This is a genomic window from Bacillus sp. CH_70, from assembly GCF_038007045.1.
Taxonomy (GTDB): Bacteria; Bacillota; Bacilli; order Bacillales; family Bacillaceae_G; genus Bacillus_A; species Bacillus_A cereus.
Genome location: NZ_JBBOWL010000001.1, coordinates 1,266,544 through 1,381,886, shown reverse-complemented (window position 1 = coordinate 1,381,886; position 115,343 = coordinate 1,266,544). Strand labels below are relative to the sequence as shown.

The following is a 115,343-nucleotide window of genomic DNA, read 5'->3' as shown; positions in this document are numbered from 1 at the left end:
ATGTCTGTTACTCGACTTGTAAACATCATTTTCCCTCCTATTTCCCTTATATCTTCTTTATTTGATAAGCTTTCCCCTGCTTTTGCAAGGGTTGGACCTCAAATGAAGCGAATATATTGAAAGAGAAGGAGGCTGAGCTTAATGATTTATCCAAATGCATTAAAACAAGGTGATACAGTAATGATTATTGCACCATCTGGTCCACCTACAATCGAAAATGTATTAAAAGGTGTGAATGTATTACAAGAGATGGGGTTATCCGTAATAATCGGGAAGAGTGTTTACGAGAAATATGGATTTTTAGCCGGAAGTGATCAAGTTCGGCTTGACGATATACATGAAGCATTTACAAATAATGAAGTGAAGGCAATTTTTTGTGCACGAGGTGGTTATGGAAGTGCTCGTCTTCTTCCTCACATTCAATATGAAGTTATTAGGCAGAATCCAAAAATCTTTTGGGGATATAGCGATATTACAGCTTTACATACTGCTGTTTCACGTTATGCAAAGCTTATAACATTTCATGGTCCGATGATTGAAGAACTAGGAAAAGGTATTGATTCCCTATCTTTATCCTCTTTTAATCAGCTATTCCATCCGTATTCAACCATTTTATCTGCATCAGAATGTATCGTACCTAGCTCTCACAGTACAGTTACAAGTACGTTAGTTGGAGGAAATTTAGCTGTGTTAGCAAGTATAATTGGCTCGCCCTACGAGATAAATACGGACAATACACTTTTATTACTTGAAGACATTGGTGAAGAACCGTACCGCATTGACCGTATGTTAAATCAGCTACTTTTATCTGGAAAGTTTAATGAATGCAGGGGCGTTATTTTCACAAGTTGTCACGACTGCACTCCTTCAAAGCCATCTCAATCATTGCAAACAATATTATATGAATATTTCGCGCCATATCATATACCTGTCCTATTCGATTTACCAATTGGACATATAAGTCCAAACATTGGTATTCCACTTGGAGCTACAGCGACAATAAACACGAATAATAAAACAGTCTCTATTTCTTCTGGTATAGCCACTTCATATTCAAATTAAAAAGTAAAAGGAAAAACGATTACGCTTTTCCTTTTACTTTTACTTTTACTTATAATAATTAAAAATTCGTCCAGATGCGATATCTGCAATTTCTTCTGGAATAAATGTTTTACTTATATCAGTGCCAACATTTAATACAGCTGTAGCATCTTTCTCAATGCTACCAAATAACTCTTTCCCACGTATCGTAATAAGGGGCGTTCCTTCTGGCAACACATCTTTTACAAATTCCATTTGTGTAAAGAACGGAACGATCCATCTACCTTCTCCTTGGAAATGACGCAAGCGAAGTATTCCTTCTGTTGCCCCGTCCTCTGCTTCTAGTGAACCAGCAACATAAAACTCAGTAGATAAGAGCAATTCATAAAATTCCTTTTGCTTCTGTTTATCATCCCCTGCTACAACAAGTACCTCTTCTAATTTCTTTACTGAAATTTGCTCCATATGATGCCACCCCTATTTTCAAAATGATTGTACTTAGATTATACGAAATATTCTTATTTTTTTCTACATAATTCGCAATTATTTTCTTAAAATAATTTTAACACTTCTTTTGTTGTCACAATCGTAGCAAACTCTTCATGTAAATTTACAAGTGTCATATTGTGAATATCTTCTGCACTATACTCTTTACCATCTAAACCTATACGGTTAAAAGTAGCCGTTGCATCACTCACTAAATATGTTGTAAATCCTAAATTCCCTGCCATTCGTGTCGTAGTTTCCACGCAATGATTTGTCGTTAATCCTACAACCACTACTGCATTACATTTGTTCTTTCTTAATTGCTCTTCTAAATTTGTCCCAATGAACGCGCTGTTAACGAATTTCTGAATAACCACTTCACCAAGTAGTGGTTGCACTTCTTCTTTAAAGTTTACCGTTTCCGCTCTCTCATAAAACATTGACTGAGCATTTTCTTTATTTACATGTTGAATATGAAAAACTGGTCGTTTCCTTTTTCTCCATTCTTCTAACAAAATTCTCATGTTTTCTTCAGCAAAAATATTATTTCTCTCGCCCCAATCTGGTAATTGAAATGCCTTTTGTACATCGATTATGATAAGTGCTATTTGATTTGTCATCATTTCCCCCTTAATTTGGCTATAATTGAAATAGAAAACCAAGTTGTTGTGAAGCAGTAATAAAGCAAACATAGGCGCATAGCTCTACAATTTCTTTTTCTGTCCAATATTGTTTTAAAGCGTGAAACATAGTATCATCTATTGCTTTTCGGTCATGAACAAATGTATGCGCAAAAGTAACGGCTACACCAATCTCCTCTGCCTTTTGCACATCATCAGGTCTTCCCTTTGCCATACAGTACGGACATTCATTCCCATACGCTAATGTTCTTCTCACTTGCTCCTTCAACTCTGCTGAAAGAGTTCCTTTATTGTACAGTGTATCTTCTAACTTACTCCACGAGTGTAATATATCCGAATTATGCCCTAATAACTTTTGAAACTTTGTATCTCCTACATTTGATAATGAAATTCTCTCCATCATTTCCCCTCCTATTCCCTTCTGTTTTATTGTAAAATAAATAACGTTCACTTTACATTTCATATGAATCTTAATTTATATTTTTCCTTTACAAAAATCATTATTTTACTGGAGGTATATTTACAAATGCAACTAGACCGTGTTGATCGAAAAATTTTAAATGAATTATATAATGATAGTCGCCTTTCTATGCGTGAATTGGCGAAACGAGTAAACTTATCTGCTCCGTCTACTGCAGAACGTGTTCGTAAACTTGAAAGTGAAGGCGTTATTCAAAAATATACAATCGATATCGACTATAAAAAAGCAGGACTAGTTTTAGATTGTATTTTAGAAATCACTTTAAAAAATGGTGATACAACACGTATGCAACAGTTTATTCAATCTTATCCATCTGCAAGTTTTTGTTACCGAGTAACAGGAAGCTTATGCTACATTGTAAAAATTTCTGTTCCTTCACTCGTTGAACTTGAAGAATTTATCAATGATGTTTCTTCATATGCAACGACAGTTTCTCATATCGTATTATCAGAAGTATCTCTTACTCCTGATATTGAACATATCTTCCCAGAAGATTAATTTATTTTTATTCATAAATTATAAAAAAACCCCTTACAATAAGAATAAAAATAATATATTATGTATTAAAATACATAAAATTCGAGAAAGGGGCTTTACATTGAAAATCTGGTTTTATGAAAAAACGGCACAATTAGATGACTTGCTTGGTATTTGGGACAATGTTCCGACCATCCCGCGAATTGGTGAAAAAGTGGAGATTTTAAAGACAGTCCGCACTGTTACAGATATTAAATATGTCAAGAACGGTAATAATTTTCGTGTAGAAATTATTACAAATTAAAAAGTAGCTCCTAAGAGCTACTTTTTAATTATCTATTATGTGCTTTCTTTATAACGATTTTATCTTCTTCTACAGCTACTGTTACATAATCATTTTCTTCTAACAGAAGCTTATTTACAGCCTCATCTGGTAACTCTATGGCCATCAATCTATCGGTTACGATCACTTGACTATACACTTCATTTTCTTGTGATGAATTCACTACTTTTTGCTCATTTATAAAACGTACTGGTGGCATGCCAACTTCTTTTACTGTACGCCATTGTTTCCAAACATACGGAATTAACCATAGTAATCCAACAACTGTAAGACCGATACCAATCCATAAATTACTTTGCGCTTGTAATTCAGTAATTGAGATTGTACCACTTTCTTCTCCACCGAAAAATTGCATACTTGTTGCAATCAAATTATTTAGAGCGTGCACAGCTATATTCGTCCATATATTTTTTGTCTTTATGTATAAAAGACACATAACGACACCAAACATGAACGCACCAATAACATCAAAATGTCCTAGGCCAAAAATAATTGAAGATATAATTACAGCTTTTTTAATTCCCCATTTATGAGCCATTCGCTGTAAGAAAAATCCCCTAAAAATAACCTCTTCCATAATAGGTGCTAATACACATGCTGAAATGAAAGTAAATATCGTCATATATACGTTACTCGTATTAATAACATTTCCGTCTTCTAGCATAGTAACTAAGAAATTCGGTAACGTATGTGCTAATATGTAAAATTGAATCTGAGATATGCCAACTGAAAAAATCATCCCCATTATCGTTGCTAATACAATTAATCCCCAAGATAAACGTCCTGGCTTATCAAAAAAACTGTTAAATACAATATTATTTTTATTTGTTTTTACGTATAGCCAAACTAACGGAAATACAAAAAATACAGTTATTTGTGAAATAACCTCCATCGTATTCTCAGAAACATTTGCTAGACCTAATGGTATCATTATAAGGAACACCCCTATAATCATCCATCCAAAAAAGCTACGTAGCCTTATACGTGAAAATGCATAGTGCATATAGAACACCCCCAAAGATAGTAAAAATAAAATAAAACTTTAATCAGTACTTTATAGGCAATCCTTTCCCTATAAATAGCAGGATAACTAGATCATAATATGAATATAGTTGAAATCCCTCCTATTTTTCTCAAATCATTTCAAATAGCATAGCTCTTAAAATACCATATCGCTGTTCTTCAAGTTGCAATCCAAGTGAAATTTATGTAATAAAAATCCCCGTTTTTACAAGCGGGGATTTCTTTTATTATAATACGTCACGTTTTTGGAATAATGCACTTGATGCTACAAGTAACACAACAAAGTATACAGCTACAAGTAATAATGAAGTTGTAAACGTAAATTCTGTAAATGTTGGTTCCATTCCACCATTGATTAATTTATTACTATCGTAAGCTCTTAAATCCAAATGGTTGAATACTACAAACTTCGCTACACCTTTTGCAAACATTATTAATACCATGTTAATTGCACCTTGTAAGAAGAATAGGAACATCGTAATAATTAATGGTAATACAGACTTTCTAAAGACATTTGCTAGGAAAAATGCAAGTGTTGCAAAAAAGAACGGTGAAAGTAGTTGATATAAAGTGGACTTCATTACGATTCCTAACGTTAATTCTGTTTTACTACCATCCATTACAATACCGCCAATAATCATTGCAATTAGCATACCAGCTAATACGATAAATAACATTGCTAATAACACTGTAATATATTTAGAAAATAAAACTGCAAGTCTTTTTCTTGGACGGATTAACAATTGTTTAATTGTACCCTTTTGGAACTCATCAGTAAGAGTACGGGCAGCAAGTGTAATCCCAAAAATCGTTGTAAATAAAACAATTAAGCCAATCTCTGAGTTTGCATAATCTAAATATGATCCCTTAAACTCATCACCTTTTCCCCACTTCAACATTGCTAAAGTACCTAAAATTTCGAGTGCCGCAATGACACCAATTAAAATATACATACCTTTTTTCGCATGCAACTTTAAAAATTCATTTTGAATTAATTTAAACATTATGCTTTCACTCCCCCAGTAATCGCTAAGAACTCATCCTCTAACGTTTTATTTTGAACAGTAACTCCGTATACAAGCACATCAGCATGAACAAGTTTTTTTACAAGTTGCGGAATGTTATCTTTTGTTACAGATGCTACAATTACATTCCCTTTTGCTTTACCTTTAATGATTTCATTTGCTTTCTGAACTTCATCTACTTCAAACGCTACAACGACTGCCTCATCATGTTTCACTTTTTCATGTAAGTTGTACTCTTGTACAAACTCACCTTGTTTAATAATAACAACGCGATCACACATTAATTCAATTTCACTCAATAAGTGACTTGATACGATTACAGCAATATTCTCTTCTTTCGCTAAACGTTGTAAATAATCACGAATTTGGCGAATACCAGCTGGATCTAATCCATTTGTCGGCTCATCTAAAATTAAGATTTTCGGCTGATGAAGTAATGCTTGTGCAATTCCTAAACGTTGTTTCATACCAAGTGAATATGTTTTCACCTTTTTATGAATCGCATGCTCTAATTCAACAAGCTTTACAATCTCAGCAATACGCTCTTTACTAATTGGAGTAATGGCCATGTTCGCAAAATGCTTTAAGTTTTGCATTCCTGTCATATAATCATATAGTTCAGGATTTTCTACAATCGCTCCAATTTGCTCTAGTGCCTTTTCACGCTCCGAGCGAATACTATGTCCACAAATTGTAATATCGCCCTCTGTCATTGAAATAAGACCTGTCATCATACGGATCGTCGTCGTCTTACCGCTACCGTTCGGTCCAAGGAATCCGTATACTTCTCCTTCACGAACCTCAAATGATAAACCACGAATAATTTCCGTTCCACCAATCCTTTTTCGAACATTCTCTAACTTTACTACTACGTTTCCCAATGCTGATTCCTCCTTTAGACTTCTAGTTTTTTATCGATAATATAAGCAATTACATATATTATTAGAGCACTAACCATTACCATGAAACTTATATTAAAAATGTTAAATCCATTTTCTTGAAACATATTAATAAACAGACTCTTGCTTTCACTATGATATTCTACTCTTCGCAATACTTGGAAAGCTGGAGCTAATTTTCCTAGCAAGGTTGTCGCTAAAGTAATCGCTATATTTATTACTAGAAAAATAATAACGATTAGTATATTTTGCGCCTTTTTCTTTTTCGTAAGTAACTTAACTAGAGTAATTACTAATATGATTTGTAACACACTAAACAAAAACTCAAATAAATCGCTTATCGTATATATTAAATTATTAATTATGCCTACTTGCATAATCTCTTTTGCCTCTACATATACAGAAGTCGTAGGAAAAGCTAATATATAACTTACGTAGAAAAGAATTCCACATATCCCATACCATATAGCCATTGCGATAAATGAGAAAATAAGCATAGAAATTACATATTGTTTCCCAGATATTGCTGTAAGTCGTAACATTGGATTAGTTAGTAAGCGTGAATATGATTTCATTGTTTGTATAAACATATAAACAATATAAAAGAAAAATATAATCATAATGATTCCAAATATACCCTCTTGTCTACTGATAGCCGCATCACTTTTTCTTACAATCATTTGTGAAAATAACACAGCTTCAATTAGTACAAAGAATAAAAAAGTAACAATATATCTTTTCTTATTTACATTCCATAAATAGGAAAGTACTGAATTCACTTACTAAACACCTCCTTAAACAATTCATGAACTGCTTTTCCTCTCTGAAAACGAATTTCTTCTACATTTTCATATAGAACCATTTCTCCATCTTTTAAAAAGATCACTTCATCAAAAATATTTTCAATTTCATTTATTAAGTGAGTGGAAATTAATATCGTACAATCTTCCCTATAGAACTGTAGAATTAGATCCAATACATGTTCTCTAGAAAGAGGATCTATCCCGCCCAATGGCTCATCCAGTACATATAGCTTCGCTTTTCGAGAAAACGTTAAAATAATCTGCAGCTTCTCAACCATACCTTTTGACAATGCTGTAATTTTTTCTTCTAACGGTATTTTAAATTCTGCAATCGTATCTACCGCTTTTTGAATATCGAAGTCTTTATAAAAATCTCGGTAGAAAAATAAAGCGTTTTTTACAGTCATCCAATCATCAAAGATTGGCTTATCGGACATAAATGAAACAATTTCTTTCGTCTGTAACCCTACCTTTTTACCGTCTATTGTAATACTACCTTCAGAAGGGTGTTGCAAGCCTGCAATCATTTTCAATAACGTCGTTTTCCCGCTCCCGTTATCTCCAACAAGCCCAACGATTTTCCCTTCCGTAATCTCTATGTTTAATTCACGGATCACTGCTTTTAATCCGTATCTCTTCCATAAGTTTTCTATTTTCAATAGCTCTGTCATTGGCTCTCCTCCCTCTTATCATGTAATGAAGAACGAAGAATTGTAAGAATTTCTTCTTCTGAAAAACCTAAATTGTCCATTCCATCTATAAAAGAATGAAGTAATTCTTGCGCCATCTCTTTTCGCAGCTCCATAATTTTCTCCCCTTCATTCGTTACATACCGTCCCATTCCTCTACGTGTTACAACAACTCCATCCCGTTCTAGCTCTTGAAATGTACGCTGAATCGTATTTGGATTCACTTGTAATTCACTCGCTAATTCACGGACAGAGGGAATTTTATCACCAGGCAATAAATGTCCTGTTACGATCTCTTTTTTTATGTATTCCATTACCTGAATGTAAATTGGTATATTTGGAGAAAACTCTATTTTCATTTCTTCCCTCCTTTCGTATCGGTGTACTAGTTAAATAATACACTGATACAAAAAGTTTGTAAATACCCATTTAATTACAAAAAGTTCTATCCGTTAACCGAATAGAACTTCCCAAACATAAATCGCTATATAGAAATAATAGTGTTATGTAAACAAAATTATAAAGAAAAGCTGTCTTATCAATGAATAAGACAGCTTTTCTTTATAATCCTATATTAAAAGTTAAACACGAAGTCATCGTCAGCTAACTTTTCAACGTTCGTTGCTTTTACGTAACCATTTCCTTTTACAGAGAAGAAATCATGGTTTTTCGTATCTGTACGTAAACCATTTAAAACGATTGGGTTAATTTCTTCTTCTTCAAACTTCGGCTCAAGTCCTAAGTTCATAAGCCCTTTATTCGCATTGTAACGAACGAAACGATTTACATCTTCTACAAGACCGATAGAAGTGTAAATTTCTTCTGTATAGGCCATTTCAATTTCATATAGTTCCATTAATAACTCTTGTGTTTCTTTTTGCACTTCTTGTTGCTCTTCTGCAGAAAGTTCTGCGAAGATTTGTTGTGCTAAAATACCGACGAATACGCCGTGAATTGACTCATCACGAATTATCAAGTTAATAATCTCACCACTTGCTGTTAGTTTTCCTTGACCAGCTAAGTAAAGCGGATAGAAGAATCCACTATAGAATAAATAACTTTCTAAGAACACACTTGCGACCATTGCCATATATAGCTCTTTTTTCGTTACTTCAGGCTTTAACAAACGACGATAGTAACCAGTAATAATACCGGCCTTTTTCTCAAGTAATGGATGATTGTCTACCCAGTCAAAAATATCATCAATTTCTTCTTCAGTAGCTAACGTTGTAAAGATATGACTGTAACTCTTCGCATGTACTTCTTCCATAGCTCCCATGAAAGCTAATACACTTTTCGCTTGTAAATTTTCAAGATGAACAAGTACAAGTGGCATTCCTTCGCCACCTTGTTTCGTATCTAAAAGTGTTAAACCACCTAATACACGCTTATAAGCAATTTGCTCTTCTTTCGATAATTGCACCCAAGTATTTTTGTCAGAAGAAACCGCAATTTCTTCTTCTGTCCAAAACTGAGCGATGTTTTGCTTCCAAAACATTAAACTAAAATCATCTTCTTTTTTGTTCCAGTTTACCGCACGCATTAAATCGCCCCTTCTCTAAATATGATAACTAAGCATGAGCAGGGTTCAGAAAACCCTGCTCATCATGTCTCACTTTTTATATTAAACGGTACAAGCCACACACTCTTCCACGCTTAATTTACGTGTTCTCGTATAATACAGACTCTTTAAGCCTTTTTTATGTGCATAGATGTAGTAACGTGCTAATTCACGTGTTGAAATATCACTATTAACGTAAAGAATTGTACTAATTCCTTGGTCAATATGTTCTTGAATTTCTGCGATTAAATCAATTAATTTAAACTGATTCATATCGTAAGAAGATTTATAGTACCAGAACGTATCTTTTGATAAATACGGCATTGGATAATATGTTGTCGCATTCGCATATGTTCTTGATTCGATTTGACTTACGATCGGCATTACGCTTGAAGTTGCATTTTGAACGTAACTGATTGATTGTGTTGGAGCAATGGCAAGACGATATGAGTTGTATAAACCATTCTTCTGCACTTGCTCTTTTAAACTTGTCCAATCTTCTTTTGTTGGAATATGAATTCCTTCAAATAGTTGCTGAACTTTTTCAGTTACTGGGCTGTAATCTGTCGTTTCATACTTTTCGAAGTATGTGCCATTCGCATAATCAGATTTATCGAAGTCCTTAAATGTCTCGCCTTTTTCTGTAGCGATTTCCATACTTTTCTCAATAGAGTAGTAATTTAACATCATAAAGAATGTACGAGCGAATTCTTTCGCTTCTGCACTTTCATAAGCGATTTTATTTTTTGCTAAATATCCGTGTAAGTTCATTGCTCCAAGTCCAACTGAATGAAGCTCGTCATTTGCTTTTTTCACAGTTGGTGCATTCGGAATAATCGTCATATCAGAAACAGCTGTTAAAGCTTCCATTCCCGCATGAACTGCTTCACGAATTTCTTTATTTTCCATTACGTTTACGATATTTAACGATCCTAAGTTACAGTTAATATCACGACGGATAATGTCATCTGTACCGTAATCATTTATTTCTGAAGTTTCTTGAAGCTGGAAGATTTCTGTACATAAGTTCGACATCTTCACAGTTCCAATATCCTTCAATGGATGTTGATTATTTGCATTTGATTTAAACATTAAGTATGGGTAACCAGACTCAAGCTGAATCATAGCGATTTTAATAAGCATATCACGTGCACTAATATCTAGTGGCTTCTTCTTCACTTTCGGATTGCTCATTAATTCATCATACATTTCATCAATGTCAATATCATCTAAATGCTTGCCATATTCTTTATAAACCGTATAAGGCGCGAAAACATGGAAAGGTTCGTTTTTCTCAGCAAGCTCAAAGAACTTACTTGGAACGATAATTCCGATTGATAGAGACTGAATACGACTCTTCTCATCGGCATTTATTTTTTTTGTATCAAGGAATTCAATAATATCCCAATGGAAAATGTTTAAATATACTGCACCGGCACCTTTTCGTTGGCCAAGTTGATTCGCATATGAAAACGAATCTTCAAGCAATTTCATAACAGGTACTACACCACTTGCAGCGTTGTCGATACCTTTAATTTGCTCACCACGTGCGCGTAGCTTAGATAAGTTTAAAGCTACTCCCCCGCCGATTTTCGATAATTGCATCGCAGTATTAATGTTAAAGCCGATCGAATTTAAGCTATCGTCCATCTCTAACAAGAAACAAGACACCATTTCTCCTCTTCTGCTTCTTCCCGCATTTAAAAAGGTTGGTGTCGCTGGTTGGTAGTTTTGTTTTACAATCATGCTTGCGAATTGTCTTGCCTTCGAAACATCACCGCGTCCTAAGTATAATGAAACAATTGCTACACGATCTTCATAGCTTTCTAAGTATTGTTTTTGATCATTCGTTTTTAACGCATAATCTTTGTAGAACTTAGATGCTGCCATATAAGATTGGAACTCGAAGTTTTCACCATAAGCGATGTTATATACTTCCTCTACTTCCTCCAAGCTATACTCGTCCAGAACGTTGTAATAGTAATCATGTTCTTTCATATACTCCATTCGCTCTGCCACGCTATTAAAAGGAACGGTATTCTCTCTAGCTTCTTCCATAAAGACTTCTAATGCCTCTTTATCTTTATGAAGCTGATAAAAACCGTCCTGCATTTGCGTGATTTCATTATTCAGTTCAATGTGTCGCAATCTCCCGCACCCTTTCCTTAAAATATTCTACATCGTTATTTGTTCCAGATAACTCAAATTTTGATACAATAGGCACTTCATATTTAGTAGAAATCTTGTCAGCACTTGCACCGAACATGTCTCCCCAGTTACGATTGCCGCTTGCAGATACGCCTTTTAATTTTTCATTATTGCGCTCTAAAAAGTCTAAAACACGTTCTGGTACATTGCCAAAACCTGTTGTATACGTAATAAGAATAAAGTCTTCATCTATTACTAGATCTTCATCAATTTGAACGGCCGGCATATTTAATTTGTGAATGAAACGCTTCACGTTTCCTGTCATAGAATCATATGCAACTAACATTTCCGACCCTCCCTCTCAAATCTATATTCTCTATATGTTGTTCTTGATTTCTCTATATATTGTATTACGTTTCAAAATAAGACACAAGATATATGTATAAATTCTTTCTTTTTTTAACTTTTACTTTTCGACATGATAGCCGTTTTTTTTCAATACAATGACTATGAAACAACATTCTAAAACTCATGTCAATAAAGTGCTTTTCAAAAAAGTTGTCAACGAATTTAACCTTATTTTTAAAAAAGTTAACAATATATTTTGTCATAAAACGGTAGATGCTGAAGAAATATATTTCTCCAGCATCACGCAAAAAAGAACAGATATGAAACGATAATCTGCTCTAAAAAACGATTACATTTATCAAATTTACCTTATTAAATATATTATACATATACTTTCGTCTCTCGTTACATACTAAAAGATAACTATTATAGAAAAAGATTATTATTATGGAACTTCAATTTATTTATGAAAAGTTTATTCAGAGTGCTCAATACGCAAAATATCTTTTACAAATATGTGATGTGGATTTTCATCTTTATCAAGCATTGTACATACAGGAGCCTCTTCATCAAAGTATACAATCATTCCTTCTACATACTGATATGTATGTTGAACTTGTACAGTTACTTTAATTTCTATCGCTTCTTCATATGCTCTTTTTATTTTCTGAAGCATTTTTGCTGAACATTTTCGTTTCTCTGGATACATAACCATTCCCATAAATCTATTGCCGGCTCTATCTTTCCACATATAATCCCAATGTGGTAAAATGCCTTGTTTAAAATCGCCCATAATTCCCCTCTCCTTTATCTTTTATTTATCCCACATTAAACGTCCAGTTGGTGAAGGTTACTAATCAGTGAGGGATGCCCTGCTGATCAAAATTCCCCTTTATGAACGTGGCGTTTCTGAATATGTATAAATCACTTGCCCGCCTCGCTGTGCGTTACCAATGAAATGCTTAAAGTCTTCTCTATTTACAACAACTTCTCTGAACGTATAAAATACATCTTTCGTAACAACATACTCCGTTATTTCACCATTTTTCAGCTGATCTAAAATTGTATTTGCTAATTCTTTATCCATGTATTTCACCTCTCTGCAATATTTTATTCTATCGTATATTCTATAGGTCAACAACTGTAAAATTATCCCGCTATTTGCAGGTAGTGCGATTGGTGTTGACTACTAATCAGTCGTGGAATGAACAAAAAATCTTACTGATTAACGTTTCACTTTATCTCGTTGTTATGTCATGATTTTATTTTCGTTATTTCGCAAACAATATCGTTTTACTATATGTCCACTAAATATCATATACTAACATAGCTACTTCTCTATATCAAACATTTCGGCATTCAATTATGCAAAGTTCCATACCACTATGCTACAATATACAAATAGAACTAGGAGGGATACTATGATTCGGAAAGCAAAAAAGACAGATGCAATGGCAATAGCTCCTTTATTGTATAATGCTCTGCATGAAATTGCTGAAAAAATCACAGGTAGCACAATTGAAGCAGAAGTATTACTAGGACTTGAGACATGGTTCTCAAAAGAAAATAACCGTCTGAGCTACGAAAACTGTTTTATTTATGAACAAGACGAGAGTGCAGTTGGAATTATTGTCGCTTATCACGGTAGTGAAGCAACACAGCTTGACGCACCAATTGTACATCACTTAAGAGAATTACATAAAGATGAATCGATTACGTTAGAAAAAGAAGCTGAGCTTGATGAGTATTACATTGATACATTATCAGTTTCAAGTGCACACGGTGGAAAAGGTATTGGTTCTAAATTAATTGAAGCTGCCGAAATCTATGCAACTGAAAAAGGGCATGAAAAAATCGCTTTACTTGTTAATTTAGAAAACACACGCGCCTATTCACTATACGAAAAGTTAGGTTATAAAAAAGATGAAATTGTTATGCTAGTAGGCGAACCTTATGCTCATCTCGTAAAACCATTAAACGTCAAAATTTCTATATCTTAAAAAGAAAGCACACGATTTTTATAAATCGTGTGCTTTTATGTTAAATTCGTATTTAATATATTTCCATCCATCGCCTCGTGAAACGTATATGTTGTACATCCCCATGGCTTTCTATGCAAAATAGGAGAACCAGACCATCCCATTGCCCTCAGCTCCGTTCCAATCATCGAATTAAAATAATTATGACCTACAAGAGCAATACTTCCATGTACGAGAGCATAACGATGTAACAGGTAAGCCGCTTGCTTTGCCCTCTCTCTTACTTCCTTATAAGACTCAACATCTTTATGGTAGCCAAGTATCCATAATGTGCGCCCAATGAACATCCATACCTTAATTGTGCATTTCAACCACTTCGGAGCAAAAAAGTATGAAGGAACTTCAGCTTCTCTAAAAAGAGAGTTTTGCATAAAAGATAAAGAATCCGTTAATTCAGCTGCTGATTGTACAGCACGCCTTTGATCACTTGTTAAGACAAATTTCGCTGCTTCAATTGCCTCTATTGTTTCTATCGGCATTTTAGCTTTTTGTATCATTGACTCGGAATCATACTGTTTCATCCATTCGTGAAATGAATTAATTGTCATCGGTTCTCTTATACGACCTAAACAACCATGACGAATAAAAGAAATCTTCATTCTTTTCACTCTCCATTCATCACTTACGAACTCTATTATGCACTAGTTCTAAACATCATACCACGCAAGAAAAGAAAGTCATATACCTTTACATCTCCCCACCACTATCATGCGTTATCGAAGCATGGATACCATCCATCCCATCAAAATATGTACTCGTATCATATTGACGAATCTTTTTTAAATGCATATAAGAAAATAAAAATAAAATTAAAGCTATAACACTCCCCACAAATTCAAACATCATTTTACCGCCTCTAATTTCTCCCACTTCAGCAGGTTATTCTACTTTTTCATTATACCTCGATATAAAGATTCCCGCATTTTTGCTATTTTTTTCAAATAACATGGATTTTCTACATATTTTCTTACAAAAAGTGAATATTTTTCGAATTTTTACTTTGGAAACATTTACAAAGTAGGAAATATGGTTCAAAATAGGAGGAAATAAAAAAAAACCAAATTTATTCTTTTTTTGGGAAAACTGTAACAAGGAGAGTTGCTTATGCAGATCGCAGAAACTGGAGATATCATCGAATTTAAAGGTGGAATGCAAGGCCGTGTTCAAAAAGTAAATCAAAACTCTGTTATTGTTGATATAACAATTATGAAGAATTTTAGAGAACTAGATATGGAACCTCTTACAGTTGTAAGTCATAAAAACTATACTGTCATTAATCAAAATGCATAATATAATAGAAAGAAAGGGCCTGTATAGTATACAGGCCCTTTCTTTCTATTAACGATTATCAATTGTTTCCGGATATAGATCGTGGTTCATCATGCGGTAGTCAGCCATTTGTTCATACTTCGTCCCTGGGCGACCGTAGTTGCAGTATGGATCAATTGAAATGCCACCACGTGGTGTGAATTTCCCCCATACCTCAATGTAACGTGGATCCATTAATTTAATTAAATCGTTCATAATAACGTTCATGCAATCTTCGTGGAAATCACCATGATTGCGGAAACTAAATAAATACAACTTTAAAGATTTACTCTCTACCATTTTTTGCTCTGGAATATAGCTAATATAAATTGTTGCAAAATCTGGTTGTCCTGTTTTCGGACATAAACTTGTAAATTCAGGACAATTGAATTTTACAAAATAATCACGGTTTGGATGATTATTATCAAATACCTCTAATATTTCTGGGCTATATTCAAATAAATATTTTGTATTTTGATTTCCTAATAATGTTACATCTTTTAAATCTTCATCTAATCTTCCAGTCATTTTAAACATCCCTTCTCGTTATACGCCGCGTTTATTTCCCCATACTAACGCATGAAGCTGAGGCAATACTTTTGCATCATTCATCTCTTTACAATTTACAGCTTTATCAATCAGCCACTCATACTTATCTAATAATTTTTTAATAAGCATCGCATCATCCACTGTTTTTGTATCATCGTTTCCTACTTGCAAGAAAAATGGTACACCTGGATAACGTTCGTGCATATTAACTGCATATTCAAAATCATGATCATCGAATACTACTACTTTTAAACTAATATCTTTTCCTGCTAGTTTCTGAATAATAGCATCTAACTTCTGAAAATCTGTTTTCATCGTCGAACTTGGTGGTTTTGGAGAAATTGTTACCTCATCAATTTGAAGTAACCAATCTTGCCATTTACTCCCTTGCGTTTCAATTGCCGTTCGCATTCCATTTTCTTTTAATATTGAAAGAAGAAACTCAATATTTTTCAGTAATGCCGGATTTCCGCCTGAAATCGTAACATGAGAAAAATTTTCTCCTCCAATTGCAACAAGCTCATCCCAAATATCTTCTGGTGTCATCTGTCTAATTTGATCTTTAGCTGATCCATCCCACGTAAAAGCAGAATCACACCAAGCACAGCTATAATCACAACCAGCTGTACGGATAAACATTGTCTTTTGCCCTACAACCATTCCTTCACCTTGAATAGTCGGACCGAATATTTCTAAGACAGGGATTTTACTCATCAAGCATCCACTCCCGTCTTACTTCCGCATAACTAGTCGGCGTCTCAAATAAACGAACAAATTCAACGCGAGCTCCTTTATATTCGTTCACTCGATTCTCTTTTGTTAGTGCTTCTGCCATCTTTTCATAAATCCAAACGACCATATTTTCAGCAGTCGTATTCATTGCAGGTAACGTTTCGTTTAAATAACGATGATCTAAATAAATTTCGATTTCATTCTTCCAAATTTCTTTTATATCTCCAAAGTCAATTGCAAGACCTATTTCATTTACATATCCACTAATTCCAAATACAACTTTATATGTGTGACCATGTAAGTTTTTACATTTCCCTTCATAACAGTGTAAATGGTGTGCTGCATCAAATGTAAATTCCTTGCTGACCATTACTCTTTTATTATGGTATTTGAGTTGTTTACGCTGAATATCCTTGTCCATCTTTTGCAAATTCTCTACGATGCGAAATCCAAAAAAGTTATCCATTAGTTGTTCGCTCCTTCGCGTTCTTGTAGGTACGTATCTAATCCTGCTTTACGAAGTTGACATGCTGGACATTCACCGCAACCATCACCAATGATTCCGTTATAACATGTTAATGTTTTTTCCCGAACAAACTCAAATGCTCCAAGTTCATCTGATAATTTCCATGTTTCAGCTTTATCAATCCACATAAGTGGCGTGTGAATGACAAACGGGTAATCCATAGATAAATTTAAAGTAACGTTTAACGATTTCACAAACACGTCACGGCAGTCTGGATAACCACTGAAATCAGTTTCACATACACCTGTTACAATATGACGTGCTCCAACTTGTTTTGCTAATACAGCAGCAAATGATAGGAAGAGTAAATTTCGTCCATCTACAAATGTCGATGGCAATTCACCTTCTTCATGTGTAATCTCCATATCCGTTCTCGTTAACGCATTTGGAGCAAGTTGATTTAATAGACTCATATCTAGTACCGTATGCTTTATTCCTAGCTCTTTTGCAATTTCCGCTGCACAATCAATTTCTAGCTTATGACGTTGATTGTAATTAAATGTTACAGCTTCTACCTCTGCAAACTGCTCTATTGCCCAAAATAAACATGTCGTACTATCTTGTCCTCCACTAAAAACAACAACTGCTTTTTCTTTTTTCATTTCACTCATTCTCCTTCTCTACTATAAATAAGAAGAAAGAACGTTCTTGAACTGTCACAATAAAAAAACAAAACAATACCTAAGGATATTGTTGTTTCCATAGTTTTTTATAGAGGGAGTTCGCGAACCTCTCCCGCGCGGTGCACGGAATTTCTTCTTTCATTGACACAGCTTATTGTAACATATTGTATACTAGCGTAAAAATTTCTGATTTTTCCGCTATTTATCATTTCATTTCTTTCATTTTATAGTATGATTAATTTAATATAAGAAGAGAGGAGGCATCCCACTGAAATCCTTTATTATTTATCTCTTTTTAAATATATTATTCATCCTGATTACAATGCTCGTATATCATTTATTTTGGAATCAAAAAGGGAAACGCTCTCCTAAATTAAATTCAGCTATATTCATTGTACTCTGTTGCCTCGCTACCGTACTCTGTATTACATTTGCAGCAAAAACAAATAATGGTTTTCAATTTGATATGCGCCATATTGTATTAATTGTCGGTACATTAACGGGAGGGCCTATTGCTGGTGGTTCTATCTTAGTTGTATTAAACATATATCGCTTATTATTAGGTGGGATCGGTGTTTTCCCATCTCTTATCGGTTCTGTTCTTCTATTTATTGTTCTACTATTAACATATAAATTTTTCAATCGAACTTCTAATCGTATAAAAATAACACTTGCTATTATCTACAGTCTCACATACGGATTTAGTTGGATACCCTTCTTCCTTTCAAAGGTTACAAATAAGACTGATTATATACCGCATATTATTGTGTATGAGTTATGTTCAATGCTTGGTACGATTCTAATTTTATATTTACTACACATATTACAAACTCAAGTTCGTCTCCAAAACGAACTTATAAATGCTGAAAAATTTCATTTAATTGGTGAAATGGCAGCGTCTATCTCTCATGAAATTCGCAATCCATTAACTTCAACAAAAGGGTTTTTACAACTGTTACAATCAGATACATGCACTGAGCAGGAACGAAAATTATATATCGACATTGCCATTAACGGCATTGAACAAGCAAATCATGTTCTTACAGATTATTTAACCTTTGCTAAACCAAGCATTGAAAAAGAACAAACATTACAGTTAGAAGAAGAATTACTACATGCATTGTCGTTAATTACACCGCTTGCTAATTTAACAAATGTACGTACTCATTATATAAAGCAAAGCACTTCTTTTTTTATCGCTGGAGAAAAGCAAAAACTAAATCAATGTTTATTAAATATTTTAAAAAATTGCATTGAGGCTATGCCAAAAGGCGGTGATCTTTATTTCACATTAGTTCCTGATCATAAGCATATTCAGTTATATATAAAAGATACAGGAGTCGGTATGGATTCAGAACAAGTAAAACGTCTTGGCTCGCCTTTCTATTCAACGAAAGAAAAAGGCACTGGACTTGGAATGATGGTCGTATTCAGTGTTGTTCAAGCTATGAATGGAAAAATTGATATTATAAGTGAAAAAGGAATCGGTACAACCTTTTTATTAACTTTTCCACTCATACAAAAAACGTGATGAAATAATCATCACGTTTTTTCTGTTCCTTCAACTAATTCAGCAAAAGCTTTCACTTTTCCGTGCGGTTGTTGATTTTCTTTACGCGCTTTCCAGGCGCGCTCTTCTTCTCGCTTCTTCTTAGACATATTTTTTCAACTCCTTCTTTTCTTTCTCCATGTAGTATTCCAAAATAAGAAAGAAAACTATGCACGTATCAAAAAAAGAAGTGGTTTCCCACTTCTTCCACTTTAGCGCTGCAAAATTGCATGTTTCGCCTCTTTTAATTGCGTAAGATGTCTTTGTTCATGCAAATCAAGAAATTGAACCCATTGATACAAATTCAGATCATTAAAAACAGGATGCTTTAATCCATTTTCAAATAGATCTTTTTCATCTATAACACTATGAAGCGCATGTAATAGTTCTTGTCGTGAATGTTCTAGTAATTGAATTCCTTGCTGTTTTTTCATTAAAGTTTCTGTTGGTTGCATTTGCTGAGGAGCTTCTCGTTTATGTGTGCGATCAAGCGTAAGTTGGAGGTCTTTAAATGGAGTCATGTTTCTTTCATTTTTTTGTAAAGCATATACAAGGGCAGACGTGACAGATTGTTCAACTAAATGCAAGTGGTGTAAAATTTGAATAATACTCCATTTATCACGGCGTGGCTTTACATTCACTTCTGTATCATTTAACATTTCAATTTCTGATAATAGCGTGCTTCGAGTAGACTGTAATGAGCTTACTAAACTTTCTAAACTCACATCCATATTAGATTGAAGCATACTTCTTTCCCCCCTTTTTGTTGGTGAAAAGAGGTGCTCCTTATTAGAAACACCTCTTTAGTATTCTGAATTTTCTTTTATTATCTCATCATTTTCCCATTATGTCGATGTTAAACATGTGAAAAAAAGCGCATGTTTTTTACAATTTTGTGTCGTCAATCGCATGTAACCATGCTTCAATTTCTGTAATAACACTTTTCACACAGCCTTCAGCAAATGGTGATGTTAAATTTGCAACTTCTACTAATTCTAAGAACGATTTACTTCCACCTTGTTGGCACAGATTCACATAATCTTCCCATGCCTCTTGTCTATTATCTCTTGCCCGTTTCCAAAATTGTAGCGCACAAATTTGAGCAAGCGTGTAATCAATATAATAGAAAGGTGAGCTATAAATATGCCCTTGACGTTGCCAAAAACCACCGCGCTCTAAATAATCATTATCCTCATAATCACGATGCGGTAAATATTTCTGCTCTATGTTACGCCATGCTGTCTTACGCTCTTCAGGTGATGCTTCAGGATTTTCATATACATAATGTTGATATTCATCAACAGATACACCATAAGGTAAAAACAGAAGTGCTGAACTTAAGTGAGAGAAGTAATATTTATCTGCATCTTCTTCAAAGAATAGCTTCATCCATGGCCATGTAAAGAATTCCATACTCATAGAGTGGATTTCACATGCCTCATATGTTGGCCAATTATATTCTGGAATTTCAAATTTACGACTTTCATATACTTGGAAAGCATGACCTGCTTCATGTGTTAATACATCAATGTCACCAGATGTTCCATTGAAGTTTGAGAAAATAAACGGCGCTTTATAATTCTCAATATATGTACAATATCCGCCACCAGCTTTTCCTTTTTTCGCAACTAAATCTAATAAATCGTTATCTAGCATGAAATTGAAAAATTCATCTGTTTCAGCCGATAACTCTTTATACATCGTCTTTCCATGATCAACAATCCAATCCGCATCTCCTTTTGGAGTTGGGTTACCTGTAGCAAACTCAAAGTTTTCGTCGTAATAAGCTAACTTCTCTACACCGATACGTGCTTGTTGTCGCTTTCTTAATTCCGTTGTAACGGGAACGATATAATCCAGCACTTGCTGACGGTAATTAGCCACCATCTCCGCATTATAATCTGTACGGTACATTCTTGCATATCCAAGTTCAACAAAGGTTTTGAAACCTAAAGATTTTGCGATTTTCGTTCTCACTTTAACAAGCTCATCATAAATACGATCTAGTTCTTCCTCATTTCCAGCTAAAAATCCGTAGTATGCTTCACTTGCTGCTTTACGTTCGCTTCTTTCTTTTCCTTGCATAAACGGAATCAATTGCGATAACGTTCTTTCTTCTCCAGCAAAGTCAATTTTTGCAGATGCTAATAACTGTGTATATTGCGACGATAATTTATTTTCTAATTGTAAATCTTTCACGACTTCATCTGAATATGTTTTTAAATCACATTCTGCTAGAGCAAATAATTGTTTTCCATAATACGCCTCTAATTCTTCACGAAATGGAGAATTAATAAGTGCCTTATAATATTTTGTACCATATCCTTGTACAACTGGAGAGAATTCATCAAAGAAATCCTGCTCCTCCTTATAAAAAGTATCCGTCGTATCAACAGAATGGCGAATGTAACAAAGGTTTCCCATTGTACCAAAATCGTTGCGAATTTCATTAATTGAATGAATGACTTGTTTTTGTTCTTCTACAGTTTTTGCGTTATCAAACTTCTCTAAAGCAACAGTAAATTTCTCTTTTAACTCTTCAATATTTGGGCGTTTATATTCATAGTCTTTAAATGACATGAACGAGCCTCCTCTCCATTACATACCTTTATTATAATTCAATACGTATTCTCGAATTCCCTCTTAATTTTCAACAAAATTCGGCAGTGACTACTCTGAGTTCATTGCAAATAAAAAAGCCCTGGATTTATTTATCCAAAGCTCCTTTGGAACATATTATTATTTTTCATACTTCCCAATTTTTTTTAATAGATCAAGTAATTCATCTTTTTCATCTTTCGTTAACATTTCAAAAGACTGATGTATAACTTTCTCATGCCCCGGAAAAATAGAAGCAATAAAGCTCTCGCCAGACTCAGTTAATTGCGCGTAAATAACACGTCTGTCATTCGGACATGGGATTCTCTTTACTAATCCCTTTTTCTCCAGCTTATCTACAACATATGTAATGCTGCCACTGGCTATTAAAATGCGCTCACCAATTTGCTGGAGTGGTTGACCGCCTTTATGATATAGCAGTTCTAATACAGCAAATTCAGTTGGATTTAATCCGTTACTTTGTATAGATTTATTTGTAGTATCCATAACAGAACGATGTACACGAGATAATGCAATAAATACTTTTAAAGATTGAGAAATATCTTCTCGTTCATTATTTGATGTCATACAACTTTCAACCCTTCACTTAAATTCTCACCAATAAAAAGAAAATGCCACTTCATACTTCATGTGAATTCCGAATGAGCATTCACTCATCCATTTCCTCTCCCCTAATTTATTAAGAATCATTCTTGAATAAAAACATGACAATTTTAACATAGTTTATATATAATGATAATAAAAAAAGAAGGAGTACCACATTTGAAAGTCAAATTCCAAAGCATAATTATATATATATTGCTTGTTATCCTACCGACAATAGGGATTGGTGCTACATTTTATTCGTATCATACATATAAAATGAAACAGGAAAACAAATTATCCGCTCATACAGTTCTCTTTTTATATAGAGATTATTTAGATCATCATCTTGGTGAAGCAATTTCTGCTTTAGACATGCTTGCAAAAGTTGTAGGCACCGAGACTGGTAATATAAACGGCATTAAACAAATTGTACATGATACAGATGGGAACGATGCACGCTTTTCTGGTTTATATTACGCTACACCAGAAGGGGTCATTACAATCGCATCTGAAGATGAATCAAAGCCTATTGATGTTTCAGACCGTAAATATATTCAAGACGTGCTACAAACTAAAAAAACCACTGTATCATCAGTCATTACTGATCGCGTTCTTGGACATAAAGCTATTATGATTGCTACCCCCATATTCAATAAACAGAAAGAGCTCTCAGGATTATTATTAGCTAGTTTACGCTTTGATTACATTTCATCTTCTTTAAATGCCATTAAACCACAATACCATTTTGAGGTAACTGATAAACATGATGTAGTTTTTCTAACCGATGATAATAACGACACAAGTGATACGCATTCTAATATGCTTACTACCCCACTCCAAAGATTAAATTGGAAGGTCTCTGTTTCTCCATTACCTATTCATCAGAAAACCTTATACCAGTGGGTTGCAATAGAGTGTATCGCTACTTTATTTTTAATGTCTATTTTATTTTTACTTGCTCAATATATGTTGTTAAAACGTCAAACAAAACTTGAAAGACAACAAAACGAACTACAGAAAATTGAATTAGTTGGAACTTTTGCAGCAAGTACAGCACACGAAATCCGTAATCCTCTTACTGGAATTAAAGGACTCGTCGCTCTATTAAAAGAGAAATATAAAGATGAACAAGATCAGTTCTACTTTTCCGTAATTGAACAAGAAATAGAGCGAATCAATGAAATTGTAAGTGAATTTCTTATTCTCGGAAAGCCAACCGCCATCATCGAACAAACATATGATGTAAGAACAATTCTAAATGAGGTAGCATTAATTATTCAATCTGAGGCGAATTTACATAACATTGTATTCCATTTACATTTGCCAGACCATCCCGTTCATATCCGTTGTTCGAAAGACCATATGAAACAAGTGGTTTTAAACATTACAAAAAATGCAATTGAGGCTATGACTTCTAGTGATACACTAACCATTGTAGTAAAAAACAATGAAACACACGCACAATTGCAGATTATAGATACTGGGAAAGGGATTCCACAACATATTCAAAAACACCTCTTTCATCCGTTCTTTACTAATAAAGATACTGGAACAGGTCTTGGACTTGTCATATGTAAACGAATTGTAGAGATGTATAATGGGCATATTTTTATTGACAGTACAGAAAACGAAGGAACGACAGTTCATATCGAAATTCCGTTACACATAGTATAATTATCCTTATCCTATAAGGGTAATTATACTTATTTCATAAAACCAGCGACAAGCATTCGCCAAAAATTATTTGATTTTCCTTCATACCCGATTTGGAAAATAGGTATTTTTATAATTGAAAACCATTTCGGTGTTTGTTTTTCTTTATAACACTGATATTGTAAAATAAGCTTGTCCAATTCTTGACTAATTTGAATTGTCTCCTTACTATTTAGCCCACTTGTTAATCCTAGTTGAATCATTTCTTCACGTTTCATATGAATATCACGTGAAAGCTTTTCTAATGTGTACTTCCTTTTTACAGTAAACATCCATATCCCCCTTATTATACTTCCATGCTCTCAAGTTCACTTCTCCATTGACTTTTTTAACTACTTAATCATATGCAAATTTGAAGAATCAGAAAATTTAACATTTTCTCCCTGTAATTTACAAATCTTTACCCTCACTTTGAGAATTATTACAAATTATTCTATCTTTGTAAATACATTCGCAATAATAGACATTTTTTTCATCTTCTTTTTTTACAAATTCTACGTAAACCGGGGATTCTTAATTTTCCACCTACTTTTCTTCGACATTTTTTGTTTAATTTATATAAAAAAGCAAAACATAATGATGATTGATAAAGTGAAACTTTCATCAGTGTTTTTTGTTCAGCCCCACTGATTATTAGCATTCACCAATCGGGCGTTTATTGGCAGTGAATCTCCCACCTATCCAGCCCAATGTTGAGGTGGGAGTCTTACTACCCACAAATAGCGGGATAACAAGAGAAAGGAAATATTTATATGCGAAAATATACGATTGCATTATTCATCATTGTTTTGTTTTTACCGTCCTTCTTATTTCCTATTCAAGCAACTGCTCATACGAATAAAGTTGCTATTGTCATTGATGATTTCGGCAATAATATGAAGGGGACTAATCGAATGTTGTCACTTCCAATTCCACTAACTGTTGCTGTTATGCCTTTTCTTCCTTCCACAAAAGAAGATGCAATAGCTGCCCATAAGAAAGGCCATGAAGTTATTATACATATGCCAATGGAACCTATTAAAGGTAAAAAAGAATGGCTTGGGCCGAAAGCCATTACAACCGATTTAAGCGATGAAGAAATAAACAACCGACTTGAACAAGCGATTCAAGAAGTTCCGCATGCAATTGGAATGAACAATCATATGGGGTCAAAAGTAACAGCGGATGAAAGAATTGTTCGCCTTATACTTGCTGCTTGTAAAAAACACGGTTTATTTTACTTAGATAGTAAAACGAATCCTAAGAGTGTCGTCCCAAAAATCGGAAAAGAATTAGGAGTTCCTATTATTGAAAACCAACTATTTTTTGATGATGTGTATACAGCAGGACATATTTCAAAACAAGCCCAATTACTCATCAAAAAAATTCAAGAAAAGCCTATTATGGTAGCTATCGGGCATGTGGGCCCCCCAGGTGAAATTACATCACGCGTTATTGAAACTTCTATCCCTAAAATTCGTGAGCATGCAGACTTTATTTTTTTATCTGATCTAGCATTATCCCCGCCTCCTGTTTCAAAATAAAGTTCATTACTCACATATAACCAGCCCTAACCAATCGGGCTTTTACGGGAAGCACCCCATTGCTTTCACTGAATTTTGAGGTGGGGATCTTACCGCCCACAAATAACGGGACAAAAAAGTACCTATCTGTATATAACAGATAGGTACTTTTCTTTTTAACTTAAATATAATCTACATGACTCACTCTGAATCCTTTTTTCTCTATTTTTCCGATTAATTGCTTTAATCTTGTTTCATCTAACTCATCTGATATATTTACAATAACCCGACGGATATATTGATCACCGTTATCGAGTGTAAACAAACCACCGATATTATATGCTTTTAACAATGTCCCAAGCTCTTTAATCGTCCCCTTACAATCTTGTGTTGCAATTGTTAATATATAACCACCTGTTCGCATACCAAATGAATCTTCAATAACATCAAATATATTCGAATGCGTTAACATACCGACAAATTCATTATAATCATTTAGCACGGCTAAAAACGGAAGCCGACGAATTACATAAAAGGCTCTGAAGAAGGAATCCTTTTCAAAAATAAATGCATTGGAATTGTCAAGCATATCTCCTGCACTTACATGATCTAATCCGCTATTGCATTTTTTTTCTAATAAATCTACTTTATAAATAATCCCCGTGAATTTCTTCTCATCTTCTGCTAATACCGGGATGGCTCGAAATCCCGTTTCGTTCATCATTTGCAGTGCCTCTTCACCAGAATCATTTATTTTGCAAAATGTTACTTGCTGCTTTGGCAGAAAATGATATTTAACTCGCAAAATATGTTCCTCCTTACATGTCAACATGTAATCTATATATAATAAGGAGACCTATATTTTATGAGTGAAATTATTTTTAAAACGCTTTCATTTATTTATTAACTTGTATCCATATCACATACATTTTTATATAACAGAGCTCCTTGCGCCCTTAATCATTAATAACTTTACATGATAGTTCATTAAATATTCTATACCCTCTAGCCATTTTTTCGATTCTTCTGGCGTTTTCCCCCACACAATCATGCCGTAATTATGAACAAGAACTACTCCTCCACCTTCAATGAAATTCGGAACATTACTTTCTAATAAATCAGCGAATTTTTTTTCATCTTCTACAATTGGAATTGTCATTTCTGTTATACCTTCTTTTCCGAAAACACGCTCCACACTGCGTTTATCGAACGCTACTTCTCCTTCTTCTCCATATAACTCTGATATTAAATGACTATCTACAGTCTGCACTTGTAAAATACATCCTGCACTACTTTTTTTATAAATATCTGCATGCATAAATGACTCTGCAGCTGGTTTTTCTTCATTTTCAAATACTGACTCGCACATGCAATTTACGACAATAAAATCTTCTTCCGAAAATAGCCCTTTATCTCTTCCCTCAACATTTACTAAGAATGTTAACGGCTCTTTTGACGTACATAGCGATAAACTAATTTTGGTACCATAAAACCAATCACGAAGTGCCAATTCAGATTTCACATCTTTTAATTCATTCCATTTCTTCAGAAAAAATAACATTTCGTCACCCCCGGCATAATATTCATATAAGGTTAGAATCCTTTCTATGTAAAAGGAATATTTTTTGATTATTCTAAAAATTTAATTGAATTATCACATGAGAACGCTTTTTTGTCAATATAGTTTCGTGGTTCTTCTTTAAAATAGGCTATTCATATGTCTATACTCCTATCTATTTCCTATTTCATTTTGCACATAAAAAAATACACTATTCTTTAATTAAAGAATAGCGTATTTTCCTCATTTTTTATCCCGCTATTTACCGGGCAGTAAGACCCCCACTGATTAAAGTTTCACTTCATTTCTTTATTGCATTATATAAAAACTGTGCGTATTGTTCACGTGTTACGAAATTATCTCCTAAAAAGTTCCCTTCCCCGTCACCTTTTGATATTTTATTATCTACTAAAGCTTTCACATATCCTTTCGCCCAATGGCCATTTGGTATATCTTTAAAGTTCTCTGCACTATTTTCATTTTCTTTTAACTGAAATACTCTTTGTAGTACTACTGACATTTCATATCGAGTTAATACTCCATCTGGACGGAATGTATCATTTCCATACCCTGTCATAATCCCAGCTTGAACTACTGCATCAATAGCCGTTTCATACATATTTCCTTTCGTATCTGTAAATGTCGTTTTTGGTTTTAGATTATTTTCTAATTTTAAGTACCTTTGTATTAGAAGTGCTACTTGTCCACGAGTAATGTTATCCCCAAATCCAAATTCACCATTTCCATAGCCTATAAATAACTTTTCTTTCGCTAAGTAATTAATTGCTTCTTCTGACCAATGTCCTTTTGGTACATCTTTAAATTCTACCACTTCTGTTTTCTCATCTTCTTTAGATGTATTACCGTCTTTACTTTCTACTACATTTTGAATAACAGATCCTGTAAAGAAAATTCCTGTATCCGCGAATGGATCTTTCACACCAAATTCATATACTTTCTCACCTGATGTACTCCATTTCACTACACCATTACTATACGTACCGTTATCGCTCTTCAGACGGATTTTCGTAGAAACCTCACCATCTTTTTCATATATAGGTACTTTTACTTCTTTATTTACTTCTGTTTCCTCTAAAAATACTTTTTGATTTTGGACATTAATATAAGCCGTCTTACTTAGTTCTATAACTGGTCGGACATCACGGATTTCATTTGCAACAAAACTTAGAAATACTAATTTTTTCAAATTGCTCACTGGTGATAAGTCTGAAATATAATTCGCTTCTAAATCAAGCTTTTGTAAGTTTACTAGACTTGATAATGGCGTAATATCCTTTAACTCATTGTTAGGTAAGTGTAATTGTTTTAACTGTGTCATCTTACTTAGAGGAGTAACATCTTTTATTTCATTTTTCCCGATCCACAATTCTTCTAATTGCTTCATTTGCTCAATGCCGGATAAATCTTTAACTTTATTACGTGTTAATACTAAGTCTGTTAAAGGTAATGAATATAACGCTTTAATATCTTCAATTTGATTACCTGCTAAAGTTAAGTATGTTACATTTTTCAAAGCGCTTAATGGAGCAACGTTCGTAATTTTATTATTTGCTAAATTCAAGTAATCTAGTTGTTCCATTTTCGCTAATGCTGTTACATCTTCTATTTGGTTGCCTGATAGATATAAACTTTTTACATTTTTCATTTCAGTTAGTGGTGCAACGTTTGTAATTTTATTATTACTTAAATCAAGAGATTCTAAATTATCCATCTTAACAAGTGGCGTTACATCTGCAAATTCATTACCACGCAAAGCTAAATGATTTAATTGCTTTAAGTTCGCAAAGAACGACGGGTCTTTTATCTTCGCATTCGCAACTGTTAAAGATTTTAAATTTGGCATATATTTTAATGCACTATAATCAAGTATCTCATTTGTATTTAAAAATAAATCCTTTACTTGTAATAACTCTTCTTTCGTAATTGGTGTATTTAAATCTTTTCTATTAAATACTTTTTTATTCACAAGTTCTCTTAATTTGTTATCTGTTATCATATTTTGATTATCAACTGGATTATCCGTTTCCGTATTGCCTGAATTAGAGTTATCATCTGGTTTCTCTGTTTCTTTGTTACCTACAGTTGGATCTTTAATTTCAAATTGAACTTGATATTTGTGATCATATCCAATAGCTGGAATAAGTATATGCATTTGCATATTGTGCTTCTTCTCAAACTCGCCAATTTCAAATTGGACTACTTTCGTTCCGTTCTTCCTCTTATCTTCTGACAAAACCTTCACATCATGAAATACACCAGGCTGGTTTCTATCTTCTATTCTAAGATATTGAAAATAATCGCTATCTTGCATTGTTACAGTGACAATTTTTTTACCAGCTGCAATCGTTACTTTAGGATCTTTTATATATTGAGAAACCATAGATGGCTCGTCTTTTTGGTCCTTATATATTTTAATTTCAGTATCATACGTGCGATCACTCGCTGCTGCTACCGATTGATTTGCTTCAACTTTTAATGCCGCTAATGCTGGAGTAGAATACGTAGCAAATGGAATTGCTAATGTTGTCGCTACTACTAGCGCCTTCATATAATTTTTTTTCAAAATAATATCCCCTATCATATACAATTTTTATAATTGATAACCCTTATCAATTATCCACAAATAAATGATAATGAATATCATTATCATTGTCAATGAGAATATTACATTAAATTTATATTTTTAAAGATAAAAAATATAAAGCCCTTTATTCAAAGGGCTTTTTTACCTATCGTATGAAGAATTTCACTTTTTTCCTTCTCATTGATGACACCAATTTTTTGCAAAATATTCGCGTACAATACAAGTTTATTATATATTCGTTCTGACATGTTCTCCCTTCTTTCCTTCGACCAACTTTTTTTGTATTGGTAAATTATATGAAAGAGATGAGAAAATGTGTCCACTTTTTGCATAAATGCAAATCTTTTATTTTACGATTTGCAGACAATAAAACTCCCTCCTAAAAATTAGGCGGGAGTTTAGGTACTTTCACTTTATTTAACAAACTGTCCACTGAATATTATGCTTCATAAGTTCTTCTTCAAAACTATATGGCATTTTTTTATCACAAATTACATGTTGAATACGTGAAAATGCTGCTATACGATAATTCCCTTTCACGCCTACCTTCGTATGATCACATAAAATATATGTCTTCTCAGCTAATTTCATCATCGCCTCTGACAATTTCGCTTTCTCTAATTCAAAGCTGGAAACTCCAAAACTAGGTAATAACCCATCAATCGAAACGAACGCTTTATGAAAATGGAATTGCTGTATTACTTGCTGAGAAATAGACCCTGATACACGCGAATGCTTTGGAGATACTTTTCCACCTATAAATAAAACTTCACCGTGAAACATCTTTTTATTAATAGAAGAAATTAATTGTGTTGCGACTGGAAATGAACTTGTTACAATCGTTAAGTTTTTACGATGAACAAGGTATGGAACCATTTGAAGCGGTGTACTTCCATCATCAATTGCAATGACATCACCATCTTCTACAAATGTCGCTGCTTTATAACCAATTCTTTTCTTCTCTTCTATATGTAGCATTTCTCTTTCTAACATTGGCGCCTCTACCCCAGCGCCTGGAAGTTGAACAGCTCCACCATACACTTTTTTCAGCTTCTTTTCACGATCTAATTCTTCTAAATATCGACGAATCGTTTCTGTTGATACAGCAAATTCTCTCGCTAATTCTGAAACCTTTACTTTTCCTTTAAATTCTACCTTTTCAAGAATGGTTCGCTTTCTTTCTTCTCCTACTACAGACATAGATTCACCTCATTTATATCTCCCTCATAAGCTTCCTTGCTTATACAAAGTTATAATTTTCTTTGTAAGTAGAAACTTCTTCATGAATATGAATACCGCGCTTTGCTAGCTCATCAAAAATTAATTGTGGATTTTCAAAAGCTTCTTCAGGCGTAACAACACCCACCCTATTTACATTTCCAGTTGCAATTAACTCTGCGGCAATCCCAAATGGAATACCGACGTTTCTCGTATACGCTCTTAATTTTTCCCATCCTACAACAGAACCATCAGATAACGGATGTGTATGATATAACACATGTCTTTGCTTCTCATTATTTTTCATACCTATTACTTCTACATGAAGTGCATAACCATAAAGCTCTGTTTCTTGTCCTTCTTTCGATTGCAATAAATACTGCGAAATACAATCCATAATGCCTATTTCTTTCCCGTTTATTTCAATCTGATCATTACGCAATATGCCGTAATCATATAAAGCACGTACAAGTTGCATATTTTGCTTCGGCCAAGTTCCTCTCGTCTCTATCAGTTTGACACCTTTATTTTCTAGTGCCTTTGCTAACGTAATCGTTTCAGAATGCGGAATGATATACTGCGTTTCCTTACCATAAGGCGCTGGCAATTCTATTTCTCTCGGACGCGCAAACGGAAGTACTTGTTTAAATTCACCATCTTCATACACTGTACGCGATGGTAAATGTGGATCATATTCATATGTCGTTGTCTCTGTAATTGAAGCAGAAAAAGCAATCGGACGATACGAACCGTGACTTACGCGGACAGACTCTACAGTATCCAGTTGATTTGCTGCATGCATTGCCATCATTTGCGTTACACCTGGCGTCATGCCAAACCCAGGCAAACATGTTTTTTCATTTTGAACAAATATAGCATGCGATTCATTTTCTTCACCAAATCCATTTAAGTTCACACCGTGGCAGCCTGCTTCTGCAATACAGCGAGTCGACAATCCGTTTAGCTTTATCGTCGTACCGTCCAATACAATGTCATAACCTTTCATTTTTGCAACCGTATCCTCGTGATTCGTTACATCTACTTTTACAAAATCAACACGAGAATCGTTGAGCCATTCTACTACTTTACGGCCTTCTTCCTCGTTAAAATCGGCTACAGTAATCGTCTCAAAAGATGAAAATTGAACTAAATCCAAAATAGCTTCACGACAAATTTTACCTGCTCCACCTAAACAAAATACTTTCACCCAATAACAGCTCCTTTAGCAATACTATCAACTAAGCGATTAATATCTTCTTCATGTACATCACCTATATTTCCAATCCGGAACGTATCTACTTTCGAAATTTTCCCAGGGTAAATAACAAATCCATAGCATTTTAATTCGTTATATAACTGTTGAAACTCGAACTCCCCTTTTGGATAAATGAAAGATGTAATAATAGGAGATTGATATTTCTCATCTACTAGTGGCTCAAATCCGATTTCTCCCATTCTATTCACTAGTAGTTTTTGATTGTTGTAATATCGATTGTAACGCGCTCTTACTCCACCCTCTTTTTCTAGTTCAAGTAGTGCTTGATAAAAAGCATGTACAACATGTGTAGGTGAAGTAAAACGCCATTTCCCATTTTGTTTTTCCATCGTTTCCCATTGATCATATAAATCAAGAGATAAAGAGCGTCCTTGCCCTTTACACTTCCATAATTCATCACGTTTTGCGATTACAAATCCGAATCCAGGAACCCCTTGAATACACTTATTCGCACTACTAATTAAAAAATCAATTTGTAAATCAGCAATGTCTATTTCAATCCCGCCGAAACTACTCATCGCATCAACAATTGTAACCTTTCCATACTGCTTTCCTAATCTACATACATCTACAATTGGATTTATAATGCCTGTCGTTGTTTCACAATGAACAACTGCAATATGCGTAATCTCTTTATCTTCTTGCAATAACTTTTCTACTTCTACAATATTAGTAGGCTCCCACTCTTCTGTTTGGCTGACCACTACATCAATCTGTAACATCTCTGCCATTTGCACAATGCGCTTACCGTACGCACCATTTGTACAAACGAGCAGCTTCCCATTTGCCGGAATAACAGAGCCAATTACCGCTTCAACTGAAAACGTACCGCTTCCTTGCATTAACACTGTTGTATATTTCTCTTCTTCCTTCGTCGCTAGCGATACAAGTTTAGCTCTTACTTCTTGCACCATCGTATTATATTCAACATCCCACGTACACCAATCGTATAGCATAACTTCTTTTACTGATTTTGTTGTCGTTAATGGTCCTGGTGTTAATAATAAGTAGTGATTTTCATTCATGATCCCGTACCCCTTTTATGAAATAATAAGTTCTTGTTTCTCGATATGTTCCATTACGTTTTCGAGCTCCTGCATCGTTTCAATCGTAAAATGAGCCCCATTTTCAACAAACCGATTACGAACTATTTCTATTTTTTCACGAAGCTCTACCGAATCCATACTCTCCACTTCCTCTTCCGTTAAACCGAGCTCACTACTTCCAAGAATTACACCAACTGTCCACATTCCAGCATTTCTACCTTCTTTCATATCTGATACTGTGTCCCCTACTTTTATCATATGGTTCATCGGATACACACCAAGTTCCATTGCATTTTTATAGCACATCCATGGGTATGGGCGGCCTGCTGGAACATCATCTGGCGTAACAAGAAAATCAGGTTTATATCCTTGTAACGCTGCTTCCTTTGCTACAATATCTATCATTTCTCTCGTATAACCAGTTGTTGAACCGATTTTAATGCCTCTCTCACGTAAAGAAGCGATTACTTCTTTTACCCCATCAATCGGTTTAGCATAATTTGGCAAAATAGAAAAGAGAATTTCTTCAAACTCTTCATACATCTCATAAATGTCTGCTTCTGTTGGTAAGTGACCAAAGACACGCTTCCACTCATCCGCAATACGAGGCATTTCTGTTAGTGCCCTTACATGATCTATTTTTAATAATCCCATTGGCTTACGTGCTTCTTCTGCTGTAATTTCAACGCCGCGTTTATGAAAAATCTTCATGAATACTTCTAGTGGTGCAAAGCATCCGTAATCAACCGTCGTACCTGCCCAATCAAAAATAACTGCTTCAATTTTCATTCTGTCCATCACCCTTCTTACTTATCTTTTTTGCCATTGTGAAGTTCGGTTACGAAGTGCTTTCGTTCCCCATTCATATACAACTCTCACTACAATATTTGTAACAACAATAAGTACACTCATTGCAGCTGCTGGCGCTACATTTCCTGCATCATCCATATTTACGATTGATACGGCAGCTAGTTTAAAATCAGCTGCATATAGGAACACAACTGCCGATACAGTTACCATTGAATTTACGAAGTAGTACATTACCATTTCTAAAATTGCTGGTAAACACATTGGTACTGTTACTCGGAAGAATGTTTTATAAAACGGAATACCCATCGACTGCGAAACAAGCTCAAACTCTCGGTCTAATTTCTTTAAGGCAGTCGTTGCCGTAACAAATGTTACAGAATAAAAATGAATGATATTTACTAGTACTAATACAGCAATTGTTCCGTATAAAGAATGAAACGGATTCGTTACTGATAGTCCAAGAATTTGAATCGTTGGTTGACTAAAGAAAAAGACATATCCTAATCCGAGTACTAAACCTGGTATCGCTAACGGCACTATAGAGAAAAAGTAACCTGTTTTTCTGAAAAATTGTAGCTGGTCTATTTTCTCAATTGCATATGCGAATACAAATGTTAAGATCGCCCCAATAACTGCTGTAACTGCTGAAACAATTACGCTATTTTTAAATGCTTCAAGTCCATCTCCTGTTAAACTTGAAAAATTAAAATGCTCAAATGTAAAACTCATATTATATGGCCATACTTTCACACTTGCAGCAATACCAACTGCAACAAATAATAGAATGATCATAAGGGTAATCACACTACAATATATGAATGAGATTACATCTCTTTTCTTATTAGCTATTATTCTGTATGGTACTGCTTTTGAAGATAAGAAATTCGCCTGCTTTCTTTGCGTAATACGATCAACTACAAATGCGAATATAGCTGGGATTAATAAAATCATTCCGACAGTTGCACCCATCGGCATATTTTGCTGTCCAATTACTTGTTTGTATACGTCAGTAGCAAGCACATTATATTGCCCACCAACAATTTTTGGTGCCCCAAAATCAGTAAAACTAAGTGTAAACACAACAAACATTGCACTAATTAATCCGTACTTTACACTAGGTAAAGTAACCGTGAAAAATTGCTTTGTTTTACTGGCTCCTAACATATTAGAAGCTTCATATAAACGATAATCAGATCCTTGAAAGGCAATTAGCAATATGAGAAAGGCTTGCGGAAATGTATACATAACTTCAGCTATTACAATTCCTACTGGTCCATATAAAGGGATTTGTATACCTTCAAATAAACCAAACATTCCTTTCGTTACTAGCCCTTGATTACCAAATAAATATGTAAGTGCTATACCGTGCATCATCGTTGGTGCAAACAATGGTAATAACGCTACATACTGAAATACGCGCTTTCCAAAAACATTCGTACGGGCAATTGCATATGCGTAAACGAATGCGATTGCAACTGAAATAATTGTTGTTGCGCCCGAAATCCATACTGTATTTTGTAAAGACTGCACTAAAGTTGGTGTTGTGAAATATTTACTGAAATTCGCTAAACCAATGAAAACTCCATCTTTATTATAAAAAGCTTGTGTAAATAGTTGTAATAGCGGTAATACAAGTATGATAAGGAAGGAAAGAATCATACCGATAATTACGAGCCTTTGGATCCATTCCTCTTTCCCTATACTTCTCTTAATCTTTTTTTTCGTACTTTCTACCTTATAGTTTTCTAACATCTCCATCTATACAATGACCTTCTTTCCATATGACAACATATGATTTTCTGAGAAAGAGATTTGAATCGGCTTTCCTTTTCTAATAGCCGTTTCTTCTACTTCTGATGCTAATATATCCACTACAATTTTCTCATTATAAAGGTGTGTGTTTTCTTCTACGACTCGTACTTCCGTCCGATATACAGATCCGCGAAATTCCATACTTTCCACAACTGTTTTAATACCGTCCTTTTGTACAATTGTTACATGTTCAGGACGAATTGCATGTTCTTCATTATTTTTCGAAAAGAAATTAATAGAACCAATAAAATCTGCCACAAACGGATTGGCTGGTCTTTGATAAATCTCCTCTGGTGTTCCAATCTGCATAATTTCCGCATGATTCATTACAACAATTTTATCAGCCATCGTTAATGCCTCTTCTTGATCATGCGTTACCATAATCGTCGTTATTCCTATTTTCTCTTGCAAATCACGCATTTCCCTACGTAATTTTTCACGCACTTTTGCATCTAAAGCTGATAACGGCTCATCGAGTAACAAAATATCTGGAGACAGAGCGAGCGCACGTGCAAGTGCTACTCGCTGCTGTTGTCCACCAGACATTTGAGCAGGATATTTATCTTTTACATTCAGCAAATCTACAAGTTTTAACGCATCTAGCGCTTTCTCTTTCACTTCTGCTTTCCCATATTTTTTTGTCTTTAAGCCGTATTCAATATTTTCAAGTGCTGTTAAATTCGGAAATAAAGCATACGATTGGAAAACCATTCCGAAGTTTCTCTTCCTAGGAGGCAATGCTGTAATATCTTTTCCATTCACAGCTATACTGCCAGTCGTTGGTTCCTCTAGTCCCGCTAAAATGCGAAGCAACGTCGTTTTCCCACAGCCACTCGGGCCTAATAAACAAACAAACTCATTTTTGTTCACAGTAAAAGAAATATCTTTTAACGCTGTAAATGCATCAAACTGTTTTTGAATGTGTTGAATTGATAAATATTCGCTCATTTTTCTCTCTCCCACTCACTTACTTTTTCGGTTCTGCTTTTTGGCCAAACTCTTTTTCCCATTTTTCTAAAATTTTGTCACGATTTTCTGCTGCCCATTTAAAGTCATTCTTTTTATATAATTTTTCAGTAACATCTTTCGGGAATCCCTCTGGAAGTTTATAATCATTTTTAATTGTCGCAAATCCATTTTTCTCAAAGTATAACTTCATTACATCATCAGTAATTGCCCAATCTAAAAATGCTTGTGCTAATTTATCATTTTTCGCATTATCTTTCTTAATAAGTGCGTTCGCTTCTACTTCCCACCCTAATCCTTCTTTCGGCAGTACAACTTCAACTGGTGCACCTTTTTGTTTCTCTTTTAAAGCACTATAAACCATTGATACACCGACTGGATATTCACCTGCTCCTGCTAATTTCGCTGGTTTTGATCCTGAATGCGTATAACTTGCCATATTATCATGAAGTTTCTTCATGTAATCCCAGCCTTTATCTTCACCCATGATTTGTAGCCATGCAGAAACTGTTAAAAATCCTGTTCCAGATGATGCTGGATGTGGCATAACAAGTGTTCCTTTATACTCTGGTTTCGTTAAATCTTCATATGATTCTGGCATCGGTAAATTTTTCTTCTTTAACTCTTCTTTATTTACAGCAATCCCCGTCATAAATGCAGTATTTCCTACCCATTTTTCAGGTTGCTTATCATCTTTAAATTGTGGAAGAACACGATCTGCTCCTTTTGGAGAGTATCCTTTTAACATATCTTTTTTATCTAAAGCTAATAGACTTGATGCTGCAGTTCCCCATACAACATCTGCTTGTGTATTTTTCCCTTCAGCTAGCAATTTCGCAGTAATAACTCCTGTTGAATCACGTACAATGTTCAATTTCACATCAGGATATTTCTTTTTAAAGGAATCAAGATAAATTGGTACAAGCTCTTCTTCAATTGCTGTGTAAACAGTTAATGATCCAGATAATTTGTCATCTTTCACTTTCGCTCCAGCACTTTCTTCCTTCTTTGCACCACACCCCATTAATAACGAAAATACCATTCCAGTCGCTACAGCTTTAAAGATTGTTTTTTTCACTGTTTCTCTCTCCTTTTACAAATCTTATGTACAACTCAAATATAAACAACTAGTGTAAAAGCAGTATTAAACCAACATTAATCTTTTGTTTGTTGTTTGTTTTTGTGTAATACGTTGCTACTTCTATGTTTTTTCGCATTTTTCTGCTAATAGAAAACACTAAATTTACAAATAATTAAAAAAACCTTTATAATCCCACAAAAAAATGAGGCGTTTGTAAAAAACGCCTCATTTTTGTTTCCCTTTTTTTGAATTACGATTAGCATACTTTGCGCTATTTTCTCCTTCATACTCTAATGCAAATTCTGCATCTGGTAAGCTTTCTTTCGGAGTTTTATTATTATTGATTGCCGCATTTTGTTTCACTTTTCTTTTTACCAATACATTCACCTGCTCTCAAGAAATCACTTTCTACTCTAGTTTGAAACAACTTAAAATAATTATTACTGGCAAGTGTTAACAAGTACATAAGGGGCGTTAGATGGAAATACTACATATGAAGAAATCATTATAAAAAGGAGCGATAATTTTGAAGAAAAAAGAAAAGATTCAATCACCAATTTTAGACGAAACGCTCCCGCATCAAATGAATTTTCCATCTTTTAAAGGAACAGGAAAAACGATGCAACAACCTTTTGTGAATCAATATAATGTTGTAATTGGAGACAGTAAATATAATTCCGAGAACAGTCCGCTTAACAATTGGAGTGATGAAGTAGATCCTGCCATTATGGCTGGCGATGAGTGGATCCATCCGACAAATGATATTGGGTGGATTTCAGAAGAAAATCAAGAGTTACTAAAAAACGAAGTGGATAATAAAAATGAAGCTTTTATGCATCCACAATTTGGCATTAACGACTAAAAAACCATTCTACCTAACGTAGGTAGAATGGTTTCATACTATCCAATAATAATCCGCTCTTTCGGGTATTTATAGCGAGGTGGTTGTTCCCTTCCACCACTAGCTAAAATAAATGTTAAAATACCAACGCGTCCGATAAACATAAGCACAATGAGTACAAGTTTCCCAACAGTTGTTAAATCAGGCGTAACACCTGTTGATAGTCCCGTCGTTCCGAAAGCAGAACAAACTTCAACAATTAAGCTCATAAGCGGTACATTTTCCGTAATAGATAAAATGAATAGCGCAGTAGCACATAACAAAATCCCCATCGTCATAACGACAGATGCTTTTAGTACATCCTCTTCATGTAGCTGACGTTTGAAGACTCTAACTGTTCTACCGCCCCTTGCAAAGGTGTATAGTGACAATATACTAACAGCAAATGTAGTTGTACGTATTCCGCCCCCAACCGAACTGGGAGATGCCCCTATAAACATTAATATACTCATAAATAAAAGCGTCGGTTGTGACAATTCACGTATATCCATCGTAGCAAGTCCACCACTTCGCGTCGTCACAGATTGGAATAATGTATAAAATACCGTTTCATGCCATGACTTTCCTACTAAAAAGTGATTTCTCTCCAGTAAAAAAATCATAATTGTACCAACAACAACGAGTGCAAAAAATGTTGTTGTCGTCAATTTTGTAAATAATGAAAAACGAAATAATTGTTGTCCTCTTTTACTAAGGAATTGTTTCACTTCCATTAGCACAGGGAAACCAATCGCTCCTAAAATAATTAGTAACATATGGATCATTTGAACAATATAATCTTTTTTATACGGAATTAACGATTGTCCTGTTAAATCAAATCCACCGTTCGTAGTCGCACTAACTGCTGCAAAGAAGCCGTGAAAATAAGCTTCTTGCCAAGTCGGAAAGTAAAGTAAAAATCTTGTACCTAATAGGATTGCTCCAATAAGTTCTATCGAAATAATTACAATTAAAATAGAACGCATCAATTCTACAAGACCCGATAAATTTCCTTGATTATGGTCTGCCATAATTAATCTTCTTCTTTGCAAACCAATCTTTTTCCCCGTAATGATCCAAACAAATGTACCAAGCGCCATAATTCCTAAGCCGCCTAATTGTAAAATAAGGGCTAAAACAATAATTCCTGCTGTAGTAAACGTATCTGAAATCGTAATAACAGACAGCCCCGTAACACTTACCGCACTAACCGATGTAAAAAGGGCATCTATAAATGTCCATTTCACACCAGGTTTCGTAACAAACGGTAAACTAAGCAAGATTACCGATACAACTACTGCTAATAAATAAAATAAAACAATGAGTTGTACTGGACGTAATTTTTGTAAAAACTTTTTTATATCTCTCATTCCATCACTTCGCTACCTTTTTTCTATCGATTAAATAAAGAAAAATCTTCCCTTTCTTTATTTGTAAATAACTGTTCAAATAATTTGGCAAAGACCATTCCATATACAGTTCCATTACCTCCATACGGCAATGCGTAAAATAAATTATGTATCTTTTCGTCTTCTTTTAAAATGGGGAGACCATCATGAGTACCACCAAATGCGGCTGCCCAATAGTAGTCTGCCTGTATATTTTTATACTGCGGGAACATCTCTTTTACAATATTAATAAGGATATCACGCTTATGCAATAATTTCGTATCACCGATTGTTTGAATTTGCATCGCTTCATCTAATCCGCCTACAATAATGCGGTTTCGATACGTTCGAAAATATAAGTAAGGCCGTTCCGTTTCCCAAATTAACGATCGCTCATGCCAGCCTTCAAACTGATCTATTTCATTTGTTACAATTGCATAAGAAGTTTCTACTGTTGTATTTTTTTCTTTCTTTCCAAAAAGCGCTTCATAACCTGTCGCCATAATAATATTCTTTGCTACAATTTGATTTCCTGTTTTCGTGTAACAAATTAAATCATTTTGGCGTTTTTTTATATGTATTGCCTCTGTATGTTCATATATATTAGCTCCTATTTGGTTTGCTTTATGCAAAAAACTATGCGCTAATAAATACGGATTCACCTCAGCATCACCTTGCGTATATAACGCTGCTTGTTTTGCAAAAGAATAACGTTTCTTAATATCAGCTTCTGTAAAATATTCAACTGGAAATCCATAATTCTGTAACGTATTATATTCCTCTTGTAAAAATGAGACATCCTCACTTTTACTTGCATAATATAAACTATTTCGCGGAATAAAATGGGGATCAATATCAAGAGTCGGTATAACCTCTTCCATTGTTCTTAGCGCTTCATAACAAAGCTTATATGCTCGTACCCCTTTTTCTTTACCAAATGTATGGATAAGGGAGGTTAACGATTTATCATGAAGGAATTGTAGTAAACCTGTATTAGCAGCTGTGCTACCACACCCAATTGCTCTTTTTTCAATAAGCGTAACACTCATGCCAATTTTCGCTAACGAATGCGCTATATGAGCACCAGCTTCGCCGCTTCCGACTACGAGCACATCACATATCATATCATTTTCTAACAGTGGATAACAAGGTACAGAAACTCCTGTATTCCAAAACAACTTACCGTTCATAAGTTTCATAATTATACTCCTAAAATATAAGTTTCTCCTTTCTATGTTTTGTTATTTTCCATAAAAAAATCCAACTAACATAGGCTAGTTGGATTTTTTATTTTTAATTAGAACGCTCTTCAAGCCAATTTCCAATCGTCGGATATGTTTGTTTTACAGCTGTTCCACCGTAAACGATAGACATATGCCCTGTCGGTAAACATACATATTGTTTATCTGTGCTAGAAATATGGTCTAGTAATGCTTCTACTTGACATGGCAAAGCGATATGATCACGTTTCCCGGAAATATTTAAGACATTCGCCTTAATATTTGCAAGGTCTACCTTTTGTCCGCGAATAACGAGTTCACCCTTAACCAGTTTATTATTTTGATAAAAATCACGAATCCACTGTCTGTATGATTCACCTGGGAACGGAATACCATCACCAACCCACTTTTGAACCAATCTCCAGCTTTCGACGAAGCGCTCATTCTCTGAACGATCTACTAAAGCAACATATGGACCGACAAAGTTCGTAATTGGTTTTAACATTTTGTTTCCGAAATCAATCATTTCTGGCGGAATATTTCCAAATGTATCAACCGCTTTATCTAAATTGAAGTATTTCTCATCTAACAAAGGACCATACAATCCTGTTTCAGAGAAATCAAAAGGACTTGTCATGAAAATTAAATTACGAATTGGCATGTGCGGATGAAGTGCTGCATAAATAGAAGTTAGCGTTCCACCCATGCAATAACCAAGTAAAGAAATCTCGTCCGATTTTGCAGTTCGCATCACTTTTTTTACTGCTTTTGCAATATAATCAAACACGAAATCATCAAATTTCAAATGACTATCTTCTAAACCAAATGTGCCCCAATCAAGCATATACACATCAAAACCACGATCCACTAGATATTCCACTAAACTATTTCCAGGAGTTAAATCCATAATATATGGTTTATTAATAAGAGCATATATTAACAGAATTGGAACTCTTTGTGTTTTTTCTTGTTTTGGAATGTAGCGATAAAGCTTCGTCTTATTCTTCGTCCAAATAACCTCTTTCGGCGTTAATCCTACTTGCGGCTCTGGTTCACGTAATAAAATTTCACTCGCCCTTTTCACTCGGCGGTATGCTTTTCGGTACTCTTCTGGGTATAGCTCTAATTGCTTTTCCCATTCTGTTGCGAATGTAGTCATTTTTTTATCTCCTTTTTGGTCGATTTCCTTCTTAAAAAAAGAAGTGCATTCCTGCTATGGATATGCACTTTTTTCTTACTTCATTACATATATAATCCGCCGTTAATGTTTAATTGCTGACCTGTGATATACGCACCGTCACGGCATAGGTATACTACACCTTTTGCAATTTCATCAGCTTGACCAAAACGTTTTTTTGGGATTTTTGCAACGATTTTTTGACGTACTTCTTCTGGCACTTCTGCTACCATTTCAGTATCAATAAATCCTGGGCAAATTGCATTTACAGTGACATTTGTTTTTGCAAGTTCTAACGCTAATGATTTTGTAAATCCTAACATACCCGCTTTTGCTGCTGAGTAGTTTGTTTGGCCAAATCCACCTGCTTGACCAATAATAGAAGAAATGCTAATAATTCTTCCTTCTTCCGCTTCCGTTATGTATGGAAGAACCGCGCTTGTCGTATTAAATACGCTACTTAAATTCACGTCAATTACGCGCTCCCAATCTTCACGATTTAACTTTTTGAATGTACGATCTCTTGTAATACCAGCATTATTAACAAGAATATCAACTTTACCAAAATGATTCACAGCTTCTTCTACAAGTCGGTTTGCATCTTCTACTTTTGAAACATCCGCTTGCACTGCATAAACGTCATGTCCGTCTTTTCCTAGTTCATTTACTAAGTTTTCAGCTGCTTCTTTACTGCTATTATAGTTAATAACAACTTTAGCGCCCTCTTGTGCTAAAGCTACTGTAATTGCTTTTCCAATCCCTTTTGCTCCACCTGTTACGATTGCTACTTTGCCATTTAATTGAACCATTTCTTTTCCCCCTTAAATGAATTTGTGAACGATTGTTATGAATCATTTTGGTACTCATACTGTAGAGTCCCTATATAATTATGTTTCGCCGTTTACATGTGAAAAGAGATTCTCCCTCTCTCTTTTTCCTGTTATAAACAAGCGCTTTTATCATTTTTTATTTTCCGGCTTATTCGCAGGCTTTATCTCTTCTTTTACAGGTACTTGTAGTTTAGCTAGTACTGCATTTTGCTTTTCTAGCAATTCTAAAATTTGATCTACTTTTGTTTCAAGCGTACGAATATCTTGTTTCACTTTTGTCACATCACGCTTTAATGTAGGAGCTTGTCCTAAAGAATCTACTTTCTCCTCTAGAAACTCCTCAATGTTATCTACTTTATTTTCTAAGTTAATAACAAGCGTAGCCACTCTTGCGATATCCTCTTTCGTCGGCACATTTACTTGTTCTAAATAGTTTTTTGTCGTATCATTTAATGCTTTTTGATAAAACAAATTCAAATCTAGAACGCTGCCCATCCAAGCAGAATATTCTTCTGTTTTAATTGTTTCATTGAGCGCTTTTCCCCAAAATGTTTCGGTTTGTTCATAAGCATTTTTCCATGCTTGTAGTGGATCGAATTTTTGATCAATCACTTTACCTACACTCCCTTTTTCTTTTTTGAAACAATTCAACCTATTCACTATTTTCTAATATTCTGAATAAAACTTCAAGTCTATATTTTATTTTTTTCTATTTTCTAACAAATGTGTTGACTTTAAAAACAGATAGGTGTAAATTGCACTTATAAGCAAAAAATTCCATCTAACTGATTCATGAGGTGATGCACAATCATGCTACAAAATGAACCAGAACAACGCGAAAGTTTGGAGAACAACCAAGCGAAACAACCAAACTCCATGCCAAAAAACTTCTTAGTTCCCTTCTTACTTCTCTGTCTAAAAGACTGGAGTCTTCATGGTTACAAACTTATTCAAATGCTAATGGATATCGGCTTTTCTTCTGTTGACCAAGGTAATGTTTATAGAACACTACGCAAATTAGAAAAAGAAAACCTTATTTCTTCTACTTGGGATACAAGCGATGGAGGGCCGGCAAAAAGAATTTATTCTTTAACTGAATATGGAGAGCAATATTTAACAACATGTGCGACTTCTTTTGAACATTATCAAAATATGTTGCGGACGTTTTTCACGTTATACACCAATGCATTCTTTCCATTTTCTACTTCTCCAGAAAAGGATGAAAAGGATTCTTCATCTTCACCTGGTGGTACAGCAGAGTAATCTGCGTTCACAATATGCAAAAAAACATTTGGGGGTCAAACAATGGAAACTAAACCATACGAATTAGTCGATGCATTTTGGAAAAACTGGTCTCAATCACTTTCCCTTTTTTCTTCAGCTGGGAAACAATTAGAGCAACTTACTTTAGAAACATTAAAACAACAACAAGACGCTTTGCATAAATTAACATCAGGAGTAGATGAACTAGAAAAAGAACTACAACAAATCACTGCTCAGTTCAATAACCAATATACAGATTACGTGAAACAATTAACTGGTAACTCCTTAAATGATCAAATTAACGAGTGGCAAGACAAGTGGAAAGAACTTTCTGCTCATATGCAGCAGCTTACTGTTTCTCCTACAAAAACATCTTTGTCAATTCTGACACAAACAAGCGGTCAATTTGAAGAAACAACAAAACAATTTATTGAGCAACAACAATTACAACGTGAAGAGGCTCAAAAACAGTTAGAGGGTTTTTTGGAAGAGTTCAAGTCAAAACAGTTGGAACTCGCAAAAAAGTTCGAGGAAAACTCAAAAAATCTATTTACTTCCATCAAGTAAGAAAAATGTGGGAGCTAACTGCAGCACAAACAAAACTCTTTCTTCCTCCTACTACATCAAGATGGCTAACATTTTTCGATATGGAAAAGAAGGAGGACAAAATGAATCCATTTCAAGAAGCACAAACTGTTCCGGAGCTTCGTTATGATGAGATTCAAGTCGGTGATCAAGCATCCCTTACAAAAACAATTACAGATGAAGATGTTATCAATTTTGCAAAATTGACTGGAGATGTGAATCCTATTCACATTTTAGATTCTTTTGCAAAAACGACAATGTTTAAAGAACGTATTGCTCACGGTATGCTCGTTTCGAGTTTTATTTCTACTATCCTTGGAACGAAACTCCCAGGCAAAAATACGATTTATTTATCCCAAAATGTTTCATTCCGTGCCCCTGTCAAAATCGGTGATACACTTCGTGTTGTGGCAGAGGTTATTAAGAAGCGTGACGATAAAAAAATCATTACGTTGCAAACAAACATATATAATCAATCAGATGATATTGTCGTGGAAGGAACAGCGACAATACTAAAAAAAGAGTAGCAAAGTTGCTACTCTTTTTTTCTATCCAAGAACTTCTAATCGCACCGATTACTTCCGCGTATGAGTATGTCATTTCCACATAAAATAACGTTACCAGTTTAGATAAGAACTTAGCTGAACTGGACTACTCATAAGGATGTGTATCAACATGGTAAAAACAAACAAATTATTAGTTCCAGGTGCAGAACAAGCGCTTGAACAATTTAAATATGAAATTGCACAAGAATTTGGTGTAAGCTTAGGTTCTAATACAGCATCTCGTTCTAACGGTTCAGTTGGCGGTGAAGTAACAAAACGTCTTGTTGCTTTAGCTCAACAACAATTACGTGGATAATTATATAACATATGGCTTAGAGGCAGATATTATCTGCCTCTTTCTATTTTCAACATACATAATAGTGCTTTTTCACATACTAATCAAAGCAAAACGAAAGGAGCAATATGTGACATGAAACGGATTAATATTAGCATGAGCCCTCCCCGCGTTCTTACTTTATCTTTTATTGTATTATCAGTTGTCGGCACATGCTTATTAAAACTGCCAATTGCTACGACAACGTCCATTTCATGGCTCGATGCCTTATTTACAACCGTTTCCGCTTGTACTGTTACTGGGCTTGGTGTTGTGGATACTGGAAAAGTGTTTACTTTATTTGGACAATGTGTCATTTTAACGCTTATACAAGTTGGCGGGCTTGGCATTATGAGCTTTGCGGTCTTAATTGCTATTATGCTCGGAAGAAAAATCGGTCTTCAAAACCGTATTTTATTACAACAAGCATTAAATCAAACGAATATCGGCGGCGTTATCCGTCTTGCCAAAGCATTATTTTTATTCTCTTTTACAGTCGAATGTATCGCTACTTTAATTCTTTCTTTTGAATGGGTACCCAAATATGGGGTTGCCAAAGGGATCTATTATAGTTTTTTCCATTCAATCTCAGCCTTTAACAATGCTGGTTTTTCTGTGTGGAGCGATAATTTAATGTCCCATTCTCATAGCATTCTTGTCAATTTCGTCATTTCCTCTCTCATCATTTTAGGTGGAATTGGTTTTACAGTAATTGTAGACATAAAAAGAAAGAAAAACTTTAAAAACCTTACACTACATTCAAAACTTATGCTCACTTCTACTCTAATCGTCAACATTATTGCTACCCTTTTTATTTTTATATTCGAGTTCCATAACTCCCTTTCTATGAGAGGTTTTACCCCATTTGAAGAAGGAATGGCCTCTTATTTTCAAGCAATTTCAACACGAACTGCCGGGTTTAATACTGTTGATATTTCTACATTGTCAAAACCTTCCCTCCTATTAATGATGCTCCTTATGTTTATTGGTGCTGGTAGTGCTTCAACGGGTGGTGGGATTAAGTTAACAACATTTTTAATCATATTTTTTGGCGTATTTAAATTTTTACAAGAACAAGAGGATATTGTCGTATTTAAAAAATCCATTAAAGATACTCTCATTGTCAAATCATTAACCATTACTATTATTTCCATTTCATTTATCTTTTTTGCTATTTTAATTTTGAGTATTACTGAGCGAGTTCCTCTATTGATGAGTGCTTTCGAAGTATTTTCAGCATTCGGGACTGTTGGCCTCAGTATGAACTTAACACCCCACTTAACTATAATCGGAAAAGCTATTATTATCTTTATGATGTTTTTTGGGAAAATGGGGCCTTTAACATTGGCTTTTTCATTTGCTCGTAAAAAGAACCGGAAAATAAAATATCCTAATGAAGATATTTTAACAGGTTGACAACCGTATCAATTATCCATATAATGAGAATACAATAACATATCTCCAAAGGGGAGTAGCGTCCAAGAATATTTCTTGGAAACAAAGTCGTCATTACGTAGAACTTAGTTCTTCCGGCTTTGTTGGCATTTTTATTACATATGTCTAGCAAGACCTTTGCCTATTAACGGCAGAGGTCTTTTTTGTATTCATTTCCAAATTCTTCCAAAGTTAATAGGCAGGAGTATGGGGAAACTAAATAGTGGGGAAATTCTTCACTTATTTAGAACTTATAGAGATGAGAGGAGAATGTACATGGATGTATCATTATTATTGGAGTATGGTTGGGTATTACTCATCCTAATTGCACTTGAAGGGATTTTAGCGGCTGATAACGCTCTTGTTCTTGCAATTATGGTAAAACATTTACCAGAAGAAAAACGAAAGAAAGCACTATTTTACGGATTAGCGGGGGCATTTGTTTTCCGATTTGGATCGTTATTTATGATTTCGTTCTTAGTCGATGTATGGCAAGTGCAAGCAATCGGTGCCATCTACCTTATGTTTATCGCTGGTAATCACTTATTTAAAACATATGTTAAAAAGAATACAGATGAAGAAACAGAAGAAAAAGAAGCAAAGAAAAAACAAGAGAACTTCTGGTGGACTGTATTTAAAGTTGAAGTTGCTGATATCGCCTTCGCAGTTGATTCAATTTTAGCTGCGGTTGCACTAGCAATGACTTTACCAAAAACAGGATTAGGTACAATTGGTAGTCTAGATACTGGGCAATTCGTTGTTATCTTTGTAGGTGGACTTATCGGATTAATCATTATGCGATTTGCAGCAACTGCATTCGTACAAATCTTAAAACGTAAACCAGGACTTGAAACTGCAGCATTCTTAATTGTAGGTTGGGTTGGTGTGAAGCTAGCAGTTTATACATTAGCACACCCTGCATTAAATGTAATTCCACATTCATTCCCAGAATCCACTCCGTGGAAGCTTACATTCTGGATTGTATTAGTCGGAATCGCAGTTGGTGGTTGGTTCTTCTCAAAAGAAGTAGAAGTAAAAGTAGAAAAGAATTTAGACGAAAAAGCGCTGTAATTACAGCGCTTTTTCTTTTTCCTTTCTTCCTCTCAATGTCCAGAAAAAATTCCATTATACTATCTTTTGTAAACGTTTTCTTAACGTATGTATGTCCTTTTTGTGAAACATTGCACAAACTTATTGAAAGTGAGAACAATTCCATGTACTTTATTCATATAAGGAGTATTTATAGAAGATTTACTAAAGGAGCGTATTACTCATGCTAGAACAAGGACTAGATTATGTTGTCAAACTGGCTAAAAGCAAAAAGAAAATGCTAGATACAAACCCAATGCAATATTTCATTCGTGCTGCACTTGCGGGTATTTATATCGGTTTTATTATTGTACTATGTTTTAAATTAGGTAACTTTTTTCACATTGCAGATTCACCAGCAACTTATTTAGCTGCTTCTATGTTTTTCGGGATTGCTCTCGTACTTATTATATATGGCGGTGCTGAATTGTTTACTGGAAACACAATGTACTTTACTGTAGCAACTTTAAGAAAAGAAACAACTATTTCTGATACACTTCGTAACTGGGTTGCTTGTTATGCAGGTAACTTAGCCGGCGCGTTATTCTTTGCCTTACTATTTTACGCAACTGGAATTTTTGAAGCAATTGATCACGGTCACCTAATGAATAAAGTCGTTGAAGGAAAGATGAACACACCTACAATGCAGTTATTCTTTAAAGCCATTTTATGTAACTGGCTCGTATGTCTTGCTTGCTTCTTACCATCTCAGGTTAAAGGCGACACGGCAAAAATAATGGTCATGATGCTACTTGTTTTCACATTCTTCTTATCTGGTTACGAACATAGTATTGCAAACTTGTCACTCTTTGCTTTATCTTTAGTTTCACCACATCCTGAGACAATTTCTTTTTCAGGTGCTATTCATAACTTAATTCCTGTTACAATCGGTAACATTATTGGCGGATCAATATTTGTCGGTATGGTATACCACTACTTAACAAAAAAAACACCTGAAGTTCAACAGGAAGAAACTGAAATCGCAGCAGCTCAACAAGAAGAGATTATTCCTTTACAAGCACATATGAAACATTAAAAACTCCAAAGTTTTACTTTGGAGTTTTTAGCTTCCCACGTATTTAACAACAAGGTGAGGATTAATTTCTCCTTCTTCCTTTCCCTTATCCATTCTCTGTTTCATCTTGTGCATACCGATGACATCATTCGTATGAAGGTGAATTTCATTTACATATAACCCCTCTGTACAAAAAGCTTCTACAAAATCCAGTCCATTTTTTGCTCCCCATCCCATATTAAAATCAAGGGAAAGAATATTCACATCATAATCCCGAACCATTTGCAAAGCACATTCTACTGTAGTTGCGGGCACATACCCGAACGGGCAACTTCTTTGATCATCCATATATACGTTCATTTTCTATTCCCTCTCTAATTTGAATATACGGCCAATACATAACATATTGCCCCAAGACTAATAAAAGGACCAAATGGAATTGGTTTTCGTACTTCTATACGTTTTAATACGATACCCACCCCAAAGAAACAAAGACTGAAACAAGATGCTAAAAATAAAATGATAAAAACGCCTTTCACTCCTACTATAAACCCAAGTAACGAAAGTAGTTTTATATCACCTCCGCCAAGCCCTTCTGGATATATCTTTTGCATGCAATATAACAAAATGAATATAACACCACTACCAACTATACTATCTGTCCAAGTAACTAATTGTACAAAAACACTTTCAAGAATGAGTAAAACGGCAAACAAAATTAAAATACAATCAGGAATTAACATATATAAGTAATCTGTAACTGAAATAATAAGAAGTAGCGAAAAAAGGGATAAAATGATAATAAGCTCTCGTTCTATTCCAATCATATACACGGTAAGAAGAAATATACTTCCTGTTATACATTCAAATGCTACATACATAATTGGAATTTTCCTCTTACAATTCGTACAACAGCCTCTTTGTATATAAAATGAAATGATGGGGATTAGTTCTTTTGGCCTTAGCACATATTTGCAATAATAACAATGTGAACGCGGGGTAATAATAGACGCACCTAATGGAACCCTCATCGCAACTAGCATAAAAAAAGAACCAAACACCATCCCTGCTAACAGTGCATATAAATAAGTGAACATCCCTTCCTCTCCTTTCCCAAAAAACATAGCAAAAAAAGGAGAGAACTTCTACTTCATATTATCCTTTATTCTACTAAAAAGCAGGCCATTTTCTGGCCTGCTTTCCCCTCTTTTATACGATGAAATATACTGCTTTTAATGGTCCATGTACTCCGACAACAAGATTCATCTCAATGTCAGCCGAGTTACTTGGCCCTGTAATAAAGTTAATACAAGATGCCGCTGTCTCCCCATTTTCTACGCGTAAGTTCATATCCTGAACTGCTTGTGTAATACGAGGCACAAGTGTTTCACGTGGAATAATAGCAAAATATACAGTCGGTAAAAAGTGTAAAGAACGTCCTTGCCCTTTATGACTTTGTACAACAATTGTACCAGATTCAGCTAATGTATAATCACTAAATGCAATACCAATATTCGCTTTTTCAGCTAAACGCATATTTTCGTCTTTTCTCTCTGGATCCCATACGTTTACTTCAACGTCTCGCTTTGGAAGTTCCTCTTTAAATAAAGATGTTAAACCATATGCATCAAAACGCTCATCTGCTGATAATAAAATAGGTCCACCGCCGTTTTCCATGATTACTTTTTGAAGGTCTTCACCTAATCGGTCATTTGTCGTTTCTACTACAGTTGTATGAATGTTTGTACATTGCTTTTTAAACACTTCTAGTAATTCTTCTTGTGAACAATCTTTTAACGTTTCTATATTCACATTACTTTTCCATACTGGTCGCTCTACACCTTCTGTTTTACGCGCGCGCCCAAGTTCTTTTGCAATGTTATCTAGAAAGGCATCACGGTTTTGAATTAATCCTGTCATTATTTATCCCCGCCTTTCTTATGATCTTTATACCAATCACGGAATCGCTCTTTACTTGGAGCTGGGAATTCCCGAATATCCGTCCAGTTTTTAAGTGGTCCAACACCTTTTGATACACGATTACCAGATGTAAATGGACTCATTGCCGCTGGTGCCATTTTTGACCCCATTTTATATAAAGCAGCTGAAGAAGCACCCATACTAAACATTTTCATCGCTAGTTTTTCTGCAAGTGGTGCACGACCTTCTTGCTCAACAATAACTTGACGATGTTTTAATAATAAATCATGCAATGGAATTTTTACTGGACAAGCTTCTGTACATGCTCCGCATAAACTAGATGCATAAGGAAGCTCTTTGTAATCATCATATCCACCTAGAAGCGGTGTTAATACCGCACCGATTGGTCCTGAGTAAATCGATCCATATGAATGTCCACCAACGTGACGATATACAGGACATACATTAACACAAGCAGCGCAACGAATACATTGTAATACTGAACGGAATTCAGATCCCAGAATTTGAGAGCGACCATTATCAACAACAACTAAATGGAATTCTTCAGGTCCATCAACTTCCTCTTCTTGAATTGGTCCTGCTACTGTTACATAACTTGTTAATTTTTGACCTACTGCACTACGACATAGTAAACCAACTAAAACATCTAATTCTTCCATTGTCGGAACCATACGTTCCATACCCATTACCGCAATTTGTGTTTTCGGAATTGACATAACAAGATCTGCATTACCTTCATTCGTTACTAAACAAAGAGAGCCAGTATTTGCAACAGCAAAATTACAACCAGTTACACCAATTTCTGCATCCATAAATTTCTCACGAAGTTGTTTACGAACAAACTTTGTCATTTCATACGGGTCATCAGAATTTTCATAGCCTAGCTTTTCTTTAAATACATCGCGAATTTGCGTTCTATTTTTATGAAGTGCAGGTGCAATAATATGTGAAGGTGGATCGTTATCTACTTGCAAGATATACTCTCCTAAGTCACTCTCTAACACTTCACAGCCAATCTCTTCAAGCGCATGATTCATACTGATTTCTTCTGTTACCATCGACTTTGATTTTACTACTTTTTTCGCTTGTTTCTTTTTGGCAACGTCTTGAATATACTTTGCTGCTTCCTCTTTCGTCTTCGCAAAGTACACGTGTCCGCCTCTTTTTGATACATTTTCACTTAACTGCATTAAATAATAATCAAGATTTTCTAACGTATGTTGACGAATTTGTTCACCTAGTTCTCGCCACTCTTCCCAGTTTCCTAATTCATCTGCGGCTTTTAAGCGATTCGTATATAAACGCGTTTGTGCAGAAGAAACTGCTCCGCGCATAAACGAATCTTGAATTCCATCACCAACGCGATCATTAAATTTTTTCTCACTGATTTTCATAGACATAGCTTATGTTCCCCCTTCATGAGCGACTATTCAGTACCTCAGCAATATGCATTACTTTTACTTCTTTTCCTAAACGCTCAATACGTCCGCCAATGTTTAACAAACACCCACAATCTGCACCGATTAAATAATCTGCACCTGTTTCCATTACACTATCTACTTTTTCGTCTACCATTTGCTCAGAAATTGGAGTCATCTTAACTGAAAACGTTCCCCCAAACCCGCAACAATTTTGCACGTTTGGTAAATCTCTCACAGTTAATCCTTTTACATTTGATAATAAAATTCCTGGTGCTTCTTTTATTCCGAGCATACGTGTCATATGACATGATTTATGAATAGTAGCTATCCCTGGTAAACTTGCACCAACATCTGTAACTTTTAAAACATCTACAATAAACTGTGTAAATTCATAGGTTTTATCAGCAACTTTTTGTGCACGTTTAGCCCACTTTGGATCATCTTTGAAAACATGCGGATACTCATGAAACATTGTCGCACACGAACCAGATGGCGTAACGATATATTCTGCATCTTCGAAAGTTTCAATCATATGTTTCATCGCTTCTTTTGCTGCTTCTACATGGCCACTATTATAAGCAGGCTGGCCACAACAAACTTGTGCTTCTGGAAATTCAATTTCACAACCTAAACGCTCCAACACTTCAACTGTTGCTTTGCCGACATTTGTTTCGAACATATCGACTAAACAAGTAACAAATAAAGTAACTTTCATAACTATTACTCCCCCTTTTTACAACTTCGCCAACAAACATATGGTCATCAGATGACCGAGTAGAGAAGAAATAGGCTCAACCATGGCCTATCCTCTCCCTCTTCTAAAGAAAACGCTTACTTAATCTTTCTCTATTTTATCAGAAAATTAAATTTTTAAAAGATTAAATTACGAATTTATATCGTTTTTACCTGTGACAATATGTTCTACATTTGTTAAATGATCTAGCATTGCTTGCTGCGCTAATTCTACATCTTGTTTTAACACCGCATCATATATAACTTGATGCTCTTCTATAAGTCGTTCTGATGTCGTTTGTTCACCATATAAAATAATGCGTCTTGATTCACCAATCGTTTCAGCAATCATCTCTGAAACATGATTCATGAGTTCAAGCAAAATGTTATTATGCGAAGACTCTGCAATTCCCATATGGAATTGAAAATCGGCTTTTTCGCCAGCCTTTTCATCTCCAATGCTCTTTGCCATTTCATCTAACCAATGTTTCATATTTTGTAAATTATCTTCCGTACGTTTTGCCGCCGCTACTCGAACTGCCCCCACTTCAAGCACCTTTCGTACTTCTAATAAATTCAAAATATCTTCTTTCTTCATTAATAATCTATTGTTTAATGATTTCGTTAATGAAGAAGAATCGAAGTTCTTCACATATGTACCTTCTCCTTGTTTCATCTCAATTAAGCCCATCGCTCTTAGCGCACTTAGCGCTTCACGAACAGCAGATCTACCAACTTGAAACTGCTCAGCTAATTGATGCACAGGGAGTAGTTTGTCACCAGGTTTTAACGTACCATTTTTAATCATTGTTAAAATAGCTTCAGATACTTCTTCGTAAATTTTTTTCGGTTTAATAGATTTGTACTCCAGTTAAATCACCTCAGTATCTTCCAAACAACAATTGAAACGATTTATAAGAACTTTGCATCATAACTATTTTAGACCGAATTGATAAGAAGTACAAATGTTTTGTTCATAAAATAGTCAAATTTTCGATATTTATTACATATTAATTTATATTTTTACGTATAAAGTGAAACTTTAATCAGTAGGGGTTTTGTTCATCCCCCACTGATTATTAGCCCTCACCAATCGGGCTTTTACGGACAGCAGGGCCTCCACCTAACTTCTTTGCTTCCGTTGAATTTTGAGGTGAGGGTCTTACTGTCCGGCAAATAGCGGGATAAATATTTTCTTCAATATAAAGAACATGTCCTAAAAATTAGAACATGCCCCCCTCATCCTGTACATTCAGTTTAATAATAACCGTTGTTCCCTTATCTTTTTCACTTTCAATTTTCCACTGTCCACCATGTATATGAACAATTTGTTTCACAATAGCAAGGCCTAAACCTGTTCCACCGTGTTGACGACTTCTCGCTTTATCAACTCGGTAAAAGCGTTCCCCAAGATTCTCCAAATGCTCTATATCAATGCCAATTCCTGTATCTTTTATTTTCAATTCACAGTAATCATCGATTTGCTCTAAAGTTATAACGATATTTCCGTTTTGATTTGTATACCGTATCGCATTATCTAACACATTATGAAGCACTTGTTGCATACGATCCTCATCAATCATGACAATGATCTCTGGATTTAAATTGGTTGAAATATGAAGTTCCTTTTCTATAAACTTAATCTCATACGTATCTAATACGTCTTCAATCAGCTGTGAAAAAACGATAGGTTGCTTCTTTAACGGAAAGTGCTCACCTTCTAATTGTGCTAAGTCTAACAAGTCATGAACGAGACGCTGCATACGACCTGCTTCTTTATGAATTAGCTGCGTTACTTTTTCCTGCTGCGGTCCCTTAGCAACACCATCTAAAATAGCCTCGCTATACCCTTTTATATAACTAAGTGGTGTTCTAAGTTCATGCGAAACATTTGCTAAAAATTCCTTACGCTTTACATCTTCTGTTTCTAATGAATTGGCCATTTTATTAAATGCTTTTCCTAGTCGTCCAATCTCATCCTCTGAAGAAACTGTAATCCGCTCCGAGAAATCTCCCGTAGCCAAATGATTTGCAACCCGTTCCATTTGCGAAAGTGGCTTCGTAATTGCAATTATAATTTTTCTTCCAACCCATATAGTAATTAAAATCATAGCAATTGCTAACGGTGCTAAAATAAGACCCATATCATAGATTAAATCTTTTATACTTTTTAAAGGAATATACGAATAGACAATTCCGACTAATTTTTTATTTTCCAATACAGGGATGACAACCCCCATAATATTACGGTCAAAATGTTCTTCATATCCTATTTTTGTCACAGTTTTCCCATCTAATAGCGTTTGCCTATCTCCTTCACTTATAAGGGAATGATGATGCACATCAAAAGGCAAACATGCACTTAAATCACGCGGATTAGACACGAAAATAACGTCTGAACTAGATATTTGATCAAACGATCTTACTTTCTCTTCAAAAGTTGATATTCCTTCGTGCTTATCATATTGAGCAGCAAGATTTTTTCCTTCCATTACTAATGAACCTTTTAAATTATCAACGTATAGTTTTTCATACGAGTATAAAGATACGAAATAAAGAAAGGACACTGTTACACATACTGCACATACTACTGTAAGCCAAAGTTTTTGTACCATTGTAAACATACGTTACACCTCGAATTTATAGCCTACACCCCAAACAGTTTGAATGTAGTTTCCACTTTCTCCAAGCTTCAAGCGCATCGTTTTCACGTGCGTATCTACTGTTCTTGTACTTCCGGCATAATCATATCCCCATACCTTTTCAAGTAATTGCTCCCGGCTAAATACTTGTCCTGTATGCTGGCAAAGAAAATATAGTAAATCAAACTCTTTTACAGTAAGAGAAATCGACTCACCATCCGCCTCGATTCTTCTACTTTTTTCATTGATAAGAATTGGTCCAAATTGAATCTCTTCTTGCTGTTCTTGCTTTGTATATCTTCTTAGCACAGCTTCCATACGGGCAACTAATTCACCAGGACTAAACGGTTTTACAATATAGTCATCTGCTCCCATACGTAAGCCGTTCACCCTATTCCACTCTTCACCTTTTGCGGTTAAAAATATAATCGGCACATCTGACGTTTTTCTAATTTCTTTACAAACTGAAAGTCCATCCATTTCTGGCATCATTATATCTAATACAACGAAATCATAATGATCCGTTTCTAGTTTTTTAAGAGCCTCTTTTCCATTCTCAGCTTCTCCCCACTCATATCCAAAGTTATCCAAATACATTCCAACAAGCTGCCTCATATCACTTTCATCATCTACAACTAGCACTCTATATTTATTCATTGTCCTTCCCTTCCCTCTCTATGAGTTGAAACGGTCCTTTTCCGACTTTAATTGTTTGTTTTATTTTCAAATTCTTCATATCCATAACGCATACTTCATCACTATCATAACTTGCTACATATCCTTCTGCTCCGCTCTCCAAAAATGCAAATGGATTCGACCCTACTTCTACAGAAGCTATTTCTTTATATGTGCTAATATCAAACTTTCTAAGTGTATTCGACCCATGACTTAATGCATATACGTACTTACTATCCTTCGTTATATTCACAGGCATAAATGGGGCATGTAAAGAACGTACCATTTCTCCATCCTGCAAAGAATATACTAACACTTTCTCATTTACTTGATTTCCATCACCATGTCCGCCAATCCATATTTCTTTCCCATCAGGACTAATCGTCGCTCCTGTTGATGCTGGCGGAATCATAAAGGATTGAATAACTTCTTTTTTCTTCGTATCAATTGTCGTTAGTTTCGTATCATAAAAGTTTAGTACAGATAACCGATTATGATACTCTACCATCGTTATAGGCCCTTTTCCTGTTGAAACATTTCCTGTCTCTTTCCCATTTATCGTAAAGAACCTTACCTTTTGAGCATTTTGATCAGCAGCAAATAATTGTTTTTTATCTGCTGATACGACCACATTTACAATGCCTTTTCCAGTTTTATATTTTTCCACTTGCCTTCCTTCCGTTAGTGAATATACATACATATATTCTAATTGCTTACCGTATACAAGTATTTCCTCACCATTTGGAAGCAGTGTGATTCCGGCCATTGGCTCATTTAGTTCCCATGTCGTGATTAACTTTTTATCTTTTTTATCAATAAAACTAATACTGCCTTCTTTTATATTCGTTGTTATAATAACATTTTTATCTTTAGCAATTGGTGTATATGAACTTCCTTGACACCCTACTAATAGAAATAAAAAACAGAGAAGAAAAACATACTTTCTCAAAAGATTCCCTCCATCTTCGGATGATTTCGTTATAATTGTAAAATAACAAATAAATGTGTGGAAAGTGTGAAATTTTCCTTTCTTACTCAATTTACATATATAATGTACAACAAATAGAATTTGAGGTGTGTCAATTATGCTATTTCCTGATTTAGCGAATAAAATTGTACGAGAAGTACGCAGACTAATTACAGAAAGTATTATTATCATTAATATAGAAGGCGTTATTATCGCAAGTACAGATACAGAAAGAATTGGTCAATTTCATGAAGGTGCACTCCGCTGCGCCAAACAAAAGAAAACCGTCATCATTACAAAAGAAGATGAAAGGCAATTGCAAGGTGTAAAGGCTGGGATGAATCTTCCTTTATTATTTCATGATGAAGTAATTGGTGTCATTGGAATTACAGGAGAACCTGAAAATATTTCACGCTACGGAGAAATATTGCGTAAGATGACCGAATTATTAATTCATGAAAACTACTTTTTAGAGCAACTAGAACTTGAGCACCGTTCTTATGAAGCTTTCGTCTTTGATTGGCTTCAAAATACAGAGTGGTCCCCGAGTTTTCTTGATCGCGCCAAAACACTTGGCATTGATTTATATAAGAAAAAACAACTTATTTTGTTTTCTATTGGCAAAAATGACACGATGCTCCAGCGTAAAATATGGCAACACATACGTAATATTTTAACAAAAGAGCATCTATTTGTTCGTTGGGGAAATGATCGTTTTATTTTATTTACAGCAACGAGCTCCAAAGAGCAAACTTATCAATTTTTAAAACGGTTAAAACAAGACTGCGAAACTTTATTTTCTATTCCTTTATATATCGGGATTGGACAAACAGTTACCTCAAACAATATGAACATATGTTACGAACAAGCATTACGCGCTCTTTCTGTATCATTGGAAACGAAAAAAATTGTATTTAATGAAGATTTACGTTTAGAAATGTGTTTACAAGATATTTCTGCCGAAACGCGTGAACAATTTCTAGAGCGTACCATCGAAAACTTATTATCATTTCCTGAGCTTATGCATACTTTGCGCTTATTTATCGATTATAACCAATCTTATAAACAGACGGCTAAACAATTACATATACACATTAACACATTACATTACAGGCTAAAAAAGATTGAAGAACATACAGGACTTGATCCAAAACAATTCAAAGACTTAAACGTTTTATACTTCGCACTCCTCCTATTAGATGATCATACAAAAAAGAACGATAAAACAGATTAATCTTTAGATGATTATACATAGAAAGAATCCCTCGACTTTTTTATCATTATAATGAAAGCACTGTTACCACGTTGTTTATTATAACTAAACACGTTAACAGTTTGAGGGGGATTTCCAATGTTAGAAAAACAAATTATTCATTCATTCGTATCTATTGTTGGCGAAGATAATATAGATACATCCAATATGGGGCGTTTAACTTATAGTTATGATGCCACTCCAAACTTCCAAGCAATGCCTGATGCAGTCATTGCTCCTCGTAATACAAATGAAGTAGCTGAAGTGTTAAAAGTATGTAACACTCACAAAATTCCTGTGTATGTGCGCGGGTCTGGAACAAATCTTTGCGCAGGAACATGTCCACTTGAAGGCGGTATCGTCCTTATTTTCCGCCATATGAACAATATTTTAGAAATTGATGAAGAAAACTTAACAATTACTGTACAAGCTGGTGTCATTACACTTGATATTATTAAAGCGGTAGAAGAAAAAGGTTTATTTTATCCACCAGATCCAAGCTCGATGAAAATTTCTACAATCGGCGGTAATATTAATGAAAACTCAGGTGGATTACGCGGTTTGAAATACGGCGTAACACGTGATTATGTAATGGGGCTTGAACTTGTCTTACCAAATGGCGATATTATTCGCACTGGTGGTAAATTAGCAAAAGATGTAGCTGGTTACGATTTAACTCGGTTATTTATCGGTTCTGAAGGAACACTTGGCGTGGTAACAGAAGCTATATTAAAACTTGTTCCTATGCCTGAAACAAAGAAAACAATGCTTGCACTATATGAAGATATTAATGAAGCTGCACGTGCTGTTTCTTCTATTATTGCAAATAAAATCATTCCAGCAACACTGGAGTTCTTAGACCAACCGACAATTGAAGTAGTAGAAGAGTTTGCGCAAATCGGTTTACCAACTGACGTAAAAGCAATTTTATTAATCGAACAAGACGGCCCGCCCGAAGTAGTCAATCGAGATATTGAAAACATGGCTAACGTTTGCCGCTCTATGAATGCAGTTGATGTTCGCATTGCAAAAGATGAAACAGAAGCAGATGCGCTTCGTACTGCTCGCCGTAGTGCTCTATCAGCGCTCGCACGATTAAAACCTACTACAATATTAGAAGATGCGACTGTACCACGTTCACAAATCGCTCCAATGGTTGAAGCTATTAATGCCATTGCAAAAAAATATAATATTCCTATTTGTACGTTTGGACACGCTGGTGATGGTAACTTACATCCAACTTGTATGACAGATGCTCGTAATGCAGAAGAAATGCACCGAGCTGAACAAGCTTTTGCTGAAATATTTGCGAAAGCAATTGAACTTGGTGGCACAATTACTGGTGAACATGGTGTTGGTGCAATGAAAGCTCCATATTTAGAAATGAAATTAGGTAAAGAAGGTATTGCAGCTATGCAAGGAATAAAGCAAGCTTTCGATCCAAACAACATTATGAACCCTGGAAAAATGTTCGCGAAAGACACTCGAAAAAGAGTGGTGGTTGAGCGATGACCACATTAAATAAAGAAAATATTCAAAAAGAATTTAAAGAACGATTAAGTGAAGATGAGCTACTTAACTGTATGCGATGCGGTTTTTGTTTACCTACTTGTCCTACCTACATTCAATCCGGATATAAAGAGTCACATTCACCACGCGGACGTATCGCATTAATGAAAGCAGTCGTTGATGGTTTAATCGAACCAGATGAAGATGTTGAAAATACATTAAACGTTTGTCTTGGTTGCCGTGCTTGTGAGCCTGTTTGTCCATCTGGTGTAAATTATGGACATTTATTAGAAGAGGCTCGAGATATTATTAATCAAAATAAAAAATTCTCAATGCCAGTGAAAGCTGTTCGAAAAGTCGTTTTTGAAGGATTATTCCCCCATCAAAATCGAATGCGAACATTAACCGGACTAATCGGATTTTATCAACGTTCTGGTTTACAAACGCTAACACATAAAACAGGTATTATGAAGTTATTCCCTGAAACACTTGCAACGATGGATCTCGTTTTACCAAAAGTCCCTAAAATGAAAGCAATGAAAGATCGTCCTTCATTTTTACCTGCAGAAAGTACAAAGAAAAAACAAGTTGCATTCTTCGCAGGCTGTTTAATGGATACGATGTTTTTAGAAACAAATAACGCAACGATGAAACTTCTTCAATTAGCTGGTTGTGATATTGTTATTCCGAAAACACAAAGTTGCTGCGGTGCATTGCATGGACATGCTGGTGAAAAGAGTGGAGCAAAAGAATTAGCAAAGCGAAATATAAAAGCATTCGAAGATTTAAACATCGACTATATTATTACGAATGCAGGAGGTTGCGGAGCTTACCTCGTAGACTATGATTATCTTTTAAAGGATGATCCGGATTGGGCTGAACGTGCTAAGCAGTTTGTTTCTAAGATTAAAGATATTACTGCTATACTAGTAGAACTAGACTTCCATAAGCGAACTGACTTACGACTCACGCCGCAGGTTATTACGTATCAAGACTCTTGTCATTTACGCAATGTTATGCGCACATCTTCTGAACCTCGTATGTTACTAGAGGCTATCCAAGGTGCAACATATCGAGAAATGAAAGATGCCGACCGCTGCTGTGGCTCTGCTGGTATTTACAATATTGTTCATTCAGAGTTATCAATGGAATTTCTAGATTACAAAATGGACCGTGTGCATGAAACAGACGCAGCAACCATTGTTACTGCAAATCCAGGTTGTTTATTACAAATGAAATTGGGTATTGAGCGAGAAGGGCTTTCTCATAAAATGAGAGGAATTCACATTGTGGATTTATTATTAGAAGCAATTGAAACTAACTCGTAATAACTCGTAACATACGTAATAATAGGAAAACGGCTATCTCCTTCGTCTATGTAAAGAGATAGCCGCTTTTTTGTCTGCTACAACATTAAAAATATGTTACTTTATTATAAAAAAGAACAACAGAAACATTACAGTTTTGTAAAAATCAATCCATTATATTCCTCAAAAAATCGCTCAAACCATTGATACAATAGGATTCTTCATTTTCTATTTAGGTAACTTTATCCAAAAACCCCCTCTTAAAACCAAGTATAAAAACACTATAAATTCCTTTTATACTCTATATTTCTCTTATTTTTGCTCCCTTCTTCTCTTAGGATAAATTAGGTAATTTTAAAGTCTATGAATTTTTTTCCATCTTTTTTCTCGCAAATTGTATGCTACGATGAATTTGTCAGTCAGACAGGCTGTCAAAAACAAATCGTGTGAAAACAAATTAAAACTTTATATAGGGGGACACACATCATGAAAAAGCGTGTTTTATTATCTGTAGCTGCTGCAACAGCTCTTACTTTAGGAGTATCTTCTCTAGATGCACAAGCTGCAACAGTACAACCATCTAACATAAAGGTTCAAAATATTCAGCATTCAAAAGTGATGATGAAGCAAATGAGCCAACAAGAACTACAAGCATTCTTACAATCTATGGGAGTTGAATCATTAGCACAATGGCAACAAGGAAACTTCCAACCAAACTGCTTCATTCCTGGTCAACAACCTACTGAAAATGTTGTAACTGAGCAACCAACAGCTAAGCCAGAAACTCAAAAGCCTGCTGAGCAAAAACCTGCCGAGCAAAAGCCTGCTGAAGAAGTTCAAAAACCAGAAGCTCAAAAGCCTGCTGAAAACAACAATACGCAAAAACCTGCTGAACAAAAACCAGCTGAGCAAAAGCCTGCTGAAGAAGCAAAATCTTTAAGCGAGTTCGAACAACGTGTTGTTGAATTAACAAACGCTGAGCGTGCAAAACAAGGTTTACCAGCACTAAAAATCGATACTGAATTAAGCAAAGTAGCACGTATTAAGTCTGAAGACATGCAAAAAAACAACTACTTTGATCATAACAGCCCTACATACGGGTCTCCGTTTGACATGATGAAGAAATTTGGTATTTCTTATACATCTGCAGGTGAAAACATCGCTCAAGGCCAACGTACACCTGAAGAAGTGGTACAAGCTTGGATGAACAGCGCTGGACACCGTGCAAACATCTTAAATAACGGCTTCACTCACATCGGTGTTGGTTATGTAGAAAGCGGCAACTACTGGACACAACAATTTATTACAAAGTAAATAGATTAAAAGAGTCTTCTCATAATGAGAAGACTCTTTTTTAAGTTTCATAACTTTCTATTATGTATGAATAGAAAATATATAACATAAATAGCATAGATCCACAGCTTATTACACTAAGCAATACATAAAATCCCCACTCTAAGTTCAAAAACAATGAAAACAATATGCCACATGCCATCACTTGAAAAATCCGTCTACTTACTAAACGAATTTTTTGTAATTTAATTGGGTCTTTTTCTTTGCCTTTTATTTTCTTAAATTCTTTACTCAGCATAAAAAGAAACATACTAATCCCAATCGTTAATCCTGTTTGAAAGGATATCAAATCCTCAAAATTAATAAAGAGGATAAGCATATGAATAAACAACATAAATAACGTAATTTTCTTTATAAATCCGTCTATAATACCATGCTCTCTTTCATTAAACTTAAATATATTATGTGAAATAATATACAAAAATCCATATGAAAAAATAATAAAACAAGGAATAAATGCTACAACAACTTGTTTACTCATAAACTCGTTTGGCTCACCATTTACATTCCAATGTACTGCCATACGAGTTGGTAAATAGGGATAGAGACATAGAGTAACTAAAAGACAAGCGAAAAATATTCCAAGTACATACTTATATTTGATCAAGTGATTCTCACCTCTCTTTTCTCTTAACGGCTTCGCTCCTTTTAGAGAAATCCCTGCAAAAATCTACTTTTTTCAAATTAAAACTTATACTTTACGCATTTTCTTTTTGAAATTCTCTTATTTTATTATCTAACTTTGTAGGAAACAGCACATCAACTTCAATCGCTTCTTTCGTAATTGGATGCAAGAAATTTATCTTCATCGCATGCAATGCTTGACTGGACATATATTTTGTTTGTCCACCATATAATACATCCCCAACTAGTGGATTACCATTATGGCTCATATGAACACGAATTTGATGCGTTCTACCCGTTTCTAATTGTAACGTTACGAAAGTCGTGTTTTGCTTCTTAAAATACTTTTCTACTTTATAATATGTGATAGCTTGGTCACCTTTTGGAGAAATACGACGCCTTGTAGCATGATGGCGATCCCTTCCAATAGCAGCATCAATCGTTCCTTGTTTCTTCTTTACTTTCCCTTCAACGAGCGCTGCGTACGTCCTTTTAATTTTTCGTTCCATTAATAAACGATCCATAATTGCACCAGCAATTCTATGCTTAGCAAATACGACACCACCTGTCGTATCTTTATCTAAACGATGAATATGACGCACCTTCGTCTCTAAACCTTGCATTTGAAAATGAAAAGCAACAAGATTTGCAAGCGTCCCGGTTCCACCTTTTTCAGCAGGATGTGTGTCCATTTTCTCTGGTTTATTTACGATGAGTACGTGATCATCTTCGTATACTACATGCAATTCACCATATTCTGGATTCACACCGTACTCTTCCTCCGCAAACATATGAACTTGTAACTTATCGTTCTCTTTTAAAAGCTCGTTCCATCTTCTTTGTTCTCCGTTAACCGTAACACCTTTTTCCATACGAAGCTGATGTAATAGCTTTTTCGGTATTTCCCATTCTACTTTTAATACCGATTCAATACTTATACCATTCCATTTAGCTGGAACGGTAATTTCACACCATTCGCCCTTTTTCTTTGTTTCCATACTGTTTATCACCTTATTTCTATTGATTCTCTCATTGTAACGGAAAACACACTTTGGTGCACCGTCAAAAATAGAGGACAGTCTTATAATAGACTGCCCCTCAAGCTCTAAGTCTTTTCATTTCTAACAATACTTCTTCAGCTTTTTGTTCATACGATAAATCTTTAAAGAAATCCGCCAACCTTTTATAGTCATTGTAAGCATCTAATAAATCATCCATCCTTTCTATTTTCATCACTTGTTGTTTTTGTTTCATTTTTACTGGATAACGATAACCTGATACTTCTTGTATTTTGTAATACTCATCCTCTACTTGAACGACCTTTACAAGTTCTTCCTCCTCTGCATCCATCGTATACCCGTCAAATTCTCTAAGTAGTTCATAAATGATATGAGTCCATTCATCTTTTGGATAAAATCCCTTTTCTAACCGATAACCGACAATGCGATACATATGCCCATCGTTTTCTGCAAACTGTACTGTATCATTTAACTTAAACTTAAAATAACGAAACATTGCCTTCACCTACTTGTATGTAATGTTCTTATCACATACTATTTGCAAAATGTAGGTCTTGCTATTCATAAAAAAATGCTCATCAATATGATGAGCATTTTTTTACGATGATTTTTCTCGTTTTTTTCGAAATGGTAACCACCAATTCCAGTCTCCAAATAACTTCATTAAGCTTGGAACGAGCATAAGACGAATAATTGTTGCATCAAGAAATATTGCTAATGCCACGCCAAGCCCCATCTGCTTTACTGGTAAAATATCAGTAAATGCGAATGCACCCGTTACAACAATCATAATTAATGCAGCTGATGTAATGATTCTACTTGTTGAAACGAGCCCTTCTAACGTTGCTTGATCGTTATCTCCTGTTTCTTCATAGAGCTCGTGAATACGTGAAATAAGAAATACTTCATAATCCATACTAAGCCCAAATACGAGGCCAAAAATGAAGATTGGTAAGACAAACAGAACCGGACTCGCTTCTAAACCGAAATGACCACCTTCAAATAACCAAACAACAATTCCAATGGTTGCACTCAAACTAAGTATATTCATAATAATTGCCTTAATTGGAATGAGTATAGATCGGAATGCAAATAATAATATAACAAAGGTCGATCCAAATATAACAGACATACCAATTACAACTTTATCTTTAATTTCATCTTCTAATTCTTGTTGAAACGTCGTCATTCCGCCTAGATAATACGTAACATTCGTTTCTTTATAGTTCTTTTTAAAGTCACGCACCCACTGTTTTGCAGTCTCTGTACGTGGTTTTGTTTTCAAAAAAACTTCTATCGTCGTCTTATTCCCTTTTGTGTATGCTTCAAATACAGGAGTTAGTTTTGCTGCTTCTGGCGACTGCAATATTCCAGCAACTTGTTCTGCTTTCATTCCAGTTAACCCGTCGTATAAACTTCTTACTTCATGTACTTTTTTATCATCTTTTAACTTTTGAACGACTTCTTCTATCTTTTGTAGACTTTCTTTTTCTTTCATATCTTTTTTCGTCTCTACAACTAACGTAACATCAGCGTGTGTTTTGACAGTTTTATTAAATGCTTCTTCATACTTTTCATATGCAATCCTTGTATCACTCTTTTCAGGTAAAGCTTCAACACTAGGGAACTGCAAATTAGCTGTACGTAACGGTAATAAGCAAATAACAATAAATGTTGTAACAACAACAATCATTGCAATTGGATGTTTCATCACAAATTGTGCAAATTTACGCCATGCTTTTGCCGGCGTATGTGCTACTTGATTCTTTTTTAATATTTTTTTACCGATTAACGATAATAACGCTGGAAGAAGTGTGAGTGAGAATAAAATACTCATAATCACAACAATCATTCCGCTAATTGCGACAGATTGAATATAATCTATCTTAAAGAAAAACAAACCGGATAACCCAACAAATACGCATAATCCTGAAAATACAATTGCACGTCCTGCCGTCTGATATGTAATTGCTATCGCTTCTTTTACCGTTCGTTTAGCAACTTCCTCTCGAAAACGGTTCACAAATAATAGCGCAAAATCAATAGATAGTGCAAGTCCAATCATCGGTGCAACGTTTAACACGAAAATAGATAGTTCTTTATCCACACCGATGAAATACAATATACCCATCGTGCTAATAACACTAAGCGCTCCATTCAAAATCGGTAAAATTGATGCCAAAAGGCTACCAAACGAAAATAGTAATACAAGAAACGCAATTGGTAATCCAATCATTTCTGCTACTTTTAAATCATTTTGCGTTCTTTCATTAATCTCTTGATTAATTTTCGGAAATCCTGTAGGTGTTACTTTTAATGCTACATTACTTTCTTTCTCAATCTCATTAGCAAATTGTAATGTCTTTTCCATTCTTTCTTTATTTGTTTTCCCGGAAAATAAAATTGTCGCATAACCGATGTCATCTTGTAGCATTTCTTTATTTTGGATTGGGTGATGGAAAGATTCATAGTTCTCTTTCTCTTGAACATTCTTTACAATTTCATCTATTCGCTTTTTAAATTCCTCATGCGAAGCATCTTTATTTTTCTCAAAAACGAGCAGAAGCGTATCTTGAGACTTCTTAAAATCTTTATCTAAAATTTCTTTTGTTTTTTGATAGTCTCCTTCCGTTTGGAAACCGTCACCACCTAATACTCCCGGTAGCTTTGGAGCAAAAATCCCAAGTGCGATTGCAAGCAACAGTAACGCTACAATTACTGTATAACGAAATTGATACAAAAAAGCTCCTAACTTCCCCCACTTATCAACTTTATGAACATTTGTCTTCACACATTTTCACCTACTTTAAATAATTCAATTGTCACTTATACTGTATCATATCTTTATACAAACAAAAAACGCCTAGGAACACTATAATGATAGTTTTTCCAGGCGTTTTTTCTATCTCTCTTTATTAAGCCCCAATCTCTCAGTAAGTAAACGATGATAGTAAATAGCGATAACTAACAAAATACCACCTACGCAGTAACCAGCTAAAATATCAGTTGGGTAATGTACATTTAAAATGACTCTACTTAATCCAATCGATAGGATTACTATACCCATCAAAATCGTTATGACACATTTCCCAGCTATGCTTTTCAAATTAGCAGCAATGATATAAGCAAGAAATCCAAATGTCATAATCGATAGCATTGCATGTCCACTAGGAAAACTATATCCAAGTGCATCTAACGCTTCATTTAATGACGGACGTTCTCTCTTTACAATCTCTTTTATCCCTTTATTCACAAGATGTGTTATTAAAATTCCCATTGGATACACAATCATCGCAGCATAATAACGCTGCTTCCAAAAAACAAGCAAACTTATAACGAGCGTAGCAGCTATCCCAATTGCTGACCCCAATTTTGTAAAGTACGAGAAAAATGTAAGGGAACTTTCCGTTTGTAGCCCTTTTACTAATCCGCGGACATATGTATCCATTACTGTAACGCCACCTGCATGTACGCGCCAAGCAACAATACTAAATACAGCAAATAATAAACCGATACATATTACCTCATACTGATGTAACTTCTTCTTCAAACGATTTCCTCCTACTATGAAAAAATGCGATTTCTACTTTAGAAACCGCATTTTCTTACTTATTTACCTTTTGTTTTTAGCTCTGTCCAGTAACGATCATAGTCTTTTAACTTATCGTCTACATCAACAAGCCATTCTGTACGATCTAACTCTTCTTTCGTTAAGAAAATCATGTGATTATCACGGTATTCTTTACTATGAAGAGGATGAGCTTTTTCATTTGGATTACTGTAACCAATTGACTCATAGTTTTTCACACTTACTTTTTCATCAAGTAAGTAGTTCATAAACTTCTCAGCAAGCTCTTTATGTTTTGCACCTTTTGGAATTGCTAACGTATCAGCCCAAATTGTGCCGCCTTCTTTTGGTACAACGTATTCTACATCTTTATTATCTTTTGCGATAAATGCTGCATCTCCAGACCAAACTGTTCCGATCCAAGCATCTTCTGTAATGAATTTTTGTTTAATGTTATCTGTATCAAATGCTAATAAGTTTGGAAGCAGCTTCTTTAAATCATCTGCTGCTGTCTTTAACTCTGCATCTTCTTTTGTACTGTTTGAGAACCCGTGCTTCTTAAGACCCACTCCTAATACTTCACGAGAATCGTTTAATAACGTTACATGTCCTTTATATTTCTCATTCCATAAGTCAGCCCAGCTTGTAGGTGCTTCTTTCACATACTTTTTATTGTATGCAATCCCTGTTACACCCCAAGTGTACACTAAAGAATATTTATTCTCTGGATCAAACGCAGGTGTTTTGAAATTAGAAACCATGTTTTCGATATTTGGGATATTCTTTTTATCTAACGGCGCTAATAAATCCATTTTTGCCATTGTTTTAACCATGTAATCAGATGGTTGAATTAAATCATACTTTGCGCCACCAGCTTGTAATTTCGCAAGCATTTCTTCGTTACTTGCGTACTTATCATAGTTAATTTTCACATTATACTTCTTTTCAAAATCTCTTAGCACTTGCTCATCAAAATTGTCAGCCCAGCTATAAATATTTAATTCTTCTTTCTTTTCACCACAACCAGCAAGCACACCAGCAACAAGGCTAAAGCTAATTGCTGCGCCAGCTATTCTTTTCATTAATTTCATCGGTTTATTACCCCCTCGTACTTTCTATATCGTTCGTATTATAAAGGAAGGTGTCCTCCAGAGTTTTCTTCACCATCTGCACCTTTGTTACGGAAGATTTCAGATAGAACCATTAATCCTACGATAGCAACAATTAAAATTGTAGAAAGAGCATTAATTTCTGGTGATACTCCGCGCTTAACCATACTGTAAATGTATAATGGCAATGTTGTTGATCCTGGTCCTGATACGAAGAAACTAATTACAAAATCATCAATTGATAATGTGAATGTTAATAATGCTGCTGAAATAACTCCCGGTGCAATTGCTGGGAACGTTACAAAACGAAACGTTTGCCAAGGCGTTGCTCCTAAATCATTTGCAGCTTCTTCTAAGTCACGTCCCATACTTGAAAGACGCGCAGCTAAAATAACAACAACAAACGAAATACTAAATGTAATATGTGCAATAATAATCGTTGTTTGTCCAAGTTCCATTCCTAGCTGACTGAAAAGAATTAGTAAAGATAATCCCATTAAAATATCAGGAATTAAAATTGGTAAATATACAAGGCCATTAATAGCCCCTTCGAAACGATATTTATAACGATGTAAAGCAATCGCAAAGAATACACCAAGTACCGTTGTCACAATCGTTGTTATAACTGCAATCGTAATACTATTTACAAATGCATCAATAACATCTTGTTTTTGAAATAAATCTGTATACCAATGGAATGTAAAACCTTCCCACTCCGCATTAATGCGAGAGTCGTTGAAAGAATAGACCATTAAAACCATCATTGGAAAATACAAGAATAACAAAATTAACCAAGAATAAGAAACTAAAAACTTCTTCATCTTTGCCTATTCCCCTCCGTTCTCATTATATTTATATACTTTCGTTGCACGATAATATAAGTAAATTAACAGAACAGAGAATAGAACAACGATAATCGATAACGCAGATCCAAACGGCCAGTCACGTGCACCTAAGAATTGGTTTTGAATAACGTTTCCAATTAATGCTACTTTCGATCCGCCCATCACGTCTGATACAACAAACATTCCGATAGAAGAAACGAATACTAAAATAGAACCAGTCGCAATTCCTGACATTGTCATCGGCACTGTTATATTCCAAAATGCCTTTATTGGTGTTGCTCCTAAATCATAAGCCGCTTCTAGCTTACGCTTATCCAGCTGCTCAATTGCTGCATACACTGGTAAAATCATAAATGGTAATAAAGAATAGACCATTCCGAGTATTACAGAAGGCGTATTATATAATAAATTTAACGGTTCACTAATAATGCCGAGTTTTAATAACAACGTATTCACAAGACCTTGTGAACGTAAAATAACAATCCATGCGTATGAACGAACAAGAAAGTTAATCCAAAACGGGATCGTTGCCAATAATAAAAGAATAGAACGATATTTGCGGTCAACAATTGTAATTGTATACGCAAATGGATAACCAATTAATAAACATATTACTGTAGTAATAACTGCAATCTTAACAGTTTCCCATAACGTTCCTAAGTACAATGGATCAAACACACGGGATATATTCTCCAGCGTAAATTGCATTTCTACTGTCCCGTAAGCTCCGCGCTGCATGAAGGCGAATCCTAATACGAATACGAGCGGGATTAGGAAGAAAATTAACAGCCACGCGACTGTAGGTAGTGCGAGTAATTTCCCTTTTTTCAATTTAAGGTCACCTCGTCCTCTTGCTCCCAGCCTACATATACATTATCTCCAATGCTCCACTGCGCTGCCTCTTCAGCAGTTTGATATGCCATTAGTAATTCTGATGTTTTCTCATCACGTACATAAAGCTTCTCCATATTTCCGACAAACTCGATATCTTCAATATGTCCAAGATGGTATTCTTTTAAAATTGATTCTTCAACCGAACGTACTTTCACATTTTCAGGGCGAATTGCTACATAGCCTTCCCCATTTTTCACAATATTATTTTCACCGATGAATGTCGCAACGAACAATGTTTTCGGCTTATTATAAATTTCTTTCGGCGTTCCAATTTGTTCGATATGTCCTTTATTCATAACGACGATACGATCGCTCATGCTCATTGCTTCTTCTTGATCGTGCGTTACGTATATAAACGTAATTCCTAAATTACGTTGTAAGTTTTTCAATTCACGTTGCAAGTCTTTTCGTAACTTAAAGTCAAGCGCTCCAAGTGGCTCATCTAATAGTAATACACGCGGATTATTTACAATCGCTCTTGCAATTGCAACACGCTGCTGTTGTCCACCAGAAAGCTTAGCAGGTTTACGATTACGGAACTCAAGTAACTGCGTTAAACGCATTGCCTCTTCAGCACGCTCTTTCTGCTCTGCTGCTGATACTTTCTGCATTTTCATACCAAAACAAATATTCTTCTCTACTGTCATATGTGGGAATAGTGCGTAATGTTGGAACACTAGGTTCATATGACGCTTATATGGCGGCAAATCGTTAATTCTTTCATCATCTAATAAAAGATTCCCTTTAGTTGGAGTTTCAAATCCTGCGATCATACGAAGTAAAGTCGTTTTCCCGCAGCCACTCGGCCCTAAAATTGTTAAAAACTCTCCCTCTTTAATATCTAAAGAAAGAGGTGGGATAATCACTTGATTTCCAAAATGTTTTTCAACTGCTTCAACTTTAATAATCTTTTTCATTTTCCCGTCCTATCTACCTTAAATTTTAAATTTTTATATTCATGAATAAATATTTATGTTCTATAGACTATTTTTTGTTTCGATCCAAACAAAAATGGTTATTTAGCAAGCGTTCGTTTCTATTCTTTATGTAGTATGTTTGATTCATTTTCGCATGATACATAACGTCGAACAGAAAAACCCCTTCCATTGCGAAGGGGCTATTATCATACGGCTACGCCTACTGATAAACACCATCATCATTTTAACAACTTTCGTATGAATTTTAAAGCACTTTTTGTAGAAGAGTAACGAATTTTCATGTCGAATGCTGTAGATTGGGCTAAAATGCTTTTATAATGTGAAAAAGTCCGAAAACTTTCTTCCCCATGATAACCCCCTAATCCACTACTTCCAACACCCCCAAAAGGTAAATATGGCGTGGCAAGATGGTAGACAACATCATTAATACAGCCTCCACCATATGAAATATTACTCGTCACTTTCTTTTGTACTTCTTTATCTTCCGAAAATACATATAACGCTAACGGCTTCGGATGTTGCTGGATTGTGCCAATTACATCTTCTATATTGTCGTACTCTATGATTGGTAAAATCGGACCAAAAATTTCATCTTCCATAACAGCATCTTGCCATGTAATATCCGCTAGCACTGTCGGTTCAATATGTAATGTATCTTTCTCATAGTTTCCACCAATTACGACTTGACCATCTTGTAAAAATCCACATAATCGTTCAAAATGACGCTCACTTACAATACGCACATAATTTTCATTTTGCAAAGGTTCTTTACTATACTGCTCTGTGATTTCATGTCGCAGTGCCTCAACTAGCTGTTCTTTCACGGAAGAATGCACGTACATATAATCAGGCGCTACACATGTCTGCCCTGCATTTAAAAACTTACCCCAAACAATTCTTCTTGCTGTCATCTCTATCTTTGCATCTTTATGTACAATACAAGGACTTTTCCCGCCAAGTTCTAACGTAAGCGGCGTCAACTGTTTCGCTGCTGCTTCCATTACAACTTTTCCAACGCCAACACTACCAGTAAAGAAAATATAATCAATTGGTTCCCTCAGCAAAGATGTACTCTCTTCAACGCCACCTTCTACTACCGCTACAAGCTCTTCTGGGAATAATTCACCTAACATTCTCTTAAGCACTTTTGAAACGCTTGGCGTTAACTCTGACGGCTTTAAAACGATTGTATTTCCAGCTGCAAGTGCTCCTACAAGTGGTGCAATTGCTAATTGAAAAGGATAGTTCCACGGTGCAATAATAAGCGTCACACCATACGGCTCTGGCACTACTTTTCCTTTTGATCCAAAATGAGTGAGTGCTGTTCGAACTCGCTTCGGTTTACTCCACGATGACATATGTTTCAATTGAAAGGAAATTTCTTTTAATACATATCCAACTTCCGTTGTAAACGACTCGTGAACTGACTTATTTAAATCTAATTTCAATGCCTGAAATATTTCTTCTTCAAAACGCTGAATGCCTTCATAAAGCTTCTTCAAATTATTCTTTCTCATTTCGATGCTTCTCGTATGCCCTTTTAAAAAATATTCCTTTTGCCTACTTACAATAGAGGTAATACTCATTCACTCACCTTCTCCCACTATTTTTATCCAATTCTTTCATTATTTATATAGACTTCATATATAACAAATTTCTATTCTTAAAGTTACATTATATATGACTTTTTCAGCTATATAAAATTCATTGCTCACAAAAAAACTACCGAAAGAGAATCTCTCGGTAGTTTTACTGTATTAACGATATAAACGAACAGCACCTGCAGAATTATCATCAGCTTGTCCTACTACTTCAAACTTCAGACCAAGCTTCGGTAAAATACGTCCTGCATCTGGAATCTGTTGATTAATATACGTTTTCGAATCATCAAATTTCGGTACACCCGCTAAGCCATCATACGTATACGTTCCACGCGTTGGAGATACAACTTTCCAAGCTGGCGTTTTATCGAATGAGAATGCAGCATCAGCGATTTGGAATCGTGTACTACTTTCAATTGTCGGTTTACCATTTAAAGTCCCTACAATTGCTTCTGGATGAGAATCAACTACACCAAGGAAACCATGTCCTGGATGTAAACCAACCCAGTTATCTGCGTAAGCTGAGTCCGCATACCATACAACCATACCTGAGTTATATTCTGGACCGCGAGCAAATTTCAATGCGCTATCTGATCCAGTATGGTTTCTCCACTCTACGTAGTAATTATGTTTTTTCTTCTCTGTTCCGCTAGATACAACGAAACCATCTAATTTTAATTGTGGTGTACCTTCTGCATCATCAGAGAATACTACTTTACCATCCACTGTTAATGAAGCATTATCAAGTAGGAAACCATTTAATGCTAAACCACCATCCGTAATGTACTCAAACGTTAATTTTACTTTTTTACCTTTGAATTGACTTAAATCATATGATTTGTCAATCCATTTTCCATTTGTCGAATCTGCATTTCCACTATTTGCTTTCTCGCCAAGTCTTTCAATTAACGTTTTTTGACCATCTTCTGTTACAGCATGTACTTCAAGGAAATCATACTCTGCTTCGATTTCATATAACGATTTGAAATCAAATTTCGCATTCGTTGCATTCGTTAAATCGAACAGTGGTGTTTCTAACGTTGTATGAAGATTGTCACCTTTTGTACTGTAGTAATACTGTTTACCAAATGCTGGTGCAATTGTTTTTACATCTTTATCTGGTAAGTTAACACGAATCATACCTGGACGGTTAGATTTCGTAACACTTTGATCTAAATATGTTGCTAGACCGATACCTTTATTTAATTTCTCGTAATCTACTTCTACGATATTTGCCCAGTTACCACCGATTGTTTTTTGGAAAAACTCTTTATTTTGTGGTGAGAAACTCGTCGGTGTTGTTCCAGCGATTTTACCCGCCCAGCTGCCGCCACTCATAACAGACCAAGCTTGAATTGGCTCACCATGACCCGTATAGTCTGTATCATACTCATCTGGAAGACCTAAATCATGACCATATTCATGCGCGAATACACCAACTGCGCCATCTTCTGGTTCAATTGTGTAGTCGAATGCTGCCATCTTTCCGCCCCAATATGGAACTTTCGCTTGTGTACCTTCAATTGCGAATGGTTTTGGTCCAACTGTCCAGCGATGTGACCAAATTGCATCATCACCTAATTTACCACCGCCAGCTTCTTGTCCAACACCCGCATGAATAATCATTAAATGATCGATTAAACCGTCAGGTTGATTTTGATTTCCATCACCATTTACATCGTATTGATCGAACTGATCAAACTGTGATAAATCAAGACCGCTATCTACAGCTGCCTTTAATGCATCTTTTACTAGATCACGTGGTCCTTTTGGTCCTTTATTATCATGACCTGTAGCAGCATCTGCACCGTAATCAGCAGCTTTCCCAGGAACTGTTAACCATTTTGTAACTGTTCCATCCACTGTGTAACTACCACCGGATTGCTCTTCGTAATATTGTTTAAACGTTTCGATTTTGCTACCATCCTCTAATGCGAATGGCTCATTACCAAATAACATTTTTTCATAATGTTCTTTGTTAAAATCGTCAGTATACATATAACCAGGTTCTTTATCAATATTGTTATGTTTAAAGTCAGCGTACTCTACAAGTAAAACGAGTACTTTATCTTTACGAACTTCACCGTTATATTCTTTTCCCTTTGCTGGAGAAGTTGGTACTTTACCATTTAGACCACCCTTAACTGGGCCTGTCGCTGCAGGTGTCCCTGTTGCTGGCTGATTTAGTTTTTCTTTCGTGTCTGCTTTCGCATCTTTCACTTTCTTTAAAAAGTCAGATGCTTCTTTCGTAAGTTGATCCCCATTTGTTGCTTCTTTCCCAGGATTTTCACCCTTTTTGTTCTCTACATACTTTTCAACAGCTTTCTTTGTTTCTTTCTCTGAAGCTGAAGAATCAATTACCCCACGTTTTTTCAGTGCATCTGCTAAACGTTCTTCTGGAATTAAATGATCATCGACTGGGCTCGTAGCTGTCTTATTCACAGGTGTTTCAGCATATGCAGATTGAGTGCCAGCTCCGAATGAAAGGCCTAATACAGCTGTTAAAGCGATTGATGACAAAACTTTGAACGGTTTCTTGTTCATCCCATATTTCCTCCCCTAATAAATAATATGTATTACAAATTGAATTTTATTAAAAATTCAATATTTTTTCAATATTTAGTAATATTATGTAATGTTTTTAATATATTTGTAAAAATTTCATAGTTAGCATACGAATATATCACAATTCAACAATGTTTTCTGAAAATATTGAAAGTTTTTATCGAACAATTTATAATTTCCATAGAGGGAGTTTAATGGGGATTTTATCTTTGTTTCATCTACAAAATATTTGATAATTCACTATATAAAACACAAAATCCGATTGCATTATCATGTATTCTGTAGCAGCAATTATGACCGATAATTAGGGAGGAATTACATTTGTACAAAGATAAGACAGACGCACTGGATCAAGAATGGATTGATTTAATACTTGAAGCTCTAGATGCTGGTATCGCCATGCAAGACATTGAGCAATTTTTCCAACGTATGAAGCCATCCAGTCAGGCTCAATAGGTTTGTTCTTTTTAACGAAGTTTATGTTATAATAATGACATCATAAGACAACTACATATTGATAGAAAGGTGCGCAAATATGATTGGAGAACGTATAAAACGCCTTCGTTTACAAAAAGGGATTTCATTAACTGAACTTGCCGAAAAAGCTGGCGTTGCTAAATCTTACATTAGTTCTATAGAACGAAATTTACAAAAAAACCCTTCCATTCAGTTTCTTGAAAAAATCGCAGCAGTTCTACAAATTCCAGTTGATACTTTACTTCATGATGAAACAACAAAGGAAACTAACCTAGACTCCGAATGGACACAACTCGTTAAAGATGCAATGAACTCTGGTGTCTCCAAAGAACAATTTCGTGAATTTCTTGAATTTACAAAGTGGAAGCAAAATCAAAAATAATAATAGAAAGAAGTGCTTACAACCAGCACTTCATTTTCTTTATAAAAAAAAGCGGGAATACCCGCTTTTTTATTATTTTTCTTCCCCAGCTTCTTGGTTAGCATTGAATGTCCATTCTAAATTCAATGTATCACCTTGGAAGATATTTTGGTCTTTTCCATCATCTACAAATTCAAATTGCACCCATAGATAATCCTCTGTACCAGCTGCTAATCCACCCTTTTCTCCCCACTCAGGAGCAAAGATGTCTTTAGCTAAAAGATCTGGATCCACATTTTGTAAGTCTGCTAAAGTTGTTTCGTATACAGGCTCACTTTGTTTATCCCAGTTCCAAAGGAATTTTACTTTAACGTGCTTACCAAAGTCTTCACCAGCATTATCACCTTTTGCATCTTTAACAGTATACTTTGTTGCTAATTTAACGTCTTTAATAGTTAACGAACCGCTGTTTTGTAATAAGAACTCTTTCTTAACAGAATCCCCTGGTTTTAAATCTTTAATATCTACAAGCGTCTTAGGGTTTAATGTAAGGTCTAACGTCCCAGCTGCAAATGTATTGTTTGATACTTCTTTATCGCTAAAGAATGCAAATGTTCCTCCACCAATTAAAGCTAACCCCAATGCTGCTGATGCAACTCCCATACCTAATTTCTTTTTCAGACTCACAATCAATTCCCCCTAGCTTTTTTTTATATTTTTATCACTTATTTTTCAATAAGAGATGTAAAGAAAACTATATTAGCTTAGCTAATATGTGTTCTTTTTTAAAAACCTTATGTTCATTATAACGAACAAACCTATATAAACACAACACATATTTATTAATATTTTCAGTTATTTTTATTTCTCAATATTATTTAGACTTTTCAGAAAAACGAATGATAATTTATATCTTTTTTCACACTCAAATCATTTAATACTATAAGAAAAAGCAAAACAAAGAGGTGAGGGCTAACTTTCCCTCACACTCGTATAAATATTACTAGTCTTGCTTATTCGTTCACACTCTCTTACACCACATTCTTATTTTCCGGCTGTTTCACTAAAGCAGTTACTCCGCTTTTTTCTGCTCTTCTACTTTCTTTTGTTCTTCTACTTTCTTCTGTTCTTCTACTTTCTTTTGTTCTTCTGCTTTCTTTTGTTCTTCTACTTTCTTCTGTTCTTCTACTTTCTTCTGTTCTTCTACTTTCTTTTGTTCTTCTACTTTCTTCTGTTCTTCTACTTTCTTTTGTTCTTCGGCTTTCTTCTGTTCTTCTACTTTCTTTTGTTCTTCGGCTTTCTTTTGTTCTTCTACTTTCTTTTGTTCTTCGGCTTTCTTTTGTCCTTCCGCTTCAATTGCAACGTTTAATTGTTGCTGAAGAGCCTGAATTTGCTCATCAATAGCTTTCAAGCTAATTTCTTTCTCAATATAGTCACGCTTCTCTTTGATACTGCGGAAGCCTTCATTTACATATATGGACACTTGCTGCATCGACTCATCTTTATTTACCTTTAATTCTTCTTGTATTTGATTGTAAGGAGCTTCTATTTCAGTATATACATTTTGCAGGGCTTCCTTCTCAGCAACAATTTTCTCACGCCCTTGTTGCCATACAGAAATCGCCTGTTTTATTTCTTCAATAGAAGTTGCTTTCGATTTTCCCTTCATCGTTCCATACTCACGCTCAATAAACTGTTTATGTTTCTCAGATTGCTCTTTTAACGTATTAACTGTTTTCGGAAATATAATTGCTGTAGAAAACGTCGCTTCTACTTTCGTTTCATGAATGAACGCCGCTTCTGTATGCGTCATAATTTGAGATCCTAAATAAAACGTAATAGAACACATACACGGCAATATAAGCATCTTTTTAAAATTACGCGGTCTTTTCAGCATCTTAATCTCTCCCATCGAACATTACGTTCTTTATACAGAACATTATCTATATTATAGTAAAGAACTATTAAAATTGATAGACAAATACTAGAAAAATAGAAAAAGGGCTATCCATGTGATAGCCCTTTTTGTTATTATCTTTCTTCACCTGCTGTTTGTTGTGCATCAAACGTCCAATTTAATTGTAACTTATCGCCTTGGAATTGATTTTGATCTTTTCCATTATCAACGAACTCAAATTTCACTTTGAATTTATCAGATTTACCTGCTGAAATACCTTTTTCATCCCAGAACCAAGCCGATAAATCATTATCTACAGCTGTAAGTGTGTCACCTTTTAATTTATCTAAAGTAGTTTGTTTCACAATTGTCTCATGCTTATCTACATTTTTTAAGAATGTTACTTTAATATGTTTACCAAAATCATCTTTATTATCTTTCTTTACATCTTCTACATTATAATCTGTTTTCAGTAAAACCTTTTTAATATCTAAAGAGCCTTTATTTTCTAGTTTAAATTCTTTTTCAATTGTATCCCCAGGTTTTAAATTTGATACGTTAACAACTGTTGATGGATTTAATGCTAAATCCAGTGTCCCAGCCGCAAATGTATTGTTTGACACTTCTTTATCACTGAAAAATGCAAATGTTCCTCCACCAACTAACGCTGCTCCTAGTACTGCTGATGTAATACCCATTCCTAATTTTTTCTTTAAAGTCATGTCCATATCCCCTTAATATATATATTTGTTAACTTCCTAAACGGAAAGTATAACCAAACGAACTAGACGGATTGTTCTACTTTTTTATCTTTCTTTTCTCCGTCAATGCTACGAATAGCCCCAAAAATAGAAATCGCGGAATATCCAAGTAAAAAGACTCCTGGAATAATAAGAAGTAATGCTGCTCCCGCTTTTGAATTCGCATAATTCAGTAAATAACCAACGTACGGAACTGTAATATCTGCATACTTTCCAACTACATTTTCTGCAAGTACTGGCTCTAAATCTGGTCCGTTGTTGTTATCCCCTTTTGTTTCATACATTACTTTTCCATTTGTATCTTTCACACCGATAATACGGTGAGTGATAATTTTTTGATCTTTCTCTTTAAAGGTAATAACATCACCTTTTTGATATTTAGAACCATCTTTGTTTGGTTCTATTGCAATGATTGATCCTGTTAAAAACGTCGGCTCCATTGATCCTGAAAGAACGCTCTTAAATTGATATCCCATCACTGTCGGATCACCACCGCTTGCTTTTGAAGAAATAACTACAAAAGCTAAAAAAACCATCAATGCAAATAAAACAAATGAGATCGCGTTGCTAATTATCTTCCATATTAATTTCATCGTCTCTCTCCCTCTCCGTTGTTTTATATTATTTGAAGTATGCAATATCCATTACGTTCTTTAACAAGAACACAAGTAAATGATATAACGAACTTTAAGTTATTGCAATAAGAAAATTTACAATTATTAGTTATTTAAAGTATAAAAAAAAAGACTGTGCCAAAATTTTACACAATCTTTTTATTAGTAATTTATTTACCTTCTGATTTCATTCCTTTTGTATTTCGGCGCAACACTACATATAAAATTGCTCCAAATAATACAATTGCACCTATCCCAACACTTATTACTTTAACATTTGAGTCTTTTACTTCAGGCATAGTTGTATCTTTTTTAGGCATCGCAAAAGTGACATCTTCTGTTGAAAGAACATTTACCGTCGCAATTGTTTGATTATTTTTCGTAATATCAACTGCACCAACTACCTCACCACGATGTATTCCTTTATGATATAAAGATTCTTTATCTAATGAAGCCGCCCGGAAAATAGTTTTCACATTTTTCCCTTCATCTTTCTTAAGCATAAGCTCCGCACTTTGTTCCAACTCAGAATTAACATCTTTATTTAAATATGTTGTTTTTTGATGCCAATTATGTTTATCAAGCACCATTTGCTTCGTAAATTGACCGAAAGAATATTCCGCCATCTGCTTCAAATCTTCATAAATTTCAGGTCTTTGAGAAGCCATTACTACGCTTATAATACGGTTTCCATCTTTCTCATTTAATAAAACAAGTGTATTACGCGCTTCATTCGTAAACCCTGTCTTACCGCCAATGCTATATGGATTTTCAAAAAAATTAGATTTATTAAAAATAGACACCGTCTGCCTAGACGTCGTAACTGTCGTTCTTTTCGTATTCATCGCTTGTAAAATTTCAGGATACTTTTGCACACCCTTCGTAATCATAGCCATATCATACGGCGTCGTATAATGGTTCGGATCATGCAGTCCATTCGGTGTTACAAAGTGGCTATCTTTCGCCCCTAATTGCTTCGCTTTCTCATTCATCATATTAGCGAAATTCTCAACACTCCCGCCAATCCGCTCCGCAATCGCATACGACACATCATTCGCACTCAGCACCATTAAAATCATAAGCGCAGTATTTCTATTAATTGTCTCTCCAGGTTGAAACTCAATTTGATAATTACTCTTCTCTTGATCTAATGCTAATTGTGAAAATGTAAATTGATCCTCTGGCTTTGTATGCTCCATGAGTAAAATCGCTGTTAACACCTTCGTCGTACTAGCAGGATATGCTCGGTGATTTGCGTTTTTGTCATACAAAACATCTCCTGTTTTCGCATCAATTGTCGTTGCAAACTGACTAAAAACATTCGGTCCTTCTGCAGGTGGTGGTGCAACTTGTTCTGGATTTACTCCAATATTCGTCTCAGCACGCAATGTCATAGGTGTCAACAAAAACAAACAAATAACTGTAATAAAAACCAAAATTTTCTTAAAATTTACCATATGACTCTCCCTTTTCCATTTACTCCTCTAACAAAATAAGAAATCTACCAATCATATGTAATTTGTATTAAACTGGAAGAATTTTCACTATTTTTTACTATATCATATTTTTACGATAAAGAACATAAATATACAATAAAAATAAGAAGGAATTACTCTTTCTTATCCTTCTCATCTATCAACGAATCTATTAACTTTTGACTAGCTTCCTCGGGCGTAATCTCATCGGTTATCCCCATAAACGACCAACCTTTAGAATCGACCCACTCAACAAACTCTTGTAAAAATTCATCATGTGTAACATCCACATCAAGAATCGAGCCATTAATCGAAATCGTTCTATTTTTAGACACGCGCATCTTGAACGTTTTTCTTACCATTACAACTTTTCTCCCTCTACTTCTGAATATTTATAAAGTGAAACTTTCATCAACCCTCACCAATCGGACTTTTACGGCCATCCCAATCCCAACCTAACTTCTTTACTTTTGCTAAATTTCGAGGTAAGGGATCTTACTGCCCGCAAATAGCGAGATAAAATAATCATGTATCTCTGTTATACATGATTTTCAGTAAATTGTAAAAAGGATATATTGGCCAATTTAAATAGCAAAAATGAAAATCTCTTACCTACGTAAACGTAATACGACATACAATCGCTCATAAATTATTAAATAAATCCATAAAAATATACACGTTAAAACATAATTGAGTAAGCCATTCTAGTCTTTTGGAAGATATTATCTAAAATAGTATACTAAACGGATAAAGGATATTTGAATAAAGAAACTGAGGCTTTCTATTTAGCTGGACTCTTAAATTGTAGACTTAGAGACTGATGCCGGAATTCATATTTAATTTCTATTTCTGTACATAATATCGTAAGAAAGAAGGTAGTACTGTGAAAACAACAGAAAATTTTACTGACAGGGCCGATATATATGCAAAATATCGCCCTAGTTATCCTAATGAATATATTGATTACTTGCTTTCAGCTAACCAACTGAAAGGGAATCGGATTGTGGCTGATATTGGTTCAGGTACGGGGATATTTAGCCACCAGCTGCTTGAAAGTGGTTTACATGTTATTGGAGTTGAACCAAATGATGATATGAGGAAGATCGCTGAGCAATCGTTAAAACTATATTCTCGTTTTCAATCCATAAAAGCAACTGCTGAACATACCACTTTAAAAGAAAATAGTGTAGATTTAGTAACTGTTGCCCAAGCATTTCATTGGTTTAATAAAGAGGCTTTCAAAATCGAATGCCAACGAATTTTAAAACAAAAAGCAAATGTTGCACTTGTTTGGAATAGTAGAGATTTAACTAGTCCACTTATTAAAGAGAACGCAGAAATTTGCCAGAAAACCTGCCCAAACTTTAAAGGATTTAGCGGTGGAATAGATGAAACTCCAGAAGTATTTAACAGCTTTTTTAAAGATGGAAAGTATGATTTTAAAGAATATCAAAATGATTTACTTTTTGATTATGAAGGGTTTTTGGGAAGGAATTTATCAGCATCTTATGCTCCGAAAGAAAATGACAAAGAGTATAAAAATTTTGTTTTTCTCCTATCAGATCTATTCGAAAAATACAGTAAAAATGGAAAAATTATTCTCCCAAATTTAACGCGAAGTTATCTAGGCAATGTATAAACAGCCTGATACAAAGAGACTTTGATCGAAATTAAAACAAGCCTAGCCCCTTCCTGAATGTAGAACGAGGTTAGGCTTGTTTTGCATTTTACCACATCAAATTCAAATGACTTTCGTACAATAAAGTAGAATATATTAGAAAACACCTTAAACTGAGGAGGAACTCAATGGCGCGTTGTACGTATTGTAAAACGAAATGGAAAGTAAAAGACGTATGGTCGATACTCTTGGCATTTGAAAAAGATTGTCCGTATTGTTTTGGGAGGCAATATCTATCAAAGAAAACAGTGAACGCTATGCCAGAACTTATAAGCTTACCTTTACACTTCTTGTTCCCTTTTCTTGTTGATTTGAGTGATGAAGGTCCTTTCAATTGGTATCGGAAATAATATAACCTCTACATCCAAAGACTACTTTCTACTAAATTCGCTTCTCATCATTATCCCTTTATACATTACTCTCATAATCGCTTATACTTTCCCTTTTAAAGATCCCATAGCTCAACAGGAAGAGCGTCCCCTGAACAAATTTTATCAATTATGACTAAAAAAAACAGTGATATATGTATACTGTTAAACATAAAAAATTAGCATTAGGTTCCAATTAAATATTAATTGAAACCAACCACTACTTGTATTCTGTAATTCAGAATACAAGCAGTGTTTTTATTATGCATTTTTGCATACAGTATTATTTTCTCTTGTAAATAGATAATAATGGTATATAATAAAATCAACGTTTTACCAATAAAAGGTAATAAAAAGTAGTGGGATAAGCAATTAACCAAAACGTATTAACAGATTTGTTCTATGTAAATCATGATACATATATGGAATCAAAACTATGAAATTTTATGTAGAGATTAGATTACTACAAGATGAAAGATTCATAGCGAATGCACTCGAGGAAAAAAGTGTTCGATTAGATTAACGTTATAAAACTACTTAATGTGATATCTATGGAACGAATTGAAAATATACTTAGGGGGAATTTTAAGTGAAAGCATTTGGTAAAGTATTATTAACAGGAGCTTTAGCTTTAGGCGGTTTAACAGCTATGAACATTGATACACCGAAGGCAAATGCTGACGGAGCAAGCGAGTTCTGTCGTTATATTTGTGGTCCTAGCGAAACGTTGAATGGTGTTACAGTTCAAGTACACGCTACAGAATATAGCTTCGGTCAAAACGTAATTGCAAGAATTACAAATGAACGAGCTGAAGATATTCATTACAATGTCAGCATCGAGAAAAAATATGGCGATAACTGGGGAGAATATGATACTTTCTTCCATTGGCAAAATCAATGGGTTCCAGCTGGAAGTAATGATGAAATTTCTACTTTCACAGGATATGGCGAAAACATTTCAGACAATGGAACATATCGCTATAAAGTTGAAGTTGTAAGTGCTGACGGTTCTGTAGATACAATTTACACAGCAGGAATGACAGTTAGAGGACGATAACTCATGAACGAGCCCCATTATTTATGATTGTATTTTTGAAAATATCATTGATAATCGCGGTGATATTATTATTAAAATAAGCTCTTCGGGGCTTATTTTTTATATAAAAATTGGAATGATAATATCCAGAAAATTAAATCTTTACACCATTAAAGTTTGTTGTTATTATAGGAATACATTAAATGTTACAATATTCAATAAATTATACAAATCCTTCGATTACACGAATGAAATGAAAACACATTGCTGATCGTAATATTTATAGTTGGGATCCCGTAGCTCAGCAGGGAGAGCGCCACCTTGACAGGGTGGAGGTCGCTGGTTCGAGGCCAGTCGGGATCATAGGAAAAACCCCTTGATATTCAAGGGGTTTTCTTTATGTAGCAAATAAATGATTATTATTAAAACTAAATTCCCCCCCTACTTCTTGTCTTCATTTTGGAGAAAAACATAAATTATATCAATCATCGCTCTGCGTTGTTCGCCAGAACTCGATTCTTTACTCTCTTTTGGGATCTTTTTAAAGTTCTCTTTGAAAAATAGCTTAATACGATAATTTATATATAAAAATTATCGTAACAACAAAAAACTACATAGATTAACTATGTAGTCTTTTTAAATATGAATAAACCAATCTTATTTTTCCCCTAACTTGATTGCCCTTTTGATATTACTAAATGCGCCTTTACCATATAATAATACGCCACCGCGGTAAACACGACTCGTTAAACCAATCATCATACATATTGTTGCGATTAGAATCGCTAATGCAAGCGCAATCTCCCATACTGGGATATTGAGGAATCCAATTCGAACGAGCATAACAATAGGAGTAAAGAAAGGTATATAACTAGTAATGGTAACAACCGTGCTACTTGGATTTGACATTCCATAAAGTGCGATATATAAAGCAGCAATTAACATAAACATCAGCGGCATAACAGCTTGAGAAGATTCCTCTATACGCGTAATGATAGAGCCAAATAGACAAGATAATGAGCCATATAATAAGAATCCTAATGTGAAGAATAGAATCCCATAAAACACTAGAGTTGGAGCAACAGAATTTAAATCAATACTATTTAAAATATCATTTTTCGAATCATTAATTGCTGTTTTATATCCAACAGTTGCGACCAAGCCCCAAATTATGATTTGCGTAATACCAGCCGATAATGTCGAGAATAGCTTCGCATATAAATGTTTGGTAGGCGAAATACTTGAAACAACTAACTCCATAACACGAGAAGATTTCTCTGTTGCAACATCTGTCGCTAATTGTGCAGCATACATTAATATCATTACATAATTTAGCATGATAAAGACATTAATTAAAATCCCTACACCCTCAGTATGTTCTCCATCTTTAACCTTATCTGAAACCGTTTTGGTATGAATTTCTACTGGCGTTGTTAACACCTTTAATTCATCTTGCGATAGATTCAATTGCTGGGCGAAGTTAGAAGATTGTATTTGAGATAAAATCGTTTGAACCTTGCTAACATCTTGCTGATTTACATCCGTCTCAGTTATATACGTAGCCTTTAATTGTTTATTATTCAATTCCTCTACAACGATTGCATATGTATAATCACCATTTTTAACACCTGATTCTGCTTTTTGTTTATCCGTGCTACGTTTAACTTGTATCTTACTATCGACATTTTTAAACACTTGATGAATGGTTGAATATAATTCTTCTTTTTCTGTAACAACAACAACTTGATCGTCCTCGTTACCTGCAAACAAGTTATAAATCTTGTCAAAATTCATCAATCCTATAATTAACATAGAAACTATTATTGTAATAGCAAAATATGATTTTGATTTCACTTTAGATTTATAGTTTTGTAAAAAAATTGTCCAGAAACTACTCATTTTGTGCACCTACTTTCGCAATAAAGATATCATTTAATGTAGGCTCTTCTACTGCAAACTTTTTAACATATCCTAATTTTGTTATCTCTTTAAATAAAACATGTGAAACTTCTTCATATGAAATTTTAAGAGTAACTGCATTTTTACGTTTCTTCATACTTTCTACACCTTTTATTTCTTTCAAATGGTCAAAGTCATGATCGCCAACGATTACAACGTTCTTTTTACCAAAATCACTTTTAATTTTGGCAATGTCACCCTGAACAACAGGTACACCTTTGTACATAATACAAATGTGTTGGCATAACTCTTCCACATGTTCCATACGATGTGAACTAAAAAGAATTGACGACCCTTGTTTTTGCATATCAAGAACAGCGTCTTTTAACATTTCAACATTTACTGGGTCTAAACCACTAAATGGTTCATCTAAAATTAAAAGTTCAGGCTTATGTATAATCGCTGTTATCAGCTGGATTTTTTGCTGATTCCCTTTAGAAAGTTCTCCTACCTTTTTGTTCAGATGCTCAGTAATATTAAAACGCTCCAGCCAATAGTGAAGTTCTTTTTCTGCATCTTTACTTTTCATGTTCTTTAGTTTTGCAAAAAAGTTAACTTGTTCTTTGACAGTCATTTTCGCATAAAGACCACGTTCTTCTGGTAAATACCCAATTTTATCTGTAACACCATAATTTATAGGTTTACCATTCCATGAAATGGTCCCACTTGATTTCGATAAAAGTCCAAGTATCATTCGAAATGTAGTCGTTTTACCTGCTCCATTCCCGCCCAAGAATCCAAATATTTCACCTTTTGGTATCTCAATATTCAAATTATCCACTGCAACATGCTCGTCAAATTTCTTTGTTAAATCTTTAATTAGTAAACTCATTATCCACACCCTTAATTCCCAAGATGATTTATTTATACAATTGTATATCCATAGTCAACCACAATATTTTGCCCTCTAATGGCATCGCTTTTATCAGACATTAAAAATAAAATGACATTTGTTACATCTGAAATTTCAACAAATTTTCTATATGGAATTTTTTTCAATAACTTATTTCCTTCAAAGGACTTCAAATAACTTTCGTTATTATCGTTTATGCTATAGGATAGTGAATTGTATACCACTGTAATGATTCATTTTTTATCTTTCAAAAATGAATCATTACCAACAAATGTTATATTTCGCATTATAAGGTTAGCATAAGATTTTAAATATTTAATATGCAATTCTGCATATTTTAATACTCTCAATTATTTACATAGTGTTTGACCATCTTTATTTAAAGCAGCCCCCACATTTACAAAATTCACTTAAAACAAGAATTTGTTTATCCATACTTTTTCTATAATTTTTCATGGAAGAACTGAAATTAATTAGTACCCCTGTTAAACACCTAAATCTGATACTTAAACTAACTAATCTTCCTCTAATAAATTGTTGTCTTATTTAACTTCACAATTAATAGTATCCATCAGGCATAGTCACAACATCTTCGTACACTTCCTCATTAAAGCTGAAGGAACACTAATTAAAATCTGGTCCAGAAATTTTACCTTTCTACGTTACAGGATCCGCATAAGAAAACATAGAATACAGTACCTCCTCTGTTACAACTAGCTTTATGTCTTGAATTCAAAAAAAACATAATATCTAATTTATATAATTAACTTCGTGCGTTCAAATCTCTCCAGTTTCATAAAAAAGAGACACCATATCAACCTTTTACGTGATATGGTGTCTCTTTTTTATCTAATTCAATTACTTCCCACCAAACATCTTCTCCAAAGACTTCGCATTGGCAAACAATACTTCTTTCAAGTTATCGTCAGCAACGATTTTATAGTCGCCATCTTTGTCTTTCTTTAAGTTCAATGTAACTTCGCGAGTTGCCATTGCTGCATCTTTATCCGTTAAGTTTTTGATGATAGTTGAGGTCATTGTTTTTTCGATCGCTTTTTCAGATTGTTCTTTGTCTTCGCTAAATGCGCTAGCGAAGGCCATTGGCATAACTTCTCCCACTGCTTTTGTTACAGCAACGGATAGATCAGCAGATGTAATTTTCACTTTCACTTCTGCTTTGTCATCCTTTTTCGATACTTCTTCTAGCTTTTCAAATTTAAAGTTCTTTGTAATTGCACTTAGCATTGCTTTTGCCTCAGCATCATCTGTTTTTTCATTTAGTTTATTAAATTCCTTGTCACTCTCAACAAATGTACGAGCTTTTTCTACATCACCTTTTTGTATCGCTGTTAAAAATTCTTCTGTAGTATCTTTCGGATTTGCACACCCTGCTAAAACACCTGCTGTTAATCCTACTACCATCATTAATAGCAATAATCTCTTTATCTTTTGCACGCTCATTCTCCTCTTATCTTTTCTAGTAAGTCAGCATCATACAATATTATGAAACTGACATTACAAACATTTTTTAGTATAGCATTTATATGATTCGTTTTCTATTAATTCCCAAAAGATAAAGGACCTTGCAGCATTCCTACAAGGCCTCTCTTCTATCAATCTGTATCCGTAGCACAAATGAACCACATTTTCTGTTCCCTACTACCTTCCACATACTCCGATCAAAGATCATAAGCGATAACCAAAGATATATATTAATAGCAGCAAATAATAAATATAAAATGAAATCTCTCTTTTGTATTGCTCCTCTATTCATCAAAATGCAAGCGGCACCGATAGGGGACAAAATAAAACAAAGGAAAAAGTTTTTCTTAACACCCACGGATACGAAATTACTGTCTGCATATGAATCTCCTTTTCATCATAATACTTGCTTCAACATCGGCCTCACTACCCTATATTTATCACTATAAGCTTCCTTTATGATTAAAGGCGGGTAATCACTTTTTTCTTCCTCAATCATTGTGAATACTTCTGTTTTCTCTTGTAATGTATTAGATTCTTTATTTTTAGTAGGTTTTTACTTGTTTTAATTTTCTTTGTTACTTCGCCAAGTTTTTGCCCAACTTCTTCTATTTTGGCAGATTCATTCGTAACATAGTATTCTTGTTCGTCCCATACTAACATAGGTGGCACTTGTTCTCGTTTGTTACATATTATATAAGTAGTACTAGCTACAAGTAGTAGACAAGTTAATAAATAGAAGATAGTTTTTTTATTCATATACTACACTCCTTATCTATCATTTCATTGGATTATATAATACAAGTCATTTATAGTAAATGGATTTAGTGGTAATTTTTAGGTTGAATAATAAAGAAAAACCTTACCGCAGTAAGGTTCCGTTTTTACATTCTATAGTGACCGACTTATTAAAACAATCATTACAATAATCGCAATAAACATAATAACTAAACAGCCGATCATTTTATAAAATCCTCGTTTCGTTAACGTCCCGCCTTGAACGTCTTTACGAATAAATAAGAATACCGCTAAAAATAATACAAGCCCAATGCCAAAAGCATACATCATTTGCATATGTTAATCTTCCTTTCTCTCTTCCATCTTAATATCTTTTTGCCAAAACAACAAATGAGATAAAGACGGTACTCATTGTAAGTGCCATAAGTATATTCAATAATTCAGTAGCAGATAGTGTAAGTATTTTTAAGTTTAAGCCGATAGAGAAAAGAAGATAATATGCTGTTAATGCAAAAAAGGTTACAAACATTCCTTTATAACGAATAAGTTTCATTCGCTCGTCTTTTTCTTTAAATTGCGGGTGTAAGTAGCTTAGACAGAAACTCATAATCATCATCCCAAGCAATGGATACGTTATAGCTGGCGGTGCAGAATGCGTCATTATACCTGTTAATATCATAAATCCACTCATAAATAGAAAAATAACACCCATAATTACAAAGTACTTTTGTGAATAATTCATCCCTATTCCCCCTCTTCTTTTCCTTCATAAATAAATACATGTTCTATCGTTGTTTGAAATGTTTTTGCTATTTCAAAGGCTAGCGGAAGTGATGGATCGTATTTCCCCTTTTCAATTGAAATGATGGTTTGTCTGGAAACCCCGAGTTTCTCAGCCAGTTTTTCTTGAGATAGTCCAAATTTCTTTCGGTATTCGACCATTTTATTTTCCAAGGAAATTTCTCCCTCCTCCCATATATCGAGTATATATGTAAAGCAACCTTTACATCAAGGTTACTTTACATTTATCCCAATCATTTTTCACTCTATTTATATAGAAGAAACTTGTTCGATTTCAGCACGTCTATTTTGTAATAAAACATGGAACACTGTATGTAATCGTTACTATATTTCCTCCTCACCTTTTTTAAAATTTAATATCTTCATATTTGTTTTATCCTTTTAAAATATTTCATTTATTTCTTTATTTCACGAAATACGTTATTTGTTTTACGGTGTTTTTCGTCATATTTATAGAAACTAACTGTTTATGGAGCATTTTTTATGTTTAGCAACTTTTTTTGTAGAAATCCTTCATTTTCCTTTCGATATTTAACACTATCGAAATAAAGTTTACGATAAATTCATAATTTTTTATTTTTTATACTATATTCCGTTATATTGTTGTATAATATCTATGAAAGCGCTTATTATTTCAATATACATAATTCAAACTAAATTTTATCAAAACATTCTAACTATTATACCTATATTTAAATGCAACAATTATAGCTATTAGTATAGGCATACCAAATATATCCACCCCATTTTTCTGTAAAATTACTTTATAAAGTGAAAGATTAACTTGGGTGATAAGTTATTGTGAATGTTTTTTTACAAAACAGATAAGTAATAGTGTTTGGTATTATGTAAATTATTGTAATAACATAAGAGTAAAGAAAACATTTACATTGATTATTGATTCATTACTTATTGAAAAAGAGCAAAATGCACCTTTGTATGGAAAAGGATTATATGCATTGGGAGGTTTAAACAAATGACGAGGAAGAATACAACGACAAACCCTTGGGCCAAGTTCCACGGTCCGAACCTTGGTTATGTTATTGAGCAGTATGATCTTTACGTAACTGGAGCAGGTTCTGTTGATCCGGAATTACAAGAGCTTTTTGAAATTTTTGGAGCTCCTTCGTTTCAAGATGATGTCGTAACAGGGGACAACACAGCAACACATTTTTCTCCTCAAAACACAGGTAACATTGAAAAGATTCTTAAAGTCGTTCAACTTGTTGAGCAAATTCGTTCTTTCGGGCATACGTTGGCTCACATTAACCCGATGGAAGATGCTGCAAATGGACAATCACTTCTTGAGAAAGCAATGAGTGAACTGAGCGATGCTGACTTGAAAGCGATTCCAGCGAAAACAGTATGGCAAGATGCACCAGAAGGTATTCACACTGCACTTGATGTAATTCATAGATTAAAAGACGTTTATACAAAATCTTTAGCTTATGAATTTTCTCATATACAAGATAGTGAAGAACGCGCGTGGTTGCATCAAATGGTGGAATCAAATTCATTGCGTCAACCACTATCAAATAAAAAACGAACTGCTCTTTTAAAACGTTTAACAGCTGTTGAAGGTTTCGAGCAATTCTTGCATAAAACATTCGTTGGGCAAAAACGTTTCTCTATCGAGGGCGTTGATATGCTTGTACCTGTTTTAGATGAAATTGTTCTAGAAGGTGCTAAGAACGGCGTAGAGGATGTCATGATTGGTATGGCTCACCGCGGTCGTCTAAGCGTACTTGCTCACGTATTAGAAAAACCATATAGTCACATGTTTGCTGAGTTCAAACATGCAAAAATAGAAGGCGCAGTAGCCAATTCTGGCTGGACTGGCGACGTAAAATACCACCTAGGTAGAGAACAAGTCGTTAGTAACGAAGAAGTTAGCACTCGCGTGACATTAGCAAATAACCCGAGTCATCTTGAGTTCGTGAATCCTGTAGTAGAAGGTTTCGCACGTGCTGCTCAAGAGAATCGTAAAAAATCTGGTCTTCCAGATCAAGATACTTCAAAATCATTCGTAATTTTAGTTCATGGTGATGCTGCATTCCCTGGTCAAGGTATTGTATCTGAAACGTTGAACTTAAGCAGATTGAACGCGTATCAAACAGGCGGAACGATTCATGTTATCGCAAACAATGCAGTTGGTTTCACGACTGATAGCTATGATTCTCGTTCTACGAAATATTCAAGTGACCTTGCAAAAGGTTTCGATATTCCAATTGTTCACGTAAACGCTGATGATCCGGAAGCTTGTCTTGCTGCTGCTAACCTTGCGATTCAATATCGCATGTTGTTCAAAAAAGACTTCTTAATCGATTTAATTGGTTACCGCCGCTACGGTCATAACGAAATGGATGACCCAGCAGTTACGCAACCACAAGTGTACAAAAAAATTAAAAATCACCCAACTGTAAGAGCAATTTACGCAGATCAATTACAAACTGCTGGTGTTCTAAATGCAGATGAAGTTGAAACAATTACACAGTTTATACAAGAGCAATTAAAATCCGACTATGCACAAGTACCACCAGCTGATACGGGTGATGCAACAATTCACGTTAAAGTGCCAGATGTTGTTGCAAAAGGTATTCAACCAATCGATACTGGTATTGAACTTGACTCACTTCGTGCAATTAATGAAGGTCTACTATCTTGGCCAGAAGGATTTAACGTATATCCAAAAGTGAAGAAAATTCTTGAGCGCCGTAAAGATGCTCTTGAAGAGAACGGTAAAATTGAATGGGCACTTGCTGAATCATTAGCATTCGCTTCTATTTTACAAGAAGGTACGCCAATTCGTTTAACTGGTCAAGATTCACAGCGTGGTACATTCGCACACCGTCATATCGTATTACACGATACTGATACAAACGAAACATATTCACCATTACACCGTTTACCAAACATTAATGCTTCGTTCTCTGTTCATAACAGTCCGTTATCAGAGGCTGCTGTTGTTGGTTACGAATATGGTTATAACGTATTCGCTCCAGAAACTCTTGTTATGTGGGAAGCGCAATATGGTGACTTCTCAAATACTGCGCAAGCATTATTTGATCAATATGTTTCAGCTGGAAGAGCAAAATGGGGTCAAAAATCTGGTTTAGTTCTTCTATTACCACACGGTTATGAAGGTCAAGGACCAGAGCACTCTAGTGCACGTCCAGAGCGTTTCTTACAGTTAGCTGCTGAGAATAACTGGACAGTTGCAAACTTAACGAGCGCGGCACAATACTTCCATATCCTGCGTCGTCAAGCATCTATCTTAGGAACAGAAGCTGTTCGACCATTAGTACTGATGACGCCGAAGAGTTTATTACGTCACCCACTTACGCTTTCAACTGCTAATCAGTTAAGCGAAGGACGATTCCAACCTGCTTTAGAACAAGAAAACCTTGGTATGAAACCAAATAAAGTAAAACGTCTTGTTTTAAGTACAGGTAAAATGGCGATTGACTTAGCAGCAGAAATCGAGTCTGGTAAACATGAGTACAACTTAGACGAAGTTCATGTCGTTCGTATTGAGCAATTGTACCCATTCCCTGCTGAGAAAGTTCAATCTATTATTAAACGCTTTAAAAACTTAGAAGAAATCATTTGGGTTCAAGAAGAACCTCGTAATATGGGCGCATGGCATTACATGGCTCCAATTCTGTTCGAACTTGCTGGAGATAAAGTGAAAACAGGTTACATTGGACGTCCTGATCGCTCTAGTCCATCTGGAGGCGATCCATTCGCTCACAAAGCTGAGCAAGAACTAATTGTTGCACATGCTTTAGATGTGAAGTATAACTTCCGTCAAGATAAACAAGAAATTGAAGTTTACAGCAACTAAAAAGTAACAATGAAGGTTTCTAGCTTGTTCCTTGGGCAGAATATCTGCCCAAGGCCAGGCTAACAAATGGAGATTACCGAAGACAAAAGAAGAAAAAACACACCGTTAGGCAAATAAGGGGAGGACATTTAAAATGATCGAAATTAAAGTACCTGAGCTTGCAGAATCTATTACCGAAGGAACTATTTCACAATGGCTTATCAACGTAGGCGACAAAGTTGAGAAAGGTGGCAGCGTTGTTGAGCTTGAAACTGATAAAGTCAATGTAGAAATCATTGCAGAAGATTCAGGTATTGTATCGAAGTTACTAGGCGAACCTGGGGATACAGTTGAAGTTGGCGCAACTATCGCAATTTTAGATGCTAATGGAGCACCAGTTGCAGTAAGTACACCTGCACCGGCTGCTGAGCAACCAAAACAAGAAACAGCTGAAGCACCGAAAGCTGCGGCTCCAAATGCTGAACAAACTACGGGTCTACAAGGCTTACCAAATACGAACCGTCCTATCGCATCACCAGCTGCTAGAAAAATGGCTCGTGAATTAGGAATCGACTTAAACGACGTACGTAGCACAGATCCACTTGGACGCGTGAGACCACATGATGTACAAGCTCATGCTGCAGCACCAAAAGAAGCACCAGCTGCTCCAAAGAGCCCAGCTCCTGCTCCAGTTGCAAAAACTGAATTCGAAAAACCAGTTGAGCGCGTGAAAATGTCCCGCCGCCGTCAAACAATTGCAAAACGTCTTGTAGAAGTTCAACAAACATCTGCAATGTTAACAACATTTAACGAAGTTGATATGAGCGCGATCATGGAATTACGTAAAGAACGCAAAGATGCTTTCGAGAAAAAACATGATGTACGTCTTGGCTTCATGTCATTCTTCACAAAAGCAGTTGTTGCAGCATTAAAACAATTCCCATTATTAAATGCTGAAATTCAAGGTGACGAGCTTATCATCAAAAAATTCTATGATATCGGTATTGCAGTAGCAGCTCCAGATGGATTAGTTGTTCCAGTTGTACGCGATGCTAACCAATTAAACTTCGCTGAAATCGAAAGTGAAATTCGTAATTTAGGTATGAAAGCACGCGATAACAAACTTTCATTAAAAGAACTACAAGGTGGTACATTTACAATTACAAACGGTGGTGTATTCGGTTCTCTAATGTCAACACCAATCCTAAATAGCCCTCAAGTTGGTATTTTAGGAATGCATAAAATCCAAGTACGCCCAGTTGCAATTGATAACGAGCGTATGGAAAACCGCCCAATGATGTACATTGCTTTATCTTACGATCACCGTATTGTTGATGGTAAAGAAGCAGTTAGCTTCCTTGTTGCTGTTAAAGATATGCTTGAAGATCCAAAGTCATTATTATTAGAAGGTTGATAGATTAAAATCTATTAAAGGCTGTAGAATGAATCATTCTACAGCCTTTTTTTATTGTGTTCATACGGGACAAATTTCATGACATAAAGTAATAATGTATGCCTAAACGTAAGGAGGATTAAAATGAATAACCTTCCAATTCATGCAAAACTTAAAGTAAATAAGGATACTTTCTTCCTCCCCGATTCAAACGGGGGTGTCTATTTTCGAAATAACGCCAGTTCATTTCGCATGGACGGTGATGGAATTTATGACTGGATTGAAAAATTAATGCCCATGTTTAACGGTAATTATTCTTTAGCAGAAATAACTGATGGACTCCCTCTCCCCTATCAAAATCGTGTATTTGAAATTGGAGAGGTTTTATATGAAAATGGTTTCGTTCGTGATGTAAATCAAGATGCACCTCATGAATTAAACAGTACATTACTCGACAGATATGCTTCACAAATTGAATTTTTAGAAGCTGATTCTCATTCAGGTGCTTTAAAATTCGAAACGTACCGCGGGGCAAATGTACTTGTACTTGGTTCTGGGGATATGCTTACTTCCTTAGTTTCTTCTTTATTAGAATCTGGTTTACCTACATTTCATTATCTCGTTACAGATCGGGATGAAACAAACTATGACAGAATACATGAGCTAATAGAACGTGCATATGAAGTTGATAACACTGTACTTGTTCAAGAAATCGATACTACAATTGACCGTCCCTTGCATGAAGTATTCGAACCTTTTGATTGGATTTTATATGTTTCTCAAAATGGGGACATTGATGGTTTACAAACAGTTCACACTATTTGTAGAGAAACGAAAAAGAATTTCATACCAGCTATTTGTTTATCTACACTCGGTATAGCTGGGCCTGTCGTAACGGAAAATCGTGATGAATGCTGGGAATCCGCATGGCATCGACTACATGAAACGAATTTACAAAATGAAAATTCATCTGATTCCTTCTCACCAATTACATCTGCAATGTTAACAAATGTAATCGTTTTTGAATTATTTAAGCATGTCGCAGATGATTCACATCGGGAAAAAGAAGCACAATTCTTTTTATTAAACTATGAAACACTTGAAGGAACGTGGCATTCTTTTATAAAACATCCTCTTGCAACTGATGAAAGTTTTACAATTGATACGATAGAAAATCTTTCTGAAAAACTTGAGCATCGGTCGAACCAACATACTTCAACTGATGTATTCCGATTTTTTGACTCATTAACTTCTAAAGAAGCCGGTATATTCCATGTATGGGATGAACAAGATTCATATCAATTACCGTTATCACAGTGCTATATTCAAGTAGCCACTCCACTATCAGATGGCCCAGCTCACCTTCTGCCTCTTATGACTTGCAGTGGATTGACTCATAATGAAGCACGCCGAGAAGCCGGTTTAACAGGAATTGAAACATATGTAGCAGAAATCATTCACCGCCTTATTCCTGAACATAACGATATCGGTATCGGTGCTGGAGAAACGATGACAGAAGGATTTTACCGGGCACTACAGCAACATTTAAACAATAAATTGTATGAGCGGCAGTCTCATATGCTAGAAGAACTTACAACGATTGATTTAACTGATATTCACGATAAACATTGTAGATTTTATTACGAAGCTCTCTCTACAATTCATGAAACACCTAAAATCGCAATGAGTGAAGAGATTCTCAGTTTTCCAGCCGTTTGGGTTGGTATAAATGATAGATGGTACGGTGCATCTAATATTAATATGACGTTAGCGTTACGAAACGCACTACAACTATCACTCTTTCACGTTCAAAATGAAGAAATTCCTTACAGAGCTAATATTTTGTATGACTCATCTATTATTTTATATGACACTGATTCTTTTAGGGTGGAAATACAAGCGGAAGAAGAAATTCCAAGCGTACAATCTTTGCAACTCGCCTTACAACATTTAGAAGAACATAATTTTTATCCATTCGTATTTGATTTAGCGATTGAACCATTTTTGAAAGAAAACTTAGACGGTGTGTACGGAGTATTAATTGCAAAGGAGGACGGTTTATGATTCAAAATATATTGCTTATAGGAGATGGCCTACTTGCAGACTATGTACATGATCAATTATGCGAACAATATTCCATCATTCGTCAACATACCCTTACAGAAGAACTCCCTGAAAATATTCATCTCGCTCTCGTATTACATGACGGATCTCCTTCTACTATTCATCATGATGCCGAACTTATTTTTCGCTCAAATCATATTCCGTGGCTTCGTGGTTTCACTTCATTTGGCGAAGGTATTATCGGTCCTTACATTCATCCTCTTACGCCCGGATGTTCCCATTGTTCTGATGGACGCCGTTTTATCGCTGGCTTTGATCAAAAAGAAATGTGGGAACTACAGCGGAAATATGCCTTTAAAGCCGAAATTGGAACGAGGCGTGATGTACGTGCCACCCAAAATGGAATGTTACAAATGTGCCATCTTATTTGCGCAGAAACAGAAAAAATATTAACTCATAACCATTCTTCTTTAGAAAATGAACTTATTTTACTAAACTTACAAACATTACAATGTACGCGGCATTCTTTTCTTCCAGATCCTCTCTGTCCTGTATGTAGCAATTTACCTGATGATACTGCGGATGCGGCGGAAGTTTCTTTACAACCGAGTTTAAAAGTAAGCACCGAAACGTATCGCTGCCGTTCCATTCATGAATTAAACACATTTTTAACGAGAGACTATTTAGATTATCGGGTCGGTATGTTGAACGGCAAAATGCAGCATTCATTATTACCATTCGCTGACGTCATTATAAACATGCCATTAATGTTCGGAAATGAAGGTGTTGCAGGCCGAACTCATTCATTTGCAGTGAGTGAAGCAACTGCTATTTTAGAAGGTTTAGAACGATATTGCGGGATGTCGCCTCGCGGGAAAAAGACAAATGTGCATGGTAGTTTTCATGATTTAGAGGAACATGCACTAAATCCCCTCACACTCGGTGTACATACAAATGAACATTACAATCGTGATAATTTTCCATTTAAGCCGTTTGATCCTGATTATGAGCAAAACTGGGTATGGGGATATTCTTTATCACAAAACAGACCGCTTTTAGTTCCTGAATCAATTGCTTATTATAGCCTCGGTCATCGAGATGCTTTCGTGTATGAAACATCAAATGGATGTGCAATTGGCGGTAGTTTAGAAGAAGCGATTTTTCACGGCATTTTAGAAATTGTAGAGCGTGATGCCTTCTTACTCACTTGGTATGCCGAATTACCTCTTCCCCGCCTTGATCTTAATTCAGCAAATGATACAGAATTACAATTAATGATCCAGCGGTTACGTACGATTACCGGATATGAATTACACGCTTTTAACGCGACGATGGAACACGGCATCCCTAGCTTATGGGTAATTGCAAAAAATACGCGTGAAAATGGAATGAACGTTGTTTGTGCAGGAGGCGCTCATTTAGATCCTATTCGAGCTTTAAAAAGTGCCATTCAAGAAATAGCAGGCATGTTACTTATAACAGACGATGAGCTCGAGCACAAAAGAGAATACTACGAAAAATGCTTACAAGATCCTTATTTCGTTAATAAAATGGAAGACCATAGTATGCTGTATGGATTGAAAGAAACGGAAGAACGTCTTCACTTCCTTTTACGAGAAGATGCACCGGTGCAAATGTTCCAAGAAATGAATGTATCACAATCATTTGATATGGATTTAACATCCGATCTCCACCAACTTTTAAATCGTTTGCATCAATCTGACCTTGAAGTAATCGTTGTAGATCAAACCGTTCCCCTTATAGAAAAGAACGGACTACACTGTGTAAAAGTTATTATTCCAGGTATGTTACCGATGACGTTCGGACACCATCTTACTCGGGTTACAGGACTGGACCGGGTATATACCATACCGATGACACTTGGATATACAGACGAACCTTTAACAAATGAAAAATTAAATCCACATCCACATCCGTTTCCATAGTAAAGGAGGGATTTCATGCAGCTAAATACTTTTTTACATCATCTCCATTTCTCTATCGATGAAATTATGCCGAATCATGAGGTGGACTGGAAAGACGCACCGCTTCCTTATAAATTATATCGAAATGTACCTACCATCCCGCTCGCCTTAGAAATCCCGTTATCTTTATCGAACTCTTCTACTACACCTACTCTAAATGAGATTGGTCACTACCTTTGGTATTCATTTGGTGTAACACAATTATGTCAGCTAAATAGCGGGAGAAATGTATTACGTAGATCCATTCCTTCAGGCGGTGCCTTATACCCGAATGAATTGTATATCTATTTAAAGATTGACGATTATCCAGACGGCATTTACCATTATGACGCCGCGCATCACCGACTTATTTTACTTCGCGAAGGAAATTTCGATTCTTATTTAGCAGACGCACTCGGTAATCGCTGTAATATACATGATTGTTTCGGTGCCGCATTCGTATCCACTATGTTTTGGAAAAACTTCTTTAAATACAATAACTTTTCATATCGCCTTCAAGGATTAGATAGCGGGGTTCTCATTGGACAATTACTTGAATGTGCCAAACAGTTCGGTTATACGAACGGCGTATACTTTCAATTTCTAGACCGTGCACTGAACCATTTACTCGGATTGTCAGAAGGTGAAGAAAGTGTGTATGCCGTTATTCCTTTAAGTACAGAGCCAGAAACTAATTGGTTTCACAATGATTACCATGAAAATAAAACAGTTACTTCTCATGAGTTGTTGCAACAAATTCCGCCGCTCGCACATGAACATTTCGTTCGCTCAAAACATGTAGATGAATATCCGATGATAACAAAAATAAATGAAGCTTCTATGATCGAATCGACAGCACACTTCCAAACACTAGCTCATGAAGAGCACTATCAATATCATGAGCATGCTGTACAACTGCCGAAAGTAGAGCGTTTATCTTATGATTTCTTGCAACTTTGCAGAAAACGGTATTCCCCTGATGCTGACTTTACTTTAACGAAATGGGATGCAGCCGAGCTCGCTACTTTACTACAAGAAGCGACCCTCTCCCTCCCTTATTCCAACGACCTTGATGGTAAGTATATAAATGAAAATGCGCGCGTCTCATTATATGGATGTTTCTATAATGTAAAAGATATAAAAAACGGCGCTTACACTTATAACAGTAAAACGAATTCCATACAACCACTTCGATATGGGGACCTTCGTTATCCTCTTCAATCTAGTATGACGATGGATAACGTAAACCTTTTTCAAGTATCACTTTGCCTACATGTAGTCGGAAAGAAAGATTATTATACAAATGCATTAGGCTATAGAGGGTACCGTATTCATCAAATGGAAGCAGGTATACTTGTTCATAAACTCGTTTTTGCAGCGACCGCGATGGGGATGGGCGGGCATCCTTTACTTAGTTTTGATACAAATTCATGTGATCAATTGTACGGAATAGATGCTGGGAATGAAACATCTCTTATTCAAGTTCCAGTTGGGGCATATCGGGCGCGGAATTGGTTAAAAGGGGCTTTGCATTGTTAGAAGCACGCCGTCTATCGGCGTGCTTTTTTAAAGGATTTAATTTATAAAAGGCGAAATGAGTATATATTCTTACATAAAAGGAGAATTTAACTTGAGCATTTTACAACGGTTAATTCAGCAAGCAAAAAATCCTAGCGGAACAATTGGTTCCTCCATGCTTTGTATTATGAACGCTGCACATACGAGATTAATAAATTGGGGATTACAAAAAATACATATACTTAAAGATGCAATTACTTTAGATATTGGTTGTGGCGGCGGCAAAACAATACATACTCTTTCAAAACGAATTCCATTTGGGAAAATATATGGAATTGATTATTCAGATCAAGCTGTTGAAAACTCAAAGAAAGCCAATATACAGGACGTAAAAAAAGGAAAAGTAATCATTCATCAGGCAAGTGTCTCCTCTATTCCTTACAATACAAACTTCTTCGATCTCATAACCGCTTTTCAAACACACTACTTTTGGCCCGATGTGGAACAAGATATAAAAGAAATATTTCGCGTCTTACAACCGAATGGATCTTTTTTATTAGTAGCTGAAACTTTCAAAATTCAATATCATATGGAGAAATGGAAAACGAATGAAGAATTAATAAACCTATTTTATAAAACAGGATTTACAAGTGTGAAATGCTATGAAGAAAGAGGTTGCCTTTGTGTAATAGGAATTAAGTAAAAAGCAGACCCTTTGAGGTCTGCTTTTTACTAGATTAACTTAAAAATACTCTTAATTTGTCTAGCAAATAACCAATTTTTCGTACCGTAGTTATCATTTAAACTATCTAAATTAATAGATTGTCCGTTAGCAAACTTTAATTCTAACGTTGTATTTTTGTCATTTGTTTTTAAATTACTATTTGTAATATCATCATACTTTAATTTTTCAATCTCAATATATTCGTCTTTTTCTTGTCCGATCACGACATGGTCTTGGAAGAAGAAAAATACTTCTACTTTTTTACCGAAACAAAATACATTTTTCGTATAAATTAATGTCGCGTTATCAAGTCCGACACATACTTCTTTCATTTCTTCCACAACGTGTCCAAAGTCTTCTTCATGTCTTGTATTTGATTCAACAATCCATTCTTCGATTGTTTTCATATTAATTGCCATACTGCGCCCCCTGGTTCGTTCATTGCTTCATTAAAAAAATAAATACTATATGAAAATATAAGCGATTAGTAATATGTTTTCAAGGGGGAACGGTATATTCAAAATAAAGCGAAACTTTAATCAATAGGGGTCTTCATCCCCACTGATTATTAGTTGAACCAATCGGGCTTTTACGGGCAGTTGATCCCCCACCTAACTTCTTTGCTTTCGCTGAATTTTGAGGTGGAGGTCTTACTGTCCGCAAATAGCGGGATAAAGTTAAATTTCAAAGTAATATAAAAGGAACACCAATTTCATTAAATTTTAAACGTTTGAACGAGACATTCTTCATCATCAATTAACTGCTCTCTCTCATCAAATTCAATGTTCAGTTTTTTATATACTTTCTTCCAAAACGACACTGCTGGTACATTTTTTACAAGTTCGATAACGAAATATTGTCCTCTTTTCTCTTCTAGTAAATTCTCAACAGCTTGTTTACCGATTCCTTTTCCTTTATATTGATTCAATATGAAAATATCATTAATACCAAAATCATTTTCCTTCTTCAAAAATGGGCGTTCCAGTAGTAATAAGAATCCTACAATACTATGATCAACTTTTATAAAATACGGCGTGATTCCGTCATTTTTCCAAAACATATGCAAATCTTCGTATTCAAAAAATCCGTTCGCTCCGATAGTTATATTCATAGTGAACTTAGAAAGGTCATGAAGATATAAAGCGTACAAATTACGTAATATTTCTTTTTCTGATTCTTGAACTTTTTGAAGTGCTACAATCATAAAAAAACTCCCCTTCCACATATGTAACTATTTCCCGATCCTCTTTATTCGACAAAAATGATAATTCCCCTTTAACAAAAAAATAGCACTTTAAAAAGTGCTATTCTGCTCTCCTTGCCGCTTGCTGAATTGGATCCCAAACGCTGTTATATGGTGGTGCATAACTTAAATCGACATCTTCTAAATCATGAATGCTCATTTTATTGAAAAGTGCCATCGCGATCACATCAATACGTTTATCTACGCCTTCTTCTCCAATTACTTGCCCGCCCAATAATTGTTTCGTATCGGAGCGATATAGTAATTTCAAGTAAAGTGGTTTTGCATTTGGATAATAGCCCGCCATATTTGTAGAATCTACTTTGACCGTTTTATACGGAATGTGTAGCCCTTTTGCTTCTTTTTCATTTAACCCTGTTCTTGCGAGTGTCAAATCCATAAATTTAATAATGCCTGTGCCTAACGTACCTTTAAAAGCTCTTCGTTTATCAAGCATATTCAGTCCAGCAAGTCGCCCTTGCTTATTGGCAGTCGTTCCGAGCGGGATATGATCATGAATTTCCTTTATAACGTGGTAATGTGTTGCGCAATCACCGGCTGCATATACGTCTTGCACATTTGTTTGCATATATGCATTTACTTCGATTGCTCCTTTATGATTCTTACGTATATTTGTCCCTTCAAGAAAATCAGTATTTGGCTTCACTCCAACCGACACTAAAACAAGATCTGCTTTATACGTACCTTTATCCGTTTCGATTGCTTCTACTCGTTCATTTCCTTTAAATGCTTTTACATTTTCATTCGTTAAAATTTCAATATGATGCTTATCTGCTTCTTTATGTATGTACTCTGCCATATCTGCATCATAAATCGTACCGATATGATCATTTCGCTCAATCATTCTTACTTTCTTACCAAGTTCGACGAATGTTTCTGCCATCTCAAGTCCAATGGCACCACCGCCAATAATCGTTACATCTTCAACTTTATTCGTTTCTAGCGTTTTTAATATGCGCTCAGCATCAGGAATTGTTTTTAAAAGATGAACGCCTTGTAATTCCCGTCCTTCCCATTCTGGCATAACAGGACGCACTCCAGTCGCAATTAATAATCGATCATATGGAAATTCAAAGACATCCTTCGTCTTCGTATGCTCTGCGTACACCATTTTCTTTTCCGTATCTACTTTCGTTACTTCATGACGCACTTTCGCATCAATTCCATATTTCTCACGAAACGTCTTTACGTTGCGCGCGATTAACTTTTCAGTTGAAGCGATAGCACCACTAATGACATACGGTAATCCACACTGAGCGTATGAATAAATTTCACCTTTTTCTAAAGTTACAACATTTGCATTTTCATCGTTTCTAACAATTTGCATAGCTGCACTCATACCAGCAGCATCTCCGCCAATAATGACATAGTTCACTTTACCACTCCTTCTTTTTTACATACTCTTTACGTTTTCCATATTTTATAGAAATAACACCTACTTCCATTGTAAAGAAAGAGAATTTCATCTTCAAATTTGGTGCACAAACTTATGTATGAATAGGTAACCGTCGTGTCTTATAAACAACATGTTTAATATGCTATAACAGTAACCAATTGAAAGTAGGTGAAATATACATGTGCGCTGGTCTTCTCGCTCAGTTTCCAGAGGAACCGAAAGAACCAAAACCCGCCTTGTCGCTTGATCAAGAATTTTCTATTAACGCAACCATTTATAGTGCTCGTGCTTGGTTATCTAATGATGAAACTTTTCCACAAACGATTTGGAAAGGCTCTCGCTTTGCTTCCGCATCACACGCTGGCAAGTCCATCTTACCAATCGGTACTGTAAAAATTTTAAACTTATCTGATGATACAATAACAGTTACTGCATCATCAGAATCAGATGATACTCTCAAAATAGTCGTACCCCCTCATTCTGAAGGTGTTTTAACATCTAACGCATTATCTGACGTGCAAGCAAGTACATCAGGAGGAGCAAGTAAAGTCACATTCCTCTTTCATATCTTTTTCTCAAGGGATCCTGGTCCAGATAAAAAACCATAAAAAAGGTACAGTTATGCACTGTACCTTTTTTCATGTGTTCTATTCTCTTGATTTGATTAGTTCAATATTATAAGTTTCGATATCTGTTAACTTTCCTTTAAAATAAGGATTTTCTCTATACCAAGACTGTTTTGCAAAATACGCTTGCATATCTTTCGTTTGAAAAATATGTCCATGCCTTGCATATATTTCATTTCTAGCAATTTTCAACTGCTCTTTCGATAAATATGTTAAATCTGCGCTCGTTAATTTTCGAATATCACTATCAGGAAAGATGAAACCATTATATACATACCCAGTCGCGGGCGTTGGAGTAACGTTATAAACAACTGTTTTTTCTGTATTTTTCTTTTGGAATGGAAGATTATAAGACGAAAGTGCCGTTACCGTCTCTACTTGTGTCGTTTCCCGTCCACTTTCTCCATTTCGTTCTAAATAAATCGTCGCACTTCCATCAGTCGCTACAGGCCCCCATGTAATTTCTTCTCCTGCCAGCGCTGTAACCGGTTTTTGATTTACGTACAATGTTGCACCAGGCGCGTTCGTTTGAACTGTAATATATTGACCTTGCAACGTTAAATCTATCGTTACGTTATTTTGGCTTTGTTTCATAAGTACAACCTTTTCCTCACGTGATAGTTTTACATAGTCATTTTTATATTCTGATTGAAACACTTGATTTCCCGGAAGAAATGGTCCATATTGCTTCTCAAACTTTTTGTCATCTGTCTTATCAATTTCTTTTCCGTTCATTTTTAACGATACGCCTTTTTCATTTGTAAGCAAAGTTGTATAGTACGTCTTCGCTTTCAATTTATACCGATCAAATATAAAAAAATACTTTCCGTCTTTCGTTAATGAAAAATCAGCTCTTTCTATTCCGTCCCGTTGTTTTTCACCTTGTCTCAAATATTCTTTTAATTCATTTACGTAAGATGGATTTTCTTTTATATATGAAAATAGAGGCGTTAAACTCTCTCTCGTTATCATAACCGATGGATCATCTGCCGTAACGATCTCAGCTAATTTCTCTCCGTCCCGCTCTTGTAAAATCGTAATCATCCGGTCTACTTGTGCCACCTGCGTATAATACGATAATCCGTACAAATACAATCCAATAATCGCTATAACAAATAGTGCTAACAGTGTAATGCCAACTTTTGTACCACTGCTCATGTTCTTCTTTACTACAGGACTTCCCCTCTTCATCCCGCAGTTTTGACAAAATTGCACACCATCTTCAAACTGAACTCCGCACTTTGTACATACATTCATTCAGTCAACCACCTTTTCATTAGAAGCCAGTTATTCCCTGTGTTAAGGCTTGAATTATCGTGCTAATGTAAGACCAAAGTACAATGAACGTTGCAATTCCAATTAAAACATTTGCAATAATAAGTGTGTAAACGAGATCTAATCCGCCATTGTCTAGTTTTAATACGGCTACAGTTATACTAATCCCTATATAAGTTGCAACTACCGATAATAATATCGGTAAGAAAAAGATTAATAAAAAACTAAAAAGAAAAGAAAGAACTAATATGACAATAGCCGGCGTCGCTATCGTTCCCCATATACCAAATACTTCAAGAAACGAAAAAGATGATTTCATCATCTTACCACTTACAAAAATAATAAATCCGACAAATAAAGTTAAAATTAATAAAAAGAAAAAGACCGTTATAGATTCTCCCAAAAACGTGGGAGTAGATATATCTGGTGCAAATGTTCTCGTAACTGCTGATGCTGCACTCATCATTCTATAAAAAATACATGCTCCTAAAAAACAAATAAGAACAAGACTTACAATTCCATTTCGCACTTCAATAGCGCCGCTTTTCATAATCGCTGTCGGTGCTTGTAATGCATGTTTAAAAAATTGAAAATAGCCGCTCGCAAACCGCTTCGCTTGTTCTACCGTTTCATTTGGCCGAGCTTCCTTTGCTTGTGCCGCACGTGCTTGTTCCGGCCCTTCTTCTTGGCCACTACTTGCCACTACTTCTTCCGTTAACGAATGTCCACAATTCCCGCAAAACTTTGCCTCTACTGCATGTTCTGTATGACATGACGGACATTTCATTCTCTTATCCCTCCTTAAGCATATACCTTATAGGGTGTTACAAGTTCAATATATGAATTTGTACATAAAACATGACTACAAGAAAAAGATTCTGAAATCCTTCTTCCGAAAGAAAATATATGTGCTAGCAATCTTGAAAAAAAATGCTATTATGAAACAGAATAAATAATATTTTTAACAGATTGGATGAAAGAAAATGGAATTGGTAAACTCAATTTTTCAAATACTCCTTACAAGCGTAATCCAATTATTATCTTTAATTGGCGTTATCATTGTAATTGGATTTCTATTAGGCTATTTAGAATCTCTCACACGCATGTATTGGTCGAGAGCTTTTGGAAGAAAAGGATTCCTATTAACGGCTTGGATTGGTGTTCCGATTCACGAACTTGGACATGCCATTATGTGCGTACTGTTCCGTCATAAAATTGTGGCGACTCAGTTCTTCCCAACAGATACAAGTCAAGGGGCTTTAGGTTATATACAACATCAATACAATCAAAAAAGTGTGTATCAACGAATTGGGAATTTCTTTATCGGCATTGGGCCTATTATTTCTGGTATTACTGCATTAATCCTTTTAATGCGCTATTTCGTACCAGAATCATATTTTTTATTTAATACAACTCTCGACAAAACGATTGCTTCTACTTCTATTAATGTAGAAATGATTCAAAACATGCTCTTGTCGACGTTTGTATTATTGAAAAGCTTATTTACAATCGGCAATTTATTGAATCCTTCCTTTTGGTTATTTTTATTTATCGCCATTTGCATTTCCGCACATATCGCTTTAAGTAAACCAGACATTAAAGGATCAATAGACGGTGTTGTCGTCATGTTTATCGTGTTATTTTTATTCAACATAATAGCAGGACTGTTTCAATACGACAGTAATCAGCTAATTGGACAGGTTATGAAATATAATATGTATCTCATTGCGTTTTCTAGTGTGGCACTGCTGTTCTCTTGTCTTTCTACACTCGTTAGTTTTTCGTTTTATAAAATAAGAAGAGGGCGTTCTTTTTGAACGCCCTCTTCTTATTCTCTCAAGATGATTAATGAATTTTTCTCCTATATTCTTTATTTCACCACTAATAACTAGCTTTTGTACATGAGCAACTATTCCAACTAAATTCTTAAGAATAAACGGGCTGTTCACCTAATGGAAATATTAAATTCTTCCTTTCAAATACTATTCTATACACCAATAATAAGCTCAAGAGAAAACTATTTACTTACGTAAAAGCACATCAATATCTTTCTTGAATTTCAAAATACAAATTATTGAAGAGATTGGATATATATTAAAGACCTCGTCATTCCCATAGGATGATGAGGGTTTTTATGCAAATAAAGACACCCTAAGGTGCCTTCCGCTCTATATTCGTTTTACCACTTATTTAAATATAACTAATTATAAACCTCATTAAATTTCTAAATGTTTACAATAAAATTATATCGAAAAAACGCACAAATAACTAGACTTGTAATTAAAATCCATTAATTATAATATACAAATGTAATTAAAAAAAGAAAAGAGAAGGTGATTGTATGAAAAGTTTAAAAGTTTTTACAACAGGTGTTGTATTGGCTACTTCATTTGCAACATTTAATAATGAAGTAAATGCAGGAGTACAAAATACAAATCAGAAATTTATCGATATAGAATCTATTGATAAATGGGTTGGAGAAAACCAATTAGTAGCTGAGGAAGGAAATGTATTTGGAGTAGGAAAGCCTAGTTTGCAACCAAAATCAGTAAATACTTATTCTAAAGGTGATACACTAGATTATAAGATCGAAAAGAAGGGTAATAGTATTGAGCAAACAATTACTTTAGCGCCTGAAGATACGAACGCTACTATTGAAATTCCATTTGACTTCCAAGATGGAGAGTATATTCAACTTATTAAAGATGAATATGGCAACTTCAATGGGGCTGGTAACGTTTATAATAAAGAAAATGAATCAATTGCTTTATTATATACGCCACAAATAAAATCTGAACTAGGTGCTACAATCCATGCAGAAGTTTCTAAAGGGAATGTGTTGCAGTTACATGTGGAAGCTAGTGAAGCAAAGGAACCAGTTACAGTGGCTATGAAAGCAAGTGTAAAATATTACAAAGATTATTTCTCAGGTGCTAAGTGGATAACGCGCGATGGTATGATATCACTAAGCATTACGCATAAACCATATTTAACATCTGGAAAAAACAATGCAGAAGTTCTTTCTAGAAGGCATGATAGTTGGGTTAAGTTAAAAGCTGTTCATTCTGGAAATAGTAAATGGAAGAATGAATCAGGATTAAAGAAACAGTATGATTGTCATCATGATACCATTGGTAGTAAGAAAAACCCTTGGAATATTGAACCAAGTAGGCCAAATGTAAGTTATCCACAGACGCTTTTAGCAGCCTGCAATCCAAGTTAAATCTATATTATTTTAGGAGGAATATACTTGGATATTCAAATTTTCACAGAATTAAGACCCGTATTTAAGGTGCTGATTGGTATCTTAATAGCTCTTTCGTATTTAATTTTGATAAATTGTAAAAAAATCAATACTCTATATGTATTTAGTATTTCTGGAATTTGTATATTGATAGCGGGTCTCTTATATGTAATGTCTGGATTTATAGTAGATGAATACCAAGTTGAGATAGATGGAACAAGCTTATATATGATATTTACTATATTTATTTTGGGTGTTTTAAATGTTTTATTTTATATATTCAAAAATAGAACAAGTGAGTGAATGTATGATATATGATTAATAAATGAGGAGCTTCCTAGAAATTCACTTATGGGTGGCTCTTCATTTTTCAAAAGGAATCAATATATTTAGCAAGAGTGGTGTAACGATGAAAAAAATGATACTGTTTAGTCTTGTAATCATTTCAATTCTGTCTGGTATATTTTTTGTGCAAAAAGGGAATAAAAATCAGGAACTTGAAGTTAGTAAGATACAGGACGGGAATTATTATCAAAATTCGATTTCAATTAAACAACTAAAGGCAGACCTAATTAATAATGAAAAGCATGTTATATATTTTTATAAGGAAGGTTGCCTATACTGTGAGCAAGTTAGCCCAATTATTGTACCAATGGCAAAAGATAAAAATATCCCAATGAAAGTAATAAATTTAGGGGAATACCCTATAGAGGAGTGGGATAATTTTAGGATAGAAGCAGTCCCTACAATCGTTGAGTATAGAAACGGGAAAGAAAAAAATAGAATTGAAGGAGCGCACAGTGAAACATCTTATAAAGAATGGTTTAATATTATAAGATAAAATACTGGTTGCCATATATCTTATTTACACCGAAAAGAGCCAGTTCATATCGAACTAGCTCTTTTCATCAGTTATTTCCCTTATAATCACAATGCTCAACAGGCACACTAGCATGCCCTTCTTCATCGGTACACCATGACTGTGATTGGAATGCAAGAAAGATACCAATCCATTCTTCTTCCTTTTCAAAGTGAATGAGTATTCCTCCGTCTTGCCATATGCCATCATCACCTTGCCATTTTTCTACATTCCCTTGATTCATATGAATATCATGTATACCGTTTCCTGGTTTGAAATGAAAATAGGAATCTGGTGTATTTTCTTCTGGTCCCCATCTTTCACCAAACGCGTAAATAATTGCTTTTTCTTCTATTGCTCGTTTTATATAACGTTCTATTTTTTCATTTAAATCATTATCTGCTCCTGCTTTTTCGGGAGGCAAAGGAATCATTTGATTTGAGTCAAATAGATTTCCTCTTACATAATCTAAAGCTACTTTCGGTTCATTGTTTTTTATTTCTGTAAAACCGAATGGTAATGTCGGTAAAATATGAATCGCCTCTGACTTAATATTGTTACTCGCAAAATATAAAACTTCTGATGGATAGCTTTGCGATTTTACGTTAATTGCAATGCGATAATCTACTTCTGCTTCATCTTGTAAATGAACTTGATAATGAGGAGTTTTCCCTTTTCCCATCTTTGATTGTATAACTGTACCTTTTAACACGCCGTAATTTTTTAAGGGCATACATTTCATCTCCTATTCATCTAGTAGAAGCTTTTCATATTTAAAACATTATCCATTCATAAAAAAAATCCTCCTATGTTAGGAGGATTTTTAATTTCTCAACATATACCAAACAATAACCTCTACCACTACAAGCAAAACCGCACCAAAGATCATTAACGTCGTCTTCTTTAACAGTTCATTTTCACGGTAAGGGATATTACATAAGTAAGCACCTAGTGTAATCCGTGATGGACAAGCGATTGTCGCTACTGATGATGCGGTGTTTTGAAGTGTTGTGACATATTGCCACGGGAGTGCTACGTTTTGTGCGGTTTGCATTTGTAGTTTTATAAACATTGCATTTGATCCTGCGTTACTACCTGTTAAAAATCCACCAATAGCGCCAATAAACGGCGCAACGAAAACGAAAAAGGTTCCAAATGTATCACCAGCTGTCTTTGCGAGTAATGAATGCATGCCTGATGCACCCATTAGTTCTGAAATGGCGATAAACATTGTCGTAGTAATAGCAAAAGGAATCCATTGTTTGATTGTTTGCGAGAGTGATTGTTTAATAATATTAGACGGGATGCGGAAGAAAATAATAGTAAATAAGCAAGTCATACCGAGCCAAAATCCTGGTGAATATAGTAACTCTAGTTTGTAAGAGTATGATTTCAAATCAAGAACCGCATATGATCTGAACAAATCATGTAATGCTGGAACGAGGCGAGAAAGTAAAATACAAACTGTTAGAAATATATAAGGGCTAATAATTTTTATAATGGATACTTCTCTCTCCGTTGCAGCCGCATGTTCTGTTATAAGATTTTGCCCACTTTTTCCTTTTAATTTAATGATAAGAAAGCCAAATGTAATCGTTACGATAGAACTTAATATCCCGGCTAGTTCAACACTTACGTACGCATTAGAAAGATAGATTCCGAGAGAAAATAATAGAAAGAATCCTACTCCTTCTTTCCACTTTTCTATAACCGCTTGCCAGCCGCCAACAACGTGTAAAGAAAGAATAACAAAGTAAGCAAACATCGGAATACTTAATAGCGCTGTATTTGTACCAAGTGTTTTAAGAGGCATATTTATTAGCTGCGAACCGATAATCGTACCAGTTGCCATTGCGCCCCATGAACTAGCTAGTAAGCCGATAAATGAGAGCAGTACAGCTTGAAATGGTTTATATCCTAGTGAAAGAAAAATAGGTGCTGCAACCATGAAGCCGATACCGAATCCACTTACTGATTCAATAAGCGGGCAAATGCCAAAACACATAAGCAGCATTTGTAATAAGCGATCCTGAGTAACTTCTTCTAGAAAACTTGCTACTTGATCGATGTACCCCATTTTGTTCATGAGGTGAAATAAAAAAATACCGAAAAATAAAACGTACCCGACAATAAAACAAATTAACCACCCTTTAATCGTTGCGTGCACAGTTTCACTTATCCCTAATTGAAACGTTGGCGAGAGTAAAACGATTCCAACAGACACAGCATAAGAAATTAACGAAGACCTTAATGACGTTTGTTTAAATAAAAATAAACAAATGAAAATCATCATAATTGGGATAAGTGCCAACAATATGGCCATGTTATCATCTCATTTCGTTTAAAATACAATTTTTAACTATTATATAACAGATGTTGTAATTTTCAATTGTTTTTAAAACAGATTTAAAAAAGGAGCCAAACGGCCCCTTTTCATTCACTCCCATTTTCTATTATCCTGAAAAACTGTCTGCTGTCCGATTATTTTTTTCAACACAACAAACACAATGTAAGTACATATTGCTTGCAATGCAATATTCCAAAATTTCATTAATGTAAATGAATGAATCCGTAGAAATAATTCGTTTAATAATACAATCGAAACGATACTAAATAATTCTATACTAATCGAAAATAGACATATTTCTAAAATAGACTGTTCTTGAATGCGATTTAAGTTGGAAAAGATAAATACATATCCTAAAAATAGAGCCATTAACTCTATTTTCGTCATGCTAATGAGCCAAGCGTATAGCGGTACAGTTAAAAATAGATATAGTAGTTTACGTCTTAGCATGCCTTCTCACCCTCTAAATTATATGTATTTTCTGTATATTTTAACATTTATTACGCAAAACAAAAAGAAGAGACTTACGCCTCTTCTTTTTGTTTTGTTGCATATATTAATTCACATATTTCTTCTCGCTTTTCAGTTTCTAAAAGCTCAATGATTTTACTTCCAACGACAACTCCGTCGCATATTGTAACCATTTCTTCTACATGTTCTTTTGTTGAAATGCCGAATCCAGCGACTACTGGTAAGTTGACGTGTGATTTTACTTTTTCTAAGTAACTATGAATCTCCTCTTTAAAGTTTTGACGTACTCCCGTTACGCCCGCTACTGTAACAGCATAAACGAACCCTTCTGATTCACTCGTGATTTTTTCAATTCTTTCAATAGGGCTCGTTACGGTAACGAGTGGAATGAGCGCAATGTTTGCCTCTCGAAGTAACGGCGCAATAATATTTTGTTCTTCATACGGTAAGTCAGGAACGATAATACCATCCACACCGGCCTCTAAGCACTTCTCTACAAATCGTTCTTTTCCGAATGCGAGTACTGGATTTAAATATGTCATGAGTACAAACGGAATTTGCACTTCTTTCCTTACCTCTATTAATGCTTGAAAAATACCTTTTACTGTTACACCGCTATCTAGCGCTCGTTTCCCTGCTCTTTGAATCGTTGGGCCATCTGCGACTGGATCTGAAAATGGAATACCAATTTCAACGATGCTTGCTCCAGCCTCATCTAGAAAACGAATTCTTTCTTTTAATTTTTCAAGGCCACCATCTCCGCCCATTACGTACGGAATAAATGCTTTCTTGCCATTTTCAAACGCTGCTTTAATTTTTTCTACTCCCATTTTTTACACCTCTTCCATATAACGTTTTATACTCTCTACATCTTTATCACCACGGCCAGATAAACAAATAACAAGTCCTTCATCTTCCTTCATTTTCGGAGCTAATTTTAATGCGTATGCGACAGCATGCGAGCTTTCTAACGCCGGGATAATGCCTTCTTTTTTCGTTAATAATTGAAATGCTTCTAATGCTTCTTCGTCTGTTATCGAATGATAAGAAACGCGGCCAATATCTTTTAGC

The 115,343-nt window shown here is 35.0% G+C and carries 121 protein-coding genes, 1 tRNA gene, 2 pseudogenes and 2 riboswitches (2 of these 126 only partly in view); of the genes and pseudogenes, 37 read left to right on the top strand and 87 right to left on the bottom strand.

From position 1 onward, the window contains the following. A protein-coding gene (locus tag N2V79_RS07095) for an NAD(P)H-dependent flavin oxidoreductase (RefSeq protein ID WP_340719745.1) crosses the window boundary here: on the bottom strand, nucleotides 1-26 show its 5' portion. Its footprint begins 1,063 nt before the window's first position; only the first 26 of its 1,089 coding nucleotides appear in the window; its start codon is at nucleotides 24-26; its stop codon lies beyond the left edge, outside the window. A gap of 115 nt (nucleotides 27-141) precedes the next feature. Here N2V79_RS07095 and N2V79_RS07090 point away from each other — a divergent pair, with 115 nt between their 5' ends. Then, nucleotides 142-1,062 (top strand): S66 peptidase family protein, encoded by a 921-nt coding sequence (locus N2V79_RS07090; protein WP_000640064.1) that lies wholly within the window; start codon nucleotides 142-144, stop codon nucleotides 1,060-1,062. 45 nt (nucleotides 1,063-1,107) lie between these two features. Here N2V79_RS07090 and N2V79_RS07085 read toward each other — a convergent pair whose 3' ends face one another. From N2V79_RS07085 to N2V79_RS07075, 3 genes are all read right to left on the bottom strand, one after another. Then, nucleotides 1,108-1,506 (bottom strand): SseB family protein, encoded by a 399-nt coding sequence (locus tag N2V79_RS07085; RefSeq protein ID WP_000435265.1) that lies wholly within the window; start codon nucleotides 1,504-1,506, stop codon nucleotides 1,108-1,110. Nucleotides 1,507-1,592: 86 nt separating this feature from the next. Next, a complete protein-coding gene (locus tag N2V79_RS07080; RefSeq protein WP_000184436.1) occupies nucleotides 1,593-2,147 on the bottom strand; it encodes a cysteine hydrolase family protein in 555 nt (184 codons plus the stop codon). A gap of 19 nt (nucleotides 2,148-2,166) precedes the next feature. Then, a complete protein-coding gene (locus tag N2V79_RS07075; RefSeq protein WP_445661886.1) occupies nucleotides 2,167-2,568 on the bottom strand; it encodes a carboxymuconolactone decarboxylase family protein in 402 nt (133 codons plus the stop codon). Nucleotides 2,569-2,694: 126 nt separating this feature from the next. Between N2V79_RS07075 and N2V79_RS07070 the strand changes: the two genes are divergently transcribed. Then, complete coding sequence (locus N2V79_RS07070; RefSeq protein WP_001175498.1) at nucleotides 2,695-3,147, top strand: Lrp/AsnC family transcriptional regulator; 453 nt, start codon at nucleotides 2,695-2,697, stop codon at nucleotides 3,145-3,147. A gap of 100 nt (nucleotides 3,148-3,247) precedes the next feature. Next, nucleotides 3,248-3,430 carry a DUF3913 family protein gene (locus N2V79_RS07065; protein ID WP_000707107.1) on the top strand — a complete coding sequence of 61 codons (183 nt, stop codon included), beginning with the start codon at nucleotides 3,248-3,250 and terminating at the stop codon, nucleotides 3,428-3,430. 28 nt (nucleotides 3,431-3,458) lie between these two features. Here the strand turns inward: N2V79_RS07065 and N2V79_RS07060 are convergent, their stop codons facing one another. The 11 genes from N2V79_RS07060 to N2V79_RS07010 all read right to left on the bottom strand — a co-directional run bounded on the left by N2V79_RS07060 (nucleotide 3,459) and on the right by N2V79_RS07010 (nucleotide 13,052). Continuing rightward, nucleotides 3,459-4,472 carry a type II CAAX endopeptidase family protein gene (locus N2V79_RS07060; protein WP_340719743.1) on the bottom strand — a complete coding sequence of 338 codons (1,014 nt, stop codon included), beginning with the start codon at nucleotides 4,470-4,472 and terminating at the stop codon, nucleotides 3,459-3,461. A gap of 247 nt (nucleotides 4,473-4,719) precedes the next feature. Next, a complete protein-coding gene (locus N2V79_RS07055) occupies nucleotides 4,720-5,496 on the bottom strand; it encodes an ABC transporter permease (protein WP_153592727.1) in 777 nt (258 codons plus the stop codon). Continuing rightward, nucleotides 5,496-6,398, bottom strand: coding sequence for an ABC transporter ATP-binding protein (locus N2V79_RS07050; protein WP_000528820.1), 903 nt, complete (start codon nucleotides 6,396-6,398; stop codon nucleotides 5,496-5,498). The genes N2V79_RS07055 and N2V79_RS07050 overlap by 1 nt, the downstream gene beginning before the upstream one ends. A 14-nt stretch (nucleotides 6,399-6,412) precedes the next feature. After that, nucleotides 6,413-7,195, bottom strand: coding sequence for an ABC transporter permease (locus tag N2V79_RS07045; protein WP_340719742.1), 783 nt, complete (start codon nucleotides 7,193-7,195; stop codon nucleotides 6,413-6,415). Next, nucleotides 7,192-7,890 carry an ABC transporter ATP-binding protein gene (locus N2V79_RS07040; protein WP_000137745.1) on the bottom strand — a complete coding sequence of 233 codons (699 nt, stop codon included), beginning with the start codon at nucleotides 7,888-7,890 and terminating at the stop codon, nucleotides 7,192-7,194. The genes N2V79_RS07045 and N2V79_RS07040 overlap by 4 nt, the downstream gene beginning before the upstream one ends. Further along, on the bottom strand, nucleotides 7,887-8,267 hold the full coding sequence (locus N2V79_RS07035; protein WP_069355278.1) for a GntR family transcriptional regulator: 381 nt from the start codon (nucleotides 8,265-8,267) through the stop codon (nucleotides 7,887-7,889). The genes N2V79_RS07040 and N2V79_RS07035 overlap by 4 nt, the downstream gene beginning before the upstream one ends. 215 nt (nucleotides 8,268-8,482) lie before the next feature. Further along, nucleotides 8,483-9,451, bottom strand: coding sequence for a class 1b ribonucleoside-diphosphate reductase subunit beta (gene nrdF, locus N2V79_RS07030; RefSeq protein WP_001203025.1), 969 nt, complete (start codon nucleotides 9,449-9,451; stop codon nucleotides 8,483-8,485). Nucleotides 9,452-9,532: 81 nt separating this feature from the next. Beyond that, nucleotides 9,533-11,617, bottom strand: a complete 2,085-nt coding sequence (gene nrdE / locus N2V79_RS07025) for a class 1b ribonucleoside-diphosphate reductase subunit alpha (RefSeq protein ID WP_001215839.1) — start codon at nucleotides 11,615-11,617, stop codon at nucleotides 9,533-9,535. Continuing rightward, a complete protein-coding gene (nrdI, locus tag N2V79_RS07020; RefSeq protein ID WP_000959447.1) occupies nucleotides 11,604-11,963 on the bottom strand; it encodes a class Ib ribonucleoside-diphosphate reductase assembly flavoprotein NrdI in 360 nt (119 codons plus the stop codon). Before nrdI ends, nrdE begins: the two co-directional genes overlap by 14 nt. Before the next feature lie 477 nt (nucleotides 11,964-12,440). Then, nucleotides 12,441-12,758, bottom strand: a complete 318-nt coding sequence (locus tag N2V79_RS07015) for a hypothetical protein (protein WP_000502199.1) — start codon at nucleotides 12,756-12,758, stop codon at nucleotides 12,441-12,443. A gap of 99 nt (nucleotides 12,759-12,857) precedes the next feature. Continuing rightward, nucleotides 12,858-13,052, bottom strand: a complete 195-nt coding sequence (locus N2V79_RS07010) for a hypothetical protein (protein WP_000356686.1) — start codon at nucleotides 13,050-13,052, stop codon at nucleotides 12,858-12,860. Nucleotides 13,053-13,386: 334 nt separating this feature from the next. Here N2V79_RS07010 and N2V79_RS07005 point away from each other — a divergent pair, with 334 nt between their 5' ends. Beyond that, complete coding sequence (locus N2V79_RS07005) at nucleotides 13,387-13,965, top strand: GNAT family N-acetyltransferase (protein WP_340719741.1); 579 nt, start codon at nucleotides 13,387-13,389, stop codon at nucleotides 13,963-13,965. 35 nt (nucleotides 13,966-14,000) lie between these two features. Here N2V79_RS07005 and N2V79_RS07000 read toward each other — a convergent pair whose 3' ends face one another. Both N2V79_RS07000 and N2V79_RS06995 read right to left on the bottom strand, forming a co-directional pair. Then, complete coding sequence (locus tag N2V79_RS07000) at nucleotides 14,001-14,603, bottom strand: histidine phosphatase family protein (protein ID WP_075720137.1); 603 nt, start codon at nucleotides 14,601-14,603, stop codon at nucleotides 14,001-14,003. A gap of 88 nt (nucleotides 14,604-14,691) precedes the next feature. Continuing rightward, nucleotides 14,692-14,847: a hypothetical protein gene (locus N2V79_RS06995; protein WP_000461432.1), complete on the bottom strand. Its 156-nt coding sequence runs from the start codon at nucleotides 14,845-14,847 to the stop codon at nucleotides 14,692-14,694. A gap of 261 nt (nucleotides 14,848-15,108) precedes the next feature. On the opposite strand from N2V79_RS06995, the gene N2V79_RS06990 reads away from it, so the two are divergent. Beyond that, a complete protein-coding gene (locus N2V79_RS06990; protein WP_001165082.1) occupies nucleotides 15,109-15,294 on the top strand; it encodes a YkvS family protein in 186 nt (61 codons plus the stop codon). Nucleotides 15,295-15,342: 48 nt separating this feature from the next. On the opposite strand, the gene queF is transcribed toward N2V79_RS06990, so the two are convergent. The 4 genes from queF to queC are packed head-to-tail and all read right to left on the bottom strand — an operon-like array spanning nucleotide 15,343 to nucleotide 17,721. Continuing rightward, nucleotides 15,343-15,840 (bottom strand): preQ(1) synthase, encoded by a 498-nt coding sequence (gene queF, locus N2V79_RS06985; protein ID WP_001986050.1) that lies wholly within the window; start codon nucleotides 15,838-15,840, stop codon nucleotides 15,343-15,345. A gap of 18 nt (nucleotides 15,841-15,858) precedes the next feature. Continuing rightward, nucleotides 15,859-16,575 carry a 7-carboxy-7-deazaguanine synthase QueE gene (queE, locus tag N2V79_RS06980; RefSeq protein ID WP_340720338.1) on the bottom strand — a complete coding sequence of 239 codons (717 nt, stop codon included), beginning with the start codon at nucleotides 16,573-16,575 and terminating at the stop codon, nucleotides 15,859-15,861. Further along, complete coding sequence (gene queD, locus N2V79_RS06975; RefSeq protein ID WP_000368414.1) at nucleotides 16,568-17,059, bottom strand: 6-carboxytetrahydropterin synthase QueD; 492 nt, start codon at nucleotides 17,057-17,059, stop codon at nucleotides 16,568-16,570. Before queD ends, queE begins: the two co-directional genes overlap by 8 nt. Further along, nucleotides 17,059-17,721, bottom strand: a complete 663-nt coding sequence (gene queC / locus N2V79_RS06970; protein WP_000711595.1) for a 7-cyano-7-deazaguanine synthase QueC — start codon at nucleotides 17,719-17,721, stop codon at nucleotides 17,059-17,061. The genes queD and queC overlap by 1 nt, the downstream gene beginning before the upstream one ends. A 93-nt stretch (nucleotides 17,722-17,814) precedes the next feature. Further along, a riboswitch (PreQ1 riboswitch) is annotated at nucleotides 17,815-17,858 on the bottom strand. A gap of 206 nt (nucleotides 17,859-18,064) precedes the next feature. Here queC and kinB point away from each other — a divergent pair. Next, the gene (gene kinB / locus N2V79_RS06965; protein ID WP_000964151.1) at nucleotides 18,065-19,273 is read left to right on the top strand and encodes a sporulation sensor histidine kinase KinB; all 1,209 of its coding nucleotides are present in this window, start codon (nucleotides 18,065-18,067) and stop codon (nucleotides 19,271-19,273) included. An 11-nt stretch (nucleotides 19,274-19,284) separates the two neighbouring features. On the opposite strand, the gene N2V79_RS06960 is transcribed toward kinB, so the two are convergent. From N2V79_RS06960 to N2V79_RS06945, 4 genes are all read right to left on the bottom strand, one after another. Continuing rightward, nucleotides 19,285-19,401 (bottom strand): DUF6254 family protein, encoded by a 117-nt coding sequence (locus N2V79_RS06960; RefSeq protein ID WP_000038355.1) that lies wholly within the window; start codon nucleotides 19,399-19,401, stop codon nucleotides 19,285-19,287. 102 nt (nucleotides 19,402-19,503) lie between these two features. Next, on the bottom strand, nucleotides 19,504-20,037 hold the full coding sequence (locus N2V79_RS06955) for a DinB family protein (RefSeq protein WP_000941977.1): 534 nt from the start codon (nucleotides 20,035-20,037) through the stop codon (nucleotides 19,504-19,506). Between the two features lie 139 nt (nucleotides 20,038-20,176). Then, on the bottom strand, nucleotides 20,177-21,871 hold the full coding sequence (locus tag N2V79_RS06950; protein ID WP_197242149.1) for a M3 family oligoendopeptidase: 1,695 nt from the start codon (nucleotides 21,869-21,871) through the stop codon (nucleotides 20,177-20,179). A 159-nt stretch (nucleotides 21,872-22,030) separates the two neighbouring features. Beyond that, entirely contained in the window at nucleotides 22,031-22,477 is a 447-nt protein-coding gene (locus N2V79_RS06945) for a MarR family winged helix-turn-helix transcriptional regulator (RefSeq protein ID WP_090975890.1), read from the bottom strand. Nucleotides 22,478-22,672: 195 nt separating this feature from the next. Between N2V79_RS06945 and N2V79_RS06940 the strand changes: the two genes are divergently transcribed. Then, nucleotides 22,673-24,169, top strand: coding sequence for a DUF3149 domain-containing protein (locus N2V79_RS06940; protein ID WP_053564935.1), 1,497 nt, complete (start codon nucleotides 22,673-22,675; stop codon nucleotides 24,167-24,169). A gap of 29 nt (nucleotides 24,170-24,198) precedes the next feature. Here N2V79_RS06940 and N2V79_RS06935 read toward each other — a convergent pair whose 3' ends face one another. Then, nucleotides 24,199-24,480 carry an aspartyl-phosphate phosphatase Spo0E family protein gene (locus N2V79_RS06935; protein ID WP_340719740.1) on the bottom strand — a complete coding sequence of 94 codons (282 nt, stop codon included), beginning with the start codon at nucleotides 24,478-24,480 and terminating at the stop codon, nucleotides 24,199-24,201. Nucleotides 24,481-24,960: 480 nt separating this feature from the next. On the opposite strand from N2V79_RS06935, the gene N2V79_RS06930 reads away from it, so the two are divergent. After that, the gene (locus tag N2V79_RS06930; RefSeq protein WP_340719739.1) at nucleotides 24,961-25,731 is read left to right on the top strand and encodes a divergent polysaccharide deacetylase family protein; all 771 of its coding nucleotides are present in this window, start codon (nucleotides 24,961-24,963) and stop codon (nucleotides 25,729-25,731) included. 160 nt (nucleotides 25,732-25,891) lie between these two features. Here the strand turns inward: N2V79_RS06930 and cbpA are convergent, their stop codons facing one another. The 11 genes from cbpA to N2V79_RS06875 all read right to left on the bottom strand — a co-directional run bounded on the left by cbpA (nucleotide 25,892) and on the right by N2V79_RS06875 (nucleotide 38,460). Then, nucleotides 25,892-26,515 carry a cyclic di-AMP binding protein CbpA gene (cbpA, locus tag N2V79_RS06925; RefSeq protein ID WP_053564936.1) on the bottom strand — a complete coding sequence of 208 codons (624 nt, stop codon included), beginning with the start codon at nucleotides 26,513-26,515 and terminating at the stop codon, nucleotides 25,892-25,894. A gap of 126 nt (nucleotides 26,516-26,641) precedes the next feature. Then, entirely contained in the window at nucleotides 26,642-27,271 is a 630-nt protein-coding gene (locus tag N2V79_RS06920; protein ID WP_340719738.1) for a class II aldolase/adducin family protein, read from the bottom strand. 298 nt (nucleotides 27,272-27,569) lie between these two features. Further along, complete coding sequence (locus N2V79_RS06915) at nucleotides 27,570-29,870, bottom strand: NEAT domain-containing leucine-rich repeat protein (protein WP_078401670.1); 2,301 nt, start codon at nucleotides 29,868-29,870, stop codon at nucleotides 27,570-27,572. Nucleotides 29,871-30,290: 420 nt separating this feature from the next. Next, nucleotides 30,291-31,073, bottom strand: a complete 783-nt coding sequence (locus tag N2V79_RS06910) for a DeoR/GlpR family DNA-binding transcription regulator (RefSeq protein WP_000117666.1) — start codon at nucleotides 31,071-31,073, stop codon at nucleotides 30,291-30,293. 40 nt (nucleotides 31,074-31,113) lie between these two features. After that, on the bottom strand, nucleotides 31,114-32,298 hold the full coding sequence (locus tag N2V79_RS06905) for a saccharopine dehydrogenase family protein (RefSeq protein WP_023521467.1): 1,185 nt from the start codon (nucleotides 32,296-32,298) through the stop codon (nucleotides 31,114-31,116). Then, complete coding sequence (phnW, locus tag N2V79_RS06900; protein ID WP_053564940.1) at nucleotides 32,295-33,392, bottom strand: 2-aminoethylphosphonate--pyruvate transaminase; 1,098 nt, start codon at nucleotides 33,390-33,392, stop codon at nucleotides 32,295-32,297. Before phnW ends, N2V79_RS06905 begins: the two co-directional genes overlap by 4 nt. Before the next feature lie 15 nt (nucleotides 33,393-33,407). After that, complete coding sequence (gene phnX, locus N2V79_RS06895) at nucleotides 33,408-34,202, bottom strand: phosphonoacetaldehyde hydrolase (RefSeq protein WP_053564941.1); 795 nt, start codon at nucleotides 34,200-34,202, stop codon at nucleotides 33,408-33,410. 21 nt (nucleotides 34,203-34,223) lie between these two features. Beyond that, entirely contained in the window at nucleotides 34,224-35,981 is a 1,758-nt protein-coding gene (locus N2V79_RS06890) for a putative 2-aminoethylphosphonate ABC transporter permease subunit (protein ID WP_000425530.1), read from the bottom strand. After that, entirely contained in the window at nucleotides 35,982-36,983 is a 1,002-nt protein-coding gene (locus N2V79_RS06885) for a putative 2-aminoethylphosphonate ABC transporter ATP-binding protein (protein ID WP_340719737.1), read from the bottom strand. It lies immediately after the preceding gene. A gap of 19 nt (nucleotides 36,984-37,002) precedes the next feature. Continuing rightward, the gene (locus N2V79_RS06880) at nucleotides 37,003-38,079 is read right to left on the bottom strand and encodes a putative 2-aminoethylphosphonate ABC transporter substrate-binding protein (RefSeq protein WP_000750893.1); all 1,077 of its coding nucleotides are present in this window, start codon (nucleotides 38,077-38,079) and stop codon (nucleotides 37,003-37,005) included. A gap of 228 nt (nucleotides 38,080-38,307) precedes the next feature. Then, nucleotides 38,308-38,460 carry a hypothetical protein gene (locus tag N2V79_RS06875; RefSeq protein ID WP_000240799.1) on the bottom strand — a complete coding sequence of 51 codons (153 nt, stop codon included), beginning with the start codon at nucleotides 38,458-38,460 and terminating at the stop codon, nucleotides 38,308-38,310. Between the two features lie 148 nt (nucleotides 38,461-38,608). Between N2V79_RS06875 and N2V79_RS06870 the strand changes: the two genes are divergently transcribed. Beyond that, a complete protein-coding gene (locus tag N2V79_RS06870) occupies nucleotides 38,609-38,944 on the top strand; it encodes a DUF3905 domain-containing protein (protein ID WP_000726028.1) in 336 nt (111 codons plus the stop codon). A gap of 38 nt (nucleotides 38,945-38,982) precedes the next feature. On the opposite strand, the gene N2V79_RS06865 is transcribed toward N2V79_RS06870, so the two are convergent. The 5 genes from N2V79_RS06865 to phaR form a co-directional block, all read right to left on the bottom strand. Continuing rightward, nucleotides 38,983-40,332: a TrkH family potassium uptake protein gene (locus N2V79_RS06865; RefSeq protein ID WP_001204706.1), complete on the bottom strand. Its 1,350-nt coding sequence runs from the start codon at nucleotides 40,330-40,332 to the stop codon at nucleotides 38,983-38,985. 23 nt (nucleotides 40,333-40,355) lie between these two features. After that, entirely contained in the window at nucleotides 40,356-41,549 is a 1,194-nt protein-coding gene (locus tag N2V79_RS06860) for an NAD(P)/FAD-dependent oxidoreductase (RefSeq protein ID WP_000772526.1), read from the bottom strand. Between the two features lie 94 nt (nucleotides 41,550-41,643). Beyond that, nucleotides 41,644-42,729 carry a class III poly(R)-hydroxyalkanoic acid synthase subunit PhaC gene (gene phaC / locus N2V79_RS06855; protein ID WP_000206336.1) on the bottom strand — a complete coding sequence of 362 codons (1,086 nt, stop codon included), beginning with the start codon at nucleotides 42,727-42,729 and terminating at the stop codon, nucleotides 41,644-41,646. Nucleotides 42,730-42,812: 83 nt separating this feature from the next. Continuing rightward, on the bottom strand, nucleotides 42,813-43,556 hold the full coding sequence (locus tag N2V79_RS06850) for an acetoacetyl-CoA reductase (protein WP_000250407.1): 744 nt from the start codon (nucleotides 43,554-43,556) through the stop codon (nucleotides 42,813-42,815). A 150-nt stretch (nucleotides 43,557-43,706) separates the two neighbouring features. Beyond that, a complete protein-coding gene (gene phaR, locus N2V79_RS06845; RefSeq protein ID WP_000566941.1) occupies nucleotides 43,707-44,189 on the bottom strand; it encodes a polyhydroxyalkanoic acid synthase subunit PhaR in 483 nt (160 codons plus the stop codon). 198 nt (nucleotides 44,190-44,387) lie between these two features. Here phaR and phaQ point away from each other — a divergent pair, with 198 nt between their 5' ends. The 7 genes from phaQ to N2V79_RS06810 all read left to right on the top strand — a co-directional run bounded on the left by phaQ (nucleotide 44,388) and on the right by N2V79_RS06810 (nucleotide 49,863). Further along, a complete protein-coding gene (gene phaQ, locus N2V79_RS06840; protein WP_000939954.1) occupies nucleotides 44,388-44,840 on the top strand; it encodes a poly-beta-hydroxybutyrate-responsive repressor in 453 nt (150 codons plus the stop codon). Nucleotides 44,841-44,882: 42 nt separating this feature from the next. Continuing rightward, complete coding sequence (gene phaP / locus N2V79_RS06835; protein ID WP_000448592.1) at nucleotides 44,883-45,407, top strand: polyhydroxyalkanoic acid inclusion protein PhaP; 525 nt, start codon at nucleotides 44,883-44,885, stop codon at nucleotides 45,405-45,407. 101 nt (nucleotides 45,408-45,508) lie between these two features. Continuing rightward, entirely contained in the window at nucleotides 45,509-45,952 is a 444-nt protein-coding gene (locus N2V79_RS06830; protein WP_001067916.1) for a MaoC family dehydratase, read from the top strand. Between the two features lie 148 nt (nucleotides 45,953-46,100). Further along, nucleotides 46,101-46,286: an alpha/beta-type small acid-soluble spore protein gene (locus N2V79_RS06825; protein WP_000241212.1), complete on the top strand. Its 186-nt coding sequence runs from the start codon at nucleotides 46,101-46,103 to the stop codon at nucleotides 46,284-46,286. Nucleotides 46,287-46,400: 114 nt separating this feature from the next. Next, nucleotides 46,401-47,720, top strand: a complete 1,320-nt coding sequence (locus N2V79_RS06820) for a TrkH family potassium uptake protein (protein ID WP_000822356.1) — start codon at nucleotides 46,401-46,403, stop codon at nucleotides 47,718-47,720. Between the two features lie 38 nt (nucleotides 47,721-47,758). Continuing rightward, nucleotides 47,759-47,924, top strand: a riboswitch (yybP-ykoY riboswitch). A gap of 90 nt (nucleotides 47,925-48,014) precedes the next feature. Then, complete coding sequence (locus N2V79_RS06815) at nucleotides 48,015-48,809, top strand: TerC family protein (RefSeq protein ID WP_000383326.1); 795 nt, start codon at nucleotides 48,015-48,017, stop codon at nucleotides 48,807-48,809. 202 nt (nucleotides 48,810-49,011) lie between these two features. Continuing rightward, complete coding sequence (locus N2V79_RS06810; protein WP_340719736.1) at nucleotides 49,012-49,863, top strand: formate/nitrite transporter family protein; 852 nt, start codon at nucleotides 49,012-49,014, stop codon at nucleotides 49,861-49,863. A 27-nt stretch (nucleotides 49,864-49,890) separates the two neighbouring features. On the opposite strand, the gene N2V79_RS06805 is transcribed toward N2V79_RS06810, so the two are convergent. From N2V79_RS06805 to N2V79_RS06765, 9 genes are all read right to left on the bottom strand, one after another. Beyond that, entirely contained in the window at nucleotides 49,891-50,202 is a 312-nt protein-coding gene (locus N2V79_RS06805) for a cyclic-phosphate processing receiver domain-containing protein (RefSeq protein ID WP_001103762.1), read from the bottom strand. Between the two features lie 14 nt (nucleotides 50,203-50,216). Beyond that, nucleotides 50,217-50,939 carry a prepilin peptidase gene (locus N2V79_RS06800; RefSeq protein ID WP_340719735.1) on the bottom strand — a complete coding sequence of 241 codons (723 nt, stop codon included), beginning with the start codon at nucleotides 50,937-50,939 and terminating at the stop codon, nucleotides 50,217-50,219. A 112-nt stretch (nucleotides 50,940-51,051) separates the two neighbouring features. Next, entirely contained in the window at nucleotides 51,052-51,762 is a 711-nt protein-coding gene (locus tag N2V79_RS06795; protein WP_000147182.1) for a LutC/YkgG family protein, read from the bottom strand. Next, nucleotides 51,762-53,183 carry a LutB/LldF family L-lactate oxidation iron-sulfur protein gene (locus N2V79_RS06790; RefSeq protein ID WP_000061930.1) on the bottom strand — a complete coding sequence of 474 codons (1,422 nt, stop codon included), beginning with the start codon at nucleotides 53,181-53,183 and terminating at the stop codon, nucleotides 51,762-51,764. The genes N2V79_RS06795 and N2V79_RS06790 overlap by 1 nt, the downstream gene beginning before the upstream one ends. A 16-nt stretch (nucleotides 53,184-53,199) precedes the next feature. Then, nucleotides 53,200-53,919 carry a (Fe-S)-binding protein gene (locus N2V79_RS06785; RefSeq protein WP_000869147.1) on the bottom strand — a complete coding sequence of 240 codons (720 nt, stop codon included), beginning with the start codon at nucleotides 53,917-53,919 and terminating at the stop codon, nucleotides 53,200-53,202. Nucleotides 53,920-54,087: 168 nt separating this feature from the next. Then, the gene (locus N2V79_RS06780; RefSeq protein ID WP_254904515.1) at nucleotides 54,088-54,777 is read right to left on the bottom strand and encodes a FadR/GntR family transcriptional regulator; all 690 of its coding nucleotides are present in this window, start codon (nucleotides 54,775-54,777) and stop codon (nucleotides 54,088-54,090) included. 382 nt (nucleotides 54,778-55,159) lie between these two features. Next, a complete protein-coding gene (locus N2V79_RS06775; RefSeq protein WP_053564942.1) occupies nucleotides 55,160-56,560 on the bottom strand; it encodes a sensor histidine kinase in 1,401 nt (466 codons plus the stop codon). Between the two features lie 3 nt (nucleotides 56,561-56,563). Beyond that, the gene (locus N2V79_RS06770) at nucleotides 56,564-57,235 is read right to left on the bottom strand and encodes a response regulator transcription factor (protein ID WP_001046397.1); all 672 of its coding nucleotides are present in this window, start codon (nucleotides 57,233-57,235) and stop codon (nucleotides 56,564-56,566) included. Beyond that, the gene (locus N2V79_RS06765) at nucleotides 57,228-58,202 is read right to left on the bottom strand and encodes a YncE family protein (RefSeq protein ID WP_053564943.1); all 975 of its coding nucleotides are present in this window, start codon (nucleotides 58,200-58,202) and stop codon (nucleotides 57,228-57,230) included. Before N2V79_RS06765 ends, N2V79_RS06770 begins: the two co-directional genes overlap by 8 nt. Before the next feature lie 136 nt (nucleotides 58,203-58,338). Between N2V79_RS06765 and N2V79_RS06760 the strand changes: the two genes are divergently transcribed. From N2V79_RS06760 to N2V79_RS06745, 4 genes are all read left to right on the top strand, one after another. After that, nucleotides 58,339-59,454: a CdaR family transcriptional regulator gene (locus tag N2V79_RS06760; protein ID WP_340719734.1), complete on the top strand. Its 1,116-nt coding sequence runs from the start codon at nucleotides 58,339-58,341 to the stop codon at nucleotides 59,452-59,454. A 117-nt stretch (nucleotides 59,455-59,571) separates the two neighbouring features. Further along, complete coding sequence (gene glcD / locus N2V79_RS06755; protein ID WP_340719733.1) at nucleotides 59,572-60,984, top strand: glycolate oxidase subunit GlcD; 1,413 nt, start codon at nucleotides 59,572-59,574, stop codon at nucleotides 60,982-60,984. After that, a complete protein-coding gene (locus tag N2V79_RS06750; RefSeq protein WP_000209624.1) occupies nucleotides 60,981-62,309 on the top strand; it encodes a (Fe-S)-binding protein in 1,329 nt (442 codons plus the stop codon). Before glcD ends, N2V79_RS06750 begins: the two co-directional genes overlap by 4 nt. A 465-nt stretch (nucleotides 62,310-62,774) precedes the next feature. Then, a complete protein-coding gene (locus N2V79_RS06745; RefSeq protein WP_016513122.1) occupies nucleotides 62,775-63,602 on the top strand; it encodes a CAP domain-containing protein in 828 nt (275 codons plus the stop codon). Between the two features lie 40 nt (nucleotides 63,603-63,642). On the opposite strand, the gene N2V79_RS06740 is transcribed toward N2V79_RS06745, so the two are convergent. The 11 genes from N2V79_RS06740 to inhA1 form a co-directional block, all read right to left on the bottom strand. Continuing rightward, nucleotides 63,643-64,248, bottom strand: coding sequence for a DUF1648 domain-containing protein (locus N2V79_RS06740; RefSeq protein ID WP_000599010.1), 606 nt, complete (start codon nucleotides 64,246-64,248; stop codon nucleotides 63,643-63,645). A gap of 91 nt (nucleotides 64,249-64,339) precedes the next feature. Next, entirely contained in the window at nucleotides 64,340-65,263 is a 924-nt protein-coding gene (locus tag N2V79_RS06735; RefSeq protein ID WP_340719732.1) for an RluA family pseudouridine synthase, read from the bottom strand. A 100-nt stretch (nucleotides 65,264-65,363) separates the two neighbouring features. Continuing rightward, nucleotides 65,364-65,780 (bottom strand): hypothetical protein, encoded by a 417-nt coding sequence (locus N2V79_RS06730; protein ID WP_000490302.1) that lies wholly within the window; start codon nucleotides 65,778-65,780, stop codon nucleotides 65,364-65,366. A gap of 102 nt (nucleotides 65,781-65,882) precedes the next feature. Beyond that, entirely contained in the window at nucleotides 65,883-68,075 is a 2,193-nt protein-coding gene (locus tag N2V79_RS06725) for an MMPL family transporter (RefSeq protein ID WP_053564949.1), read from the bottom strand. Between the two features lie 111 nt (nucleotides 68,076-68,186). Further along, nucleotides 68,187-68,834 (bottom strand): phosphatase PAP2 family protein, encoded by a 648-nt coding sequence (locus N2V79_RS06720; protein ID WP_016513124.1) that lies wholly within the window; start codon nucleotides 68,832-68,834, stop codon nucleotides 68,187-68,189. A gap of 59 nt (nucleotides 68,835-68,893) precedes the next feature. After that, on the bottom strand, nucleotides 68,894-69,943 hold the full coding sequence (gene potD / locus N2V79_RS06715) for a spermidine/putrescine ABC transporter substrate-binding protein PotD (RefSeq protein ID WP_000772490.1): 1,050 nt from the start codon (nucleotides 69,941-69,943) through the stop codon (nucleotides 68,894-68,896). Nucleotides 69,944-69,981: 38 nt separating this feature from the next. Beyond that, on the bottom strand, nucleotides 69,982-70,782 hold the full coding sequence (potC, locus tag N2V79_RS06710) for a spermidine/putrescine ABC transporter permease PotC (protein WP_000714190.1): 801 nt from the start codon (nucleotides 70,780-70,782) through the stop codon (nucleotides 69,982-69,984). 6 nt (nucleotides 70,783-70,788) lie between these two features. After that, a complete protein-coding gene (gene potB / locus N2V79_RS06705) occupies nucleotides 70,789-71,637 on the bottom strand; it encodes a spermidine/putrescine ABC transporter permease PotB (protein WP_000715500.1) in 849 nt (282 codons plus the stop codon). Continuing rightward, nucleotides 71,634-72,617: a spermidine/putrescine ABC transporter ATP-binding protein PotA gene (gene potA / locus N2V79_RS06700; RefSeq protein WP_000720336.1), complete on the bottom strand. Its 984-nt coding sequence runs from the start codon at nucleotides 72,615-72,617 to the stop codon at nucleotides 71,634-71,636. The genes potB and potA overlap by 4 nt, the downstream gene beginning before the upstream one ends. Before the next feature lie 239 nt (nucleotides 72,618-72,856). Continuing rightward, nucleotides 72,857-74,224 (bottom strand): aldehyde dehydrogenase, encoded by a 1,368-nt coding sequence (locus N2V79_RS06695; protein ID WP_340719731.1) that lies wholly within the window; start codon nucleotides 74,222-74,224, stop codon nucleotides 72,857-72,859. A 171-nt stretch (nucleotides 74,225-74,395) separates the two neighbouring features. Next, a complete protein-coding gene (inhA1, locus tag N2V79_RS06690) occupies nucleotides 74,396-76,783 on the bottom strand; it encodes a M6 family metalloprotease immune inhibitor InhA1 (RefSeq protein ID WP_069355256.1) in 2,388 nt (795 codons plus the stop codon). A gap of 342 nt (nucleotides 76,784-77,125) precedes the next feature. Here inhA1 and N2V79_RS06685 point away from each other — a divergent pair, with 342 nt between their 5' ends. Both N2V79_RS06685 and N2V79_RS06680 read left to right on the top strand, forming a co-directional pair. Continuing rightward, nucleotides 77,126-77,260: an anti-repressor SinI family protein gene (locus N2V79_RS06685; RefSeq protein ID WP_000276219.1), complete on the top strand. Its 135-nt coding sequence runs from the start codon at nucleotides 77,126-77,128 to the stop codon at nucleotides 77,258-77,260. Nucleotides 77,261-77,339: 79 nt separating this feature from the next. After that, a complete protein-coding gene (locus N2V79_RS06680; RefSeq protein WP_000578885.1) occupies nucleotides 77,340-77,663 on the top strand; it encodes a helix-turn-helix domain-containing protein in 324 nt (107 codons plus the stop codon). Between the two features lie 72 nt (nucleotides 77,664-77,735). On the opposite strand, the gene calY is transcribed toward N2V79_RS06680, so the two are convergent. From calY to N2V79_RS06650, 6 genes are all read right to left on the bottom strand, one after another. Next, complete coding sequence (calY, locus tag N2V79_RS06675; protein ID WP_000053715.1) at nucleotides 77,736-78,329, bottom strand: biofilm matrix protein CalY; 594 nt, start codon at nucleotides 78,327-78,329, stop codon at nucleotides 77,736-77,738. Between the two features lie 385 nt (nucleotides 78,330-78,714). Next, nucleotides 78,715-79,539: a DUF4047 domain-containing protein gene (locus tag N2V79_RS06670; RefSeq protein WP_199716944.1), complete on the bottom strand. Its 825-nt coding sequence runs from the start codon at nucleotides 79,537-79,539 to the stop codon at nucleotides 78,715-78,717. A gap of 134 nt (nucleotides 79,540-79,673) precedes the next feature. Beyond that, the gene (locus tag N2V79_RS06665) at nucleotides 79,674-80,261 is read right to left on the bottom strand and encodes a CalY family protein (protein WP_000172852.1); all 588 of its coding nucleotides are present in this window, start codon (nucleotides 80,259-80,261) and stop codon (nucleotides 79,674-79,676) included. Nucleotides 80,262-80,323: 62 nt separating this feature from the next. Continuing rightward, entirely contained in the window at nucleotides 80,324-80,893 is a 570-nt protein-coding gene (gene sipW, locus N2V79_RS06660) for a signal peptidase I SipW (protein WP_000767792.1), read from the bottom strand. Nucleotides 80,894-81,084: 191 nt separating this feature from the next. Further along, the gene (locus N2V79_RS06655; protein ID WP_069355253.1) at nucleotides 81,085-82,371 is read right to left on the bottom strand and encodes a D-alanyl-D-alanine carboxypeptidase family protein; all 1,287 of its coding nucleotides are present in this window, start codon (nucleotides 82,369-82,371) and stop codon (nucleotides 81,085-81,087) included. A gap of 152 nt (nucleotides 82,372-82,523) precedes the next feature. After that, nucleotides 82,524-82,751: a hypothetical protein gene (locus tag N2V79_RS06650; RefSeq protein WP_000251856.1), complete on the bottom strand. Its 228-nt coding sequence runs from the start codon at nucleotides 82,749-82,751 to the stop codon at nucleotides 82,524-82,526. A gap of 521 nt (nucleotides 82,752-83,272) precedes the next feature. On the opposite strand from N2V79_RS06650, the gene N2V79_RS06645 reads away from it, so the two are divergent. From N2V79_RS06645 to N2V79_RS06630, 4 genes are all read left to right on the top strand, one after another. Beyond that, nucleotides 83,273-84,028 carry a class I SAM-dependent methyltransferase gene (locus N2V79_RS06645; protein ID WP_069355252.1) on the top strand — a complete coding sequence of 252 codons (756 nt, stop codon included), beginning with the start codon at nucleotides 83,273-83,275 and terminating at the stop codon, nucleotides 84,026-84,028. 167 nt (nucleotides 84,029-84,195) lie between these two features. Next, nucleotides 84,196-84,417, top strand: coding sequence for a hypothetical protein (locus N2V79_RS06640; RefSeq protein ID WP_053564957.1), 222 nt, complete (start codon nucleotides 84,196-84,198; stop codon nucleotides 84,415-84,417). Between the two features lie 607 nt (nucleotides 84,418-85,024). After that, complete coding sequence (locus tag N2V79_RS06635; RefSeq protein WP_340719730.1) at nucleotides 85,025-85,492, top strand: hypothetical protein; 468 nt, start codon at nucleotides 85,025-85,027, stop codon at nucleotides 85,490-85,492. Between the two features lie 269 nt (nucleotides 85,493-85,761). Further along, nucleotides 85,762-85,834, top strand: a tRNA-Val gene (locus N2V79_RS06630). Nucleotides 85,835-86,128: 294 nt separating this feature from the next. Here N2V79_RS06630 and N2V79_RS06625 read toward each other — a convergent pair. From N2V79_RS06625 to N2V79_RS06585, 9 genes and pseudogenes are all read right to left on the bottom strand, one after another. Continuing rightward, entirely contained in the window at nucleotides 86,129-87,370 is a 1,242-nt protein-coding gene (locus tag N2V79_RS06625) for an ABC transporter permease (protein ID WP_069355233.1), read from the bottom strand. Then, complete coding sequence (locus N2V79_RS06620; RefSeq protein WP_340719729.1) at nucleotides 87,363-88,262, bottom strand: ABC transporter ATP-binding protein; 900 nt, start codon at nucleotides 88,260-88,262, stop codon at nucleotides 87,363-87,365. The genes N2V79_RS06625 and N2V79_RS06620 overlap by 8 nt, the downstream gene beginning before the upstream one ends. Before the next feature lie 32 nt (nucleotides 88,263-88,294). Next, the gene (locus N2V79_RS06615; RefSeq protein WP_000723764.1) at nucleotides 88,295-88,429 is read right to left on the bottom strand and encodes an SDR family oxidoreductase; all 135 of its coding nucleotides are present in this window, start codon (nucleotides 88,427-88,429) and stop codon (nucleotides 88,295-88,297) included. A gap of 712 nt (nucleotides 88,430-89,141) precedes the next feature. Further along, entirely contained in the window at nucleotides 89,142-89,738 is a 597-nt protein-coding gene (locus tag N2V79_RS06610; protein ID WP_001169495.1) for a DUF4878 domain-containing protein, read from the bottom strand. Nucleotides 89,739-89,877: 139 nt separating this feature from the next. After that, nucleotides 89,878-90,146 (bottom strand): annotated as a pseudogene (locus tag N2V79_RS06605) (hypothetical protein). A gap of 16 nt (nucleotides 90,147-90,162) precedes the next feature. Further along, nucleotides 90,163-90,524: pseudogene (locus tag N2V79_RS06600) on the bottom strand (hypothetical protein). A 132-nt stretch (nucleotides 90,525-90,656) separates the two neighbouring features. Further along, nucleotides 90,657-90,839 (bottom strand): DUF3976 domain-containing protein, encoded by a 183-nt coding sequence (locus N2V79_RS06595; protein WP_001178297.1) that lies wholly within the window; start codon nucleotides 90,837-90,839, stop codon nucleotides 90,657-90,659. Nucleotides 90,840-90,867: 28 nt separating this feature from the next. Further along, the gene (locus N2V79_RS06590) at nucleotides 90,868-91,245 is read right to left on the bottom strand and encodes a hypothetical protein (RefSeq protein WP_048564894.1); all 378 of its coding nucleotides are present in this window, start codon (nucleotides 91,243-91,245) and stop codon (nucleotides 90,868-90,870) included. A 2-nt stretch (nucleotides 91,246-91,247) separates the two neighbouring features. After that, entirely contained in the window at nucleotides 91,248-91,457 is a 210-nt protein-coding gene (locus tag N2V79_RS06585; protein ID WP_000428506.1) for a helix-turn-helix transcriptional regulator, read from the bottom strand. Nucleotides 91,458-92,280: 823 nt separating this feature from the next. Here N2V79_RS06585 and odhA point away from each other — a divergent pair. The 6 genes from odhA to N2V79_RS06555 all read left to right on the top strand — a co-directional run bounded on the left by odhA (nucleotide 92,281) and on the right by N2V79_RS06555 (nucleotide 102,769). After that, entirely contained in the window at nucleotides 92,281-95,148 is a 2,868-nt protein-coding gene (odhA, locus tag N2V79_RS06580) for a 2-oxoglutarate dehydrogenase E1 component (protein ID WP_075718293.1), read from the top strand. A 133-nt stretch (nucleotides 95,149-95,281) separates the two neighbouring features. Continuing rightward, on the top strand, nucleotides 95,282-96,541 hold the full coding sequence (gene odhB, locus N2V79_RS06575) for a 2-oxoglutarate dehydrogenase complex dihydrolipoyllysine-residue succinyltransferase (protein ID WP_000569893.1): 1,260 nt from the start codon (nucleotides 95,282-95,284) through the stop codon (nucleotides 96,539-96,541). Nucleotides 96,542-96,664: 123 nt separating this feature from the next. Beyond that, nucleotides 96,665-98,584, top strand: a complete 1,920-nt coding sequence (locus N2V79_RS06570; RefSeq protein WP_098678810.1) for a putative thiazole-containing bacteriocin maturation protein — start codon at nucleotides 96,665-96,667, stop codon at nucleotides 98,582-98,584. Next, the gene (locus tag N2V79_RS06565) at nucleotides 98,581-100,530 is read left to right on the top strand and encodes a TOMM precursor leader peptide-binding protein (RefSeq protein WP_340719728.1); all 1,950 of its coding nucleotides are present in this window, start codon (nucleotides 98,581-98,583) and stop codon (nucleotides 100,528-100,530) included. The genes N2V79_RS06570 and N2V79_RS06565 overlap by 4 nt, the downstream gene beginning before the upstream one ends. A gap of 15 nt (nucleotides 100,531-100,545) precedes the next feature. Then, on the top strand, nucleotides 100,546-102,087 hold the full coding sequence (locus N2V79_RS06560) for a SagB family peptide dehydrogenase (protein WP_340719727.1): 1,542 nt from the start codon (nucleotides 100,546-100,548) through the stop codon (nucleotides 102,085-102,087). A gap of 91 nt (nucleotides 102,088-102,178) precedes the next feature. After that, nucleotides 102,179-102,769, top strand: a complete 591-nt coding sequence (locus N2V79_RS06555) for a class I SAM-dependent methyltransferase (protein ID WP_340719726.1) — start codon at nucleotides 102,179-102,181, stop codon at nucleotides 102,767-102,769. A 29-nt stretch (nucleotides 102,770-102,798) separates the two neighbouring features. Here N2V79_RS06555 and N2V79_RS06550 read toward each other — a convergent pair whose 3' ends face one another. From N2V79_RS06550 to N2V79_RS06540, 3 genes are all read right to left on the bottom strand, one after another. Continuing rightward, on the bottom strand, nucleotides 102,799-103,209 hold the full coding sequence (locus tag N2V79_RS06550) for a DUF3908 family protein (RefSeq protein ID WP_000996808.1): 411 nt from the start codon (nucleotides 103,207-103,209) through the stop codon (nucleotides 102,799-102,801). Nucleotides 103,210-103,505: 296 nt separating this feature from the next. Next, complete coding sequence (locus N2V79_RS06545) at nucleotides 103,506-103,994, bottom strand: GNAT family N-acetyltransferase (RefSeq protein WP_064532952.1); 489 nt, start codon at nucleotides 103,992-103,994, stop codon at nucleotides 103,506-103,508. A gap of 100 nt (nucleotides 103,995-104,094) precedes the next feature. After that, a complete protein-coding gene (locus N2V79_RS06540) occupies nucleotides 104,095-105,429 on the bottom strand; it encodes a CoA-disulfide reductase (protein ID WP_001110229.1) in 1,335 nt (444 codons plus the stop codon). 200 nt (nucleotides 105,430-105,629) lie between these two features. Here N2V79_RS06540 and N2V79_RS06535 point away from each other — a divergent pair, with 200 nt between their 5' ends. Beyond that, the gene (locus N2V79_RS06535; protein ID WP_340719725.1) at nucleotides 105,630-106,058 is read left to right on the top strand and encodes a hypothetical protein; all 429 of its coding nucleotides are present in this window, start codon (nucleotides 105,630-105,632) and stop codon (nucleotides 106,056-106,058) included. Between the two features lie 39 nt (nucleotides 106,059-106,097). Here N2V79_RS06535 and N2V79_RS06530 read toward each other — a convergent pair whose 3' ends face one another. Together N2V79_RS06530 and N2V79_RS06525 are read right to left on the bottom strand one after the other, a co-directional pair. Further along, a complete protein-coding gene (locus N2V79_RS06530; RefSeq protein WP_340719724.1) occupies nucleotides 106,098-107,333 on the bottom strand; it encodes a TcaA 3rd/4th domain-containing protein in 1,236 nt (411 codons plus the stop codon). 19 nt (nucleotides 107,334-107,352) lie between these two features. Then, complete coding sequence (locus tag N2V79_RS06525; RefSeq protein ID WP_340719723.1) at nucleotides 107,353-108,138, bottom strand: zinc ribbon domain-containing protein; 786 nt, start codon at nucleotides 108,136-108,138, stop codon at nucleotides 107,353-107,355. Nucleotides 108,139-108,334: 196 nt separating this feature from the next. On the opposite strand from N2V79_RS06525, the gene N2V79_RS06520 reads away from it, so the two are divergent. The 4 genes from N2V79_RS06520 (at nucleotide 108,335) to N2V79_RS06505 (ending at nucleotide 111,436) form a co-directional block, all read left to right on the top strand. After that, a complete protein-coding gene (locus N2V79_RS06520; RefSeq protein WP_088024948.1) occupies nucleotides 108,335-109,168 on the top strand; it encodes a hypothetical protein in 834 nt (277 codons plus the stop codon). A 524-nt stretch (nucleotides 109,169-109,692) separates the two neighbouring features. Continuing rightward, entirely contained in the window at nucleotides 109,693-110,574 is an 882-nt protein-coding gene (locus tag N2V79_RS06515) for a DUF2599 domain-containing protein (protein WP_088024950.1), read from the top strand. A 27-nt stretch (nucleotides 110,575-110,601) separates the two neighbouring features. Then, a complete protein-coding gene (locus tag N2V79_RS06510) occupies nucleotides 110,602-110,898 on the top strand; it encodes a hypothetical protein (protein ID WP_000354355.1) in 297 nt (98 codons plus the stop codon). Between the two features lie 106 nt (nucleotides 110,899-111,004). After that, on the top strand, nucleotides 111,005-111,436 hold the full coding sequence (locus N2V79_RS06505) for a thioredoxin family protein (protein WP_000738240.1): 432 nt from the start codon (nucleotides 111,005-111,007) through the stop codon (nucleotides 111,434-111,436). Between the two features lie 67 nt (nucleotides 111,437-111,503). Here the strand turns inward: N2V79_RS06505 and N2V79_RS06500 are convergent, their stop codons facing one another. The 5 genes from N2V79_RS06500 to trpB form a co-directional block, all read right to left on the bottom strand. Continuing rightward, entirely contained in the window at nucleotides 111,504-112,187 is a 684-nt protein-coding gene (locus N2V79_RS06500) for a YukJ family protein (RefSeq protein ID WP_340719722.1), read from the bottom strand. 90 nt (nucleotides 112,188-112,277) lie between these two features. Next, entirely contained in the window at nucleotides 112,278-113,777 is a 1,500-nt protein-coding gene (locus N2V79_RS06495; RefSeq protein ID WP_340719721.1) for an L-lactate permease, read from the bottom strand. Nucleotides 113,778-113,891: 114 nt separating this feature from the next. Then, entirely contained in the window at nucleotides 113,892-114,251 is a 360-nt protein-coding gene (locus N2V79_RS06490) for a DUF4029 domain-containing protein (RefSeq protein WP_053564990.1), read from the bottom strand. Nucleotides 114,252-114,325: 74 nt separating this feature from the next. Continuing rightward, the gene (gene trpA / locus N2V79_RS06485) at nucleotides 114,326-115,102 is read right to left on the bottom strand and encodes a tryptophan synthase subunit alpha (protein ID WP_053564991.1); all 777 of its coding nucleotides are present in this window, start codon (nucleotides 115,100-115,102) and stop codon (nucleotides 114,326-114,328) included. Between the two features lie 3 nt (nucleotides 115,103-115,105). After that, nucleotides 115,106-115,343 carry the end of a tryptophan synthase subunit beta gene (gene trpB / locus N2V79_RS06480; protein ID WP_001105035.1) on the bottom strand. It continues 956 nt past the right edge of the window, so 238 of the gene's 1,194 nt are visible here — the last part of the coding sequence; its start codon lies off the right edge, out of view; its stop codon occupies nucleotides 115,106-115,108.

Coding starts and splice junctions, on each gene's coding strand:
- queE (WP_340720338.1), bottom strand. CDS start 16,575: ATGAGTAAAATCCCTGTCTTAGAAATATTCGGTCCGACTATTCAAGGT.
- N2V79_RS07010 (WP_000356686.1), bottom strand. CDS start 13,052: ATGGATAAAGAATTAGCAAATACAATTTTAGATCAGCTGAAAAATGGT.
- N2V79_RS06990 (WP_001165082.1), top strand. CDS start 15,109: ATGCAGATCGCAGAAACTGGAGATATCATCGAATTTAAAGGTGGAATG.
- N2V79_RS07085 (WP_000435265.1), bottom strand. CDS start 1,506: ATGGAGCAAATTTCAGTAAAGAAATTAGAAGAGGTACTTGTTGTAGCA.
- N2V79_RS06760 (WP_340719734.1), top strand. CDS start 58,339: ATGCTATTTCCTGATTTAGCGAATAAAATTGTACGAGAAGTACGCAGA.
- N2V79_RS06955 (WP_000941977.1), bottom strand. CDS start 20,037: ATGCTTCAATCTAATATGGATGTGAGTTTAGAAAGTTTAGTAAGCTCA.
- N2V79_RS06730 (WP_000490302.1), bottom strand. CDS start 65,780: ATGTTTCGTTATTTTAAGTTTAAGTTAAATGATACAGTACAGTTTGCA.
- phaQ (WP_000939954.1), top strand. CDS start 44,388: ATGCTACAAAATGAACCAGAACAACGCGAAAGTTTGGAGAACAACCAA.
- N2V79_RS06935 (WP_340719740.1), bottom strand. CDS start 24,480: ATGTTTACTGTAAAAAGGAAGTACACATTAGAAAAGCTTTCACGTGAT.
- odhA (WP_075718293.1), top strand. CDS start 92,281: ATGACGAGGAAGAATACAACGACAAACCCTTGGGCCAAGTTCCACGGT.
- queF (WP_001986050.1), bottom strand. CDS start 15,840: ATGACTGGAAGATTAGATGAAGATTTAAAAGATGTAACATTATTAGGA.
- N2V79_RS06650 (WP_000251856.1), bottom strand. CDS start 82,751: ATGGTAAGAAAAACGTTCAAGATGCGCGTGTCTAAAAATAGAACGATT.
- phnW (WP_053564940.1), bottom strand. CDS start 33,392: ATGAATGAAAATCACTACTTATTATTAACACCAGGACCATTAACGACA.
- N2V79_RS06695 (WP_340719731.1), bottom strand. CDS start 74,224: ATGAGTATTACCTCTATTGTAAGTAGGCAAAAGGAATATTTTTTAAAA.
- nrdI (WP_000959447.1), bottom strand. CDS start 11,963: ATGTTAGTTGCATATGATTCTATGACAGGAAACGTGAAGCGTTTCATT.
- N2V79_RS06830 (WP_001067916.1), top strand. CDS start 45,509: ATGAATCCATTTCAAGAAGCACAAACTGTTCCGGAGCTTCGTTATGAT.
- N2V79_RS06795 (WP_000147182.1), bottom strand. CDS start 51,762: ATGACAGGATTAATTCAAAACCGTGATGCCTTTCTAGATAACATTGCA.
- phnX (WP_053564941.1), bottom strand. CDS start 34,202: ATGAAAATTGAAGCAGTTATTTTTGATTGGGCAGGTACGACGGTTGAT.
- N2V79_RS07055 (WP_153592727.1), bottom strand. CDS start 5,496: ATGTTTAAATTAATTCAAAATGAATTTTTAAAGTTGCATGCGAAAAAA.
- N2V79_RS06945 (WP_090975890.1), bottom strand. CDS start 22,477: ATGACATCAAATAATGAACGAGAAGATATTTCTCAATCTTTAAAAGTA.
- N2V79_RS06810 (WP_340719736.1), top strand. CDS start 49,012: ATGCTAGAACAAGGACTAGATTATGTTGTCAAACTGGCTAAAAGCAAA.
- queD (WP_000368414.1), bottom strand. CDS start 17,059: ATGGATAACTTTTTTGGATTTCGCATCGTAGAGAATTTGCAAAAGATG.
- N2V79_RS06640 (WP_053564957.1), top strand. CDS start 84,196: ATGGCGCGTTGTACGTATTGTAAAACGAAATGGAAAGTAAAAGACGTA.
- phaP (WP_000448592.1), top strand. CDS start 44,883: ATGGAAACTAAACCATACGAATTAGTCGATGCATTTTGGAAAAACTGG.
- queC (WP_000711595.1), bottom strand. CDS start 17,721: ATGAAAAAAGAAAAAGCAGTTGTTGTTTTTAGTGGAGGACAAGATAGT.
- N2V79_RS06920 (WP_340719738.1), bottom strand. CDS start 27,271: ATGTTATTTTTTCTGAAGAAATGGAATGAATTAAAAGATGTGAAATCT.
- kinB (WP_000964151.1), top strand. CDS start 18,065: ATGCTCGTATATCATTTATTTTGGAATCAAAAAGGGAAACGCTCTCCT.
- N2V79_RS06590 (WP_048564894.1), bottom strand. CDS start 91,245: ATGAATTATTCACAAAAGTACTTTGTAATTATGGGTGTTATTTTTCTA.
- phaC (WP_000206336.1), bottom strand. CDS start 42,729: ATGACTACATTCGCAACAGAATGGGAAAAGCAATTAGAGCTATACCCA.
- N2V79_RS06805 (WP_001103762.1), bottom strand. CDS start 50,202: ATGAACGTATATATGGATGATCAAAGAAGTTGCCCGTTCGGGTATGTG.
- N2V79_RS06670 (WP_199716944.1), bottom strand. CDS start 79,539: ATGCTGAAAAGACCGCGTAATTTTAAAAAGATGCTTATATTGCCGTGT.
- N2V79_RS06770 (WP_001046397.1), bottom strand. CDS start 57,235: ATGAATAAATATAGAGTGCTAGTTGTAGATGATGAAAGTGATATGAGG.
- N2V79_RS06520 (WP_088024948.1), top strand. CDS start 108,335: ATGGAATTGGTAAACTCAATTTTTCAAATACTCCTTACAAGCGTAATC.
- N2V79_RS06680 (WP_000578885.1), top strand. CDS start 77,340: ATGATTGGAGAACGTATAAAACGCCTTCGTTTACAAAAAGGGATTTCA.
- glcD (WP_340719733.1), top strand. CDS start 59,572: ATGTTAGAAAAACAAATTATTCATTCATTCGTATCTATTGTTGGCGAA.
- N2V79_RS06825 (WP_000241212.1), top strand. CDS start 46,101: ATGGTAAAAACAAACAAATTATTAGTTCCAGGTGCAGAACAAGCGCTT.
- N2V79_RS06775 (WP_053564942.1), bottom strand. CDS start 56,560: ATGTTTACAATGGTACAAAAACTTTGGCTTACAGTAGTATGTGCAGTA.
- N2V79_RS06995 (WP_000461432.1), bottom strand. CDS start 14,847: ATGTTTGAATTTGTGGGGAGTGTTATAGCTTTAATTTTATTTTTATTT.
- N2V79_RS07035 (WP_069355278.1), bottom strand. CDS start 8,267: ATGAAAATAGAGTTTTCTCCAAATATACCAATTTACATTCAGGTAATG.
- N2V79_RS07075 (WP_445661886.1), bottom strand. CDS start 2,568: ATGGAGAGAATTTCATTATCAAATGTAGGAGATACAAAGTTTCAAAAG.
- N2V79_RS06750 (WP_000209624.1), top strand. CDS start 60,981: ATGACCACATTAAATAAAGAAAATATTCAAAAAGAATTTAAAGAACGA.
- N2V79_RS06735 (WP_340719732.1), bottom strand. CDS start 65,263: ATGGAAACAAAGAAAAAGGGCGAATGGTGTGAAATTACCGTTCCAGCT.
- potD (WP_000772490.1), bottom strand. CDS start 69,943: ATGAAATTAATGAAAAGAATAGCTGGCGCAGCAATTAGCTTTAGCCTT.
- N2V79_RS06595 (WP_001178297.1), bottom strand. CDS start 90,839: ATGCAAATGATGTATGCTTTTGGCATTGGGCTTGTATTATTTTTAGCG.
- N2V79_RS07090 (WP_000640064.1), top strand. CDS start 142: ATGATTTATCCAAATGCATTAAAACAAGGTGATACAGTAATGATTATT.
- N2V79_RS06535 (WP_340719725.1), top strand. CDS start 105,630: ATGTGCGCTGGTCTTCTCGCTCAGTTTCCAGAGGAACCGAAAGAACCA.
- N2V79_RS06820 (WP_000822356.1), top strand. CDS start 46,401: ATGAAACGGATTAATATTAGCATGAGCCCTCCCCGCGTTCTTACTTTA.
- nrdF (WP_001203025.1), bottom strand. CDS start 9,451: ATGCGTGCGGTAAACTGGAACAAAAAAGAAGATGATTTTAGTTTAATG.
- N2V79_RS07070 (WP_001175498.1), top strand. CDS start 2,695: ATGCAACTAGACCGTGTTGATCGAAAAATTTTAAATGAATTATATAAT.
- N2V79_RS07000 (WP_075720137.1), bottom strand. CDS start 14,603: ATGAAGATTTCTTTTATTCGTCATGGTTGTTTAGGTCGTATAAGAGAA.
- N2V79_RS06505 (WP_000738240.1), top strand. CDS start 111,005: ATGAAAAAAATGATACTGTTTAGTCTTGTAATCATTTCAATTCTGTCT.
- N2V79_RS07080 (WP_000184436.1), bottom strand. CDS start 2,147: ATGACAAATCAAATAGCACTTATCATAATCGATGTACAAAAGGCATTT.
- potA (WP_000720336.1), bottom strand. CDS start 72,617: ATGAAAAAGATTATTAAAGTTGAAGCAGTTGAAAAACATTTTGGAAAT.
- N2V79_RS07060 (WP_340719743.1), bottom strand. CDS start 4,472: ATGCACTATGCATTTTCACGTATAAGGCTACGTAGCTTTTTTGGATGG.
- N2V79_RS06960 (WP_000038355.1), bottom strand. CDS start 19,401: ATGTCTAAGAAGAAGCGAGAAGAAGAGCGCGCCTGGAAAGCGCGTAAA.
- N2V79_RS06550 (WP_000996808.1), bottom strand. CDS start 103,209: ATGGCAATTAATATGAAAACAATCGAAGAATGGATTGTTGAATCAAAT.
- N2V79_RS06545 (WP_064532952.1), bottom strand. CDS start 103,994: ATGATTGTAGCACTTCAAAAAGTTCAAGAATCAGAAAAAGAAATATTA.
- sipW (WP_000767792.1), bottom strand. CDS start 80,893: ATGAAATTAATATGGAAGATAATTAGCAACGCGATCTCATTTGTTTTA.
- N2V79_RS06885 (WP_340719737.1), bottom strand. CDS start 36,983: ATGAGCGAATATTTATCAATTCAACACATTCAAAAACAGTTTGATGCA.
- N2V79_RS06565 (WP_340719728.1), top strand. CDS start 98,581: ATGATTCAAAATATATTGCTTATAGGAGATGGCCTACTTGCAGACTAT.
- N2V79_RS07005 (WP_340719741.1), top strand. CDS start 13,387: ATGATTCGGAAAGCAAAAAAGACAGATGCAATGGCAATAGCTCCTTTA.
- N2V79_RS06915 (WP_078401670.1), bottom strand. CDS start 29,870: ATGATAGGGGATATTATTTTGAAAAAAAATTATATGAAGGCGCTAGTA.
- N2V79_RS06890 (WP_000425530.1), bottom strand. CDS start 35,981: ATGGAGATGTTAGAAAACTATAAGGTAGAAAGTACGAAAAAAAAGATT.
- potC (WP_000714190.1), bottom strand. CDS start 70,782: ATGAAGAAGTTTTTAGTTTCTTATTCTTGGTTAATTTTGTTATTCTTG.
- N2V79_RS06815 (WP_000383326.1), top strand. CDS start 48,015: ATGGATGTATCATTATTATTGGAGTATGGTTGGGTATTACTCATCCTA.
- N2V79_RS06570 (WP_098678810.1), top strand. CDS start 96,665: ATGAATAACCTTCCAATTCATGCAAAACTTAAAGTAAATAAGGATACT.
- N2V79_RS06525 (WP_340719723.1), bottom strand. CDS start 108,138: ATGAAATGTCCGTCATGTCATACAGAACATGCAGTAGAGGCAAAGTTT.
- N2V79_RS07015 (WP_000502199.1), bottom strand. CDS start 12,758: ATGGGCGATTTTAAACAAGGCATTTTACCACATTGGGATTATATGTGG.
- N2V79_RS06490 (WP_053564990.1), bottom strand. CDS start 114,251: ATGCTAAGACGTAAACTACTATATCTATTTTTAACTGTACCGCTATAC.
- N2V79_RS06950 (WP_197242149.1), bottom strand. CDS start 21,871: ATGTCATTTAAAGACTATGAATATAAACGCCCAAATATTGAAGAGTTA.
- N2V79_RS06910 (WP_000117666.1), bottom strand. CDS start 31,073: ATGTCTGTAGTAGGAGAAGAAAGAAAGCGAACCATTCTTGAAAAGGTA.
- N2V79_RS06790 (WP_000061930.1), bottom strand. CDS start 53,183: ATGTCTATGAAAATCAGTGAGAAAAAATTTAATGATCGCGTTGGTGAT.
- N2V79_RS06500 (WP_340719722.1), bottom strand. CDS start 112,187: ATGCCCTTAAAAAATTACGGCGTGTTAAAAGGTACAGTTATACAATCA.
- odhB (WP_000569893.1), top strand. CDS start 95,282: ATGATCGAAATTAAAGTACCTGAGCTTGCAGAATCTATTACCGAAGGA.
- trpA (WP_053564991.1), bottom strand. CDS start 115,102: ATGGGAGTAGAAAAAATTAAAGCAGCGTTTGAAAATGGCAAGAAAGCA.
- N2V79_RS06625 (WP_069355233.1), bottom strand. CDS start 87,370: ATGAGTAGTTTCTGGACAATTTTTTTACAAAACTATAAATCTAAAGTG.
- N2V79_RS06530 (WP_340719724.1), bottom strand. CDS start 107,333: ATGAATGTATGTACAAAGTGCGGAGTTCAGTTTGAAGATGGTGTGCAA.
- N2V79_RS07040 (WP_000137745.1), bottom strand. CDS start 7,890: ATGACAGAGCTATTGAAAATAGAAAACTTATGGAAGAGATACGGATTA.
- N2V79_RS06865 (WP_001204706.1), bottom strand. CDS start 40,332: ATGAGAGATATAAAAAAGTTTTTACAAAAATTACGTCCAGTACAACTC.
- N2V79_RS06930 (WP_340719739.1), top strand. CDS start 24,961: ATGCGAAAATATACGATTGCATTATTCATCATTGTTTTGTTTTTACCG.
- N2V79_RS06495 (WP_340719721.1), bottom strand. CDS start 113,777: ATGGCCATATTGTTGGCACTTATCCCAATTATGATGATTTTCATTTGT.
- N2V79_RS06785 (WP_000869147.1), bottom strand. CDS start 53,919: ATGAAAGTTACTTTATTTGTTACTTGTTTAGTCGATATGTTCGAAACA.
- N2V79_RS06655 (WP_069355253.1), bottom strand. CDS start 82,371: ATGGTAAATTTTAAGAAAATTTTGGTTTTTATTACAGTTATTTGTTTG.
- N2V79_RS06560 (WP_340719727.1), top strand. CDS start 100,546: ATGCAGCTAAATACTTTTTTACATCATCTCCATTTCTCTATCGATGAA.
- N2V79_RS06665 (WP_000172852.1), bottom strand. CDS start 80,261: ATGACTTTAAAGAAAAAATTAGGAATGGGTATTACATCAGCAGTACTA.
- N2V79_RS06850 (WP_000250407.1), bottom strand. CDS start 43,556: ATGGTTCAATTAAATGGCAAAGTAGCAATCGTAACAGGTGGAGCAAAA.
- N2V79_RS06515 (WP_088024950.1), top strand. CDS start 109,693: ATGAAAAGTTTAAAAGTTTTTACAACAGGTGTTGTATTGGCTACTTCA.
- N2V79_RS06860 (WP_000772526.1), bottom strand. CDS start 41,549: ATGAAACTTATGAACGGTAAGTTGTTTTGGAATACAGGAGTTTCTGTA.
- N2V79_RS06745 (WP_016513122.1), top strand. CDS start 62,775: ATGAAAAAGCGTGTTTTATTATCTGTAGCTGCTGCAACAGCTCTTACT.
- N2V79_RS06620 (WP_340719729.1), bottom strand. CDS start 88,262: ATGAGTTTACTAATTAAAGATTTAACAAAGAAATTTGACGAGCATGTT.
- inhA1 (WP_069355256.1), bottom strand. CDS start 76,783: ATGAACAAGAAACCGTTCAAAGTTTTGTCATCAATCGCTTTAACAGCT.
- N2V79_RS06800 (WP_340719735.1), bottom strand. CDS start 50,939: ATGTTCACTTATTTATATGCACTGTTAGCAGGGATGGTGTTTGGTTCT.